This window comes from Glaciecola sp. G7-5 (assembly GCF_055808975.1).
Window position 1 is genome coordinate 2,652,889 of record NZ_CM147892.1, and the last position, 115,343, is coordinate 2,768,231.

General features: G+C 42.4%; 100 protein-coding genes, 2 tRNA genes, 3 rRNA genes and 3 pseudogenes (1 of these 108 running past the window's edge). 46 read left to right on the top strand and 62 right to left on the bottom strand.

Features of this window, described 5'->3' with window-relative positions; all coding sequences use genetic code 11:
• Window positions 1-61: 61 nt before the first annotated feature.
• The 4 genes from phaR (at window position 62) to AC0L6H_RS11705 (ending at window position 3,082) form a co-directional block, all read left to right on the top strand.
• A complete protein-coding gene (gene phaR, locus AC0L6H_RS11690; protein WP_473389137.1) occupies window positions 62-487 on the top strand; it encodes a polyhydroxyalkanoate synthesis repressor PhaR in 426 nt (141 codons plus the stop codon).
• A gap of 177 nt (window positions 488-664) precedes the next feature.
• Complete coding sequence (locus tag AC0L6H_RS11695) at window positions 665-1,342, top strand: phasin family protein (protein WP_473389138.1); 678 nt, start codon at window positions 665-667, stop codon at window positions 1,340-1,342.
• Window positions 1,343-1,398: 56 nt separating this feature from the next.
• On the top strand, window positions 1,399-1,749 hold the full coding sequence (locus tag AC0L6H_RS11700) for a phasin family protein (RefSeq protein WP_473389139.1): 351 nt from the start codon (window positions 1,399-1,401) through the stop codon (window positions 1,747-1,749).
• Window positions 1,750-1,861: 112 nt separating this feature from the next.
• Entirely contained in the window at window positions 1,862-3,082 is a 1,221-nt protein-coding gene (locus AC0L6H_RS11705; protein ID WP_473389140.1) for a polyhydroxyalkanoate depolymerase, read from the top strand.
• Between the two features lie 94 nt (window positions 3,083-3,176).
• Here AC0L6H_RS11705 and phbB read toward each other — a convergent pair whose 3' ends face one another.
• The 5 genes from phbB to AC0L6H_RS11730 form a co-directional block, all read right to left on the bottom strand.
• Window positions 3,177-3,899 (bottom strand): acetoacetyl-CoA reductase, encoded by a 723-nt coding sequence (phbB, locus tag AC0L6H_RS11710; protein ID WP_473389142.1) that lies wholly within the window; start codon window positions 3,897-3,899, stop codon window positions 3,177-3,179.
• Window positions 3,900-4,182: 283 nt separating this feature from the next.
• Complete coding sequence (locus tag AC0L6H_RS11715) at window positions 4,183-4,962, bottom strand: 3-hydroxybutyrate dehydrogenase (RefSeq protein ID WP_473389144.1); 780 nt, start codon at window positions 4,960-4,962, stop codon at window positions 4,183-4,185.
• Window positions 4,963-4,995: 33 nt separating this feature from the next.
• A complete protein-coding gene (locus AC0L6H_RS11720) occupies window positions 4,996-6,051 on the bottom strand; it encodes an extracellular catalytic domain type 2 short-chain-length polyhydroxyalkanoate depolymerase (RefSeq protein WP_473389145.1) in 1,056 nt (351 codons plus the stop codon).
• Window positions 6,052-6,054: 3 nt separating this feature from the next.
• Window positions 6,055-7,254 (bottom strand): E22 family MetX-like putative esterase, encoded by a 1,200-nt coding sequence (locus AC0L6H_RS11725; RefSeq protein WP_473394522.1) that lies wholly within the window; start codon window positions 7,252-7,254, stop codon window positions 6,055-6,057.
• A 109-nt stretch (window positions 7,255-7,363) separates the two neighbouring features.
• The gene (locus AC0L6H_RS11730) at window positions 7,364-8,659 is read right to left on the bottom strand and encodes a GntP family permease (RefSeq protein ID WP_473389147.1); all 1,296 of its coding nucleotides are present in this window, start codon (window positions 8,657-8,659) and stop codon (window positions 7,364-7,366) included.
• 299 nt (window positions 8,660-8,958) lie between these two features.
• Between AC0L6H_RS11730 and AC0L6H_RS11735 the strand changes: the two genes are divergently transcribed.
• Both AC0L6H_RS11735 and AC0L6H_RS11740 read left to right on the top strand, forming a co-directional pair.
• Complete coding sequence (locus AC0L6H_RS11735; RefSeq protein WP_473394523.1) at window positions 8,959-11,232, top strand: TonB-dependent receptor; 2,274 nt, start codon at window positions 8,959-8,961, stop codon at window positions 11,230-11,232.
• A gap of 176 nt (window positions 11,233-11,408) precedes the next feature.
• Window positions 11,409-12,041: a response regulator gene (locus AC0L6H_RS11740; protein ID WP_473389148.1), complete on the top strand. Its 633-nt coding sequence runs from the start codon at window positions 11,409-11,411 to the stop codon at window positions 12,039-12,041.
• A gap of 70 nt (window positions 12,042-12,111) precedes the next feature.
• Here AC0L6H_RS11740 and AC0L6H_RS11745 read toward each other — a convergent pair whose 3' ends face one another.
• Window positions 12,112-15,609 carry a PAS domain-containing hybrid sensor histidine kinase/response regulator gene (locus AC0L6H_RS11745; RefSeq protein ID WP_473389149.1) on the bottom strand — a complete coding sequence of 1,166 codons (3,498 nt, stop codon included), beginning with the start codon at window positions 15,607-15,609 and terminating at the stop codon, window positions 12,112-12,114.
• 41 nt (window positions 15,610-15,650) lie between these two features.
• Window positions 15,651-17,315, bottom strand: a complete 1,665-nt coding sequence (ettA, locus tag AC0L6H_RS11750; protein ID WP_473389150.1) for an energy-dependent translational throttle protein EttA — start codon at window positions 17,313-17,315, stop codon at window positions 15,651-15,653.
• Between the two features lie 179 nt (window positions 17,316-17,494).
• Between ettA and lpxD the strand changes: the two genes are divergently transcribed.
• The 10 genes from lpxD (at window position 17,495) to AC0L6H_RS11800 (ending at window position 26,026) form a co-directional block, all read left to right on the top strand.
• Window positions 17,495-18,520, top strand: coding sequence for a UDP-3-O-(3-hydroxymyristoyl)glucosamine N-acyltransferase (gene lpxD, locus AC0L6H_RS11755; RefSeq protein ID WP_473389151.1), 1,026 nt, complete (start codon window positions 17,495-17,497; stop codon window positions 18,518-18,520).
• A gap of 168 nt (window positions 18,521-18,688) precedes the next feature.
• Window positions 18,689-19,945: a serine hydroxymethyltransferase gene (gene glyA / locus AC0L6H_RS11760; protein WP_473389153.1), complete on the top strand. Its 1,257-nt coding sequence runs from the start codon at window positions 18,689-18,691 to the stop codon at window positions 19,943-19,945.
• A 123-nt stretch (window positions 19,946-20,068) separates the two neighbouring features.
• Window positions 20,069-20,521 carry a transcriptional regulator NrdR gene (nrdR, locus tag AC0L6H_RS11765; RefSeq protein ID WP_473389154.1) on the top strand — a complete coding sequence of 151 codons (453 nt, stop codon included), beginning with the start codon at window positions 20,069-20,071 and terminating at the stop codon, window positions 20,519-20,521.
• A 35-nt stretch (window positions 20,522-20,556) separates the two neighbouring features.
• On the top strand, window positions 20,557-21,720 hold the full coding sequence (gene ribD, locus AC0L6H_RS11770) for a bifunctional diaminohydroxyphosphoribosylaminopyrimidine deaminase/5-amino-6-(5-phosphoribosylamino)uracil reductase RibD (protein WP_473389155.1): 1,164 nt from the start codon (window positions 20,557-20,559) through the stop codon (window positions 21,718-21,720).
• A 17-nt stretch (window positions 21,721-21,737) separates the two neighbouring features.
• The gene (locus AC0L6H_RS11775) at window positions 21,738-22,400 is read left to right on the top strand and encodes a riboflavin synthase (RefSeq protein WP_473389157.1); all 663 of its coding nucleotides are present in this window, start codon (window positions 21,738-21,740) and stop codon (window positions 22,398-22,400) included.
• Window positions 22,401-22,452: 52 nt separating this feature from the next.
• Entirely contained in the window at window positions 22,453-23,553 is a 1,101-nt protein-coding gene (gene ribBA / locus AC0L6H_RS11780; RefSeq protein WP_473389158.1) for a bifunctional 3,4-dihydroxy-2-butanone-4-phosphate synthase/GTP cyclohydrolase II, read from the top strand.
• Window positions 23,554-23,641: 88 nt separating this feature from the next.
• On the top strand, window positions 23,642-24,118 hold the full coding sequence (ribH, locus tag AC0L6H_RS11785) for a 6,7-dimethyl-8-ribityllumazine synthase (protein WP_473389159.1): 477 nt from the start codon (window positions 23,642-23,644) through the stop codon (window positions 24,116-24,118).
• Window positions 24,118-24,540 (top strand): transcription antitermination factor NusB, encoded by a 423-nt coding sequence (nusB, locus tag AC0L6H_RS11790; RefSeq protein ID WP_473389161.1) that lies wholly within the window; start codon window positions 24,118-24,120, stop codon window positions 24,538-24,540. Before ribH ends, nusB begins: the two co-directional genes overlap by 1 nt.
• 3 nt (window positions 24,541-24,543) lie before the next feature.
• Window positions 24,544-25,518 (top strand): thiamine-phosphate kinase, encoded by a 975-nt coding sequence (gene thiL, locus AC0L6H_RS11795; RefSeq protein ID WP_473389162.1) that lies wholly within the window; start codon window positions 24,544-24,546, stop codon window positions 25,516-25,518.
• A gap of 7 nt (window positions 25,519-25,525) precedes the next feature.
• Window positions 25,526-26,026, top strand: a complete 501-nt coding sequence (locus tag AC0L6H_RS11800) for a phosphatidylglycerophosphatase A family protein (RefSeq protein ID WP_473389163.1) — start codon at window positions 25,526-25,528, stop codon at window positions 26,024-26,026.
• Window positions 26,027-26,071: 45 nt separating this feature from the next.
• Here AC0L6H_RS11800 and dxs read toward each other — a convergent pair whose 3' ends face one another.
• The 3 genes from dxs to AC0L6H_RS11815 form a co-directional block, all read right to left on the bottom strand.
• Window positions 26,072-27,958 carry a 1-deoxy-D-xylulose-5-phosphate synthase gene (gene dxs / locus AC0L6H_RS11805; RefSeq protein ID WP_473389164.1) on the bottom strand — a complete coding sequence of 629 codons (1,887 nt, stop codon included), beginning with the start codon at window positions 27,956-27,958 and terminating at the stop codon, window positions 26,072-26,074.
• 41 nt (window positions 27,959-27,999) lie between these two features.
• The gene (locus AC0L6H_RS11810) at window positions 28,000-28,851 is read right to left on the bottom strand and encodes a polyprenyl synthetase family protein (protein WP_473389166.1); all 852 of its coding nucleotides are present in this window, start codon (window positions 28,849-28,851) and stop codon (window positions 28,000-28,002) included.
• A 69-nt stretch (window positions 28,852-28,920) separates the two neighbouring features.
• Window positions 28,921-29,145, bottom strand: coding sequence for an exodeoxyribonuclease VII small subunit (locus AC0L6H_RS11815; protein ID WP_473389167.1), 225 nt, complete (start codon window positions 29,143-29,145; stop codon window positions 28,921-28,923).
• A gap of 229 nt (window positions 29,146-29,374) precedes the next feature.
• On the opposite strand from AC0L6H_RS11815, the gene pomA reads away from it, so the two are divergent.
• Together pomA and AC0L6H_RS11825 are read left to right on the top strand one after the other, a co-directional pair.
• Entirely contained in the window at window positions 29,375-30,142 is a 768-nt protein-coding gene (gene pomA / locus AC0L6H_RS11820; RefSeq protein WP_473389168.1) for a flagellar motor protein PomA, read from the top strand.
• Entirely contained in the window at window positions 30,142-31,068 is a 927-nt protein-coding gene (locus AC0L6H_RS11825) for a flagellar motor protein MotB (RefSeq protein ID WP_473389170.1), read from the top strand. The genes pomA and AC0L6H_RS11825 overlap by 1 nt, the downstream gene beginning before the upstream one ends.
• A 35-nt stretch (window positions 31,069-31,103) precedes the next feature.
• Here the strand turns inward: AC0L6H_RS11825 and AC0L6H_RS11830 are convergent, their stop codons facing one another.
• From AC0L6H_RS11830 to AC0L6H_RS11850, 5 genes and pseudogenes are all read right to left on the bottom strand, one after another.
• Window positions 31,104-32,360, bottom strand: coding sequence for a class I SAM-dependent methyltransferase (locus tag AC0L6H_RS11830; protein ID WP_473389171.1), 1,257 nt, complete (start codon window positions 32,358-32,360; stop codon window positions 31,104-31,106).
• 17 nt (window positions 32,361-32,377) lie between these two features.
• Window positions 32,378-33,133: a DUF1365 domain-containing protein gene (locus AC0L6H_RS11835; protein WP_473389172.1), complete on the bottom strand. Its 756-nt coding sequence runs from the start codon at window positions 33,131-33,133 to the stop codon at window positions 32,378-32,380.
• Window positions 33,130-34,423: pseudogene (locus tag AC0L6H_RS11840) on the bottom strand (NAD(P)/FAD-dependent oxidoreductase). Before AC0L6H_RS11840 ends, AC0L6H_RS11835 begins: the two are co-directional and overlap by 4 nt.
• Window positions 34,424-34,431: 8 nt before the next feature.
• Window positions 34,432-35,187, bottom strand: coding sequence for an SDR family NAD(P)-dependent oxidoreductase (locus AC0L6H_RS11845; RefSeq protein WP_473389174.1), 756 nt, complete (start codon window positions 35,185-35,187; stop codon window positions 34,432-34,434).
• Complete coding sequence (locus tag AC0L6H_RS11850) at window positions 35,187-35,609, bottom strand: nuclear transport factor 2 family protein (RefSeq protein WP_473389175.1); 423 nt, start codon at window positions 35,607-35,609, stop codon at window positions 35,187-35,189. The genes AC0L6H_RS11845 and AC0L6H_RS11850 overlap by 1 nt, the downstream gene beginning before the upstream one ends.
• Window positions 35,610-35,818: 209 nt before the next feature.
• On the opposite strand from AC0L6H_RS11850, the gene AC0L6H_RS11855 reads away from it, so the two are divergent.
• The 3 genes from AC0L6H_RS11855 (at window position 35,819) to AC0L6H_RS11865 (ending at window position 37,827) form a co-directional block, all read left to right on the top strand.
• Window positions 35,819-36,385: an LON peptidase substrate-binding domain-containing protein gene (locus AC0L6H_RS11855; protein WP_473389176.1), complete on the top strand. Its 567-nt coding sequence runs from the start codon at window positions 35,819-35,821 to the stop codon at window positions 36,383-36,385.
• Window positions 36,386-36,533: 148 nt separating this feature from the next.
• Window positions 36,534-37,148 carry a sigma-70 family RNA polymerase sigma factor gene (locus AC0L6H_RS11860; protein ID WP_473389177.1) on the top strand — a complete coding sequence of 205 codons (615 nt, stop codon included), beginning with the start codon at window positions 36,534-36,536 and terminating at the stop codon, window positions 37,146-37,148.
• The gene (locus AC0L6H_RS11865) at window positions 37,141-37,827 is read left to right on the top strand and encodes a ChrR family anti-sigma-E factor (protein WP_473389179.1); all 687 of its coding nucleotides are present in this window, start codon (window positions 37,141-37,143) and stop codon (window positions 37,825-37,827) included. Before AC0L6H_RS11860 ends, AC0L6H_RS11865 begins: the two co-directional genes overlap by 8 nt.
• Window positions 37,828-37,890: 63 nt before the next feature.
• Here the strand turns inward: AC0L6H_RS11865 and AC0L6H_RS11870 are convergent, their stop codons facing one another.
• A complete protein-coding gene (locus AC0L6H_RS11870) occupies window positions 37,891-38,661 on the bottom strand; it encodes an outer membrane protein assembly factor BamD (RefSeq protein ID WP_473389180.1) in 771 nt (256 codons plus the stop codon).
• A gap of 146 nt (window positions 38,662-38,807) precedes the next feature.
• On the opposite strand from AC0L6H_RS11870, the gene rluD reads away from it, so the two are divergent.
• From rluD to clpB, 3 genes are all read left to right on the top strand, one after another.
• On the top strand, window positions 38,808-39,794 hold the full coding sequence (rluD, locus tag AC0L6H_RS11875) for a 23S rRNA pseudouridine(1911/1915/1917) synthase RluD (protein WP_473389182.1): 987 nt from the start codon (window positions 38,808-38,810) through the stop codon (window positions 39,792-39,794).
• Window positions 39,795-39,806: 12 nt separating this feature from the next.
• Complete coding sequence (locus AC0L6H_RS11880; RefSeq protein ID WP_473389183.1) at window positions 39,807-40,643, top strand: purine nucleoside phosphorylase YfiH/LACC1 family protein; 837 nt, start codon at window positions 39,807-39,809, stop codon at window positions 40,641-40,643.
• A 123-nt stretch (window positions 40,644-40,766) separates the two neighbouring features.
• The gene (gene clpB, locus AC0L6H_RS11885) at window positions 40,767-43,340 is read left to right on the top strand and encodes an ATP-dependent chaperone ClpB (RefSeq protein ID WP_473389184.1); all 2,574 of its coding nucleotides are present in this window, start codon (window positions 40,767-40,769) and stop codon (window positions 43,338-43,340) included.
• Between the two features lie 64 nt (window positions 43,341-43,404).
• Here the strand turns inward: clpB and AC0L6H_RS11890 are convergent, their stop codons facing one another.
• Window positions 43,405-46,200: a tetratricopeptide repeat protein gene (locus AC0L6H_RS11890; protein WP_473389186.1), complete on the bottom strand. Its 2,796-nt coding sequence runs from the start codon at window positions 46,198-46,200 to the stop codon at window positions 43,405-43,407.
• 77 nt (window positions 46,201-46,277) lie between these two features.
• A complete protein-coding gene (gene xdp1, locus AC0L6H_RS11895) occupies window positions 46,278-47,090 on the bottom strand; it encodes an exosortase-dependent surface protein XDP1 (RefSeq protein ID WP_473389187.1) in 813 nt (270 codons plus the stop codon).
• A 331-nt stretch (window positions 47,091-47,421) separates the two neighbouring features.
• Between xdp1 and pssA the strand changes: the two genes are divergently transcribed.
• The 6 genes from pssA to rrf all read left to right on the top strand — a co-directional run bounded on the left by pssA (window position 47,422) and on the right by rrf (window position 54,577).
• Window positions 47,422-48,255 (top strand): CDP-diacylglycerol--serine O-phosphatidyltransferase, encoded by an 834-nt coding sequence (gene pssA, locus AC0L6H_RS11900; protein WP_473389188.1) that lies wholly within the window; start codon window positions 47,422-47,424, stop codon window positions 48,253-48,255.
• 390 nt (window positions 48,256-48,645) lie between these two features.
• Window positions 48,646-50,177 (top strand): 16S ribosomal RNA (locus AC0L6H_RS11905).
• A 112-nt stretch (window positions 50,178-50,289) separates the two neighbouring features.
• Window positions 50,290-50,365 (top strand) — tRNA-Ala (locus AC0L6H_RS11910).
• Window positions 50,366-50,384: 19 nt separating this feature from the next.
• A tRNA-Ile gene (locus tag AC0L6H_RS11915) sits at window positions 50,385-50,461 on the top strand.
• A 666-nt stretch (window positions 50,462-51,127) separates the two neighbouring features.
• Window positions 51,128-54,015, top strand: a 23S ribosomal RNA gene (locus AC0L6H_RS11920).
• A 446-nt stretch (window positions 54,016-54,461) separates the two neighbouring features.
• Window positions 54,462-54,577 (top strand): 5S ribosomal RNA (rrf, locus tag AC0L6H_RS11925).
• The 16S, 23S and 5S rRNA genes sit together here with 2 tRNA genes alongside, the layout of an rRNA operon.
• Window positions 54,578-54,794: 217 nt before the next feature.
• On the opposite strand, the gene tnpC is transcribed toward rrf, so the two are convergent.
• The 3 genes from tnpC to tnpA all read right to left on the bottom strand — a co-directional run bounded on the left by tnpC (window position 54,795) and on the right by tnpA (window position 57,088).
• Entirely contained in the window at window positions 54,795-56,339 is a 1,545-nt protein-coding gene (tnpC, locus tag AC0L6H_RS11930) for an IS66 family transposase (RefSeq protein ID WP_473389190.1), read from the bottom strand.
• 87 nt (window positions 56,340-56,426) lie between these two features.
• Window positions 56,427-56,777 carry an IS66 family insertion sequence element accessory protein TnpB gene (tnpB, locus tag AC0L6H_RS11935; protein WP_473389191.1) on the bottom strand — a complete coding sequence of 117 codons (351 nt, stop codon included), beginning with the start codon at window positions 56,775-56,777 and terminating at the stop codon, window positions 56,427-56,429.
• The gene (gene tnpA, locus AC0L6H_RS11940; protein ID WP_473389192.1) at window positions 56,774-57,088 is read right to left on the bottom strand and encodes an IS66 family insertion sequence element accessory protein TnpA; all 315 of its coding nucleotides are present in this window, start codon (window positions 57,086-57,088) and stop codon (window positions 56,774-56,776) included. Before tnpA ends, tnpB begins: the two co-directional genes overlap by 4 nt.
• A 420-nt stretch (window positions 57,089-57,508) precedes the next feature.
• Here tnpA and AC0L6H_RS11945 point away from each other — a divergent pair, with 420 nt between their 5' ends.
• Window positions 57,509-58,099: a DTW domain-containing protein gene (locus AC0L6H_RS11945; RefSeq protein WP_473389194.1), complete on the top strand. Its 591-nt coding sequence runs from the start codon at window positions 57,509-57,511 to the stop codon at window positions 58,097-58,099.
• Here AC0L6H_RS11945 and AC0L6H_RS11950 read toward each other — a convergent pair whose 3' ends face one another.
• From AC0L6H_RS11950 to AC0L6H_RS11975, 6 genes are all read right to left on the bottom strand, one after another.
• Window positions 58,100-58,309, bottom strand: a complete 210-nt coding sequence (locus AC0L6H_RS11950) for a penicillin-binding protein (RefSeq protein WP_473389195.1) — start codon at window positions 58,307-58,309, stop codon at window positions 58,100-58,102.
• A gap of 122 nt (window positions 58,310-58,431) precedes the next feature.
• A complete protein-coding gene (locus AC0L6H_RS11955) occupies window positions 58,432-59,256 on the bottom strand; it encodes a spondin domain-containing protein (protein ID WP_473389196.1) in 825 nt (274 codons plus the stop codon).
• A gap of 227 nt (window positions 59,257-59,483) precedes the next feature.
• Window positions 59,484-59,954, bottom strand: coding sequence for a hypothetical protein (locus AC0L6H_RS11960; protein WP_473389198.1), 471 nt, complete (start codon window positions 59,952-59,954; stop codon window positions 59,484-59,486).
• A gap of 14 nt (window positions 59,955-59,968) precedes the next feature.
• The gene (locus tag AC0L6H_RS11965) at window positions 59,969-61,210 is read right to left on the bottom strand and encodes a hypothetical protein (protein ID WP_473389199.1); all 1,242 of its coding nucleotides are present in this window, start codon (window positions 61,208-61,210) and stop codon (window positions 59,969-59,971) included.
• 90 nt (window positions 61,211-61,300) lie between these two features.
• A complete protein-coding gene (locus tag AC0L6H_RS11970) occupies window positions 61,301-63,775 on the bottom strand; it encodes a glycoside hydrolase family 2 protein (protein WP_473389201.1) in 2,475 nt (824 codons plus the stop codon).
• A gap of 63 nt (window positions 63,776-63,838) precedes the next feature.
• A complete protein-coding gene (locus AC0L6H_RS11975) occupies window positions 63,839-64,612 on the bottom strand; it encodes a glucose 1-dehydrogenase (protein ID WP_473389202.1) in 774 nt (257 codons plus the stop codon).
• Between the two features lie 413 nt (window positions 64,613-65,025).
• Here AC0L6H_RS11975 and kduI point away from each other — a divergent pair, with 413 nt between their 5' ends.
• The 4 genes and pseudogenes from kduI to AC0L6H_RS11995 all read left to right on the top strand — a co-directional run bounded on the left by kduI (window position 65,026) and on the right by AC0L6H_RS11995 (window position 68,882).
• Window positions 65,026-65,856 (top strand): 5-dehydro-4-deoxy-D-glucuronate isomerase, encoded by an 831-nt coding sequence (gene kduI, locus AC0L6H_RS11980; protein ID WP_473389203.1) that lies wholly within the window; start codon window positions 65,026-65,028, stop codon window positions 65,854-65,856.
• Between the two features lie 180 nt (window positions 65,857-66,036).
• Window positions 66,037-67,056, top strand: coding sequence for a TRAP transporter substrate-binding protein (locus tag AC0L6H_RS11985; RefSeq protein ID WP_473389205.1), 1,020 nt, complete (start codon window positions 66,037-66,039; stop codon window positions 67,054-67,056).
• A 62-nt stretch (window positions 67,057-67,118) separates the two neighbouring features.
• Window positions 67,119-67,505: pseudogene (locus tag AC0L6H_RS11990) on the top strand (TRAP transporter small permease); the annotation flags it as partial.
• 75 nt (window positions 67,506-67,580) lie between these two features.
• Window positions 67,581-68,882: a TRAP transporter large permease gene (locus AC0L6H_RS11995; protein ID WP_473394525.1), complete on the top strand. Its 1,302-nt coding sequence runs from the start codon at window positions 67,581-67,583 to the stop codon at window positions 68,880-68,882.
• A gap of 85 nt (window positions 68,883-68,967) precedes the next feature.
• Here the strand turns inward: AC0L6H_RS11995 and AC0L6H_RS12000 are convergent, their stop codons facing one another.
• The gene (locus tag AC0L6H_RS12000) at window positions 68,968-70,821 is read right to left on the bottom strand and encodes a cation:proton antiporter (protein ID WP_473389206.1); all 1,854 of its coding nucleotides are present in this window, start codon (window positions 70,819-70,821) and stop codon (window positions 68,968-68,970) included.
• A 422-nt stretch (window positions 70,822-71,243) separates the two neighbouring features.
• Between AC0L6H_RS12000 and apt the strand changes: the two genes are divergently transcribed.
• The 3 genes from apt to AC0L6H_RS12015 are packed head-to-tail and all read left to right on the top strand — an operon-like array spanning window position 71,244 to window position 74,471.
• Window positions 71,244-71,780: an adenine phosphoribosyltransferase gene (apt, locus tag AC0L6H_RS12005; protein ID WP_473389207.1), complete on the top strand. Its 537-nt coding sequence runs from the start codon at window positions 71,244-71,246 to the stop codon at window positions 71,778-71,780.
• A 7-nt stretch (window positions 71,781-71,787) separates the two neighbouring features.
• Entirely contained in the window at window positions 71,788-74,091 is a 2,304-nt protein-coding gene (gene dnaX / locus AC0L6H_RS12010; protein ID WP_473389209.1) for a DNA polymerase III subunit gamma/tau, read from the top strand.
• 53 nt (window positions 74,092-74,144) lie between these two features.
• Window positions 74,145-74,471: a YbaB/EbfC family nucleoid-associated protein gene (locus AC0L6H_RS12015; RefSeq protein WP_473389210.1), complete on the top strand. Its 327-nt coding sequence runs from the start codon at window positions 74,145-74,147 to the stop codon at window positions 74,469-74,471.
• A 79-nt stretch (window positions 74,472-74,550) separates the two neighbouring features.
• Here the strand turns inward: AC0L6H_RS12015 and AC0L6H_RS12020 are convergent, their stop codons facing one another.
• From AC0L6H_RS12020 to AC0L6H_RS12030, 3 genes are read right to left on the bottom strand one after another with little or no spacing between them, the layout of a single operon-like run.
• On the bottom strand, window positions 74,551-77,772 hold the full coding sequence (locus AC0L6H_RS12020) for a response regulator (protein ID WP_473389211.1): 3,222 nt from the start codon (window positions 77,770-77,772) through the stop codon (window positions 74,551-74,553).
• An 11-nt stretch (window positions 77,773-77,783) separates the two neighbouring features.
• Window positions 77,784-77,996, bottom strand: a complete 213-nt coding sequence (locus AC0L6H_RS12025) for a hypothetical protein (RefSeq protein ID WP_473389213.1) — start codon at window positions 77,994-77,996, stop codon at window positions 77,784-77,786.
• Entirely contained in the window at window positions 77,993-78,853 is an 861-nt protein-coding gene (locus tag AC0L6H_RS12030; RefSeq protein WP_473389214.1) for an SAM-dependent methyltransferase, read from the bottom strand. The genes AC0L6H_RS12025 and AC0L6H_RS12030 overlap by 4 nt, the downstream gene beginning before the upstream one ends.
• 251 nt (window positions 78,854-79,104) lie before the next feature.
• Between AC0L6H_RS12030 and AC0L6H_RS12035 the strand changes: the two genes are divergently transcribed.
• Together AC0L6H_RS12035 and AC0L6H_RS12040 are read left to right on the top strand one after the other, a co-directional pair.
• A complete protein-coding gene (locus AC0L6H_RS12035; RefSeq protein WP_473389215.1) occupies window positions 79,105-79,293 on the top strand; it encodes a hypothetical protein in 189 nt (62 codons plus the stop codon).
• A gap of 10 nt (window positions 79,294-79,303) precedes the next feature.
• Window positions 79,304-79,810: a hypothetical protein gene (locus AC0L6H_RS12040; RefSeq protein ID WP_473389217.1), complete on the top strand. Its 507-nt coding sequence runs from the start codon at window positions 79,304-79,306 to the stop codon at window positions 79,808-79,810.
• Window positions 79,811-79,993: 183 nt separating this feature from the next.
• Here the strand turns inward: AC0L6H_RS12040 and AC0L6H_RS12045 are convergent, their stop codons facing one another.
• Together AC0L6H_RS12045 and AC0L6H_RS12050 are read right to left on the bottom strand one after the other, a co-directional pair.
• Window positions 79,994-80,509: a CBS domain-containing protein gene (locus tag AC0L6H_RS12045; RefSeq protein ID WP_473389218.1), complete on the bottom strand. Its 516-nt coding sequence runs from the start codon at window positions 80,507-80,509 to the stop codon at window positions 79,994-79,996.
• A gap of 194 nt (window positions 80,510-80,703) precedes the next feature.
• On the bottom strand, window positions 80,704-81,312 hold the full coding sequence (locus AC0L6H_RS12050; protein ID WP_473389219.1) for a hypothetical protein: 609 nt from the start codon (window positions 81,310-81,312) through the stop codon (window positions 80,704-80,706).
• A 213-nt stretch (window positions 81,313-81,525) separates the two neighbouring features.
• On the opposite strand from AC0L6H_RS12050, the gene recR reads away from it, so the two are divergent.
• The 3 genes from recR (at window position 81,526) to adk (ending at window position 85,035) form a co-directional block, all read left to right on the top strand.
• Window positions 81,526-82,125, top strand: coding sequence for a recombination mediator RecR (gene recR / locus AC0L6H_RS12055; protein WP_473389221.1), 600 nt, complete (start codon window positions 81,526-81,528; stop codon window positions 82,123-82,125).
• A gap of 108 nt (window positions 82,126-82,233) precedes the next feature.
• Window positions 82,234-84,156: a molecular chaperone HtpG gene (gene htpG / locus AC0L6H_RS12060; protein ID WP_473389223.1), complete on the top strand. Its 1,923-nt coding sequence runs from the start codon at window positions 82,234-82,236 to the stop codon at window positions 84,154-84,156.
• 234 nt (window positions 84,157-84,390) lie between these two features.
• Window positions 84,391-85,035 carry an adenylate kinase gene (gene adk, locus AC0L6H_RS12065; RefSeq protein ID WP_473389225.1) on the top strand — a complete coding sequence of 215 codons (645 nt, stop codon included), beginning with the start codon at window positions 84,391-84,393 and terminating at the stop codon, window positions 85,033-85,035.
• A 107-nt stretch (window positions 85,036-85,142) separates the two neighbouring features.
• Here the strand turns inward: adk and AC0L6H_RS12070 are convergent, their stop codons facing one another.
• Both AC0L6H_RS12070 and AC0L6H_RS12075 read right to left on the bottom strand, forming a co-directional pair.
• A complete protein-coding gene (locus tag AC0L6H_RS12070) occupies window positions 85,143-85,394 on the bottom strand; it encodes a DUF6482 family protein (RefSeq protein WP_473389227.1) in 252 nt (83 codons plus the stop codon).
• Window positions 85,395-85,450: 56 nt separating this feature from the next.
• Complete coding sequence (locus tag AC0L6H_RS12075; protein WP_473389229.1) at window positions 85,451-85,948, bottom strand: DUF2244 domain-containing protein; 498 nt, start codon at window positions 85,946-85,948, stop codon at window positions 85,451-85,453.
• Between the two features lie 179 nt (window positions 85,949-86,127).
• On the opposite strand from AC0L6H_RS12075, the gene AC0L6H_RS12080 reads away from it, so the two are divergent.
• Complete coding sequence (locus AC0L6H_RS12080) at window positions 86,128-86,991, top strand: sulfite exporter TauE/SafE family protein (protein ID WP_473389231.1); 864 nt, start codon at window positions 86,128-86,130, stop codon at window positions 86,989-86,991.
• 47 nt (window positions 86,992-87,038) lie between these two features.
• On the opposite strand, the gene AC0L6H_RS12085 is transcribed toward AC0L6H_RS12080, so the two are convergent.
• The 20 genes and pseudogenes from AC0L6H_RS12085 to AC0L6H_RS12180 form a co-directional block, all read right to left on the bottom strand.
• Window positions 87,039-88,715 (bottom strand): Na(+)/H(+) antiporter subunit D, encoded by a 1,677-nt coding sequence (locus tag AC0L6H_RS12085; RefSeq protein WP_473389233.1) that lies wholly within the window; start codon window positions 88,713-88,715, stop codon window positions 87,039-87,041.
• Window positions 88,712-89,101 carry a hypothetical protein gene (locus AC0L6H_RS12090; RefSeq protein ID WP_473389235.1) on the bottom strand — a complete coding sequence of 130 codons (390 nt, stop codon included), beginning with the start codon at window positions 89,099-89,101 and terminating at the stop codon, window positions 88,712-88,714. The genes AC0L6H_RS12085 and AC0L6H_RS12090 overlap by 4 nt, the downstream gene beginning before the upstream one ends.
• Window positions 89,102-89,114: 13 nt before the next feature.
• Window positions 89,115-90,584, bottom strand: coding sequence for a proton-conducting transporter transmembrane domain-containing protein (locus AC0L6H_RS12095; RefSeq protein ID WP_473389236.1), 1,470 nt, complete (start codon window positions 90,582-90,584; stop codon window positions 89,115-89,117).
• Between the two features lie 6 nt (window positions 90,585-90,590).
• Window positions 90,591-92,099 carry a monovalent cation/H+ antiporter subunit D family protein gene (locus tag AC0L6H_RS12100; RefSeq protein ID WP_473389238.1) on the bottom strand — a complete coding sequence of 503 codons (1,509 nt, stop codon included), beginning with the start codon at window positions 92,097-92,099 and terminating at the stop codon, window positions 90,591-90,593.
• Window positions 92,096-92,455 carry a cation:proton antiporter subunit C gene (locus AC0L6H_RS12105; RefSeq protein ID WP_473389239.1) on the bottom strand — a complete coding sequence of 120 codons (360 nt, stop codon included), beginning with the start codon at window positions 92,453-92,455 and terminating at the stop codon, window positions 92,096-92,098. The genes AC0L6H_RS12100 and AC0L6H_RS12105 overlap by 4 nt, the downstream gene beginning before the upstream one ends.
• Window positions 92,452-92,874: a Na(+)/H(+) antiporter subunit B gene (locus AC0L6H_RS12110; RefSeq protein WP_473389240.1), complete on the bottom strand. Its 423-nt coding sequence runs from the start codon at window positions 92,872-92,874 to the stop codon at window positions 92,452-92,454. The genes AC0L6H_RS12105 and AC0L6H_RS12110 overlap by 4 nt, the downstream gene beginning before the upstream one ends.
• Window positions 92,864-93,433, bottom strand: coding sequence for a DUF4040 domain-containing protein (locus AC0L6H_RS12115; protein ID WP_473389242.1), 570 nt, complete (start codon window positions 93,431-93,433; stop codon window positions 92,864-92,866). Before AC0L6H_RS12115 ends, AC0L6H_RS12110 begins: the two co-directional genes overlap by 11 nt.
• The gene (mnhG, locus tag AC0L6H_RS12120) at window positions 93,430-93,765 is read right to left on the bottom strand and encodes a monovalent cation/H(+) antiporter subunit G (protein ID WP_473389243.1); all 336 of its coding nucleotides are present in this window, start codon (window positions 93,763-93,765) and stop codon (window positions 93,430-93,432) included. The genes AC0L6H_RS12115 and mnhG overlap by 4 nt, the downstream gene beginning before the upstream one ends.
• Window positions 93,765-94,067: an MrpF/PhaF family protein gene (locus AC0L6H_RS12125; protein WP_473389245.1), complete on the bottom strand. Its 303-nt coding sequence runs from the start codon at window positions 94,065-94,067 to the stop codon at window positions 93,765-93,767. Before AC0L6H_RS12125 ends, mnhG begins: the two co-directional genes overlap by 1 nt.
• Window positions 94,064-94,558 carry a Na+/H+ antiporter subunit E gene (locus tag AC0L6H_RS12130; protein ID WP_473389246.1) on the bottom strand — a complete coding sequence of 165 codons (495 nt, stop codon included), beginning with the start codon at window positions 94,556-94,558 and terminating at the stop codon, window positions 94,064-94,066. The genes AC0L6H_RS12125 and AC0L6H_RS12130 overlap by 4 nt, the downstream gene beginning before the upstream one ends.
• 309 nt (window positions 94,559-94,867) lie before the next feature.
• Complete coding sequence (locus AC0L6H_RS12135) at window positions 94,868-95,347, bottom strand: Hsp20 family protein (protein WP_473389247.1); 480 nt, start codon at window positions 95,345-95,347, stop codon at window positions 94,868-94,870.
• 208 nt (window positions 95,348-95,555) lie between these two features.
• A complete protein-coding gene (gene hisIE / locus AC0L6H_RS12140) occupies window positions 95,556-96,176 on the bottom strand; it encodes a bifunctional phosphoribosyl-AMP cyclohydrolase/phosphoribosyl-ATP diphosphatase HisIE (protein WP_473389249.1) in 621 nt (206 codons plus the stop codon).
• Window positions 96,177-96,214: 38 nt separating this feature from the next.
• Entirely contained in the window at window positions 96,215-96,988 is a 774-nt protein-coding gene (gene hisF / locus AC0L6H_RS12145) for an imidazole glycerol phosphate synthase subunit HisF (RefSeq protein WP_473389250.1), read from the bottom strand.
• A complete protein-coding gene (gene hisA / locus AC0L6H_RS12150) occupies window positions 96,970-97,707 on the bottom strand; it encodes a 1-(5-phosphoribosyl)-5-[(5-phosphoribosylamino)methylideneamino]imidazole-4-carboxamide isomerase (protein WP_473389251.1) in 738 nt (245 codons plus the stop codon). The genes hisF and hisA overlap by 19 nt, the downstream gene beginning before the upstream one ends.
• Before the next feature lie 5 nt (window positions 97,708-97,712).
• Window positions 97,713-98,312 carry an imidazole glycerol phosphate synthase subunit HisH gene (gene hisH, locus AC0L6H_RS12155; RefSeq protein ID WP_473389253.1) on the bottom strand — a complete coding sequence of 200 codons (600 nt, stop codon included), beginning with the start codon at window positions 98,310-98,312 and terminating at the stop codon, window positions 97,713-97,715.
• Window positions 98,313-98,326: 14 nt separating this feature from the next.
• Complete coding sequence (hisB, locus tag AC0L6H_RS12160; RefSeq protein ID WP_473389254.1) at window positions 98,327-99,397, bottom strand: bifunctional histidinol-phosphatase/imidazoleglycerol-phosphate dehydratase HisB; 1,071 nt, start codon at window positions 99,395-99,397, stop codon at window positions 98,327-98,329.
• The gene (gene hisC, locus AC0L6H_RS12165) at window positions 99,348-100,514 is read right to left on the bottom strand and encodes a histidinol-phosphate transaminase (RefSeq protein WP_473389255.1); all 1,167 of its coding nucleotides are present in this window, start codon (window positions 100,512-100,514) and stop codon (window positions 99,348-99,350) included. The genes hisB and hisC overlap by 50 nt, the downstream gene beginning before the upstream one ends.
• A pseudogene (gene hisD, locus AC0L6H_RS12170) lies at window positions 100,507-101,834 on the bottom strand (histidinol dehydrogenase). The gene hisC and the pseudogene hisD overlap by 8 nt, the downstream one beginning before the upstream one ends.
• A gap of 4 nt (window positions 101,835-101,838) precedes the next feature.
• A complete protein-coding gene (hisG, locus tag AC0L6H_RS12175) occupies window positions 101,839-102,738 on the bottom strand; it encodes an ATP phosphoribosyltransferase (protein ID WP_473389257.1) in 900 nt (299 codons plus the stop codon).
• 425 nt (window positions 102,739-103,163) lie between these two features.
• Window positions 103,164-105,377, bottom strand: coding sequence for a penicillin acylase family protein (locus tag AC0L6H_RS12180; protein ID WP_473394526.1), 2,214 nt, complete (start codon window positions 105,375-105,377; stop codon window positions 103,164-103,166).
• A gap of 224 nt (window positions 105,378-105,601) precedes the next feature.
• On the opposite strand from AC0L6H_RS12180, the gene AC0L6H_RS12185 reads away from it, so the two are divergent.
• Window positions 105,602-107,140, top strand: a complete 1,539-nt coding sequence (locus tag AC0L6H_RS12185) for a hypothetical protein (protein WP_473389258.1) — start codon at window positions 105,602-105,604, stop codon at window positions 107,138-107,140.
• 10 nt (window positions 107,141-107,150) lie between these two features.
• The gene (locus AC0L6H_RS12190) at window positions 107,151-107,843 is read left to right on the top strand and encodes a response regulator transcription factor (RefSeq protein WP_473389259.1); all 693 of its coding nucleotides are present in this window, start codon (window positions 107,151-107,153) and stop codon (window positions 107,841-107,843) included.
• 37 nt (window positions 107,844-107,880) lie between these two features.
• Here the strand turns inward: AC0L6H_RS12190 and AC0L6H_RS12195 are convergent, their stop codons facing one another.
• From AC0L6H_RS12195 to AC0L6H_RS12225, 7 genes are all read right to left on the bottom strand, one after another.
• Window positions 107,881-108,816, bottom strand: a complete 936-nt coding sequence (locus AC0L6H_RS12195; protein ID WP_473389261.1) for a glutaminase — start codon at window positions 108,814-108,816, stop codon at window positions 107,881-107,883.
• Window positions 108,817-108,918: 102 nt separating this feature from the next.
• Window positions 108,919-110,643, bottom strand: a complete 1,725-nt coding sequence (locus tag AC0L6H_RS12200; RefSeq protein WP_473389262.1) for an SLC13 family permease — start codon at window positions 110,641-110,643, stop codon at window positions 108,919-108,921.
• Window positions 110,644-110,798: 155 nt separating this feature from the next.
• Window positions 110,799-112,205 (bottom strand): sulfate adenylyltransferase subunit CysN, encoded by a 1,407-nt coding sequence (gene cysN / locus AC0L6H_RS12205; RefSeq protein ID WP_473389263.1) that lies wholly within the window; start codon window positions 112,203-112,205, stop codon window positions 110,799-110,801.
• A gap of 1 nt (window position 112,206) precedes the next feature.
• Window positions 112,207-113,004, bottom strand: coding sequence for a 3'(2'),5'-bisphosphate nucleotidase CysQ (cysQ, locus tag AC0L6H_RS12210; RefSeq protein WP_473389264.1), 798 nt, complete (start codon window positions 113,002-113,004; stop codon window positions 112,207-112,209).
• The gene (cysC, locus tag AC0L6H_RS12215) at window positions 113,001-113,597 is read right to left on the bottom strand and encodes an adenylyl-sulfate kinase (protein ID WP_473389266.1); all 597 of its coding nucleotides are present in this window, start codon (window positions 113,595-113,597) and stop codon (window positions 113,001-113,003) included. The genes cysQ and cysC overlap by 4 nt, the downstream gene beginning before the upstream one ends.
• The gene (gene cysD / locus AC0L6H_RS12220) at window positions 113,597-114,511 is read right to left on the bottom strand and encodes a sulfate adenylyltransferase subunit CysD (RefSeq protein WP_473389268.1); all 915 of its coding nucleotides are present in this window, start codon (window positions 114,509-114,511) and stop codon (window positions 113,597-113,599) included. The genes cysC and cysD overlap by 1 nt, the downstream gene beginning before the upstream one ends.
• A 346-nt stretch (window positions 114,512-114,857) precedes the next feature.
• On the bottom strand, window positions 114,858-115,343 hold the 3' portion of the coding sequence (locus AC0L6H_RS12225) for an EAL and HDOD domain-containing protein (protein ID WP_473389269.1). 735 nt of this gene lie beyond the right edge of the window; the window shows 486 of its 1,221 coding nt (coding positions 736-1,221); the start codon falls outside the window, past its right edge; its stop codon occupies window positions 114,858-114,860.

Below are 115,343 nucleotides of genomic sequence, written 5' to 3' on the forward strand. Positions count from 1 at the left end.
ACCTTAGGTGCTGTAGCGACAGCACCTTTTTTTATGCTAATTTTAGTAGATTGAGGTTCATGTGAGAGTTATTAAGAAGTACCCAAATCGTCGTATGTACGATACTTCCCAGAGTAAATACGTAAATTTAGATTTTATTAAGACCTTAATAAACGACCGCCTTGATTTTACTATTATCGATTCTAAGACCGAAGCAGACATCACAAAATCTGTATTGCTACAAATTATCAGCGAATCAGAAGCGACAGGTGAGCAGTCTCTGTTAACCGATGTGCTCTTAAAACAGTTGATTCGTTTCTATGACAGCGACATGGAAGTTTTTGTTCGCCAATACCTTGAGCAGAGCATCGTGCAGTTTATTGAACAGCAAGATAAAGTCCAAGGAATGATGAAAAATATGGTAGACAACAGTCCAATTGGCCTATTTTCGCAAATGATGGAAAAAAATATGGCGGCTTGGAATGTCAATAAAAACTATAAAAAATAAAGCGAATTCAATGGCTTAGGGGTTTTCTTATGCATATTTCTTGTTCATTTTCAAAATAAATGTTGCAGTGCAACAAAAAAACACTTGATCTTCTGATTCAGTCAGCTATTATTCAGTTATACAAAATGTTGCACTGCAACAATACGCAGTAAAATGTTAACTGACTAGGAGCAAAAAATGTTGAATCAACTTTCTGAGCAAGTAAAAAAATCTGCACAACCGGCGAGTGACTTATTCGCAGCTAATGTAAAAGCTTTGCAGGAAGTAGCACAGCAATCAACTTCATTATTATCGGGTATGCTGTCTGACAGTATCAAACTAATAGAGTCAGTAGGTCAGCAAACCGAAATCAACGGTGTGGTTGCAGCGCAAAGCGTTTATGCAGAATCACTACGTGAGAGATTAAGCTCTACATCAAAAACGGCTTTATCAACCTTTGCACACGCAAGACAAGAGCTATCTGATGTGATGAAGAGCTCTCTCGAAACGTCTGAGACAAGTGCAACACCTGCAAAGAAAGCGGCACCTGCGAAAAAAGCACCTGTGAAAAAAGCACCTGTGAAAAAGACGGCTCCTAAAAAAGCAGCGCGTAAGAAAGCAGCGCCTAAGAAAGCGGAAACTGAAGTAAAAACCGCAGCAACAAACGCACCTGCGCCAAAAGCGAGTGAAGTTAAAGTAGACGAGACTAAAGCCGTTGAAAAAAAGGTGAGTAAGCCAGCTACTAAAACGACACGAGCAAAAACAGCAAGTGCAAAAAAAGCGTCAAAGCCAGTACCTACTTTAAGTGCTGACAACGTAAGAGCTACGCCTAAAGAAGAGGCAGCTAAAACAACTATTGATACACCTAATGCTTAAACCTTGAGTTAAGCCTTAGTTAACTATTTACTTTTAAATTAAACCGGAGATACATCATGTTAGATAAAATGAATGAGCAACTTAAAGAAACTATGAAGCCAGTAACTGAATTAGCTACTTTGAACATGGCAACTTTACAAGAACTAGCTGAAAAGCAAAATGCATTGTTTAGTACTTTGTTAAGCAGCGGCGTAGCGTTTGCAGAAACTGCTAGCCAGCAAAAAGACATCACTAGTCTTGCTGAAGCACAAAAAGCTTATTTAGAAACTTTGCAAGAAACTGTTAGTCAGGCCGCTAAAGATACTTATACTCTAGTATCTAGCACGCAAACTAAAGCGGGCGAAATGATGAAAGGTATTAGCGAAGAAATGGCTGCTAAAATGACAGCGGCTGCTACTGCTAAGTAATTTCTTTTGCAGTAAAATGCAATAAGCAATGAAACCATGACAAGCTTCAATCAAATGCGATAAGATTTTGTTTTTTGATTGAAGCTTTTTTGTATTAGATTATTTTGGAGTGATGATGAATTACCAAGCATACGATTATTTAGCAAGAAGCGGTCAGTTAATGAGCGAAGGATTTCGTCTTGTAAATGATGTGATATCACACCCCACAAATCCTTTTTCTTATACTTGGTCAGGCCGTATCGCAAGCGCCTCTCTACAATCTGCAATGCGTATTACACGGCGCTATGACAAGCTAGGTTTTGAAATAGACACTGTAGAGATTGATGGAAAGTCAGTTCCTGTCACCGAAGAAACGGTATTGGATAAACCTTTTTGTAAATTAATCCATTTCAATCGCAACGGCTTAATAGCAAAAGATAAAGTGTTGTTGGTCGCGCCCTTGTCGGGTCATCATGCAACCTTGCTAAAAGGCACCGTTGAAGCGCTGTTACCTGATCATGAAGTGTATATTACCGATTGGGCAGATGCTCGCGAAGTGCCCTTAGAAGCTGGGCCATTTTCATTCGATTGCTATGTTGGCTATTTGATTGATTTTCTTAATCATTTAGGTGACAACTCGCATATGATTGCGATCTGTCAACCCACAGTACAAGCATTAATTGCAACCGCAGTTATGGCTGAACAAAAGAACCCAAATATTCCAAAATCATTGACCCTTATGGCAGGGCCTTTAGATACGAGTAAAAATCCAACAAGGGTTAACGAATTTTCACGCGAACATCCCATGAGTTGGTTTAAAAATGTTGCGATTATGAAAGTGCCTATTGGCTATCCAGGCGAGGGCAGAGAAGTCTATCCAGGATTTATGCAACTTGGTGGCTTTATTTCTATGAACAAGCAAGCACATTTGAAAAAGCACCAAAAATATTTCCAAAACTTATTGTTCGGTGAAATTGAAGACGCTGATAGATTCCGCGCTTTTTATGACGAATATATGGCGGTGCTTGACATGCCAGCAGAATTTTATTTAGAAACGATTGAACGTGTGTTCAAAAACAATGAAATTGCTAATGGCACGATAGAGTATCAAGGCAAGCCAGTGAATTTTAGTGCGATCACCAATACGGCCCTGTTAACAGTAGAAGGTGCTGATGACGATATTTGTGGTATTGGACAAACGCAAGCAGCCCAAGATATTTGTAAGAACATCCCTAAAAATATGCGCAAACACCATGTGCAAACAGGGGCTGGTCATTACGGAATTTTCAGTGGCTCAATGTATCGTAAGAATATTCGCCCCATAGTGACCGCTTTCATAGACGATTACTCATAATCGTATCGGCATCCAAAAATGCAAAAAAGGGCTTACTATAAGCCCTTTTTTTGTATCTATCTGCGCATTAAATTTAATGCCATAGAATATCTTATTAATACATGTGTTGGCCGCCATTGATAGACAATGTAGACCCTGTAATAAAGCCTGAATCATCGTCAACCAAAAATGCGACACTGTTTGCGATATCTTCAGGCTTACCTAAACGCCCAACAGGAATCGTTTTAATAATTTTGACAAGAACCTCTTCTGGGACAGCGCGCACCATATCGGTGTCAACATAGCCTGGTGCAATTGCGTTCACTGTAATTCCTTTACCAGCACCTTCTAGTGCGAGTGCTTTGGTAAAGCCATGAATACCCGACTTAGCAGCAGCATAATTTACTTGGCCATATTGACCGGCTTGCCCATTTACAGAGCCAACATTAATTATACGACCAAATTGACGGCTACGCATGCCTTCGATTACGGCGCGGCAGGTATTAAAGCATGATGCCAAGTTCGTTTGGATTACCGCATCCCATTGCGCAAAGTCCATTCTATGCATGGTGCCATCGCGCGTGATGCCAGCGTTATTAACTAGTACATCAACCGGGCCATATTCTGATTCGATGTCGGCTATTGCTTTTGCGGTAGCGTCAAAATCTGAAACATCAAATTTAATCGCAGGTATGCCAGTACGCTCGGTAAACTCTTTAGCTTTTTGATCATTCCCGCCATAGTTGGCGATAACTTTATAGCCTTTATCGTGCAACTTCTTACAAATTGCTTCACCTATACCCCTTGTGCCACCTGTCACTAACGCTACTCTTTGCATTGTAATATCCTTTCTATTTTATTGTAGATTAATTAGATTTATCTATTGTGAATTTTATCGAAAAATGATGAATCCATCGTTAACATTATTAATACCTGCTAACCTTTTTATTGATAACACGTTTAACATTTAATTTATAGTACATTTAGTGGGCAATAATAATAATGATACTTTGGTCTGTTTCAAAACTCGATGAAATGCAACAACTTAAAAAGGGGAATAGCTGCGGTAGGTGGCCTTAGCGCAAAATGCGCTAAGGCCATAAGGGAAAGTCCTATAAAGTTTATCTAGCGGTCCATCCACCATCTAATATTATGTTTTGTCCGGTGATGTTTTTTGCGCCATCGGCAAGTAAGAAACTAGCCGTACTGGCAAGTTCTTCTATCTCGATAAACGCTTTTTTAGGCATGGGTGCTAGCATTATATTTTCTACGACTTCTGCCTCTGTCATTTTATTTTCTTTGGCCTGGTCTGCAATTTGCGCTTCAACTAAGGGGGTTTTGACATAAGCAGGACATAAATTATTAATAGTTATGTTTGCGTCTCCGGTTTCAAGTGCGACGGTTTTAGCAAAACCGACAAGCCCGTGCTTCGCTGCTACATAGGCTGACTTGAACGGCGATGCAACAACTGAATGAATGGAGCCTACATTGATTATTCTTCCATAATTCTGCGCGCGCATTTGGGGGAGTAGAGCTTGTGTAAGCATTGCCGGGCCAACGAGCATCACATTTATCAGAAGTTGCCATTTTTCAGGTGGGAAATCCTCAAGTTTGCTAACGTGTTGAATCCCTGCATTATTTATTAATACATCTATTTTCGTCCCTGCGAGAGTGTCGCTTAACTTGCTAATGGCGTTTATATCGGTCACGTTCAACTCTATTGCTTGTGCGGGCGCGCCAAGTCTTGAGATAAGTTCGCTCGCTTTTTGTGCAGCTTGCAAGTTTAGATCAGCAACGATGATGCGATGACCCTGCTTAGCTAAGTATTCACCGATACCTAAGCCGATACCGCTGGCACCGCCAGTAATCATGATGGTTTTTGAAGGGGTGTTAGCGTCCATTTTTTTCCTTTTATCTTGCTTTAAACGTAAATTTTATTGATTTAAATAATCTTGCAGGCTGAACACCATTTGGTGGACGGCACTTATCTGTTTACCTTGCTTGTTAAGGTAGTTTTCATCGGTATAACCCCACCAGTCCCAGCAAGCTTGGGGATTCATTGGCATTAAACTAGATTTTGCAGTTTGCGGATAAAGCACAAGCAGATTATTGCTTGCGGCCCATTCATTTAAACCGACATTTGTTGCATACTCTTGTCCAATATTATCGATTGACTGGTTGCATCCATGAAAACTGATGTGTACTTTGCATGTTTCACCTTTGGCGCACGCATTTGGTACATAAACAAAACCTTCTTCGTTCATGCCCGTGTTGTTTAATTCAGCCAGTGCTGATTGCTTGAACGTAATCAGTTTACCTTGTTGCTTGCTCTCCTCTTTACTGACCGCTGGCCTTAATGTCTCATCTTGACTCGTTGTTGCTATAAAAGAAAGCATCTCACCTGCCGCATCAAATCCGCATTTACCAATAAACGGCGAGCTCGCTTCATCACATGCGACGCCGGCATTGGTGGTAGGGAACAAATGTGCAAATGGCTTATCATTGATATAGCGTAGATTTTGCGTTTGTATCAGTTGTTGGTATTGAGCGTGTAGAGCGTCAGATACTTGGGCAATGATTTTCGTATCTAAAGTGCCATGAAGTATCCACACCTTATCGTTGATGAGCTGATTAATATTGTCACTCATCTTGCTTTTAATGTCGGTAATCGTTTCAGGGTATTGAGTAGGTGCTTTATTTACACATTCGCCAAGGGCTGTCATGATGGAGTTTCTAGCACAACCATATGGGCCCCCTGCAATAAGCCCAACACCAGAAACCAAATCAGGGTGTGATAAGTGAAATTGCGTTGCCATGTAAGCGCCAGATGACAAACCAGAAAGAGTAACTGTAGAAGTGTCTAGAGTAACTTTGTTGCCCTTTGTTTCAGTATCTACAGCGCAAGCGAGTGTTGCACTTAGAAGAAAACCGAACAGCGCGACGATGCTAAGGCTTGATTGTGCTTGTTTTGCGGTTTGCCTAAATTTCATCTTTTACTGTTCCTTTTTCGCTATCGGTTTGTCGTTTATAGGCAGTATCGTTGAATCTGCTAAAAATGCTTTGATGGTGCTGGCGTGTTTGACTATCCCTGCAACACCTTCTAAATGACCTAAATCGCCGGTTAAATACTCAAGCTGGGATTGTTGACCATTTTCCGCTAAGGTTTTATGAATTTTTTCTGCGTGATAAGGCATTAGCAATAAATCGGTTGTAGCTGGCAGCAATAAAACCTTTGCTTTTATCCGTTTTAAGCCATCTTCTAAAGTGCCTTGCATACCCGTCATGAAAAGTTGATTGGCGCGGACTAAGTATAAGAGATGGTTAGCATCCATCATCGCTGCGCGCTCGCCCGCTCGCCCTAACAGCCAATTCACTATGCTGGGTTTTGCGGTGATACTTTCTAATATATCACTTTGCATAGGGGAAAACTCAAGTTGTTCACCAACTTGATTAAAGAAGTTAGGGTGCAGTGCTGACTGCGTAATCATCGCTAGTGCGTGAGTTAAGCCCTTTATTGGCCATTGCGTTTTTGGTTTTGAATAGTAATCACCTTGGTGATAGTTTGGGTCTAGGGTAATGGGTACAGTCCATTGCTCTAAAAACGCACTTGTCCAAGCATCCGCGCTACCAGCGCCAATGACTGAAATAAGACGTTCGACCCAATCAGGGTAAGCGCTAGCCCACTCTATTGCTTGCATAGACCCCATTGAAGGACCTGCAACCGCATAAAGTTTGCTAATACCAAGGCTTTCAAGTACCGATTTCTGCACATTGACAAAATCGCGCATTGTGACCACGGGGAAACGTAAACCATAGGGTTTATTGGTATCTGGGTCGATACTCGCAGGTCCGGTGGTAATTACGTTTTCATCAAAGGCACTAATATTGACTAACGAATCGACACTAATCACAAAATACTTGTTGGTATCGATTGCTTTGTCAGGGCCTATGATCGCATCCCAATACCCGGGTTCTGCATCGTCAATGTGATATTTCCCGGCTGCATGGGAATTACCGGTAAAATAGTGGGTAATCAAAATCACATTAGACTTATCTCTATTTAGCTCCCCGTAACTTTCCCAGCCAACGCGCACATTCTTTATGGTTTTACCGCCAAAGGTCGTAAACTTATCTATGCGATGTGTTTGTTTTTCTACCATCATAAAACGATCATTTTCCTTTGCTAGCAGCATAGTACTTGAAAGTACAAACACCACCAATATTAGTAGTGCTATGCGCACAGACTTTAATGAATAAGAAGATTTACCATATATAGTAGCAAACATTTTTGTACTCTTTAGATTAAAACAGGATGAAAAGCGCAATGGCTAAGCTTAAGCCTATTAACGGTACGACAACCGTTAATGCAGCCATAGGACCATAAGCCGCTTGATGAGTTTCATTACATATGGCGCGAATTGTGGTCACTACGTAGCCATTGTGTGGCAATGAATCTAGCGCACCAGAGGAAATTGATACAATACGATGTAACTCATTAGGATCAACACCTTGCTCTAAGTAATAGGGGCCCACCTCGGGTAAGGCTATCGCTTGTCCGCCAGAAGCGCTGCCGGTTAAGCCCGCGATTACACTAACCGCTATTGCCGCGCCAACCAGTTCGTTTCCAGGAATTTGCGTCATCAATTCTACCGTTTCTTGAAAGGCTGTGGTAGTTTTTGCCACAGCTCCAAAGCCAACAACAGCCGCGGTGTTCCCAATTGCGACTAAGGCGCCGGTGGTGCCGAGGTTGATTGCTTCGCCAATATTTTGAAAATACTTATAATTGACGATCATTAAGGCAATAACTCCGCCTCCTAAAGCGGCAATAAGCGCATATTGAGCGTAGGCTTCGTGCAGAAAGAACGATATCAGCAACACTACTAGCAAAGGAACAAAGCCTGTTGCAGGGTGAGGTAGAGCGCGTTCTTTCACATCTGGGTCTTGGGCTTTACTTAAAAAGGTTTCACCGTTACTAACCGCTTTGTTAACCATTTTCTTTAACCACCAATAGCCAAATATAGCCATAAATATCGCGACGAACAAGCTCACTTCCCACGCCGCAAAAGGGGACGTGCCTAAAAATTTTATAGGGATCCAATTTTGAATTTCAGGTGAACCTGCAGACGTCATGGTAAAGGTAACTGAACCAAAGGCCATCGTCGCAGGAATGAAGCGTCGGGGTAAATTGGCGTCTTTAAACAAGCTCAATGCCATGGGATAGACAGAGAAAGCAACGACAAAAACCGAGACACCGCCATATGTTAATATTGCACAGGCAGCAACGACTGCAACAATCGCGTGTTTGTAGCCTAATTTAGCAATGATGGCCCGCGCGAGTGCATCAGCTGCGCCGGTGTCTTCCATAAATTTGCCAAAAATAGCACCTAGCAAAAACATAAAAAACCAAGAGGCTACAAAACCAGAAAAGCCGTTCATGTAGGTAACGACAAAGTTTGCCTCGCCAGTGAATACCAACATTTGGTTGCTTAATGCAACAATGAGGGCGCAAAGTGGGGCCGCGATAAACAAGTTAACGCCCCGTATGGTCAGGAATATTAGCAAGCCTAAGCCACCAACTAATCCAATTAAACTCAGCATAAATTCTATCCTAAACATTGATACGCACGACATTGTGCGAAACGTAATCTGTGACCGCAGACCGCCAGGATGGGACTAGTGTGAGCTAGTTAGCAACAAATTCCCATAGTACGATGGTACTAGTTATTTTACCTTGGGTTTACATTATATTTACATCCGACCGCACAGCCAGTTATTTAATGATTACTGTATTCACAATAGGAAATAACATGACAACTTACACACATTCAACAGCAAGCAGCCGTAAGGGCCAAACATCTTGCACGGTAGTGAAAAACTCAGGTTTTAAGTCTGGATTAATGAAAAGCATTCTAGCAAGCGCTGTGGCGCTAGCCTGCGGTGCAGGTACTTTACCTGCCTTCGCACAAGATGATAGCGATAATGAGAAAAAGGCGGGCTCTTTGGAAGTTATTAATGTTACCGCACGGCGTACTGTTGAGTCTTTACAAACAGTGCCCGTAGCACTTACCTCTATTGGCGAAGATGAATTACTTAGCAATGGTATTTCTGTGCTTACAGAATTACAGCAGTTTTCACCCAATACGACTCTACAAACAAGTAGAGGAACGAACAATACCTTAACCGCATTTATTCGAGGTATTGGTCAACAAGATCCATTATGGGGTTATGAGCCGGGTGTCGGTATCTATATTGATGATGTTTACATCGCTCGTCCTCAGGGCGCGGTATTAGATATCTTAGATGTAGAGAGAGTCGAGGTTTTACGTGGTCCACAAGGGACTTTGTATGGCAAAAACACAATTGGTGGCGCAGTAAAATACGTAACTAAAGAAATGTCAGGCGATACCACCTTCACTGCTAATGCGACCGTAGGTAGCTACGCGCAAAAAGACGTAAAAGTGACCGGGCAAATGCCGATCATTGAAGATAAATTATATGTGGGTGTGGGCTTTGCTAACTTAACCCGTGATGGTTTTGGTACTTATCTGCAATCTGCTATCCCTAATCAAGATTTAGAGAACTACAACAAAGACTTATGGTCTGCACGCATTAACCTTGAATACAGACCAAGTGAAGACTTGTTCATCAAGTTAGGTTGGGATAAAACCCAAGATGACTCTAACGCTAAAGGCGGTTATAGACTTCTACCTTCTTTACTGACCAATGCGCCAGTACCAGCTAATCGTTATGATTCTTATACTAGTCTTCCTACTACTAATGAAGTGCAGCTAGAAGGCTATAACTTAACGGTCCGCTATAATGTGTCTGAGGACCTTGAACTTAAATATGTAGCCTCTGATAGAGAAAGCTATTCTCCAACCAATATTGATTTTGACAATACTGCGCTCGATATCTTTGACGTACCTGCTGAATATCGCGATGAAAACCAAACTCATGAGATACAAGCGACTTATATTCAAGACAGCTATTCTGTCGTGGGTGGATTATATTATTATGACGGCGAGTCTTGCGGTAATTTCAACGCTATTTTAGGTGTGCTAGGTAGAGTCCTAGGAGCGAGTGGGTTAACGCGTGAAGTGGCTGGTTGCAACAACTCTAAGAGTTACGCTTTATACACACAAGGGTCTGTTGATTTAAGCGATAAGCTCTCTTTAACTTTGGGCGCACGCTATACTAATGAAGAAAAAACAGCGATTGTAAACAATGGTTTGATATTCGCAAATATCTATCCTAGTACTGGTTGGGTGCCAGGATTTACTCGACCAGAAGGTCAATTAGTACCTACCGTCCTTGGCACAGATAGTAATGGCGATGCGGTATTAGATGCACCTAAGTCTCAAAGCTGGAACCGTTTTACTCCTAGAGTAGGTATTGAGTATCAAATGGACACAGACACAATGTTTTATGCGTCTTACGGACAAGGCTTTAAGTCAGGTACATTTAACCCTCGTGCAGAAGGTAACGAAGCGGGTGTTGATCCAGAAGTGGTTGATTCGTTTGAAGTGGGCATGAAAAAAGATTGGTCAGAACAGCTTAGAACTAACGTGACTTACTTTACTTATGATCACAAAGATCGCCAATATATAGCAGTGGGTGATGCTGGTGATGGCACAACACTTAATCAAACGCTTCAAAATGCAGCAGAAACCGCGGGTGATGGTATAGAAGCAGAAATCACTTACGTAGCCAGTGACAATCTTACTTTCAATGTGGCCTTAGGGTACTTAGACTTTGAAATTAAGCGAAATGACAGTGTTCCGCCTCTGATTGGTTTGTCTAATACGCCAGAGTATACGGCGAACTTTGCGGCTAACTACTTTATGGAAACCGATTTTGGTAACTTCATATTTAATGCAAACTACTACTATCGTGATGACTACCTTTTGTTTGAAACATCTGAGCTATTGGCCCAAGATGGCTACGGCATGGTCAATTTAAGCGTAATGTGGGAAAGCTTAGATGGTGATTGGTATGCTAGCTTAAACGGTAAGAACTTAACTGACGAAGAGTATCTTGTAGGTGGCTATAACTTTGTTGGAGCACCAGATGACAACGGCGATTTAACGGCCGGTCTAGGTGGCGACACAACCTTAATTGGCTACTATGGCGATCCTAGAACGGTTCATCTAACTGTTGGTTATAGGTTCTAAACAAGACCTAAGTCAGTCTACTTGCACATGTGTTGTGTTACAGTAGAAATGATATACTACAGTGTTAAAGGTAAAACGCTAGTTAGCTTAGGTTAGCTAGCGTTTGTTTTTAATTAAGCCCGCAATGGATTTTAAATAAGCCGCTGTTTTTCATGCACGTCTTGTAAGGTATAAAAATGTACAAAGCACTTATTGCCGATGATCACCCCTTGTTTAGAAATGCCTTAAAGCAAGTATTGATTGCCCAGCCCATTCCTATGCAAGTGCAAGAATCACAAGATTTTCAAACGACTATTACCACCTTAAGTGATGATATAGACATAGATTTGCTCTTTTTAGATTTAAACATGCCTGGCAATCAAGGATTAGCCGGCATATCGACAATTAGATCGCAGTTTCCCAATACCCTAATTATCGTCGTATCTGCCGATGAGCAAGAACATACGATCACAAAGTGCGTGAAACTAGGCGCCAGTGCTTATATTCCAAAATCGGTTGATATGTCTGAAATTTCTGAAGCGGTGACCAAGGTACTTGAAGGGGAGCAGTGGCTTCCTAGTGGCTATCAATTAGCCCAACAAGCCCCTGCAGAAAAAGCCTTTTTTCAACAAGTGGAACAGCTTACTCCTCATCAACTCAAAGTCTTAGGATTAATTGCCGATGGCTTGCTCAACAAACAAATTGCCTACGAATTAAATATCTCTGAATCGACCGTAAAACAACATGCCTCTGCGGTATTGAAAAAGCTAGGTGTATACAATCGTACCCAAGCCGGGGTGATGTTTAATCAGAATATGCGTATTGATTAAAGTCACGGGCAACATATAAACATCTACAGCTTTACGCAACAGACTCTCAGTCAATTTTTTATAAGCAAGCCTAAATTAACGTCTTCAAGCGTTTTTGCAATAATCGTTTCAGTGGTGCTTGTTTGATGGGTTTAGGTAAATATTGCATATTGTGTTCATATGCGAGGGCCTGCAGGCTTTCGCCTCTATCGGCACTGCTCAGCACCGTATCAATTTTCTGGCCTAAATGTTGTTGAATGCTAAGGGCTGCGTCAATGCCGTTGTCGCCATCATCTAGGTGGTAATCAGCGATGATTAGATGCGGTGTGAAGTGACTATGTTGAACTAAATCTAGTGCGCTACTTTCATTAGTCGCAATTTCTACATTGGCTCCCCAGGTTTTTAGCAATGTGTGGAGTGCTGACGCAACTGAGCTATCGTTTTCTAATACAAGAATATTAACATTGGCCAAAAATAGCATTGCTTCTTCAGGCTTATCTTCTGGTTTTTTAATGACATTATTGACTGGTTTTTCTACGCTGGGTAATAGAATGGTGAAACGCGAGCCTTTTTTGGGAACTGACGCTAAGCTAACTTGGTAACCTAGTAATTGACTTATTTTCTCTACAATCGTTAGCCCTAAACCTAGACCCGTTTGGGTATTACCGGTGTCTACACGCTGAAATTCAGTAAACACATGCTGCTGGTATTCTTGAGCGATACCACTGCCTGTATCGACGACGTTTATTTCACAGAAATTGTCTTTTCTTCTTCTCACGCCAAGTAGTACTTTTCCGTTTGCCGTATATTTTATCGCGTTTGACAATAGGTTTTGAATGACTCGTGACAATAGGCGCCGGTCTGTTTTCACCCATAAGCTGGTTTTAACATAGTGCAATGAGAGGCCTTTATGCTCAGCTAGCAACGTAAAATCAGCAAGCAATGATGAGAAAAATTCATCAAGAGATAGGCTTTGCAGGTTTGGCTTAATCAGGTTGTTTTCAAGCTTGGTGATATCCACTAGCATGGCTAGCAAAGATTCCGCGTTGTCGAGACTATTGACGAGGTTATCTGCTAACTCCGCTTCGTTGCTAAGCACCCATCCTTCTTTTCTGTTTGGGTTGAATTTATCTTTTAGCATTGATGCAAACAAGCTAGCAGCATTCAGCGGTTGCATTAAGTCATGACTTGTCGCAGCCAAAAATTTCGTTTTACCAATATTTGCTTGTTCAGCATCGTTTTTTGCAAGTTGTAATTCGCGTGTGCGTTTTTCGACTCTGTTTTCTAGATGTGCCTTGGCGGCTTCTAACTGGTTTTGAATATGAATATATTCGGTAATATCGCTATAGCAAGTAATATATCCGCCGCCGGGCAGGGCATTGCCGGTAATTTCTGTGACTTTGTTGTGTAGTTGCGGACGCACTGTTTTATATGTTTTTCCTACCAACATGCTTTGCATGCGCTTGTTTATTTCAAGCTGAATATGTTGTTTGTCTTTATTATTGCCAAGCAAACCGCGACTAGCGTTAAATTGCAATACATCGAGTATTGGCTTACCGACTTGCAAATAGGCTTTGGGATAATCAAAGAGTGATTCGTAAATACTATTCCAAGCCACTAATTTCAAATTTGCATCAACCACACTTACGCCCAGGGGCAAATGCGTGATTGATGCTTGTAGAACTTCATAGTTGAATTGAAAATTTTTGCCGGCTTCTTGCACCAGTTCGCTTAATTGTTGTTTTGAGACGGACTCAGAATCTGCAATTGTACTGAGCAAAATACGTGTTGATGCGCTTCCCATGTGTGATGCTAGTAAACTTTCCGCTTTTGCCAAAACATTATAAGGCGCAACGTCGCTGGGATTAATGCCAACAAAAACTACCTGCTGTCGAAAGTCGCGGGCAATCTCGCTGGGCAAAATTTGATCGGTAAGCTTAAGTAACTCACCAAATAAAATCGTGTTTTGAAGTGAGCTTAGTGCCGTTGTTGCATAAGGGTTTTTGACTTTGTCGCCGGTAATCAGCGATACAATGCTTAGGATTAATGTGTTGATTGCAAAGGATATAAACAAAACAAACGCAATTGTTTGGCTGTCAATATCCACTAGTTTTTCTGAAAATGATATTTGTGTTTGCGACGAGATAGCGGGCAGTAACATGCCCACCACTATGGTGACAACACCCGCCATTATGCCAGCAAGTGCACCAAATTTATTCGCTCGGCGCCAATAAATGCCCAACAAAATGGCCGGGAAGGTTTGTGAAAGTAAAGATAGTGCGATAACGCCTGTTTGCACTAATGGCGTTTTTTGACTCACATGAAGATGATAGCCGTAAGCGATGCAAAGCATAATGAGAATGGTAAATTGACGAATTCTTAAGACCTGCTTACTTGACAGCTTTAATTGATTGTTTCGACCCTTGCCCTCCGATTTTTGAGCAAAAGCTCGCTTTAAATTACGCGTATTTACGCTAAGCAATAAAGGGGTGATTAAGCTATTTGCCACCATGTTTCCGAGTGCAAGTGTCGCTACAATGACCATACTACTGGCTGCTGCCAGCCCTCCAATAAAGGCGATTAAGGTGACAGGAATATTTTGTGCAGCAATTGGCATTGCTAGTACATAGCTGTCTGTAGTGACAACAGCATCAACCGTTTGGACTCCTTCAAGCGCGAATTGAGGGCTTTGAGCATCACCAAAAAAGACCATTGAACCAAGTGCAATGGGTAAGATAAAGAGCGACATACCCACTAGGTATAAAGGAAATAACCACCTTGCTTGATGAATTTCATCTTCGTGGCGGTTTTCTACAAAATTAACATGAAATTGTCTAGGTAAACAAAACATTGAGCACACGCCAAGTAATACATGGCTAACATAAACCCACACGGCAAAGGGCTTATTTATAATAGTGAGCGTTGGTTCGTAGGCTAAACTTTTTTGTGCTAAATCCACAAAGCCGTCAAAGACTCCATATACAACAAAGGCTCCAACAGTGAACAAACAAATGAGCTTAACCAAAGACTGTGCGGCAATCGTTAACATTAAACCTGCGTTTCGTTCAGTTAAGCTCATATTCCTGGCGCCAAACCAAATGGCAAATATGGCCATGCCAATAGTCACATATAGACTTATTGAGCTTGAACCATTATCAATACCACTAATCAGGAGGTTTAGCGCTGCGGTAATTGCGTCGAGTTGCAAAGCAATATAAGGAATAACACCAATAAAACATATGCAGGTTACGAGCACGGCAATGCTGTTTGAATGACTATATCGAATACTGATAAATTCAGCGATTGACGAAATATTATATTGCTTACAAATGGTGTTAACTCTAAGCAGAAGTTTATAGCCAAATAACATGACTAAAATAACCCCAAGGTAGGTTGGAATTAAAGGCCAACCAAACTGCACAGCTTGGGTTGTGGTGCCAAAAAATGCCCACGACGTGCAGTGAATACCAAGGGCGAGGGAATACACCGATTTAGGCAGCTTTTTTGCTCTGTTGCCAATGGTTGCAATAGCAAAAAGAAAGAGCATATATGCAATAGCAACACTAACTAATGTCCAGATTGAAAACATAATTGTGGACTCTGCCTATGAAATGTTTTGCTCCGAGGTGTTTAGCCTATTTTTTTGTATTTTAAGCGATGAGGTTCAACCACGTCTTGACCATAGGTTTCTTTTAACCATGCTTCATAGTCGTTGTAATTACCTTCATAGAAGTTAACTTTGCCTTCGTCACGATAATCGAGAATATGCGTTGCAACTCGGTCTAAAAACCAGCGGTCATGCGAAATAACCATAATACAACCTGGGAATTCAAGTATCGCGTTTTCTAGGGCGCGCAAGGTTTCAACATCAAGGTCGTTGGTTGGTTCATCGAGTAGCAGGGTATTGCCGCCCGCTTTTAGCAATTTAGCTAAATGCACACGATTGCGTTCACCACCCGATAAATCCTTAATGAATTTAGATTGATCAGTGCCTTTGAAGTTAAAGCGACTACAGTATGCACGGCTATTTATTTCAAAACGGCCTATACGGATAATATCTTGTCCGTCAGATATCTCCTGATAGACGGTTTTAGATTCGTCCATATGGTCTCTAAACTGATCAACACTGGCAATCTCAACAGTTTCACCTATATCAATGACACCTGAGTCTGGTTCTTCCATTTTGGTGATCATACGAAATAGCGTAGATTTACCCGCGCCATTAGGGCCGATAATGCCAACAATCGCTCCTTTAGGGACGGTAAAAGACATGTCATCGATTAATTGGCGATCGCCATATGCTTTGCTAAGGCCTTTGATTTCAATGACTTTGTCACCTAGTCGCTCGCCTGGTGGAATAAACAGCTCATTGGTTTCGTTGCGTTTTTGATAATCGCCGGTGCTGAGTTCTTCAAACCGAGCCATACGCGCTTTGCTTTTTGCATGGCGCCCTTTTGGATTAGTGCGTACCCATTCCAATTCTTGTTTGATGGACTTTTGGCGTGCATTTTCTGTACGATCTTCTTGTGCTAAGCGTGCTTCTTTTTGTTCTAACCAAGAAGAGTAGTTACCCTCCCATGGAATACCTTCACCACGGTCGAGCTCCAAAATCCATCCCGCCACGTTATCGAGGAAGTATCTATCATGGGTTATTGCAACCACAGTACCTTCGTAGTCGTGTAAGAAGCGCTCTAACCAAGCGACAGATTCTGCATCTAAGTGGTTGGTAGGCTCATCGAGTAGCAACATCTCAGGCTTTTCTAAGAGTAATTTGCACAAGGCTACGCGGCGCTGCTCTCCACCTGAAAGTGTTTTAACATCAGCATCCCATGGCGGCAATCGAAGGGCATTTGCTGCGCGTTCAAGGGCATTTTCGATGTTGTGACCATCTTTTGCTTGAATAATGGCTTCTAATTCACCTTGCTCTTTAGCAAGCGCGTCAAAGTCGGCGTCGGGTTCGGCATAAGCAGCATAGACTTGATCTATTCTCGCTAAGGCGTCCATCACATCGGCTACGGCAAGCTCGATGTTTCCGCGTACGTCTTTTGTTTCATCAAGCTTGGGTTCTTGGGGTAAGTAACCTATTTTTAAACCCGCTTGTGGCCTTGCCTCACCTTCAATATCGGTGTCGACACCAGCCATAATTTTGAGCAATGTTGATTTACCTGCGCCATTTAAGCCTAAAACGCCAATTTTTGCGCCATGGAAAAAGCTTAAGCTGATATTCTTGAGGATATGTCGATTCGGTGGGACGATCTTGCCCACTCTGTGCATACTGTAAACGTATTGAGCCATGTGTATTCGCTTCTCAGATAAATAAAAATAAACGCCAATAGTGTAATCTAGAATGCGTGCTTAAGTAAGGGAAAAAATCTTAAAAACTGTGCTACCCTAATTTTAAAACAACGAACTTTTCTTCGTTACATTCATCAACACTATAATCAGATAAAAATAAAAGATAAGGATACTTAGATATGCCAAGCATGACCCTCTCTCAAATCGCCAGCGCAATTGGTGGCGAAGTTAAAGGCGATGGCGATACCCTTATAACGCAAATGGGCAACCTTACTCACGCGCAAGCGCATCAACTGTCGTTTTTGTCGAACGCCAAGTTTGCTAAAGATCTCGCAAACACAAAGGCCGGTGGCGTTATATTGCGTGCCCAAGACGCAGAAAACTATAACAATAACGCGATTATCATGAACGACCCCTATGTTGGTTTTGCGAAAGCGGCACAATTACTCGACAGCACACCAGTTCAAGATAAAGGTATTGCCCAAAGCGCCGTTGTTCATGCAACAGCGCGCCTTGGCGAAAATGTCAGTATTGGTGAAGGGGCGGTTATTTCAGCCAATGCAATTATTAGTGACAACGCCATTGTCGGCCCAAATTGTTTTGTAGGTGAGCAAGCCGTGCTTGGTGCGGGTGTGAATTTACGCGCGAATGTGACGATTTATCACCGCGTAGAGTTGGCCGAAGATGTCTCTGTGCACAGTGGTACCGTAATTGGTTGCGATGGTTTTGGCTATGCTAATGAAAGAGGGAACTGGGTCAAAATCCCACAAACCGGTACTGTTCTTGTTGGTCAAGGCACAGAAATTGGCGCAAATTGTGCCATCGACCGAGGCGCAATTGGAGATACCAAAATTGGTATTAACTGCATAATAGACAATTTAGTTCATATCGCGCACAACGTTGAGATTGGTGATCATTCTTGTATCTGTGGTGCAACTGGCATCGCCGGAAGTGCAATCTTAGGTAAGTACGTTGTTGTTGCTGGGCAATGTGCAATCAATGGACACCTTACTATCGCCGATAAGGTACAAATAACTGGGCAAAGCATGGTCACAAAGAGTATTCGCGAGGCGGGTGTGTATTCATCGGGCATGCCGGCGGCGCCAAATAAAGACTGGCAACGTAATACAGTACAATTGCGTCAAATAGGGAAGTTGGTTGAACGCGTGAAAGCGCTCGAACAAGCCGCAAAAAATGCAAAGTAGGGGGCTCGCGCCAGGTGCGCCCTATAGACTTTACAAACAAGGTATTAGATATTCGTTTTATACTCTATACAAACGTGCCAAAAACGCTACAATACTTGCGTTTTTTAAAAGCACTTTTTTCCAATCTATATAGACTTTATGCGCCTAAGGGCGAACACAGGAGCCGCTATGCTATCACGCAGTATGAATATCGCCGATTTTGACCCAGAACTTTCAGTCGCAATGGAAGCTGAAAAGCGCCGTCAAGAACATCATATTGAGTTGATTGCTTCTGAAAACTATTGCAGTCCTCGTGTACTCGAAGCACAGGGTTCGCAACTAACCAATAAATACGCAGAAGGCTATCCAGGCAAGCGTTATTATGGTGGTTGTGAATACGTAGACGTTGCCGAGCAGTTAGCAATCGACCGTGCTAAAGAATTATTTGGCGCTGACTATGCAAACGTTCAGCCTCATTCTGGTTCACAGGCGAACACAGCAGTATTTATGGCACTGATTGAGGCAAACGATACCGTACTAGGCATGAGTTTGGCTGATGGTGGGCATTTGACACACGGTTCTCATGTGAATTTTTCGGGTAAAACGTATAACGCGGTTCAATACGGTTTGCACCCTGATACTGGTATAATTGATTACGATAAAGTTGAAGAACTTGCGCTTGAGCATAAGCCTAAGTTAATTATTGGTGGTTTTTCTGCGTACTCTGGTATTGTTGATTGGGCAAGGTTCAGAGAAATTGCTGACAAAGTAGGTGCTTACCTTTTAGTCGATATGGCTCACGTTGCAGGCTTAGTGGCTGCCGGTATTTACCCAAGTCCGATTCCTCACGCACATGTCGTTACTACTACTACGCATAAAACCTTAGCCGGTCCTCGTGGTGGTTTGATTTTATCAGCTTGCGGCGACGAAACGATTTATAAGAAACTAAACAGTTCAGTTTTTCCTGGCAACCAAGGTGGGCCTTTGTGTCACGTTATTGCAGCCAAAGCCGTTGCTTTTAAAGAAGCCCTTGAACCAGAATTTAAAAGCTATCAGCAGCAAGTCCTGAAAAATGCGAAAGCCATGTGTGCTGTTCTGCAGTCACGAGGCTATAAAGTGGTTTCAAATGGTACCGAAAACCACTTGTTCTTGCTTGACCTAATTGATAAAGACATTACTGGTAAAGATGCTGATGCAGCACTTGGCAGCGCCAACATTACCGTAAATAAAAACTCAGTGCCTAACGATCCGCGCTCACCTTTTGTTACCAGTGGTTTACGTATTGGTACGCCAGCTATAACTCGCCGTGGTTTCCAAGAAGCTGAAGCTGAGCAAGTAGCTAATTGGATATGCGACGTACTTGATAATATAGACGATAAAACAGTGATTGACAGAGTGCGCAGCCAAGTTGTCGCACTATGCGAACGTTTTCCAGTTTACGGTTAACAATGCGTTAAGCCTCATGCCACAAACTGTTGTGGCATGATGAATATGTTGTCTTAATTGAGTGAGCTGGAATATTCCGGCTCGTTTCATTTATTAAGGCATCATTTGAAAGGAGTGGAGTATATGTTTTGCCCGTTTTGTGCAGCCCAAGAAACCAAGGTCATTGACTCTCGCCTAGTCTCTGGTGGAGAACAAATTAGACGTCGCCGCCAGTGCATCGAATGCGCCGAACGCTTTACTACCTTTGAGTTCGCCGAGTTGGTGATGCCAAAAGTGATAAAACGTGACAACACTCGCGAACCTTTCAACGAAGATAAATTATCTGCTGGCCTCACTCGTGCCTTAGAAAAGCGTCCTGTGAGTACAGAGGCTATTGAGCAAACCATGAATAAAATTAAATCTGAACTTCGGGCAACAGGTGAGCGCGAAGTGAAAAGTGAATTTATTGGTGAACTCATCATGAAGGCGCTACGTAAACTTGATAAAGTCGCCTATGTTAGATTTGCGTCGGTTTATCGCTCCTTTGAAGATGTCAAAGAGTTTGGTGAAGAAATCGCCCGATTATCAGATGAATAAGGTGTAGTAAACCCTCGTTTTAACAAAGAGTCATTATGCCAAATTTAGCTGTTGAAAATCTGTTTAGCGATCTTGATAAGAAGATGATGTCGCGCGCTTTAGATTTGGCACAAAAAGGTATGTATTCTACGACGCCTAATCCTCGCGTTGGCTGCGTTATTATCAATCCCGCAGGCACTATTGTTGGTGAGGGCTTTCACCAAAAAGCAGGCGAGGCGCACGCTGAAGTTGCTGCCCTTAAACAAGCTCGCGAGAAAGCACAAGGGGCTTGTGTTTATGTAACACTCGAGCCATGCGCCCACTATGGTCGTACGCCGCCCTGCGCTCAAGCACTCATCGATGCAAAGGTGAAAAAGGTGATTGTTGCCTGCACCGATCCTAATCCACAAGTCAGCGCTAAAGGTATAGAAATGCTACGAACCGCTGGTATCGAAGTACTTGTAGGCTTGCTTGAAAAACAGGCGTTGGCATTAAACAAAGCCTTTATGTTTCGCATGCAGTACAAGCGTCCTTTTATTAGCGTTAAACTAGCCGCCAGTCTTGATGGTAAAACTGCCTTGAGTAATGGTGAAAGTAAGTGGATTACCAGTGCCCCAGCGCGCGGTGATGTTCAGTACCACCGCGCAAGTGCATGCGCAATCTTAAGCGGCGCAGACACCGTTATTGCAGACAATCCTCAATTGAACGTACGCGCAAACGAACTAAGTGATGAGGTAGCTGCGCAATTTGCATGGCGAGATAAACAACCTTTGCGAGTGCTTATTGACTCAAAAAATCGCTTGCAGGCCAATAAGTATCAACTTTTTCAAGATGGACAAGCGACCCTAGTCTATAATACTTCCTTTAATGATGCGCTGTCTTGTGACCACGATTGCGTTTCACAGCAACAAGTTTCTAGTAAGCAAATGGGAACAGATTTATTCGTGGATTTACACTGTTTGTTTGCGGATTTGGCAAAACGAGAAATAAATCACGTTTGGGTCGAAGCTGGCGCAAGCTTAAGCGGCGCGCTATTTGAAATGGGTCTAGTTGATGAGCTTATTTTATATCAAGCACCTAAAATACTTGGCAGTTCAGCAAGAGGCTTAACGAATATTCGGTCTAAAGATGTATTAAAAGATGCGATTCAAGGGAAAGTGCTCTCAGTCAAAACTGTTGGCCTAGATACCAAAACGATTATTGAATTTTCAGACAATTAACACAGGTATTTGCAACTATGTTTACTGGAATTATAGAAGCAGTAGGGACAATCTCAACCTTAAGAGATTTGGGCGACAATTATCGTTTAGTCGTTAAGACCGGTAAAATGGACATGAGTGATGTGCATTTAGGTGACAGTATTGCAACCAGCGGCGTTTGCTTAACTGTCGTTGATAAAGGTAGTGACTTTTACGCGGCTGATGTGTCGGCAGAAACGATTAAACTTACCGGCTTCGCCAACTATGGTGTAGGGCAAAAGGTCAACCTTGAGAAGGCTATGCGCACAGACAGCCGCTTTGGCGGTCATATCGTAAGTGGCCACGTTGATGGCGTGGGCAAAGTCGAGCGCATACTTGAACACAGTAATTACGTTGAAGTATGGGTAAAAGCTCCCGATGAATTAGCGAAATACATTGCACACAAAGGCTCGATTACGGTTGATGGGGTTAGTTTAACGGTGAATGAAGTCAATGGTGCTTCTTTTATGCTCTGGCTGATTCCTCATACCCTACAAGAAACAGTCATCGGCCATTACAAAACTGGGACACAGGTTAATTTAGAAGTAGATGTAATTGCCCGTTATTTAGAGCGCCTTTTGCTTGGTGATGAGGCTGCAAAAAAAGATAATCATCAAGACATTAGTATGTCCTTGCTAGCAGAACATGGTTATTTGAAGTAAGTTTGAATAGCACTTTAGACATTAATAAACACGCACACAAAAAGAGATTTTCATGGGATTACACACCACTGCAGAAATTATAGAAGATATTAAACAAGGGAAAATGGTCATATTGATGGACGACGAAGACCGTGAAAATGAAGGTGACCTTATTATGGCAGCCGAACATGTCACGCCTGAAGCCATTAATTTTATGGTGACCCATGCGCGCGGCCTGGTTTGTTTGCCGATGACACAAGAGCGTTGTAAACGCTTGAAATTGCCATTAATGGTCGACAATAACAGCGCTCAGTTTTCGACTAATTTTACGGTATCGATAGAAGCCGCTAAAGGCGTTACTACCGGTATTTCAGCGTCAGACCGCGCCAAAACGATACTTGCCGCCGTCAACCCAAATGCAAATAGTGAAGATATTGTACAACCGGGTCATATCTTTCCGCTTATTGCAAAAGAGGGCGGGGTGTTAAATAGAGCAGGGCATACTGAAGCAGGTGTTGACCTAGCGCGCTTAGCAGCTTGTGAACCAGCAGCAGTCATTGTTGAAATTTTAAACCCTGATGGCTCTATGGCAAGGCGTCCTGAGCTTGAAGTATTTGCAAAAGAGCATGATTTAAAAATTGGCACAATTGCCGATTTAATCGAGTACAGAAATTTAAATGAAACCACGATTGAAAAAGTGGCGACCTGTAAATTACCCACAGTACACGGAGAGTTCGATTTAATCACCTACAAAGACGTTATTGACGAGCAAATCCATTTTGTATTGCAAAAAGGACCGATAACAGAAAATAAACCTACTCTGGTAAGGGTGCATTTGCAAAACGTATTGAGCGATTTGCTCGATTCAACTCGAGCAATTAACCGCTCGATGCCACTGTCTGCAGCAATGGAGCGGATACAAGCCGAAGGTGGTGTGATTGTAGTTTTAGGTAAGCAAGAAGATCTTATTTCTCAAGTAAAACAATTTGAGGCCGAGGACAATGAACAGGTCGCAAAGGGTAAAACATGGGTAGGCTCTTCGCGAACAGTCGGTGTTGGTAGTCAAATTTTGGCAAGCTTAGGCATAAAGCAAATGCGTTTGTTAAGTAAACCCATTAAATATTCTGCATTGTCTGGCTATGGCCTAGAAGTAGTTGAATATATCCACGATTAAAGCCAAACAAACAGGCGATTAAAAAAAGGTTTTTTACTGCGGGTTTGTGCTACAATTCGCGCCGATTTTTACACAGGAGCAGATACAAATGAAAGTAATTGAAGGTAATGTTCGCGCAACAGGCAAGAAATTTGCCGTGTTAGTTTCTCGTTTCAATAGTTTTGTTGTTGAGAGTCTGCTTGATGGCGCGCTAGATACGCTTGAGCGTCATGGCGAAGTCAATCCTGATGACATCACGGTTATCCGCGTGCCAGGTGCTTATGAGTTGCCGATTGTAGCAAAAAAAGCAGCGGTTTCTGGCAAGTTTGATGGCATTATTGCCCTTGGTGCTGTTATCCGCGGCGGTACACCGCATTTTGATTTCGTCGCTGGAGAATGTAATAAAGGTTTAGCGCAAGTCTCTTTAGACGCTACCATCCCCTTAGCCTTTGGCGTACTTACCGTAGACACAATTGAGCAAGCGATTGAACGCTCTGGTACAAAAGCTGGCAATAAAGGTTCTGAAGCAGCACTTAGTGCACTTGAAATGGTCAACGTTTTAGCGGCTATTGACGAGGCGCTATAGTGAAACCAGCCCACAGGAAGCAAGCTCGAATACTCGCTCTTCAGGCACTTTATGCTTGGTTAATGAGTGGCAATGATATTAAGCAAATAGAGCTGAGTATCGCTACAACCAACGATATGAAGAAAGTTGATCTTGAATATATGCAAGCAATACTCAGCGGCGTTACTAAAGATGTTGAATCATTAGACAAGCTTTATAAGCCGTATCTTGGTCGTTTGCCTGAAGAGTTAGATCCGATTGAAAAATCGATAATGCGTTTAGCGACAATAGAGCTTACCGATAGACTCGATACCCCTTATAAAGTGGTTATCAATGAAGCCATAGAGCTGGCTAAACTATTTGGCGCCGAAGAAAGTCACAAATTCATAAATGGCGCCTTAGATAAAGCTGTTAAAACGCTTAGAAAAGAAGAAAGAAGTTAAGATTTGAATGAATTTAAACTGATTGATAAGTACTTTGCTAGGGATAGCTTTGTACGTAAAGACGTTACTGTAGGTATTGGCGACGATGCAGCCATCACACAGGTTCCCCCTAATCAAAGTCTTGCAACGACCACCGACACGCTTGTACAAGGCGTTCACTTTTTGCCCGATACCGCACCTGAGCATATTGCTCACAAGGCAGTTGCCTCTAACTTAAGTGATTTAGCCGCGATGGGTGCAGAACCTAGTTGGCTAAGCTTATCTCTAACCTTGCCTAGCTTAGACGAGGTTTGGCTGAGTCAATTTAGTCAAAAGATAAAAGAACTTTGTGCATATTTTTCAGTGCAATTGATTGGCGGCGATACGGTCAAAGGACCCTTGTCGGTATCGATAACAGCGCAAGGCTTTGTACCCCCTGAGAGTGTCTTAACGCGCAGCGGTGCCCAAAGTGGGGACTGGATTTTTGTTACTGGCACCCTAGGTGATGCGGGCGCTGGACTTGATATTTTATTAGATAAATTAAAATGCGAAGACCAAGAAGCCCGCGACTATTTAGTTTCGAGACATTTTTGTCCAACACCGCGAGTGTTAGCGGGCACTATTCTCAGAAGGTTAGCAAGCTCTTGTATTGATGTTTCCGACGGTTTATTACAAGATTTGATGCATGTTGCTAATGCATCGGGAACAGGCGTCATCGTCCATTTAGACAAGCTGCCTATTTCAGAGGAATTAGGCCGTAATGTGGGTGATTTGTACCAAGCTCTACATTATGCAAGTTCAGCCGGAGACGATTACGAACTGCTGTTTACCGTAAGCGAAGAACAAAGAAATAGTGTGCAAACTGCATTGGACAGTTATTCAATTCAGCATACCTGTATTGGTCAAATGACCGGTGCCACAGGAAAGTTAGATTTGAAGTTAAACGATGAACCCTTTGATTTTGGCTCTGCTGAATCACTTGGCTACTGTCACTTCTGACATACTTATGGAAAAATCTCTCAGAGCAAAAGTAAAGTTATACCATCCGATGCATTTTTTGGGTTTCGGTTTTGGCACTGGTTTGTCTCCCATCATGCCTGGTACGATGGGCTCGCTAGCGGCAATCCCACTACTGATCTTAATGAGCCCTTTAAGCATAATACCCTACTTGTTTATCACCTTTTTGGCAGCGCTTGTTGGGATTTCTATTTGCCAAAAGGTAAGCGACGACTTAGGCGTTCACGATCACGGTGCGATAGTGTGGGACGAAATTGCAGGCATGATGGTGGTATTTATAGCTATCCCTATTAGCTGGCATAGTCTATTGATTGGCTTTGTTCTGTTTAGGATATTTGATATCGCAAAACCATGGCCGATAAGTTTCTTAGATAAAAATGTTCATGGTGGCTGGGGTATTATGGTCGACGACTTAGTCGCAGGCGTAATGGCGCTGGTCTGTTTGCACGGCGTATATGCATTATTTACCTTGCTTGAAATAGTGATATAAAAATAAGACAGAAACGAAGGGAGAAGAATATCTCCCTTATTCGTTTTAGTTGATAAATTCGTTTACCGACGCGACAATACCATTGCCGTCAATCCCTAGCTCAGCATACATCTCTTCTTGCGTACCTTGCATAATAAATTCGTCGGGCAGACCGAGCGTTAAGACTTGCACCAATACTTTACTCGCTTGTAATGATTCCATTACTGCAGTGCCGGCACCGCCCATAATAGCACCATCTTCTATAGTCACAATTAGATCATGTTCTTTGCCGGCAAGGGCAACTGCGTCAGTATCGAGTGGTTTTACGAAGCGCATGTCGATAACCTTGGCATTCAAAATATTGGCTGCGGCCAGAGCATGAGGCAATAAGGTACCAAAGTTTAGAATCGCAATTTTGGGTTTGTCATCTGAACTTGGCTCATTTATATCGCGCATTACGCGACTTTTGCCAAGCTCAACTAGTGTCATCAATGATTCAGGCTCAAGTCCCATTCCTGCGCCTCTTGGATAACGCACCGATGCAGGTTGCTTTGCCATATGTCCGGTATAAAGCATGTTCCTGCACTCAACTTCGTCACTTGGTGTCATCACAATCATATTGGGAATACACCTTAAGAAACTGATATCAAAAGCACCTTGATGCGTAGGGCCATCAGCTCCAACTAGACCTGCACGGTCTACAGCGAACAACACGGGTAGATTTTGCAAAGCGACGTCATGAATTAGCTGGTCATAAGCTCGCTGCAAAAACGTAGAATAAATCGCGACAACCGCATTTTTGTTTTCTTTTGCCAGCCCCGCGGCTAGTGTCACACTGTGTTGCTCTGCGATGGCAACATCGATATATTGCTCAGGATAAAGTTGCGAAAACTTGACCATGCCTGAGCCTTCTCGCATGGCCGGCGTAATGGCGACTAACTCTGGGTCTACCTTGGCCATATCGCATAGCCAATTACCAAAAATAGCTGAAAAACTTGGCTTACTCGGTTTGGTGGCCGGAAACTTTTCAGTGGTATGGTCAAACTTTGGCACTGCATGCCATTTGATTGGGTCTTGCTCTGCTTGTTCGTAGCCTTTGCCTTTTTTCGTGACGATATGCAAAATTTTGGGACCTTTCATATTTCGCATATTAGATAAAGTGTCAACTAAGGCATCAACGTCATGTCCATCAATAGGTCCAAAGTAATTAAACCCGAGTTCTTCAAAAATAGTACCCGGTGCCACCATACCTTTTAAATGTTCTTCAGCCTTACTTGCTAACTCTTTAATCGGCGGGACGTTAGATAATATCTTTTTCCCGCTGTCTCTGATTGAGTTGAAAAAGTTACCAGTGAGCAAGCGCGCAAGGTGGCTATTTAAAGCCCCCACGTTTTCCGAGATCGACATTTCGTTGTCATTCAACACAATCGTAAGGTCTTTATTGATATCGCCACCGTGGTTTAAGGCTTCAAAGGCCATCCCCGCAGTAAGTGCGCCGTCACCAATGACAGCAACGACTTTACGTCCTTTATTTTCTTTTTCAGCCGCGATAGCCATGCCTAAGGCCGCACTTATTGAGGTTGAAGAATGACCAACAGCGAATGTGTCGTATTCACTTTCAGGTGGCCAAGGGAAGGGATGTAATCCGCCTTTTTGCCTAATGGTGGTCATACGATCACGTCTTCCGGTGAGAATTTTATGAGGATAGGCTTGATGACCTACATCCCAAATTAAGCGGTCAAAGGGGGTATTATAAACGTAATGCAATGCAACCGTCAGCTCGACAGTGCCTAAGCCTGATGCGAAATGTCCGCTACTTTGGCTTACGCTATTTAGTAAAAATCTGCGCAGCTCATTGGCGGTGGCACGAAGTGTCGATTTGGCTTGCTGCCTCAATTCGCTGGGAATATTTACTTTAGCTAAGTGAGGGTAATGATTAAGATCAAGGCTCATGTCGTTTAATTTCTTCTACTGTAATTGTATATAACCTGACCCTAAAAAGTTCGGGTAACCATAAAATCGGTAAAGGTTTCTAATTTATCGGTATTATAGGGCAAAGCGCGTAAGGCGTGTATTGCCAAATCGTGTTCTTTGTCTAATGCTTGTTTTGCGTTCTCTAACCCAAGCAAAGAAACAAAGGTTGACTTATTTGCGCCAGCATCTGAGCCTTGGGGCTTTCCTAAGGTTTGGGTATCAGCGGTTACATCTAAAATGTCATCTTGAATTTGAAAGGCAAGGCCAATATGCTCAGCAAAACTTAATAAGAGACTTTCATCTTGCGCTGTAATATCACAACTAAGTATACACGGTAGTGCGACACATACTTTTAAAAGTGCACCGGTTTTTAATACGTGGAGTTGCGTCAATTCGGTCAACGTTACGCTTTTGTCTGTTGAGGCCAAATCAATACTTTGTCCACCTACCATGCCCGCTGGGCCTGCAGCCTTACTTAGTGCGAGTATTAATTTGTGCTGTTTCGCGCTAACTTGCGCGTTAAAACTAGCACCAGCAAGTATTTGAAACGCCATGCTTTGCAACGCGTCACCAGCAAGAATGGCGGTTGCTTCGCCAAATTTTATATGACAAGTGGGATTGCCGCGGCGAAGGTCGTCATCGTCCATGGCTGGAAGATCATCATGTACTAGTGAATAGGCATGAATACATTCAACCGCAAGGGCTACCGGAATGAGGTCTTGTTTGTCGATACCCAATACTTCACCAACTAAACTGACCAACAACGGACGCATGCGCTTACCGCCATTTAAAAGTGCATACTCAATAGCGTCGCGCAATGAGGCCTCCACTATGTTTTGGTCTTTTACGAAGCTCGTAAAATACTCGGTCATGTGGCTCGAGGTATACTGGAGGTTACTCTCTAAGGAAGTTGGTATAGGCATAGGTACGGATACAGAAGCTTATTCGCTAAATTCAGTTAGGGTGTCTTGGTTATTTGTAGTGGTTAAGACTTTTACTTTTTGCTCAGCATCTTGGAGCAATTTTTGGGTATGTCTTGCCAACGTTACGCCGCGTTCAAACTGCTTTAAAGAGGCATCTAAGGGGATTTCGCCACGTTCCATTTCAAGCACAATCGCGTCTAGTTCTGCCATTGCCTGTTCAAACGATAATTCTTCTACTTTCATTTAGCTCTACTCCCAGATTCAAAGCTGTGAACCTTAACCGACAGGGCATGCAAATTCAATTGTTAGGTGAATAAAACCCGCAATTTTGCATAAAGATTGTAAATAAATTGCCGTTAACAAACACACAGAGAAAAAAGTAAGTTTGCAGTCGAGCCTGTTTATCGCAGTAGGCTATAACTTAAGGTCTTATCAAGTTTAGTATTATGACGCATTGTAGCGGGAGTGAATTGTGGATTTAGCAACTATTATTGGGTTTATTGGCGCAGTTGGTTTTGTCGTCATGGCGATGATATTAGGTGGTGACTTGGGTATGTTCTTCAACGTACCTTCCGTACTAATTGTATTTGGTGGATCTATTTTTGTTGTCCTCATGCAGTATCCCCTTTCCCAGTTTTTAGGTGCTGGTAAAGTAGCAGGCAAAGCATTTACCTTTAAGATTCAATCGCCTGAAGAATTGATAGAAAAAGTCGTTGAAATGGCTGATGCTGCTCGCAAAGGCGGATTTTTGGCCCTTGAAGAAGCGGAAATAGACAATTCCTTTATGCAAAAAGGTGTCGACATGCTAGTTGATGGCCACGATGTAGATGTTGTCCGTGAGACCATGGGTAAAGATATACGAAATACCACTGAACGCCACGATGCTGGATCTGTTATTTTTAAGTCTTTAGGTGATGTAGCACCTGCGATGGGAATGATAGGAACACTTGTTGGTTTGGTGGCAATGCTTTCAAACATGGATGATCCTAAGGCAATTGGCCCGGCTATGGCGGTTGCTTTGTTAACTACGCTTTATGGGGCGATGTTGGCGAACTTATTTTGTTTGCCAGTAGCGTTTAAATTGCAAGTTCGCTGTGTAGAAGAAAAGCTAAATCAGAGCTTAATTCTTGATGGTATTTTAGGTATTGCTGATGGCCAGAACCCGCGCGTAATTGAAGGTGTGTTGAAAGGATACATTGCTGAAGGCAAACGAGGTGGTGAAAAAGAGGAAGCGGCCTAATGGATGACGAATGCCCAAAATGTCCCCCCGAGGGACTGCCTGCGTGGATGGGAACCTTCGCTGATTTAATGTCCTTGCTCATGTGCTTTTTCGTATTGTTACTCTCATTTTCCGAGATGGATGTTAAAAAGTTTAAGCAAATAGCAGGTTCGATGAAGTTCGCCTTTGGCGTTCAAAATAAAATTGAGTTAAAAGATATTCCCAAAGGCACCAGTATTGTTGCACTTGAATTTAGACCGGGTAAACCAGATCCAACCCCGATTGAGACAGTACAACAGGTCACGCAAGATATCACCAAGCCTATGCTAAATTTCCAAGAAGGAGAGGAAGATTCCGCTGGCGGCAAACAGAAACAACAAGGCACTTTCAGAGGTGGTCAATCTCCCCAAACTGCTGATCAAATGGCGACAGCTGCGGCAGCGGCAGGTAAAAAAGAAGAAATTGAAGACAACAAGAAAAAAGTTGAAGAATTACTACAAAAAGAAATAAAAGATGGTGCGGTAGACGTTGAGAACTTGGGCCAGCAAATTGTTATTAGAATTAGAGAAAGCGGATCGTTTTCCGCAGGTTCAGCCTTTTTACAACCGCAATTTGTCCCTGTTATTCGCAAACTAGGCGAGCTGTTAAATGACATGCCAGGTAAAGTCGAAATTACCGGACACAGCGACAACGTCCAAATTACTAATGAACTATATCGTTCAAATTGGGACTTATCTGCACAGCGCGCAGTTGCAGTAGCTGAGGAATTAAGACGAGCTCGAGGTTTTGACGAAACGCGTATGAGAGTGATTGGCCGGGCTGCAACACAACCTATAAGTGAGGCCGATACCGACCGCGCGAGAGCACAAAACCGGCGGGTTGAAATTGCTGTACTTCAAGGCGAACCTAAATTTACAGACCCCGTTTCGGTATTAGAGCCTGATTAACAACAGGCTCTTCGATTTATACCGACAATTACAATTTAGTTTCTAGCTAGCGCACTGCGGTGCTCAGGCTTTCGCATCACAAGTTGTAAAGTACTAATCGCTCGCTCTAAAAAACCACCTTCACAATAGTTTAAATAATATTGCCACATTCTCATGAAGCGGTCATCGTAGCCATCTTCAGCAAGCGCTTGTTTTTGCGTCATAAACGCAACAAACCAATCGTTTAACGTCTGTGCGTAGTCCAAGCCAATATCTTGAGTATCGGCGATTGATAAGTCGGTGTCTTTTTTTAAGTGCTGATTAATAATCAACTGAGACGGCAAATATCCGCCTGGGAAAATATATTTTTGGATGAAGTCAACACTCTTTGAGTAGCTTTCATGTCTTCTGTCATCTATCGTAATTGACTGCAGTAGCATTAGGCCGTCAGGCTTTAAAAGTGACGAGCATTTATTGAAAAAGGTAGTCAAATAGCGCTTGCCGACAGCTTCAATCATTTCAATTGATACTAACTTGTCATATTGCCCCTCGAGCAAACGATAGTCCTTTTTGAGTAAGGTGATTTTGTCGCTCAATCCTTCATTATTTATCCACTGCTGAGCATAGGCATGTTGCTCTTCAGAAATGGTAGTGGTAGTTACTTTGCACCCATAATGTTTGGCTGCATGAATAGCCAAGCCGCCCCAGCCGGTCCCAATTTCTATTAAATGATCGCTGGGCTTAAGTTGCAGTTTTTCACAGATAGTGTGAAGCTTATGTTGTTGGGCCTGAGCCAAACTTGCATTTGAATCCGGATAAATCGCGGCAGAATACATCATAGAGCGGTCAAGAAACTTAGTATAAAGTTTATTACCTAAATCGTAGTGAGCTGAGATGTTTCGCTTCGCTTGTTCTGCAGAATTACGATTGGCAAAGTGACTGAGTTTCAAAGCGGGCATGCTAATCCACTTAAATCTTCTTTCCCATTCATCTAACATCGGTAAATTACGAGCAAAAATACGAATTACGTTTGTCAGGTTTGGGGTATCCCAAAGATTGTCCGAGAAGGTTTCGCCAGATGCAATACTGCCACCAAACAACAGTTTAGGATAGGCACTGGCGTCTAGGATATTGATATGCGCATGTAAATCATGCTCCTTGTTACCAAATTGACCTATTATCTGGCCGTTTTCGCTAAAGGTCATATAGCCCTGAGGCAGATGTTTTAATACACCTAAAAAGATCGAGCGACAGGCCTTTTCCCACATACTTGGTGTGATGGTGCTTTGCATTGTTTGATCAACTTGTGGCATTTATTTATTCCTTTACTTTAGGGGTGCGTATAAATGGGTACGCGCTTGAAAAATAATTTAAGAGCCTGCCAGTAAATTCCAACTACTGTTTTAATCGTCATACTAGGTATAGATAAGATCGAATTACGCAGTGTTTTTGAAGTCAAAGGCTGTTTTTGCATGTTGATTGCGGCTTCAAAATGCTTGGTTTCTTGGTAGCAACTCAAATGGAGTTTGAGGGTCTCGCTAGGTTGTTTGATGTCCCATTTGTATTGCATATCAATTGGATTGAAAGGAGAAACATGAAATTCCTTTGCGCAATCTTGTTGTTCTTCTAAATCTACTAAATAGCAATGACGTTTATTCCATGGTGTATTGCTGACCTCTGCCAGCAGATGTGTATATCGTTTGTCACTATTTCTTAGATAGTAAAAATTGACAGGACTAAAATACAAACCGAATGTTCTGACTTGTCCTAGCATATACACATCACCACTGAGAGCTACGTCACTTAAGCTGTTCATTTTTTCTAATACAGCAGTTTCAAGATCGCTGCTAGCGTCACCTAGGTAGTCACTCCTGGTGAAGTTAACTATCGAAAAGCCAGATTTATTTTTTGAAAAGCCAGAAACGCTAGTGGCAAGGGAGTCTAGTTCTTTTAATTTTATCCAAAACAGGTATATCTGATAATCGAAGATGTGTACTTTAGGCACAGAGCGCTTGTGGAATACTTTTCCCTTGTAAATGCCACTTTCTGCTATGTCGCCGGCGGTGCTTTTTATATAATTGCTCATAAACTAGCACCAAATCTATTCGCGACATCAAGCGCACTTCGTACGCCATCTTCGTGAAATCCGTTGTACCAATAAGCACCGCAAAAATGTAGCCCATTTTGACCGCAAATCTCCTCTCTTCGCTCTTGGGCAGCGACCATAGCGGGGCTAAATTGAGGATGTGCATAGTTGTATCTGCCGAGTATTTTACTAGGATCTCATCTCTTGGGTGTTGTTAAGCGTTACGCAAAAAGTCGTATCGCTTTGGATACGTTGCAATATGTTCATATTATAGGTGACACTCGCCGGCGCATTTGCCTCATTCTCGCTACCTCTAATAAGATAGTTCCAACTTGCCCAAGCGAGCTTTCTGTCAGGCAGAACCGAGGTGTCGGTGTGCAGAACTACATCGTTATCTGAATAAGGAATGGCGCCAAGTATATCGCTCAATTGCTTGGCATAGTCTTGACTAAAGCTCGCTAAATCAAGCATCTTAATGGCTTGGTCACTATGACAAGCAAATATAACTTCATCGAATTGATAGTTCTTGCCGTTGCTAATAAGCGTATAACCATCGCTTGTTTTGCTTACCTTTTGCACCGGGCTATTCAATAAAATTTTGTCTTTATAGCTTTGGGTCAATGGTGCTACGTAAGAATTTGAACCGTTGATTAGAGTGTGCCATTGTGGACGGTTAGTAATGTTCAGCAAACCATGATTATTAAAGAATTTAAGAAAAAATGCTAACGGAAAGTTAGCTGATGCCTCTAAGCTTGTCGACCATATGGCTGCGCACATAGGCAAAATATAGTTTTCAGTAAAGGCTTTGCTTAGCTTATGTTTTTCAATAAATGCGATTAAGCTTATGTTGTCAGTACTTTTTTTAGCTTCGATGTGAGCTTTACAGAGTTTGTTAAACTTAACGATATCAAGTGCCAGGCGATAAAATCGTGGCGACACAATATTTCGACGTTGGGCAAACAAGCTATTAATCGTGTTGCCATTATACTCCAAACCTGTTTTTTTATTTTTTACGCTAAAGCTCATTTCAGTCGCCTGTGTTGCGACTTCGAGTGTTTGCATTAGCTTGATAAAATTAGGGTAGGTCCAGTCGTTGTATACAATAAATCCAGTGTCAATGTTATAACTTCTTCCGTCTACATTGACTTCTTTTGTGGCCGTATGCCCGCCTATATAATCGTTGGCCTCAAAGACGCTGATATCCGCTTTTTTATTCACCAAGTATGCGCTGGTCATGCCTGCAATGCCGGTGCCAATAATCGCTACTTTCTTTGCTACTGCCTGTGTCATGAATTGGCCTATTTGCTGTCGTTATCTGAGGAAGACGCGTCGTTTTTGGCTGAATCGCGCATACTTAGGCACAGCTTACGTTGAAGTGCTTCGGGTAATAAATTGAGAAAACGAATGATGGCGCCAAATCTGCGAGGAAAATATACGCTCGATTTATTACTTAGAATGCCCTTAAGCATGTACTTCCCAGCTTCTTGTGCAGTAATCGCCATTGGCATAGGAAAATCATTTTTATCAGTTAGCGGCGTTTTCACAAACCCTGGCGATAAACTTTGTACTGAAATACCGCGACTCTTAAGGTCAACCTCAAAGCTTTTGCACGCATAATGAATGGCGGCTTTGCTGGCACCGTATGCTTGGCTACGCGTAAAGGGAAGCAACCTTGCCATGCTGTCGACAAACACCACTTTATTGCCTGCTTCTAAATTAGGTAACAGAGCGCTAATCACGTTAATTGACCCAAACACATTAATGTCAAACACGCGTCTGAACATATCTGGCTCTACATTATTAATATCCACGTATTCACATGTTCCTGCGTTGATAACAGCGATATCACACTTAACTTGTGCTAGGGCCTGTTTCGTGGCGTTTTGGTCTGTCGCATCAAACTGTAGCGTCGAGATATTACTCTTCTTTGCCAACGCTTCTAGTTTTTCATCATTCCTGCCGCAGGCAATAACTTGGTGGCCGTTTGTTGCTGCCTCGTTGGCTAACGCTTCGCCTAAACCAGAGGTGGCACCGGTAATAAGTATCGTCGCCATTATGATAAGCTCCTTTTAATTCTTTTTATGATTCGTCCAAGTAGTGGCACGTTTTCGTAAATCATTTGGCCTAAATCGAAGTAGTCTCTGTGGAAACTTATTTTGTCATTACGTATTTCCAGCAGGGTTATACCTTCTACCTTGATAATATTACCCTTATTCATCCTTGGAGTTTTGTATTCCATCGTCCATACAACGACGTATTCACCTGACTTCGTCGTCATTTTTGATTGAATGGTAAATTGGCAATGTTTCGCATTTTCTAGCAATTTAGAAAAATAAGCTTCAACTGCTGCTATGCCTTGATGTTTTCCTATTGGGTCAACAAATGACACGTCTTGGCTGTAGATGCTCGCAAGGTCCTCTGTGCGCATACTCGCTAAATCGGTATAAAAAGAAGTAAATTTATTTAAAATGTCCATGTATGTGAGTGCGCAAGTAGTTTTCTGAAGTTACTTAAATTTACGCTTAGACCTGTCTTCAGATCAGTAAATTAACTTTTTTTAATAGTGTGATACTGGTCGCAGTAAATTCTATCTATCTTTAATCTTTTTACCTAGAGAAGGAGTAACAACCTTACATAGACACAGTTTGTTGCTTTACTTGAATACTCTAGGCTAAGACACTATAAATGAAAACTCCACTTTTTCCCTTATCTTCACACATCTTACCGGGCGGTAGAATGGCGCTGCGTATTTTTGAGCCGCGCTACGTTCGCATGATTAAACAATCTTGTGCTAACCAATCACCTTTCGTTATTTGCATGGTAAACAGTGCGGGTAACAAAGCACTTAATACGCATATATTTGCGCTTGGAACGCGCTGCAGAGTAATCGATTTTGACATTCTTGAAGATGGGCTTTTAGGGGTCACCGTTGAGGGCCTCGATTTCGTAAATATAAGCGATATTGAAACTGAACATGATGAACTTCTTGTTGCTACTTGTTCGCCAAGCCCTAGCTGGCAATGCGAGCTTAAGCCAAGTGAATTAGACCCGATTGATAAGCGACTGCAAGAAATATTTGAAAGGTACCCCGACGTCAGTTCATTATATACAAATATGCCGTTTGATGACCCAATGTGGGTCATACATCGCTGGATAGAATTAATACCCGTTGGGGCAGAACAGAAGCAACATTTTTTATCTCAAAGAGATTGTAAGAAGGTTTTAAATTATTTGTCGCAATTGATTGACTAGCGCATCCCTGTACATAGAGGTAGATGAGCTTATTTCCCACGACTTAGGATGAACATTACATAACATTAACTTTATTTAACTATGTAATCATCAATCTTTGTCTATACTGGCAACATAATAACTAAAGCTTAAGACAAGGTAGATTGAAATGCTAATAGGAATTCCCGTAGATCAGCAACGAAATGAAACTCGCCAACCGAAAGATTGTGCAGCAGAGATGTCACGCTATCTGGATACCGTCGCAAAACAACGATGCAAAGCGTCATTCTCTAAAGTTTTTAGTTACTTTGCACCGCGTCTGCGCTCGTATGCTTTAAAGCAAATGGGTAACGAAGCTATTGCAATGGAGCTTGTACAAGACACAATGTCAAATGTATGGCAAAAAGCTCATTTATTTAATGCTGAAAAAGGCTCTCCATCAACATGGATATTCACAATCGCGCGGAATATTCGCTTTGACATGTTGCGTAAATTGCAAAATAGAAAAGAAGATGTGTGCTCAGACGACTTATGGCCAGTGTTATGTGAACAAACCGCTGACACAAAAGTTGCCCCATTAGATGAGCAAATAACGCTTGAGCAAGTCGGACACTATTTTAATGATTTACCCAAAAAACAGCAGCGCGTAATCGAGGCTATCTACATTGAAGGTAAATCACAACAAGAAGTTGCTGACGAGCTAGAAATACCGCTAGGGACCGTGAAGTCAAGAACGCGCCTTGCATTACAACGTTTAAAGGACATGTTAAAGGAACATGATTAAGTTTCATCCAAGTGACACTACATTAGTAAACTTCGCTGAAGGCGTTCTGCCTTCAGATAGTTCGTTGTTGGTGTCTGCACATTGTGATATGTGTCCATCTTGCCTCAACAAAACGCGGTCCTTTACCGATACGCTGGCTTCGCAGGTATTTTCAGACGATGATACGCATAGGACAATTTCTCGCGACTACGTGAGTATGTTCGAGTCTATTACACGCGACGACACGCTGGTCGACACTACTCTTACGCCCAATGATGTCTCTAAACTAGATCTTGAGGGGCGAAAATTTTTGCTTCCAGCGACACTCGCAAGATTCGCAAACCGCGTCGGTGAGTGGTCTCATTTAGTTGGTAAAATATGGCAGGCACCAGTTGAAATAGGGGGCGGTTCATTAGCGCAGTTAATATACATGGAAAAGGGCGGTAGTGTTCCCGAGCACACACACAAGGGAAACGAGCTAACCTTGGTGATAAACGGAGAGTTCAGTGACGGTGAGAGACGCTTTGCAAGCGGTGACTTTATAATTCTTAACCAGTCGCATACGCACACGCCGGTATCTGACGCTGATGAGGGTTGTTTGGTGTTTACGATTCTAGACAAGCCATTGCATTTTACTTCAGGCTGGGCCAAGTTAATTAATCCCTTGAGCCAGTTGTATTTTAAAGTAAACGTCAAATAGTAAGTAGCCATATTTCAATCAAAAAAAAGACGCATATAGCGTCTTTTTTTTAGCATTATCAGACTATTGAATAAACTCACTTTCTGGGTAATTCAAGCGCAATGTTTTGATGGCGTTATTCTTTAACTCGTCAAGTCCAAGTTCATTATAACTCGATACCATAATCTCTAACGCAGGCTGCACTTGTTCGGTATCAGGGAAGTATTCTAAGACGTATCTTCCTCTGTTCGCTGCTGCTACCCATGCCTCTCGGCGCATATAAAATCTTGCAACTTCAATTTCATATTTTGCTAGCCTGTTTTTTATATGCAACATACGCTGCTTTGCGTCAGCTGCATATTTAGAATCTGGATGCTTTTCGATGAGTCTGCGGAAATCTTCGAATGCTTCTTTCGATTTAGAGGGGTCTCTGTCAGAGCGGTCTACGCCCAAGATCTCTTGAAACAGATTACTATCTTGTTCCATATTTGTAACGCCGCGCATGTAAATTGCGTATTCAACGTCCGCATGGTTAGGATTTAATCGAATAAAACGGTCAATTGTCGCTAGGGTTTGTTCGACGTTTCCTGATTTATAGTAGGCATAAATCAAATCAAGCTGCACTTGATGTGACAAAGGGCCAAAGGGAAATTTTGAATCTATACTGCTCAAAAGTTCTGCGGCGGCAGAAAAATTGCCTACTTCCATACTTTGTTTAGCTTGCTTATACAAGGCGATTTCGCCTTGATTTTGAATCATTTTACGCTGATCTTCTTCTACGCTTGAACAGGCGCCGAGAGAAAGGGCAATCACTAGCGAGATTGCTGCCGTGAACGTATTTTTGCGCTTTATCATGTTTTTGAATTACTCATTTAAAGTGGTTTATTTGTATTAAATGACAGGATTATCATACTCTGTTCGCTGTCTTTTCTGTTATAGGTTAAGCAATTGTGCCAAAGGCTTGGTATACTTCGCTCCAATTTCTACTAATGATCCTGTTTATGAGTCAACAAGTCAATTTAATATCGCTATCTGCAACAGTTCCTGATGATCACTATGATACCAGACTAGACCAATCTATTGCGCGTTTGTTCCCAGAATATTCACGTTCAAAGTTAAAAGAGTGGATTTTAGCTGAATGTGTCAGCATTGATGGTGACATTGTGGTTACCCCACGTATAAAACTAAAAGGTGGAGAAGTCATTACGATCTCGGCCGAACAAGAGGTGCAGGTATTTAATGAAGCCCAAGCGATTGCCTTGGATATCGTTTATGAAGACGACGACATCCTCGTTATTAATAAGCCAGCAAACTTAGTTGTGCATCCTGGTGCCGGCAATCCATCAGGGACGATATTGAATGCATTGTTGAGCCACTATCCTGCCATTGAAAAAATTCCAAGGGCAGGCATTGTGCATCGTCTTGACAAAGATACAACGGGCTTAATGGTCGTTGCTAAAACCTTAAGCGCCCAAACGAGTTTAGTAAACCAACTACAAGCACGGGAAATGGGTCGTGAATACGAAGCCGTTGTACTTGGAAATATGATTGCTGGTGGCACGGTTGATGCGAACATTGGTCGCCATCAAACTAAACGTACACTAATGGGAGTGCGAGAAACAGGAAAACCAGCGGTCACGCATTATCGCGTAAAGCAAAAGTTTCGAGCGCACACGCATTTACGCTTAAAACTCGAAACCGGTCGTACTCATCAAATCAGAGTGCACATGACCCATATCAAGCATCCTATCGTCGGTGATATTCAATATGGTGGTAGGCCTAGATTACCTAAGCATGCCAGTGAAGCCTTTGTGACCATGTTGCGTGGCTTTAAGCGCCAAGCCTTGCATGCCATACAATTAAGTTTAACTCATCCGACTACGGGCGAAAGTATGACGTGGCATGCTCCATTGCCAGATGACTTTATTGCTTTGTTAGCGGCCATGAAAGCTGATTTAGCGCTTCATGATATGCCTGAACAATGGTAGTGGCGTAAATTGTTGTTCTTACCGCATGCCCCATTAGCGAACAATGTCTTTTGTTTTTGTACAAGCGTGCATGGTGGGGTAAGTGAAGGACCTTATAAATCCTTTAATTTAGGCATGCACGTTGGCGATAATAGTCATCGCGTTGCGACTAATCGAGCTTTATTAAAGTCGATAATTACGCAGCAAGTCAGCAATCGTCTCGATGATGACAAAACAGATATCGAGATTTCACTTGCACCTATCAAATGGCTACAGCAAACCCACTCGTCAATTTTGGCTAACTATGCAGACTTGCCTGATGTCACCGGCACGATAGATGCAAAAGACCCCGAAAATATCCCAAACACAAGTGTCGAATTGACAAGTGCACTAGCTTGTGACGGAGTATTTACAACAGATACCAATACACCGCTAGCGGTAATGACAGCTGATTGTTTACCGCTCGTTTTTGCCTGTACAAAGTCAGGAAAAATTGCTGCTGTACATGCTGGTTGGCGAGGACTTTTGAATGGCATCATAAGCAACACACTGCAGGAGTTTAGTCATAAATCAAGCCTTAGCGTGTGGATAGGACCTAGTATTTCCCAGGCAAATTTTGAAGTATCACAAGACCTTATCGAAAACTTTGGTAAATATAAAAATCAAATAAAACCAACTGGGCAAGTAGATAAATTCTTAGTCGATTTAGCCGCTATTGCGATTCAACAATTAAATGCACAGGGTGTTGTCAATATAGAGAAATCACCCGTGTGTAGCTACGCCAGTAATGACTGTTTTTCTCATCGAGCTGCTAATCACCAAGGTTCAATAAATACAGGACGGATGGCAACAGTTGTTGTTCGTATTTAACGCCCGCCACCCATCACCAAGTTTCTTAATTTCTTAACAATTACGCTTATAATTTCTTTAGTCACTTGAATTGCCAAGTCTTTATACCCACATATAAAGTAAGGAAATATAGGAGAGACCCTTATGCGTTTAGATAAATTTACCAGTAAATTCCAAATTGCGATTTCAGATGCGCAATCACTTGCGCTTGGTCGCGATAATCAGTATATCGAACCCATTCACTTGATGTCAGCGCTGCTGAACCAAGAGGGTACGAGCATTAGAGCATTGCTTGAGCATACCGGCATAAACCTAAATAGTTTACGCTCCTCTTTAAATGAAAGCGTAGATAAGCTACCAAAAATTCAAGGCCCTGATGCTGAAGTGCAACTCGGTCGTGATTCTATTCGCTTGTTGAATATGTGTGACAAAATAGCACAGCAGCGAAAAGACGATTATATTACGTCTGAAATTTTTGTTTTGGCGGCAATTGATGATACCGGCACGCTTGGCAAAATGCTGACGAAATTAGGCTTAAATAAAAAGAAAATTGAAGCGGCCATAGACCACGTGCGCAACGGACAAAAAGTCACAGACCAAAATGCTGAAGACGTTCGACAAGCGCTAGAAAAATATACCAGCGATCTAACTGAAAGGGCAGAACAAGGTAAGCTAGACCCTGTCATTGGCAGAGACGATGAAATTCGACGAACAATTCAAGTACTTCAGCGCAGAACGAAAAATAATCCCGTACTCATTGGGGAACCAGGGGTAGGTAAAACCGCTATTGCAGAGGGTTTAGCGCAGCGTATTATCAATGGTGAGGTACCTGAAGGACTGAAAGACAAACGCGTCTTATCGCTAGATATGGGGTCTTTGCTAGCAGGAGCAAAATACCGAGGAGAGTTTGAAGAACGGCTAAAATCAGTCTTAAATGAGCTTGCAAAAGAAGAGGGCCGCGTGATCCTTTTCATTGATGAATTGCACACCATGGTTGGCGCAGGAAAAGGTGAGGGAGCAATGGACGCAGGTAATATGTTAAAACCTGCGTTGGCAAGAGGTGAACTTCACTGTGTAGGCGCAACGACTCTTGATGAGTATCGCCAGTATATTGAGAAAGATGCCGCATTAGAGCGACGTTTTCAGAAAGTCTTAGTAGAACAACCTTCAGTTGAAGACACGATCGCTATTTTACGAGGTTTAAAAGAACGCTACGAGCTTCATCATGCTGTAGACATAACAGATCCGGCTATCGTTGCGGCGGCGAGTTTATCTAATCGTTATATTAGCGACCGCCAGCTCCCTGACAAAGCAATAGATTTAATAGATGAAGCCGCGTCTAGCATTCGTCTACAAATCGATTCTAAACCAGAAGAAATGGACAAGCTTGAACGTCGTATTATTCAGCTAAAACTTGAAGAGCAGGCTTTAGCCAAAGAAACTGATACTGCTAGCCACAAGCGCTTGGAAATTATTGAACTTGAGCGCGAGCAGGCAGAAATTAAATATGCTGAGCTTGAATTGGTCTGGAATAAAGAAAAAGATGCAATGCAGGGCACCCAGGGTATTAAAGCAGATTTAGAGCAAGCGAAACTCGATTTAGAAATTGCCCGACGGGCATCAGATTTGAGCCGAATGTCAGAGTTACAGTATGGAAAAATTCCAGCTCTTGAACAAAGGCTTGAACAAGCGGCAGAAAACGATATCGCTGAACATACCTTGTTAAAAAATAAAGTGACTGAAATTGAAATAGCTGACGTTCTCTCGCGCTGGACAGGCATACCGGTAAGCAAAATGTTAGACGGTGAAAAAAATAAGCTAGTTAACATGGAAGCGGCGATAGGAACGCGCGTTATTGGGCAGCAAGAGGCCGTTAGGGCTGTTTCTGATGCTATTAGACGCTCTCGTGCGGGTCTTGCAGATCCAGACAAGCCTATGGGGTCATTTTTATTCTTAGGCCCAACGGGCGTCGGGAAAACTGAGTTGTGTAAAGCATTAGCAAACTTCATGTTTGATACTGAAGAAGCGATGGTCAGAATAGATATGTCCGAGTTTATGGAGAAACATTCTGTTTCTAGACTGGTTGGTGCACCGCCGGGCTATGTTGGCTATGAGGAAGGTGGTTATTTAACCGAGGCTGTGCGACGCAAGCCTTACTCGGTGATATTGTTAGACGAAGTAGAAAAAGCGCATCCTGATGTGTTTAATATATTGTTGCAAGTATTAGATGATGGACGCTTAACTGACGGCCAAGGTCGTACGGTTAACTTCAAAAATACGGTTATCATCATGACCTCTAATTTAGGTTCAGACATTATTCAAGCGCAAAGCGGAGAAGAAAACTACCTACAGATGAAAAACAGTGTCATGGAAGTTGTAGGTAGTCATTTTAGGCCTGAATTTATTAACAGGGTTGATGACATCGTGGTCTTCCATCCATTGGGTAAAGAAGAAATTAAATCAATTGCAAAAATACAGCTGGCATCTTTACGTCAGCGCTTGCATGACATGGGTTACAAGTTAGAGGTCTCTGGTGCTGCACTTGATAATCTAGCGTTAGCAGGATTTGACCCAATCTATGGTGCGCGGCCGCTGAAAAGAGCAATACAAATGAAAATAGAGAATCCTTTGGCTCACGCGCTATTAGACGATAGTTTGTCAAGTAGTGACACGGTGACCATTGACTGCAATGAGCAAGGAGATTTTGTTATTAAATAGGTGGTCGTAAAAGTAGCTTAAATTCGTTTAAGCTACTTTTCTACTTTACCACAGTGTTTGCCGGCTACGATGCCGAAACAGCCTGTTCTAAGGTCCTATTCAGCTCCAAGGCTTCAGGCCGCTTTTTAAAGTCAGGAAAATCACTCAATAGCAATTTAAGTTCACGTCGGCTTTCTGAGTCTCTACCGAGCTTGTGCAGCGCGAATGCGACTCGATAACGCAAATCTGGGTCTTGCGCATTCATCGAAAAAGACTGCCTAAGCAGGCTTAATCCTTGTGTATATTCTCCGCGAAGTACCGTAATCCAACCTAGTGTGTCTAGTATGAATGGGTTATTTTGGACCATTTCATAGGCTTGTTGCGCAAAGTTGTAGGCGGCATCTATCTTCTCTTCAGTAACATATATGTTAGCTAAGTTATTTAGCACCATCGGTAAAGGGGTGTATTCTACTTGCCCAGAAATACTTACATAAGCATTTTTGGCTTTCACATATCTGTCTCTTGCAAAATAAAAATCGGCGAGTAGATGAATGGCAAAGGTATTTTTATCAGGGTCTCTGCCAAGGAAGTCAAATGTTTCTAGGAATTTCTCTTGTTTAAATCCTCGATTCGCAAGTTGATACGCTGCTATCAGTGCAGGAGCAAGCGTATTATTAACCCTTATAGCATTTAAATAGTGCCCAGCGGCCTCTTCATCTGCGCCTTGCGCCATCGCTAGGTCACCCTGCAATAATAATACATCAGGGTTATTTGGCGCTACAGTCCTCAACCAAGCTATTTTAGTTTCAGCCATGGCCATATCTTTTTTAACTAAGGCGAGTTTGGCTAAATTGCGGTTAATAAATAGATTTTCAGGGTTTATAGCATCAGCGCGCTGCAAGGTTTCTATTGCGCCATCGAGATCTGCATATTGTCCTTGGATGTCAGACAACGCAAACAGTGATTGCGAGTCATCTGTTAATAATCCGTACAACATACGAAGTTCTTTATGGGCTTCATCTTCTCTACCTAATTCAAATAATAAGCCGGCGCGTTGACGAATTAACTCGATGTTTGTTTTATCATCCTTGAGTAATTTTGTAACTCTTATAAGCGCATTGTCCAATTCGTTGGTGGCAATATAGAGTTTCACGAAAGCTTGGTCTATTTTAACATTGTAGCGGGTTAAGCTTTCAGCTTTACTTATGGCATCGAAAGCCCCTTCGTACTCTTTTAGGGACGTTAACACATTCGCGTAAAGCAAGAGTAAATCTACGTCATTTTCACGCTTTCCCATTAAAGCTAGGGTTGTTGTCTTAGCTAAATTAAGGCGATTAGTCAGGTAATAGATATGGCTCAAGTTAAAACTCGCGGCAAAATGTGTCGCTTCTTTTGCTAATATTTTTTCATATATTTCTTCGGCTTCTCTAAACTTGTTCTGTTTTTTAAGAATTGAAGCCTCTAGATTCAAAAAATCACTATTATCAGGATGTACGTCAAGTAAGCGTGTAACAATTCGCGTAGCTGCATCCAAGCGGTCGCTCTGAATAGCCAATACTGCTTGTTGCGCCATAACTGATAGTTGACTTGAGTTCAGGTTGTTTAAGTTTTCAAGGGCAAGATTTATTTTACCTCTAGAGGCCAGTAAATTTGATTCTGCTTGGACAAATATGACTGAATCTCCATGAGCCTCTCGGTTTCTTAAAATAAGTGAACTACACTTGTGATTAAGTTTTGTTTTGACATACGTCCCGCATAATCTGGCCACTAAATTAACATCACTGTCTATTTGCTTAGGAAATCGTTCAAGCGTGTTTGCGGCAGCTACAAACGCGCGTTCACGCTCGTATATGTCGGCAAGTAGTTTTGCTGCTTCAAAGTTAGTGGGATTTCTATTTACATATTGTTCTAGCTGTCCGCGTGCAATCTCAAGGTTATTGGCAGCATAATTTGCCATTGCACTTACAAAAAGAGTGTAATCTTGTTTTGCTAAATCTGAGGTGTCGATTAAGCTCAATTGGTTTACTAAGTCGTTCAATACCTCTTTTGACAAAGCTGCTTCACCAAGTTCACCCGCAATCCAACTGAGTAACAAGTTTGCCATTGGATCGTTGGGCGTTGTCTCTAGTGTTGTCATTAACATTGTTTTAGCCAGCTGATAGTCGCCTCGTTCAGCATAAGCACCAACCAATTCTCTTAAAATAACGGGGTGAGATTGAGCGATTTCTTGGCCTTTTTCTAACGCGTCTATTTTCTCATCTTGCATACCTAACTGTCCGTAATATAAGCCAAGCAATTCGTAGGTATTTGAATTTGCATTATCGATTGCCATAGATTCATCTAGCCTTCTTTTGGCTAAATCGTAGTTTTTGGTGGCAATGTAATAACGGCTGGCACTGTTTAGGACGTTGACGCTGGTAGGCGCTACATCATATGCAAGTTGGAAGTATTCTTCCGCTTTTAAGTATTCTTCTCGTTGTGCGTAAGTTCCTGCTTTTGCACTTCTTAAGAAGCCCTTTTTATTTGGCGATAACTGATTGTCGGGTATATCTAATATGCGACCAGTATCACCTAGTACCATTAATACTCGGATATATGATTCGAGAACCAAGTTTAGATCAGCACCTAAGGCTAAAGACTCTTCAAATTCAGATAATGAATCCAGGTAATAGCCAGATAAAGCCAAGGCTTCGGCCATTAACATTTTCGAGGGTAGGTGGTCTTCGTCCTTTTGTAAACTGCGTTTTAAATACAGGTAACTTTCATCAATATTTCCACTTTCATACGCAGTATAAGCTTTTTCGTAATCTGCATTTTCTTGCGCAATGGCGCAACTTGAGAGCAGTACAAACAATACGAGGGCAACACCTTTTAAACTCATAACACTTATCTCTTTGTATTAATTGTGGACAAAAAAAGCTGATTATATCAGCTCTTTTCTTTTTTTCGAAATAGCGCTTAGCTTTTTCTTCGATAAGCCATAAATGCTAGCATGGTCAACAACATACCTGCCGACGCTGGTGCACTTACTGGATTGGTATCAGGATCTTTTGGCTTAACAACCACGTTTAAACCACTAAGTTTGAAGGCATCGTTATCATCAGTCCAATTTGTTGTTGGGCTAAACGCTTTGCTAAACGCACCAACTAGCCAATGTTTTGAATAAACATCTGCATCGTGTACCGAAAAGTCTCTAGGAGATGATGACCCAACACCATATTGGTCAACTAAGTCCCAACCTTGGTGGAGTATATCACTCCAGTTACTATCGCTAGCAAAGCCAGTAAATTGAGTTGTGTCTGTATAGGCAAGAACTGATGAATCGAAATCATCCCAAACCCAGCCAACACCAAAGCCTGTAATTTTCACGGCATGATCGAAAGTAAGAAGCACCATATCGTTATCAATATCATGGTTCCTGCTGTTGTTATCATTTGTGTTATCAATAGCATGGTTAGGTTCATTATTTGTATGGTCCTCGTCTCGATTCGAAACGCCCAAGCCTGATGACCAGCTTTTTAGTTTCGCAGATTCGATGCAAGAATCGACATCATCGTTGTTTTTTCCGTAAACGGTACCGCAACCATCACCGGTAGAAGACCAAGCGCTAATTTGCACATTAATACCATTACTGTTTGTGACAGTTTGTACATGCCCAAAGTTGGTATTATTGATGCCCATTGAGCCAGAAAAATCCCATACTTGCCCACCAGCGAATGACGACATTGATGCTGCAGCTATCATTGACGCGAAAATTAACTTCTTGATCATAATTCGTAATACCCGAAATTTTATTTGTTAAGCATTTAGCGCATAATAATTTTGATTGTTAACGCCAAATGTACGATCTATTGATGGCAACGCTGCAAAATTTAAGCCACTTGTCCTAAGCTGCTGATATAGCGCTAGAAATAAACTTATTCCTTTTCAATAAAACGCCTTGGTGTAAAAGAAGCTGACACAAAGCTGAATAAATACTGAACACGACAACATATATTCGATTTTACTGTGAGCCAATTTTCTGAAAAGTATACAAAGTAAAAGGTATGTATAAGTATGTAACAAATTTGATATACTACGATCAACTATTTATGGAGTCATTATGAGCGAAACAAAATCTAAACCTCGTGGTATTTACTTATTACCTAATCTGTTAACCACGGCGGGACTTTTCTCTGGGTTTTACGCGGTTGTTATGTCAATGAATGGCCAGTTTGAAAACGCAGCGATAGCGATCTTCATTGCCATGATATTTGATGGCTTAGACGGGCGAGTCGCCAGAATTACAAATACTCAGTCTGACTTTGGTGCCGAATATGACTCAATGGCCGATATGCTGTCCTTTGGTGTCGCACCAGCATTAGTGGCATATAATTTTGGTTTGAGTGAATTAGGGAAGTTTGGATGGCTTGCTGCATTTATATATGTAGCGTGTGCTGCGCTGCGCTTGGCAAGGTTCAATACACAGGTGGGCACCGCTGATAAAAGCTATTTTCAAGGCTTAGCAAGCCCAGCAGCGGCTGCAGTGGTTTCAGGCATGGTTTGGGTGAGTATGGATTATGACATTAGCGGTCATGATTATGGGATCATAGTAGCAATTGTAACGGGATTGTCTGGCTTATTAATGGTAAGTAATTTTAAATATAATTCGTTTAAAGAGTTAAATTGGCATGGAAAAGTACCATTCGTAGCTTTATTACTAATAATGCTTATCTTCATTATTGTCGCGACAGCTCCTTCATTAGTATTATTTATTGTGTTTATCCTCTATTCTATTGCTGGGCCAATAAATACTTTTAGAACAGTTGATAAGGTAACCTTAGAAGATGTGGTTGGTGAGGCCGAAGAAGACGCTGATTTCTTAAAGACGAATGACGAAGAAAGTAAAAAACAAAGCGATATGAGTGACGAAAACGACGCTCAGGCTAAAAAATAAGCGTTAAACCTAAATAAATGCAATTTTTAGCAATTTTTGGTTGACCCCCTGATTTTATTATGTAGAATGCGCGCTCGCTTCAAGGACACATCGTTAGGCTTTGATTACAAAGGCTAACAAACGTATTTGAAGTGTCAATATTTATGCGTCATTGCGATGACGTTTTCGTAAAATGACTTGCAAAATTATTTGCAAAAAAGTTTACAAAAAGTGTTGACAAAATTTGCGAGTGACGTAGTATTCGCATCCCGCTTGAGGAGAGGCATAGTCCACCTCACAGCGAGTTAGCCGTCAGGCTAACAATGTTCTTTAACAATTAGTAGCAAGACAATCTGTGTAGGCACTCGTCAAGAGTGTCTGCGACAAAAATTTATTTGTAATTTCAGTATTTAATTGAAGAGTTTGATCATGGCTCAGATTGAACGCTGGCGGCAGGCCTAACACATGCAAGTCGAACGGTAACATTTCTAGCTTGCTAGAAGATGACGAGTGGCGGACGGGTGAGTAATACTTAGGGATCTGCCCTTTGGAGGGGGATAACCATTGGAAACGATGGCTAATACCGCATATTACCTACGGGTAAAAGGGGGCTTCGGCTCCCGCCAAAGGAGGAACCTAAGCGAGATTAGCTAGTTGGTGAGGTAAAGGCTCACCAAGGCGACGATCTCTAGCTGTTCTGAGAGGAAGATCAGCCACACTGGGACTGAGACACGGCCCAGACTCCTACGGGAGGCAGCAGTGGGGAATATTGCACAATGGGGAAACCCTGATGCAGCCATGCCGCGTGTGTGAAGAAGGCCTTCGGGTTGTAAAGCACTTTCAGTTGTGAGGAAAGGTGTGTGGTTAATACCCATATACTGTGACGTTAACAACAGAAGAAGCACCGGCTAACTCCGTGCCAGCAGCCGCGGTAATACGGAGGGTGCAAGCGTTAATCGGAATTACTGGGCGTAAAGCGCACGCAGGTGGTCATTTAAGCCAGAAGTGAAAGCCCCGCGCTCAACGTGGGAAGGCCTTTTGGAACTGAATGACTAGAGTCTTGGAGAGGGGAGTGGAATTCCAGGTGTAGCGGTGAAATGCGTAGATATCTGGAGGAACATCAGTGGCGAAGGCGACTCTCTGGCCAAAGACTGACACTCATGTGCGAAAGTGTGGGTAGCGAACAGGATTAGATACCCTGGTAGTCCACACCGTAAACGCTGTCTATTAGCTGTTTGTGGATTTAATCCGTGAGTAGCGAAGCTAACGCGATAAATAGACCGCCTGGGGAGTACGGCCGCAAGGTTAAAACTCAAATGAATTGACGGGGGCCCGCACAAGCGGTGGAGCATGTGGTTTAATTCGATGCAACGCGAAGAACCTTACCTACTCTTGACATACAGTGAACTTTCCAGAGATGGATTGGTGCCTTCGGGAACACTGATACAGGTGCTGCATGGCTGTCGTCAGCTCGTGTCGTGAGATGTTGGGTTAAGTCCCGCAACGAGCGCAACCCTTGTCCTTAGTTGCCAGCATTCAGTTGGGCACTTTAAGGAGACTGCCGGTGACAAACCGGAGGAAGGTGGGGACGACGTCAAGTCATCATGGCCCTTACGAGTAGGGCTACACACGTGCTACAATGGCGAGTACAAAGGGAAGCGAACCTGCGAGGGTAAGCGGACCCCTTAAAGCTCGTCGTAGTCCGGATTGGAGTCTGCAACTCGACTCCATGAAGTCGGAATCGCTAGTAATCGTAGGTCAGCATACTACGGTGAATACGTTCCCGGGCCTTGTACACACCGCCCGTCACACCATGGGAGTGGGTTGCAAAAGAAGTAGCTAGTCTAACCTTCGGGAGGACGGTTACCACTTTGTGATTCATGACTGGGGTGAAGTCGTAACAAGGTAACCCTAGGGGAACCTGGGGTTGGATCACCTCCTTACCAAAAGTCAACGATGTTTTTGACTGAGTGCTTACACAGATTATTTTGCTACTAAGAAAAGAAGAGAAACCATACCTTACCGGTTTGTTATCGAGTAATTGATAGACAAGACGGGGCTATAGCTCAGCTGGGAGAGCGCCTGCCTTGCACGCAGGAGGTCAGCAGTTCGATCCTGCTTAGCTCCACCATCTACTACAGACGAACAGCAGGCTTGTAGCTCAGCTGGTTAGAGCGCACCCCTGATAAGGGTGAGGTCGGCAGTTCAAGTCTGCCCAAGCCTACCAGTTTGGTAGCGTATATTTGGTATGGTAAGTAAACCTTAATGAATAAGGTCATGTTTGTAAAAACGAGAGATTATTCATTAGGGTTTTTTAAACTCTCAAAAGCAAAAAAGGGGTCAGTGTTACTTATTGACGTCGATTTTGTGAATAGAATGGCGAAGTGTAATTAACACTGACCCCATTTTAGCTCTTTAACAATTTGGAAAAGCTGATAAAAAAAGTAATCTATATTTAAAAGTAAGAGAAGTGATGAAAATTGCTTGTATGTACATGAAAGTGTGACATACGAAACGATTTTCTCAAGAGCTACTCTATCTGACAAAATGTAAATTCGTGCAAGTGCAAAGAAGACATAGAATGCTCACAGAGTATTGTATGCCCTCATTGCGCAAGATTTCCATTCACACAAGCGGTGAATGAAAATTTGCACGAACGATTAGCAAAACTTGTCACCATACGATTTAACGCGCTTTGAATTACAAAAGCGAAGCGTTAAATAAACACGATTTCCATGATACGGCGAGCTTAATAAAGAAGATAATGTGAACGCATTCTCCACTTTAGCGAGCGAATAACTGTTCAGCAGGGTTCCCCTGCGGTTAAGACAGTTATGGCGCCCACTTGCGTAAGCAAGTGCTTGTGGTAAAAAGCGCTTTATAAGGGTTGTATGATTAAGTGACTAAGCGTATACGGTGGATGCCTAGGCAGTTAGAGGCGATGAAGGACGTGTAAGTCTGCGATAAGCGTTGGGAAGCTGACAAAACGCGTTATACCCAACGATTTCCGAATGGGAAAACCCAGGTCTTAGGACCTATCGTTAAGTGAATTCATAGCTTAACGAAGCAAACGAGGGGAACTGAAACATCTAAGTACCCTTAGGAAGAGAAATCAAACGAGATTCCCCTAGTAGCGGCGAGCGAACGGGGAGCAGCCGAATCAGTATGATGTAGCAGAATGTGTTGGGAAGCACAACGATACAGGGTGATAGTCCCGTATGTGAAGCATCATATTGGTCATATTAAGTAGGTCGGGACACGTGTTATCCTGATTGAAGATGGGGGGACCATCCTCCAAGGCTAAATACTCCTAACTGACCGATAGTGAACCAGTACCGTGAGGGAAAGGCGAAAAGAACCCCTGTGAGGGGAGTGAAATAGAACCTGAAACCGTATACGTACAAGCAGTGGGAGCACCTTCGTGGTGTGACTGCGTACCTTTTGTATAATGGGTCAGCGACTTATATTTAGTAGCAAGATTAACCGTATAGGGGAGTCGTAGCGAAAGCGAGTGTTAACTGCGCGTTTAGTTGCTAGGTATAGACCCGAAACCCGGTGATCTAGCCATGGGCAGGTTGAAGGTTGAGTAACATCAACTGGAGGACCGAACTCACTGATGTTGAAAAATCAGGAGATGACTTGTGGCTGGGGGTGAAAGGCCAATCAAACCGGGAGATAGCTGGTTCTCCCCGAAATCTATTTAGGTAGAGCCTCGGACGAACACCATTGGGGGTAGAGCACTGTTAAGGCTAGGGGGTCATCCCGACTTACCAACCCTTTGCAAACTCCGAATACCGATGAGTGCTATCCGGGAGACACACGGCGGGTGCTAACGTCCGTCGTGAAGAGGGAAACAACCCAGACCGCCAGCTAAGGTCCCAAAATATTGCTAAGTGGGAAACGATGTGGGAAGGCTAAGACAGCTAGGAGGTTGGCTTAGAAGCAGCCACCCTTTAAAGAAAGCGTAATAGCTCACTAGTCGAGTCGGCCTGCGCGGAAGATGTAACGGGGCTAAGCAATATACCGAAGCTGCGGATTTGTCTTAGGACAAGTGGTAGGGGAGCGTTGTGTAAGTGGATGAAGGTGAGCTGTAAGGCTTGCTGGACATATCACAAGTGCGAATGCTGACATGAGTAACGATAATGGGGGTGAAAAACCCCCACGCCGGAAGACCAAGGTTTCCTGTCCCATGCTAATCAGGGCAGGGTAAGTCGGCCCCTAAGGCGAGGCAGAAATGCGTAGTCGATGGGAAACAGATTAATATTTCTGTACTTATATAGTGAGTGAAGGAGAGACGGAGAAGGCTAGGCAAGCATGGCGTTGGTTGTCCATGTGAAAGTGCGTAGGGCGTTTGATTAGGCAAATCCGGTCAAACATTAAACCTGAGACACGAGACGAGTGACTACGGTCGCGAAGTTGTTGATGCCCTGCTTCCAGGAAAATCTTCTAAGCGTATTGCTATATGAACCGTACCCCAAACCGACACAGGTGGTCAGGTAGAGAATACTAAGGCGCTTGAGAGAACTCGGGTGAAGGAACTCGGCAAAATAGTACCGTAACTTCGGGAGAAGGTACGCCCCTGTTTGTGATGAGCTTTACGCTCTAAGCGAATGGGGGCCGCAGTGACCAGGAGGCTGGGACTGTTTATTAAAAACACAGCACTGTGCTAAATCGAAAGATGACGTATACGGTGTGACACCTGCCCGGTGCCGGAAGGTTAATTGATGGGGTTAGATAGCACTTGTGTTGTCGAAGCTCTTGATCGAAGCCCCGGTAAACGGCGGCCGTAACTATAACGGTCCTAAGGTAGCGAAATTCCTTGTCGGGTAAGTTCCGACCTGCACGAATGGTGTAACCATGGCCTCGCTGTCTCCACCCGAGACTCAGTGAAATTGAAATTGCAGTGAAGATGCTGTGTACCCGCACCTAGACGGAAAGACCCCGTGAACCTTTACTACAGCTTGGCACTGAACATTGACCCTACATGTGTAGGATAGGTGGGAGACTATGAAACGTTGTCGCTAGATGACGTGGAGTCAACCTTGAAATACCACCCTTGTACGTTTGATGTTCTAACACGGGTCCCTTATCGGGATTGTGGACAGTGTCTGGTGGGTAGTTTGACTGGGGCGGTCTCCTCCCAAAGTGTAACGGAGGAGCACGAAGGTTGGCTAATCCTGGTCGGACATCAGGAGGTTAGTGCAATGGCATAAGCCAGCTTAACTGCGAGACAGACACGTCGAGCAGGTACGAAAGTAGGTCATAGTGATCCGGTGGTTCTGTATGGAAGGGCCATCGCTCAACGGATAAAAGGTACTCCGGGGATAACAGGCTGATACCGCCCAAGAGTTCATATCGACGGCGGTGTTTGGCACCTCGATGTCGGCTCATCACATCCTGGGGCTGAAGTCGGTCCCAAGGGTATGGCTGTTCGCCATTTAAAGTGGTACGCGAGCTGGGTTTAGAACGTCGTGAGACAGTTCGGTCCCTATCTGGTGTGGGCGTTGGATGATTGATGGGAGCTGCTCCTAGTACGAGAGGACCGGAGTGGACGAACCGCTGGTGTTCGGGTTGTGATGCCAATTGCATTGCCCGGTAGCTACGTTCGGAATCGATAACCGCTGAAAGCATCTAAGCGGGAAGCGAGCCCAAAGATGAGTCATCCCTAGCGATTTAATCGCTTTGAAGGGTTGTTGTAGACTACAACGTTGATAGGCAGGGTGTGGAAGCGTAGTAATGCGTTAAGCTAACCTGTACTAATTGCCCGTAAGGCTTAATCATACAACACCTTATCAAGTGCAAATATTTATTCACTGCTTTTGTGAATCAATATCTTGCGCAACCGATGTGTGCATGTTCCATGGGAACGGTAGGACATCATCGGTAGCTAATGTGTTGTTGTGACAAGTGACTAATCAAGATGTGAAATAGAGTAGCGTCTCTTACTTACTAAAATAGTAGATGTTAAGCACATGGTGACGATAACAAGTCGTCATTCCTGCGCAGGCAGGAACCTCCTTGGGCAACCGCGGAGTGTCAAACATCTATCCCATTACTTTTTTATATTCCTCACTGTTGAGGAGGTTCCCGCCTTCGCGGGAACGACGGTACTTCGTCGTAAATATGAAGTGTCGTAACAGCTTTTTCAAATGAAAGCGCGTTGTTTTGATAACGGCGTGCTAAGTCGGAGCCCCTCAATCAAGTTGAGGGCGCTTCGCGCTTTTTTGTCTGGCGACAATAGCGATACGGTACCACCTGATCCCATCTCGAACTCAGAAGTGAAACGTATTAGCGGCGATGGTAGTGTGGGGTTTCCCCATGTGAGAGTAGCACATCGCCAGACTCCCAATTAGAAAAACCCGCATAGCAAACGCTAGCGGGTTTTTTTACGCCTGCAGTTTGTGCAAAACCTCATTTTCAACGCAAATACCCTCGTATTCAACACAAAACCCCGCACATTCAACGAAGAAACGTCATTCCTGCGCAGGCAGGAACCCCCAACATTACACGGCAAAAGCCAAACATCTATGGGGTTTGCTAGGCTGTTGGGTAACCGTCGCCTAAAGACCGTCACCTAACTTAACATTCCAAGGCAGTAATTGCTCGATGTCAGGCTCAGGACATGTAAAGGCTTCGAGTAAATGGGTGATGTAATCGTAAGGCACAAGCCCATTGGCTTTGGCGCTCTCTACGATGGAATAGAGTATAGCGCTCGCTTTTGCACCGTTTGCAGTTTGTGAGAACAGCCAAGCTTTTCTGCCATTCACGAAGGGTTTTATTGAGCGCTCGGCGCGATTATTGTCGATGCTGAGGCGTCCATCAAGCGTATAGCGCTCAAGCTTTTCCCATTGATTTAAACAATATTGAATGGCGTCGCTTAAATCCGTTTGCCCTAACACTTGGCTTTTAGATTGAATGAGCCATGCTTTAAACTCATCAAGCAATGGCAGGCTTTGCTCTTGGCGAATGTGATAGCGCTCATCGATGGTTTTATCTTTGATGAGCGTCTCCACGCGGTATAGCTTTTTAATGTGGTTAATCGCCCAATTGATTTTGCCACTTTTGTTTTTGCCCATTGCTTTTTGCGCGTCAGTGAACTTGCGTCTAGCATGTGCCCAGCAGCCGATAATGGTCGCTTGTGTTTTATGATAACCAGGGTAGCCGTCAGCATGCATGTAGCCATTGTAACCGTCTAAGTAGTCCACTATTACTTGGCCGCCTCGACCACTGTTGTAATCAAACAGCACAATATTGGGAATATCGCTATCCACTATTTTACCGGCAGGCGAGTCCGCCCCGCAGCCATATAGCCACATGTAAGATTTTGCCTTATTATCGCCCACGACTTTGACAGTGGTGTCATCACTAAAGATAACCGGTTGCTCCAATAATATTCGCCGCATCATGTCGTATAAGATTTCGAAGATATTGCCACTTTTTATCATCCACTTTGACATGGTTTGCCGGCACAGCTCAATGCCATATTGGGCAAACATACTTTCTAACCGATAAAGCGGTAAGCCATATTGATATTTACTGGTAATGATTTGCGATATTAAGCTGGGTGTGGCATAGCCTTTAGGAATAATACTTGGCGGTACAGGGGCTTGTTTAATGCGATTGTGAGTGCCTTGTTGCTCGCACGCTTTACAAGCGTATTTCGGTCTTACATTCACAATCACTTTGATTTGGGCAGGGATAAACTCGATTTTTTCATTGGTGTCTTCACCAATTTGATGCAGCGGATGCTCACAGCAGTCGCAGAACTTATCTTCATCAGCGATATCATGAATAACGCGCTCACGAGGGATGTCATCGGCTATCTTCTCAGCTCGTTTTTTACGGCGAGTATAGGTGATTGTTTCGCTGTTATCGGCCCCAGCTTCGTCCGCTTGCTCAACAATCTCTTCTGCTTCGTTAAATAGCTCACCTTGCCCAGGGAAAGTATCACTGCTTTTGCCAAAGCGTTTTTGCTGCGCTAAGCGAAACATCTCAGTTAAACGCTGGTTCTTCGCATTTAATGCTTGGTTTTGCTCACGCAACTTAAGTACCATCTCTTGCAAGGCAGCGACGTCAGTAGGCAGTGTGTTCGGGGCTTTTTTCATGCCCTATATTTTACCTCAATGCTCTCCTAAATAACGGATTTTATGTAGATTAAATCGTGATCAATAAATTGTTTTTATGATCCTAAGTTATAAGCCCATGGATGTGTAATGAAGCGTGCTGTGCCCAATTACATCATAGCCTCCTAGCAGCCAAGTGAGCTGTTGTTCGCTTAACCTGAGGTGACTCATGTCGTTTAATTTAGGCCACTTAAACCGATTTTTTTGCAGCACTTTGTACCACATGGCAAAGCCCGTTTTATCCCAATAGACGATTTTGAGTTTGTCTTGTTTTTTATTGCAAAAGATAAACATCGCATCATCAAATGGTGACAACTCAAGCTCACATTCGATGATCACTAATAGGCCATTGATGCTTTTGCGGAAATCCACGAAGCCGGTGTGCAAATAAATATCGTTAGGCTCGACAAACATCTTCATGAAGCGAGGCCTTTAACGACTTCTGTTAACCAACTTGGCTCCGGTGAATGCAGCACGTTAATCACGACGCCTTGATATTGTAACGTGAGTTGAGGCGATGTCGCTGTCGACAGCGACTTATCTTTGGTCACTTTTACCCATGCCTTAGGATTGGGTTTGGACGACGGTTTTAGAATATCGCTTTTTCTGGCGTAAAACGTTTGCAGGTGGATCTTATGCTTGGCGCAATATTCGGGTGCTGTTAAGCCACTGGCTTTTTGGGCTTCTAACGTGGCTTTCCATTCTTTTTTGGTTTGGCGTTTTCTTCGCATGGTGTCCTCTATGAATTATCAAAGAGAACATTATGCGATGCTAAATCACTTGGCAGTAGACGGGGTTTGGGCTACGGTTACGCTGTTGGGGAGATCTTCGCCTGCGCGAAGATGACGGGAGTGGAGGCGGAGATGACGGGAGTGGAGGCGGAGATGACGGGAGTGAGGGCGGAGATGACGGGAGTGGAGGCGGAGATGACGGGAGTGGGGGCGGAGATGACGGGAGTGGGGGCGGAGATGACGGGAGTGGGGGCGGAGATGACGGGAGTGGGGGCGGTGATGACGGTGTCGTATGCGATGACGACGCTGGTGGGGGGCTGCAATGACGCGAGTAAGAATGGGATTAATGTAGGGTGCTTCTCGACGATGACGCTAAGGTTGCGTAAAATAAACGAAATCACTAAAGGGTGTTGAGGACTTATGGCTAAGCGAAAATATTGTAACAATTGTCATTATCCAACTAGCACTTGTGTTTGTGATGCAATCGAGAATATAGACCTACCTATTGAAATACTTGTGATTCAGCATAAGAATGAAGCTAAACACGCTAAAAGCACAATCAAGCTAGCTGTGTTGGTTACGCCTTCTATCGAAGTTATAAGCACTTCGAATGAAGAATACTTAATAAAGCGGATAAATCAATTAGATCCAGCAACAACGGTAGTACTTTATCCTACGCAAACTAGCCACGCCTTGGAAACGATAAACACTAAGCTAAATAAAATCTCAACGATGATCTTATTAGATGGTACTTGGAAGCAAGTTTACGGAATGTGGCGAAAATACCAAGTACTGAAGCAATTTAATTGTGTCCATTTTGATAATCCGCCAAAGCAACAATATGATATTAGAAGCTCAAACAAGAGTTACCAACTATCTAGCATTGAAGCATTGGCTCATGCCGTTAAACTTACTTGCGGCGTTAATCCTAGCTCCTATTACAAAGCACTTGAAAGACTCAAAGATAATTGGCTAAGCCATACTAACGGCGAACCTTCAAATAAGCGCTAGTTAATAATATGAGTTAGGGGTTGATGATGGATTAATCTCACCTGCCACCTCATCGGGGTCTACATCGTGTTCAATTAAGGTTTCACGCACATAGTTTATATGGTCCAACACGTCTTGATAATTATCTCCATACTCATATTTATTGACTTCTATAGCTTTAGGCATATATGTAAATGCAATTTTTAATGCGTGCAGTGATTCAGGTGTCATAAGTTGCTCATAGTTAATGTTATATAAATATAATACTCATAAACTAAGATAAACAGATCGCAAGTGTTAGGCTTATTTGACAAAAGCGAGCATAAGCTCGCTTTTGTCGCAGTGAAAATTAGCTAAGCTAATTTTCTTCTCAATAGAATAAAACCACCAATAAAAGTCGCAAAAATGCCAAATGTGGGAGCAGATACTTCCGTTATACGAATTCGCGCGACATTAAATCCACTAGCAGTGAAATCCGCTGCCAAGGCGTCTATAGTGGTTCCTGCAGGAGTTTGGCCACCAACTATACTCAAACCGCCTGCCAGCACCTGAAGTCCTTGATGAACACTAATAACGCTATTTTCAGCTTGACGACCTTGTGCACCCGCACCAATCAAAAACGGAGAGTCGTAGCCGATGTTTGCTTCTGTTCCTGCATCCCAAACCTGTGAACCCAATACCAGAATATCTAAACCAACAAAGTTACCCATCATATCAAAAAGAGAGTATTGGTCGGGCATCGCATTGCCAATAAAGGCATCGTTTGTAGGGATTAACATTGATAAAAAACTAAAATAGCCACTATCTACGTTGTTTATATTAAAAAATGCAGATGTTACTTCTCCAGGTTCAATAACCGGTGCACCTGCAAAACCTGCTGGTCCAAAAACAGCGCCATCCACGCCAGTAGACTCCATTGCGAATTGGGCTCTTATACCCGACATATCACCGCCTTCAGCCAAAGCCTGCACTGCACTTGAAGCCGTAGCACCAAGGTCAAAAGTATTGAATGTGCCATCATGGAAGCCGGTCCATACAGGAGTAAGGCTCAAGCCTCCTTCAGCAAACAAGTTACTCACTTCAATTTCAATTTCAGTTGCTTGTACGTTTTGTGCCATTGAAAAAAGCGCGATAGACGCGATAGCTAAGTTTTTATAACTACGTTTTATTAGTTTCACAGTATTTATCCCTACAATTTTAGTATTAGAATTTTGGTTACTATCGCGAAAATCGTTACAAGGTAACGGTTTACCGATGGCTTAATAATAAAAAAGAGTTATAACGAAATTATCACGCTCATGTGAAGAATGTGTACCGATTGTGCAAAAGCTTATTTTAATGATGCAAAAATGAGATCTAGCAAGAGCAAGGAAATCCTACTTGCTCATGCGCTAAGTTGAGACAGTCACTCGGGTGAGAGATTGTTTAAACGCTTTTCAAGTTGATAATAGTAAAGTGAGGGTATATTTCTGTAATAAATATTTTCACCTTCTATATAAGGATCTGGGCCATATTCTATTTTTATCGGTAGGTTTGCACTAACACCGATTATTCTGGCTAAAGGTCCATCTTTCATTCCGTTTAAAATGACTGGCTCATTACTATCATGGCCATTCTGAAAATATATTTGCATGTTCCAAATACTATTAAATGCAGCGTGAGATGGCTTCCAATAGCGTGCACCACCTCCCGCAAAAAGAGCATAAGTACGATCGCTGTTTAACGTAACATTCACTTTAATGGCATCGAAAAGATTTTGCTGATTAGCACCGCTATGTTGGTCGAGGACCGAGTGTTGGTCGACAATAGCATTTACATAAACACTTTTAGTCGCAAAAGTATTAAAAGATAAGGGATGTACAACATGGTTCTTCACATGGAGGTTTTCACTTAACACGTTGTGAACACCCCCATTTGCACAGAATAGTGGGCAAGTTTGTCACCGTCTGTGGTCACATTCTTAATGCTAAGGTTTGCCGCTTCTTCTAATAGTATGCCACTGTCAGCGTTAGTGACTCTTACATCGTCAACCCATCCATTATACAGGCGAGTTAAATAAATCCCGTTGAAGCCCTGTTCTAAATGATGTGCTATTCGCTTAGCAAAGGCAAAATTCATGCTGAAATGTTCAAATCCAATCTCACTTAAATGCTCCCAAGATGCTAAGTTTACTTTATGATCTTTTGTGATGTCATGCAGAAGTGGCGATCGTAACGTAACATTTTTACCATTAATTTTTACTATTTCAGTCTGTTGTCGAGCGATCGCAAGGTTTGTATTCTTCCAGTGGTGAGAACCAATGTTAGTCACTTTTTGAGCGTAAAGATCTTTTAAAATTTGGTCATTGATATCACCGGTGCCATTATACCATTGCAGTTCTATAATATCGCCAATGTTAAGTTTGCTAGAATCATTTACTACCAAAGACTTTTGCCCTTGTGTGCCTTTTAACGGTTTTGCAAGGGAAGCTATAGGTGTATCGTACCTATCAAGGTATTTTTTCACACGTACACCTTCAATTCTCGTCCAAAAGAAGCCCCCTGACCATGACCATTCAGTATAAGGAATATAAATATTATTCTTTTTCTCCTTTTGAATTTTATTGAGTTCAACTAAATATTCATTTAGTTCGTTCAACTCAGGTGCTTTTTCGTACATCAAAGGACGTGGAAAATAAAATTCAGTACCCGTTTTGCCGCTGCCAGCGCCCCGAATGATCAGGTTATTGCGATCAAAATATATAATTGAACTGATAATGTATCGACCTTCGTTAAATTGCAGAACAACAGGTGTAGTATCATCACGAAGCTCATCGAGTAACTTGATTAGTGCTTGACTGTCGTCTAAGCCGTCGTTTGCAATGATGCCATACTTGCTAACATCAATAAGCTTATGTCCTATACTGCTAGGTTGCTTTTCTCCATGATGATAGCCAGCATAAGAATAGTCAGGTAGGTAGGTTGTTTTTTGTAGCGCTTTGTCGCTAAGTATATTCGGTGTTTCAAATGTTTGTGAGTGTGCCGTTATTGTCAATAAACTAAGAACACTAGCACATAAAACGGATGACAAAGCGAACAAAATACGTGTCGATTTGAGACTCGCAACTGATTTTTTACTAGATGAAATAGGCATGCTTGCATCCTGTTTTATTAAAAACTTGTTTTGGGTTTAGCATAGTTACAGAACAGCTGACATGTTTCCATTGCCAACTGTGATTTAGGGTTAAGGGTTGATTTGAACGTAAACTCCTTTGATATTTTGCGTTCTAAATTCTATCGTGCTTGGTTTACCGTTCGACTCATACTCTATTTCGGCGTAGCCACTCCCCATTTCTATAATGCTACTTTTACTTGGTGTACCGTAGTTTTCAAGTAAGCGACCTTCGTCACCAATATTAAAAAAGTGCGCTCGTTCTTGATAGTCCAACACTCTGTTGCCATTTTTATCGAGGGCTTCTGCCTTTATTAACCAGCGATTACCTTCAATATGCTCTGCCGTTAGTCCAATACGGTCATACTTGCCGTGCTTACCAATCAAATAAGTGACCGTATGTTCGTCTTCGGCCACTCGATCTTCGTCATTAAAACCAATGACTTTTAAATCGTTTTCGCCATTATTGAAGGCGACTTTCCAAACCAAGCCACCAGCAGGCACTACACCTTTTTGTTTGTCTTTTTTACCTAAAGACTCGCCATTATGGAAAAGTTCGGCACTTTGGGTGTTGCAGTAAACCGTTACATCACGACCTTCTTTAGGGCCATTTCGATGTGTCCAAGTTTCAGACTCTATCTTACAAAAAGGGTCTTTTTTCCAATAGCTAGCAAATACCCAATACGCATCCTTAAAATTACCAGCTCTATCAACCAAGCCTTTTTGGTTCATATAGGGCAGTGGATTTGAGGGACGCAAGGGCGTGCCAAAGTCCTTAAATGCCCACTGTGCATTGCCAGCAAATCCGGCAAGGTTTTCAGAAACGTTTAAGTGCCAATCGAACAAATCAACAATGTAATTTTCATTCCAGTCGGTATCTTTAGCGACACTTTTTACAATCGCTTGGTTGACAGCTTCTTCAACTGATACTTGGGCGTCTACTAAGCCTTGCGCAGTGATAGGCGTTTCGGTATGACGCCCGACGTGGCTTGAACCACCATATTCCATATGCAAAAAGGCAGGGTATTTTTGCATGGCTTTTGTCAGAGCTTCTTCGTACTGATTATAAGACCCACCATACCAGCCGGCCCAAATAGAGGGAGAGAATGAATCTACAATATCAGCACCTGGATAATACTTACGAATACTGGTAAGGCGATATGGGTCCATCTCTTTTGTCATATCTTGAAGCTTTTGTAAGTAGGGATTGATGAGTGCAGTCTCGCCACCACCAGGAAAATCTTCCTCCCAATATATTTCATTACCCAATGACCAAAATATAATGCTTGGATGATTATAGTTTTGTTTTACCATCGCACTTAGTTGGTGCTCAGTGTTACGTTCCCATTCTTCACCGCCTTTACCACCTCTGCACCAAGGTAGTTCGTCCCATATTAGTAGTCCAAGTTCATTAGCGGCCTTATAGACTTCTGGATCTTGTGGGTAGTGTCCTAGGCGTACAAAGTTTGCACCCATGTCTTTTATCATCTGCATATCTTTGCGGTGTTGCTCGTTTGATAATGCCGCTCCTACACCAGCATGTTCTTCGTGGCGATGGGTGCCGCGGATTAAGAATGGTTTCCCGTTAAGAAAGAATCCTTGGTGAGGTTTCATTTCAAACCATCTATAGCCAATATTTTCAGTTTGCGTATGCACTAACCTGTCGTCTTGCAACATATCTACGCGCACTTTGTATAAATTGGGTGTGTCTGTTGACCACAACATTGGTGAATCAAGCTCAGGCAAATCTAATTCAACAGTATTACTCCCTGAACGCAAAGAAAGCGTTTTTTTACTCTGGTGTATTTTTTCATCACTAGGCGAAATAAGTGAGGCAACAATTGTATATTCGGTGCCACTATGTTCACTAATAATATCAGCTTTGATACTAGTTAAAGCGCTAGTTTCACTAACTTTAGGTGTGCTAACGGCAACGTAAGAAATATGATCTTTGGGTAAATGTTTTATCCATACGTCGCGAGTGATACCACCATAAAGAAAGAAATCAGATTTTTGAGACGGGATAAGGTTAGGGTTAAAGCGATTAGATACTCTGACCAAGATTTCATTGTCACCCTTATTTTTCATGTATTTTGAAATATCAAATTCAAAACCTATATAGCCACCTATGTGTTCACCGACCATATTGCCGTTGACATATACTTCGGTCTCGTAATTCGCGCCTTCGAAGTATATTTTTGTTGTCATGTTGTCTATGTTTTTCGGTGACGCCAGAGGTTTTTTATACCAACTGGCACTTCGTCGATAACCTGGTGCTGAGTCTACGGTATCGGTGGCGTTCCAAGTGTGGGGAATATGAATGCCTACCCACGCATCACTCTTTAGTGCGTCACTTGCTTTTGCATGATTTTCTTGCAGATATTGCCAGTCTTGGTTAAAAGGTAAGGTAATTGCGCTTGTATGTGGTGTAGACGCAGAGGCAAGGGTAAAACAACTTAACTGGATGCAAAATACGGCGAAGGCTGCGCCAATCCATTTTTGGGGCGTAAAAAAAGCATGTAATGCGATATTAGGTAATACTTTCATAAAGTTAATCCTAACAGCCAATAAACACTGGGGAGAAGAAAATTACAATAATGCCTAAAAGCATTACCGTGCCATCCAACCACCGTCGACCAACAATATATGTCCGTTAACATAATCTGAGGCTTTGCTAGATAAAAATATCGCAGCACCAACTAAATCATCAGGTTGTCCCCATTTCCCCGCAGGAATTCGCGCGGTGATACTCGCGTTTCGCTCTGGATCGTCTTGTAATTGCTGGGTATTGTCGGTCGCAAAGTAACCAGGAGCGATAGCATTAACCTGTATGTTGCTTGCGGCCCACTCATTTGCCAGTGCTTTAGTTAATTGGCCAACAGCACCTTTGCTAGCGGCATAGGCTGGGACGGTGATACCGCCAGAAAAAGTAAGCAATGAGGCAATATTAATGATTTTGCCGCTACCTTGCTCAAGCATCATCGTGCCCGCCGCACGGCAAAACTGGAAAACACCATTTAGATTAGTGTCAACAACCGCATTCCAGTCTTCATCGGTGGTTAAATGCGCAGGTGCTCTGCGGATAGTTCCTGCATTATTCACCAAGATATCGATACGGCCATACTTTTCTTTTACTTCTGAAAAGACGCGTTCAATGTTTTTACCATCACTCTGATCGCAAGCTAATGCAAGTGCTTGCCCGCCTATTTCTTCGATTAATTTAACTGTTTTAGCTAAATTTTGTTGCGATGTTGCTGTTAATACAACTGTTGCGCCAGCTTTAGCGAGTGAAACTGCAATAGCTTGGCCTAGTCCTCTACTTGCACCGGTTACTAAAGCAATTTGTCCGTTAAGGGTAAACATGTCTTGAATAAAATTGTTCATTCTAACGCTCTCTTTATTTATTAATCATTATGTTTAAATCGCTAGCGATTTGCGCGTTCGGTTATCTCTAAATTGTTTGGTGGTCTTTATTAATGTCTAAAACCATATGTTTGCTCAAACATATCAAAATAGAAGATTCTACAAGTCCAATGTTTGGTAATGTGGCATTACCAATTTTATTATAGTAACTATCCCATCATCACTTGTCTATGACAAATTTATAACAAAGCCATAACATGCATCTTGCCTTTACTTTTTTTAATTAAAAATTTGCATGATGAGGCATTCTATCATAACTTATATGTTGTCATACAAGTTAGCTTTCTTAATTGCGCTAATTTGCTTGTGATTATTAATTTAGAAAGCCAATGAAATCTTGACGGCGCAACTTATATTACTAGGAATCATAATTTATGAAGTTTTTATTAACACCCGACAAAAATAGCTATAAACGAATGACCAACGCTGAATTAGAAGAAGGCTTTGTGATCCCCAAGCTCTTTGTTGAAAACGAGATTACATTAACCTACACCGATGTTGACCGCGCTATTGTAGGTGGTGTTATGCCAACGGGTCCTAGTATTGATTTACCTACTCACAAAGAACTCGCAGCCGCTTATTTTTGTGAGCGTCGCGAAGTGGGGGTCATAAATATCGGCGCTGAAGGAGTGGTTAAGGTTGACGACGAAAGCTTTGAAATGGCAAATAAAGACAGCCTTTACATTGCGAAAGGGGCCAAAGAGGTAAGCTTTGCAAGCCTTGACGGTGCTAATCCGGCAAAGTTTTATTTTGTGAGTTACCCTGCACATACTTCATATACGACTAAGCTTGTTAAACAACAAGATGCCAATATTCTCTCCCTTGGGGAGCAAACTCAATCTAACAAACGTAAAATCTATCAATCATTATGTCCTTTAACCCTTAGCTCTTGTCAATTGGTTATGGGAATAACCGAAATTGATGCGGGCAATGTGTGGAATACGAAACCTCCCCATACTCATGCTCGGCGTACCGAAGTGTATATGTATTTTGACATGCCACAACAAGAACGCGTTTTTCATTTTATGGGCGAACCAAGTAATGTCCGAGCAGTTGTGATGCCTCCTGAAACTGCAATTGCATCGCCAAGCTGGTCAATTCACAGTGGTGTAGGCTCTAGCAATTATACCTTCATTTGGGCTATGGGCGGCGAGAACCAAGAGTTTGACGACATGGACCATTTAACCTTGGAAGATATCAAGTAGCGTATTGAGATCCTCCCAACATGGGTTTTAACTAACGACGATATTATTGATTAGTTTGTTAACATACTGTAAATTTTGAAGGTTGGCCTTACCAAAGTATGAAGCAGTAATAAGGTACGGTGCAGTAGATGTTTTTACCAGTAACAAGCCCTTTCATGCTATCGCTTCAAAGAGTGCATTATGACAAAAAATAATAATTTCAAACCTTGCCTACGCAATTTTCTAGTGTTTTTTATGACACTGGTATTGTTTGCATGCGCAAAGCAAGGTGACGACACAAAAGTACTACGTATCGCGCATGCACTAGACATTAATCATCCGGTACATATCGCAATGGAGTATATGCAAGAGCGCTTGGAGTTTCATTCTGGTGGTAAAATGTCTTTGCTCATTTATGCATCCGGCCAGCTTGGTTCTGAGCGTGAAACACTTGAACTACTGCAGATTGGAAGCTTACCAATGACCAAAGTTTCGGCAAGCTCGCTCGAGGCTTTTGTGCCTGAAATGAAAGTATTTAGTGTCCCTTATTTATTTTCGTCGTCAGATCATTTGTGGGATGTGCTACTTGGTGATATCGGCAAAGAGCTCTTAGAAGCTGGCGTGCCGTATTATTTCAGAGGGCTTGGTTATTATGATGCTGGCAGTCGTAGTTTTTACACCACCGACAAAGCCGTTACCAGCCCTGACGATTTATCCGGCATGAAAATCAGAGTGATGAACAGTCAATCTGCGGTCAATATGGTTAACACTATGGGCGGTTCTGCAACACCGGTGTCTTGGGGTGAATTATATACCGCTTTGCAACAGGGGGTAGTTGACGGCGCCGAGAATAACCCTCCAAGCTTCTTTTTATCAAAACATTACGAAGTCGCGCGCTATTACTTGTTAGATGAGCATACATCGATTCCTGATGTTCTGGTATTTAGTACACGTGTTTGGGATCAACTTTCTCAGCAAGAACAGGCTTGGTTGAGTATGGCCGCAGCTGACTCTGTAACTAAACAAAGACAACTATGGGAAGAAGCAACGCAACTTGCACTAGCAGAAGTGAAAAAAGCGGGTGTGAAAGTCATGCAAGCAGATAAGTCGAGCTTTGTAGAAAAGACACAATCACTGCGTTCGCAATACGAAGGCAGCGATATCGGTAAGTTGATTGAGCGTATTAACAGTGCCGATAATTCAGCGCAGGAGAATAACTAGTGGCTTACAACAAAATGGTATCTGTACTTGACAATATATTGCATAAAACACTCATTGTGCTTATGGCCTTGCTCTTAATTGATGTCTCATGGCAAGTAATGACACGTTTTTTACTCGCTAACCCAAGCTCTTTTACTGAAGAGTTAGCTAGGTTTTTACTTATATGGATAGGGCTGTTAGGCAGTGCACATGCCTATCGGCATAAAATGCATTTGGGGGTGGATATTGTTGTTAAATCATTAGCGCCTGCAATTGCTTCAATACTTGCAAAAATAGTTCAGCTAATAACGATTGCGTTTGCCGCATCAGTATTGGTCTATGGTGGCAGTAAATTGGCTTTGTTAGCGGTTCACCTAAATCAGAATTCACCTTCAATGCAAGTCAATATGGGCATAGTTTACATAGCATTGCCATTGAGCGGTGTGCTCCTGATTCTTTTTGCTATAGAGCACATGATAAATGATAAAGCGCTAGGGCAGGAAATAAATAACGAAGTAGTCAATATTGAACAGGAGAGAACTGTGATGGATTTAACCATTTGGATATTGCTCATTAGTTTCGTTGTGTTACTTGTCATTAATACACCAATCGCGATTGCGATTGCAATTTCAACTATATTAACCATGCTCTTTACCATGGATTCGGTTTCTGCCGTCACAACAGTTGCTCAGCGGATAGCCACTGGACTAGATAGTTTTGCCTTACTCGCCATTCCCTTCTTTATTTTATCGGGGTATTTGATGGGCCAAGGCGGAATTGCAAGGCGCTTGATTAACTTTGCCATGGTATTAGTAGGGCGCTTTTCTGGTGGCTTGGCCTTTGTAAATGTTATTGCTTGTGCCTTGTTTGGTTCTATATCTGGCAGTGCGGTTGCAGCTACATCAGCAATTGGTGGCTTTATGATCCCCGCTATGAACAAAGAAGGTTATGACAAAAGCTTCAATACTGCCGTCACCGTGACCGCTTCAACAACCGGCATGCTTATCCCTCCTAGTAATATATTAATTATCTTTTCACTGGCGAGTGGCGGAGTGTCGATAGCAGCATTATTTATGGCAGGTTATTTACCTGGCATTTTAGTCGCTTGTGGGCTAATGGTCATGTGTGCTTATTATGCGAAACGTAATAATTTGCCGAAAGGATTAAAGTATAGCTTTGCAGAGGGTGTACATCATTTGCTTGCAGCCATTCCTAGTTTGTTCTTAATTGTGGTGGTGATTGGCGGTATCATTGGGGGTTATTTCACACCTACTGAAGCGGGCGCCATTGCGGTTTTATATGCTTTATTACTTTCGGTAGGTGTCTACAAAGAAATTGCCTTTGCCGATTTACCCACCATATTTTTAAAGTCAGTCCAAACCACAGCGATTGTTATGTTGCTGATTGGCGCAAGTGCAGCGATGTCATGGATGTTGTCGTATGAGTTTATACCCCAACAGTTTACCCAATTTATTCTAACTTTATCTGAAAACCCGCTGATTATACTGCTGCTTATTAACATTATGCTGCTTGTTGTGGGCACGTTTATGGATATGACACCCGCGGTGCTTATTTTCACGCCAATCTTAATGCCGGTCATGCTTGAAATGGGCGTATCGCCCTTACATTTCGGTATTATGATGATATTAAACTTGTCAATTGGGTTGTGCACTCCGCCTGTGGGGAGCGTGTTATTTGTGGGTTGTAGCATTGGCAAAACGAGTATTGGTGAAGTAACTAAACCGTTGTTGCCTTTATACGCCGCTATGTTTGTCTGTTTGCTACTGGTAACCTTTATTCCTGCTATAAGTGAATGGTTGCCTAGATTGGTTGGTTTAATAGAGTAAGGCAAACTGCAAACGACGTATAGGTATATTGCATTAATGATACTCGGTGAACGTTGTTATGACGTCACCGAGTATATTTTTAGCCTTACGCTTTACCTTCTTTTGCCTCAGGTGCTGTACTATCAGTTTTAGGGGCGGTTTTTGAAACCGTTTTTGAATCGGCCTTGATTAAGCTCACTATCTTCCATTCTGGCTTGGGTTTTAGCTTCGTTAGGGTGTTAAATATCTCTACGTTTCCATCAGGTAAAATGGCGCAAAGTGGAATCAGTCGTTTGTCATATTCAGCCTGATAATCTGCGTAACTAAAGTTGTCTGAAAGCTTTGTGGTTTTTACTACAGCGCCTTTATTGACATAGTTAATCAGTCGACGATAAGTTGCGTCTTCATTAAATAATGTCAATTTTTTACTGTAGTCTTCAGAGACTTGGTGGCTTGGTCGTGCGGCTTGTTCATTATTGCTTAAGGCCAATACACTTCCTTTCCCTAAAGCATGCTCAAAATGAAAAGTGACCAAAGGATTGATTTGTTTATAAGGAGACATCACCAGCACTCTGCCAAATAACGACGTATCTAAATGTCGTGAAGCATGCTCTGATATGGGGTTGCCAAAATAGCTAGGAATGCCATCCATACGCGCTTGGCTAATGGTTTCCCAGTTCGTATCTGCCAAACAAACCGGAATTTTTTGATTTTGCAGTTCTTTTGCAAGCTCACGGCTAAATTGTCCGCCACCAAAAATTAATAAGCCGTTGGGTTCAGGAGACCTGATTTTGAGCCACTCGGCGACCTTTGCAGAGCTCAAGCTTTGAAATACCACGGTAACAATTATAACCAAAAATACCATGGGTACTAAAATTTCAACTTGCGCGTAATTTAATGCTTCTAGCTTTAACGAGAAGAGGGCTGATACTGCGGCCGCTACGATCCCCCTTGGTGCAATCCAGCTCAGTAAAGACAGTTCTTGCCAGCTTAACTTACTCCCTACAGAAGAAATCAGCACAGATACGGGCCTTGCCACAAACATTATGACGATCAATAAAATTGCCGCTTGCCAACCTAATTGCGATAACGAACTCACGTCGATACGTGAGGCAAGTAAAATAAATAGGCCAGAAATTAATAAAACACTTAAGGTTTCTTTAAATTCGAGTACATCATCAACATCAACGTCTTTCATGTTGGCTAGCCACATGCCCATAATGGTGACCGTAATTAAGCCTGATTCGTGGGCGAGCATATTTGATGCTGCAAATACGCCAAGCATAATAGTCAGTACTGCCGTGTTTAATAGGTAATGTGGAATAAGTTTGTGGCGCATAGCAAGCCCAAGCAGATATCCGCTGGCAGCACCAATAAGTGCACCAACGCCTACGGTTGTAATAAAAGCGAGCAGTGAGTGTTCTAATGCATTTTGAGAAGAAACGATATATTCAAATACGATGACAGCGAGTAAGGCACCAATTGGGTCAATTATAATCCCTTCCCAGCGCAGAATATTCGAAATCTTAGCACTTGGTCGCACAGTGCGCAGCATCGGAACAATCACTGTAGGGCCAGTTACCGTGATAAGTGCCGCAAAAAGAAAGGCAAGTTCCCACGATATTCCAATAGTATAATGTGTAATAGGGGCAACAATGGCAATGGTCACAATCGGCCCAATCGTGCATAAATTTCTCACCATCGACCCATGCCCACTTAACTCTTTAAAGCGCAGGGTTAATGCACCTTCAAATAAAATGATGGCGACGCACAAAGAAACCACGGGGAAAAGCAAGTCGCCAAAAAGCGTATCGGCATTTATTAAACCCGTTACAGGGCCTGCAATAATACCAACCATCAACAGTGGCAATATGGCCGGGACTTTTATTTTAAACGCGAACAGCTGGCACGCTATTGAAAAAAGTCCAACCAAGACAAGTGGAAGTGTTAGATCGCTCACGAATAGTCCTTTTCTTATTTGAATACAGGATACGAGTTGAAGTGGAATCGTAGTTTAGGTGTATTTGCGCCGCTATACAAACCATACGCTAACAAAATAGCATTTAGATGAATGTACTAAAGTCTTACTAGAATGTTTTTGTTACATGTCAGCACTATCTTTCATAGTAAATTCCTAATACAAGCCTATTTTTTTTGATCTCGATCAAGTAGTATTCACCCTCCAAAAATTTTAGTACATTAAGGTTTATTTTATGGGTGATAATGCCGAGTTTAAAGAAGTGTTTAACTGGTGGTATTTTTTAGGTATCGTCGGAGCGTTAGTGGCATTCCCTTTGCTGCACATAATAGCAGGATGGTACGTTTTCTTTTTCAGTAATTAAGTATCAAAGCCATAATAAGAAACACATAAAAGGATAAAGTGTGTCACAAGAACTAATCAAAAATGCGGTAACCACCATAGCTGATTACCCTAAGCCGGGCATCTTATTTCGTGATGTTACTAGCGTATTGCAAAATCATGAGGCTTTTCAAGCTTGTATTAATTTGCTGAAAGCCCAATACGGACATCTTAAATTTGATAAGGTCGTTGGCACAGAAGCCCGCGGTTTTTTATTTGGGGCGCCCTTAGCTCTAGAACTCGGTGTTGGCTTTGTGCCTGTACGTAAACCTAAAAAGTTGCCGCGTGAAGTTATCTCTGAGTCATATGAACTAGAGTATGGCACAGACGAACTAGAAATTCATAAAGACGCGATAAGCCCAGGTGATCGTGTTTTAATGATTGATGATTTACTCGCGACCGGCGGTACTATGGTAGCCACTGCAACCTTAATTCGGCGTTTAGGTGGTATTGTTGAGCATGCTGGATTTATTATTTCTTTACCGGACATTGGCGGCGAAGCAAAATTAAAAGCTGCTAATATTACGCCTTATTGTGTTTGCGAATTCGACGGAGACTAATTAGCCGATGAGCTATCAAGTTCTGGCAAGAAAATGGCGTCCACAGACGTTTTCTGAACTAGTGGGGCAACAACATGTTGTTGATGCCATAAGTAATGCTTTAGAAAACGATAAGCTACATCACGCTTACTTGTTTACAGGTACACGAGGTGTGGGTAAAACGACCATTGCGCGCATCTTTTCAAAAAGTCTTAACTGCGAAAAAGGCCAAAGTGCCAATCCTTGCGGCGTATGTAATACTTGCGTTGATATTAGCGATGGCAGGTACGTAGATTTGCTCGAAATTGATGCTGCGTCACGGACGAAAGTAGAAGATACCCGTGAACTTCTCGACAACGTGCAATACAGGCCAACCCGCGGTAAATACAAAGTGTACTTGATAGATGAAGTACATATGCTCTCTAAGCATAGCTTTAATGCTCTTTTGAAAACCCTCGAAGAACCGCCCGAACATGTAAAATTCTTGCTGGCGACGACCGATCCGCAAAAACTGCCAGTTACAGTGCTATCACGCTGCCTACAGTTTAGTTTAAAAGCCTTAACTACCGACCAAATTCAAGGCCATCTAGCCTATATTTTAGGGCAGGAACAAATTCAATATGAGAAAACAGCACTGGCCCAATTGGCACGTGCTGCTCAGGGCAGTATTCGTGATTCTTTAAGCCTTACCGACCAAGCTATTGCACAAGGTAATAACCAAGTCAGCTTAGCGGTTGTGTCCAATATGCTTGGACTACTTAACAAAAACCAAATTGTAAAACTGCTTAAGCACATTTGCGAACGAGACAGTAAAAACGCACTTGTGCAACTTGATGATATTTGCTCAAGTTCTCCTGACTATTTTCAGGTTTTATCACAGTTACTTGGGCTATTGCATCAAATTGCATTGACGCAAGTTGTGCCTGAAGTATGTAAACTAGACAGCGATTCTGCCAAAGGCATTTATACCTTAGCCAAAAGTATCTCTAAAGAGCATATTCAAATTCTTTACCAAATTGGCGTGAACGGAAAACGTGATTTACCACACGCACCTGATGCCCGTACTGGCTTACAAATGACCATATTGCGCATGTTGGCTTTTTCACCTGCGCAAACGATTGACTTAGATCTTGATAGCTTGGTAACCACGAATAACGATTTGCCTGCTTTTGAAACCTTGCCAGAACCTGCCTCAGAGCCGGTTGTTAAACCAAGTACCGAGAAAGTCGAATTAACTGCACCGCAAGAGATACCAGCAACAATACCTGCGCAAGAGCCTCCTGAACCAGCGATGGTTGAACTTGAGCCACAAAGTCCTGCAACTTCGCCAGCGCCAACAAGCCTAACAGACGAAGCTGAAGCACCGGTAGAGGCTGAAGCACCGGTAGAATCAGAAGCGCCTGCAGAATCAGAAGCTGAGCACATTACGCAGCAATCGATAACAACTGAAGATAAACCCCCAGAGCCGGTTGCACAAAGTGAGCCAATTGCCCCTCAAGCTGATGTGCCCAGCACGCAAGATACTGATTTAGTCCAAGACGAATCTTTTGCTCCCCCACAGTTTGATGACGAACAACCGCCGTTGCCGGACGAAGAACCGCCAATGTTTACCGATATGTTTGGTGATGAATTTGCAAACGAAGCGATGTATCAGCCTCAAGATGATGTTGTTCATCCCAGTAAAGCTGAAGAGCAAAAGCCAGCGCCTAGCGCGCAGCAATCGTCTGATCCACAGCAGGCTAGCAAAAGTACCTTCGAGCTATTAAAGGTTAGTCAGCAACTTAAAGAATATACCAAAGACAAAGAGGGAGATTCAGGCCCAAAAAAGTCTGAAGCTGACACCCAAGCCGCTCCAGCGGTTTCCCAATCGTTCACCTATAAATTGGGGCATCATTTTGCTCCATTTAACGGGCAGTTGGCGGCATTTTTGCCCAGTGGTGAAAAAGTAACACTTGCGCGTCAGGTCGATCAATGGAGCGAATTTGTTGACGCTACTGATATTCAGGCGCTTACGCGACAGTTGCTAATAAACGCTCGCTGCGAAACCTTGAGCAACCCTTTGGTTCTAACCTTAGCGAAAGAAAACCATCATATTAATGAAGAGCCTATTGTCGATAAAATAAAGACCACACTGTCTGAATTATTAGACGAAGAAATTGAAGTAGAAATCGCGTTTGATGATGTAGAAAATACACCTTTTCAGATCCAAAACAGTATAAACGATATGCGCATGCGACACGCACTGCACATGATAAGCGCAACGGATTCGATTCAAGAATTGATTAAAGCCTTTGATGCCAAAGTTGTTGAAGGCAGCGTTGAAGCAAGGTAATTAACCTTGTACAGTAATGAATATTCAAGCTTATAAAATAAAGAGAGGACATTATGTTTAAAGGCGGCATGGGTAATATGATGAAACAAGCCCAACAAATGCAAGCAAAAATGCAAAAGGCGCAAGAAGAACTCGCCACGCTAGAGGTCGTGGGTGAAGCCGGAGCGGGCATGGTAAAAGTCACCATGACTTGTAACCATAACGTACGCCGCGTTGATGTAGATGACGCGCTAGTAGGTGACGACAAAGAAATGCTAGAAGACTTGGTCGCCGCTGCCATCAATGATGCAGTACGCCGCGTACAAGAAACGACTCAAGAAAAAATGGGTGGCGTAACTGGCGGTATGGGTTTGCCAGCTGGCTTTAAGATGCCGTTTTAGTTTTAAGTTTAAATAAGAATGTTTTATTCTGAAACGCGTTCTTATAATGTGACGTAACAGTCTCTAAACACGCTGGCAGCTATGATGTAACTTTTGCAGCTAAATCCTTCAGTGCTCGTCTTAATTCAGCTAATTTTTCATTGAGTTTAGTGTTGAGCGGGACGTCAGTTAGCTTCAATTCATTTTCTAGTTCAATGGCGTATCTAGCCATATTGAATGCGCCAATATAGCTAAGTGCTGGACTAAGTGCATGTATAGCCGTCTTAACCGTGTCGAGTTCTGTTAAAGAGTTTATGCTTGTTTTTATTGGAGTGTTTTCATACATTTTAATGAACTCTTGTACTAACTCGTCATAGGCATCTTGATTATTCAGCAGCACATGTATGGCTCTTTCTTTATTTAATTCGAGCAATGAACGATTTAATTGGCCCTGCTCAGTGATTGATGTTTTTGCCTTAATGTCACTCAATGTAGCTTGTGCCGCGTGGTTTGGATTATGGCAAGTATCGACCAGCGTTTGATACAGAATTTGAGGGTTAATCGGTTTTCCCACGTGCGCATTCATGCCTGCGTCTAAACACTTTTTTACTTCCTCAAACAATACATGCGCTGTCATCGCCACGATAGGTGTGTCAATATTTAGGTCATTTCGTATTTTAATAGTCGCGGATATGCCGTCCAATACTGGCATTTGGATATCCATCAATACTATATCGATATCAGGCTGTTCACTTAGTATATTGATCGCATCTTGGCCGTTTTCAGCGATACTGACTTTTGCTTGAGTAACAGCTAAATAAGCGCTGGCGACCTTTCTGTTTATGCTTTTGTCGTCTACCAATAGTACGTGTAGATGGCGTAAATCAGGAGCCTGACTAGAAGTTAAATCTAGTTGCCTTGCATCGCTATGTGGTATCTTCTCATGCACAGTTTTAATGAGCTCTTCGGTATCTATAGGCTTTTCGAGAAACGCATCAATCCTGTAGGGCTGCGCCAAGCTTTGTAAACGGGGCAAGTCAAAATTTGACAGCATAATAATGCTGGGAGATAAAACCGCATTCTCTTTGTTTACGCTATCTTGACGTACACTCTCTTTACGTACCAGAGAGGCCACCTCTAGACCGTCCATGTCAGGCATTTGCCAATCTATTATGACTAAATCAAAAGGCCTTCCTTGCTGCAGAGCGTCTGAGAATATATCAATTCCTTCTTGTCCGTTTTGTGCCTCTACACTAATTACACTTAAGCGATTAAGCGATTTTTTAATGTACTCTCTATAAAACGCTGAATCGTCTATTACCAAGACTTTTAAAGTATTTTCCTCTGCCATTACGTCTTTAGAGACCAGCGCTTTAGTTTGTTCTGTAATATAGGTCGTAAAATAAAATGAAGTGCCCTTGTTGAGCTCACTTTCCACCCATATTTCACCGCCCATTAATTCAACGAGTTGTTTAGAAATAGCCAAACCCAGCCCGGTTCCACCGTATTTTCGCGTAATCGATTCATCTGCTTGCGAAAATGAATCGAATAAATCGACACCGCTACTCAAATCAATTCCCATGCCCGTATCTTTGACTTCAAAGGTCAATATGTCATGATTATTCTCGTTCTTGTGTGCGGCATATATGGTAATGCCGCCTGTTTGAGTAAATTTAACGGCATTACTCAATAAGTTAGATAGCACCTGCTCTAGGCGTAGCGGATCACCTATTACTTTCTTGGGTGTGCTGGGCGCAATAGCGTGGTTTAAAGATAAATTCTTTTCTTGTGCTTGCAGGCTAATAAGTCGCAGTGCCCTTGTAATTATTTCTTCGATATCAAACGGCCGGTTCGATATACTAAACTCCCCAGCTTCAATTTTAGAGTAGTCTAATACATCGTTTACCACACTAAGCAGGGTTTGAGAAGACTCGCTTATTTGCTCGAAATTAACTTTTTGATCCGCATCACGGCATGTTTTTAAAGCAAGATGGGTCAATCCCATTATCGCATTAATGGGTGTACGAATTTCATGGCTCATTCTAGCCAAAAACTGTGATTTTGCGTTTGCGGCTTTTTCTAAATCTTGCAGCGTTGAGGCAAGCTTTCGTTTTTGATAAAAGGTAACAAAAGCAAATATCGTGATCACAATAACGGCGCCAAATGAAATAGCCATAATCAGCATTTGATTTCGCTGTTGTTGCTCAATTAGTTGCTTTTCTAGGGTTAACGATTGAATGGTATTGTCTTTATTGGACACATCCAGTTTAACCTGATTGATTGCTAACAATTGCTGTTCATTGTTTTGTATTGATGCCAATAACATTTCATTGTATTGATTGCTGTAACTTAATGCTTGCTCCAATTCTCCGCTGGTCGCATAAATAATTGATAGTCTCTTTGTCGCTTTTAATTTCGTTGATATTGCACTTGTGTTGTCAATTTCATTAATTAACTGTTGATAATTGTCGATGCCATCATCGTATCGACCCAAGGCATACAGTATTTCTGCTTCCTCAAATATAATAGAGGGAATAACTACATTCACCGTTGAAAGGATAGCTGTTTGTTTAGCAAGTCGAATTGTTTCAAGAGCATCGAGGAGTTTGCCTTCTGCTCTTAAAACCTTTGATTGCATAAGAAGCACAAAGGACCTTAATGATGAATTATTAGGTTTGTCGGATTGTATTAAACCCGCCAAATAATATCTTGCTTGCTTCAGATTACCCTTCCAAATATATCCGTTTACGAGCTGAATTTGTGCGTGGGATATATCTTCATCTAAACCATGTTTGCTTGAAAAATCTAATAGTTGATGCCCATACTTCAATGTCTCTGTCACTTGTTCTCGCGCAACATACACATTTAGTATTGACCCCAGAACTTTGGCTTTTTGTTTCACATTTGCACTTGAATACAAAGACATTGCTTCATAGAGTATACCGAGAGCGTCTGTGTACTGATGAAGCATCATGAGCAATACACCTTCACGCCGCAAGGCCTCAGCATGTTGCAAGCGATTGCCAGAGGCAATGGCCAATTTCTTTGCTTTAGCTAAATTGACAGCAGCGGTGGGTCTATCACCTCGCACCAATTCATTGAAAGCGATTAAATTATATAAGTGACTTTGAAGGCTTGGCGACCCTAAAATAATTGAGTTATTTCTGGCTTGTTTGAATAAATTATCGGATTGATCAGGACTATTTATGATCAAGACTTCAATCTTATCTAACAATTCTTGCGCTTGAACTTGTGATGTCTCATCTGCAAATGCTTGCTCAATTGATAAGCATGCTAACAAACAGAAATAAAGTATGCGCAAACGAGCCATCCTTATTTGGATTTACTGATAACGTTGACCGCTTTCATTTGAGACATGTCTAATCTTTTCTTTAATGCTAACATATCACCGCCTAGAATTAATTCAATATCGGCTGGCTCAACGCCAAAGTCTTCTAAGGTTTGTCGAGGATTATCAATATACTTTTTAAGTAATGCGGGGTCTTGGTCTAGTGCGTTTGTTAATTCAACGAGTTTATCGCTCATTGTACTTCCTTTTTGTATAAGTTTAATCCATCGCTATTATCGGAGTCTTTAGCCAATTGTGCCAGTACTTTTTGATCCTGTTTTGGTAAACCAATACTGGGGATCACCAATGTCGACAAAGCCGTTAATTCTGCGTTGGCTAGCTCATGCAAGGCACAATATTCTATACGCGTGGCAAATAAGGCTGAGGTTTTTGCCTCATAAATAATCACTTGATGCTCTGGCGAGTAATCATGCTGTAGTTTATTCACCAGTAACTGCAGCGCATGCCTACAATCAAATTCTATTTTAGCCGTAACGTCGCCTACACAACCTATTTGCCAAATAATTTGAGTCATGTGTGGGTCAATTCGATAATGCCTTAGCAAGAATTGCGTAGCTTCGTAACTTTGGCAACCCCATGCCGCCGGGTCAATACCCAAATCGGCTACTAAACAATCTTCAGCTGAAATACCCGGTTCCATTTTTACCGAGTAACCTTTGTTTTTTAAATGCTCAATCGCTTGGTGAGATGGATCGACAAATACGCCCGGGTGCCCGTAAAAAGCGGCGCATACATTAAAGCCATCCACTACCTTTTTGACAACACGCTGCATCATTTCTTGATAGGTTATAGCACGGTCTTTTCCTTCCTCGTATAGGTCGGTCAGTTCTTCTGTATTCGGGTTTAAACTTTTAATAAAGTCTATACCAGGCTTGTTTGGAATCACCACATAGACAATATCTGCTTGTTTAATATGATTGCGCGTCACCAGGGTCATTTGACCTGAAACACTTATTCCGGTGCCCACAACAACAAGTGAACCCTTCTTCTTATCCATCATGTGTTGTTTATCATCTATAACATCGTGATTCATTAATTGAGTCTACTTGCTTTTTTGTATGTGTGTATAGAATTTAATTTAATTTGGTTTAGTTTGATTTGGGAGTGTAGGATAAACTAACACAATAGGCTAACCTTGATGCCAGCGGTATTTGCGAAGACCCATGGGTGTAATGAAAAGCCTGAGTTATTGGCTAACTGCTCACATGGAGAGTTCGAGCGTCGGCACTGCCGGGCAGCTATTTTGTTGTTACTGGGCTTGCGCACCTGTCCATGAACAGCGGAATGATATTTAAACTACACAGAGATGAAAACGGGCAATGGATAAGTATCCCATGGATAAATCTGCCTGGAGCACCAAAAACCTCATGGTATGTTGAGACTGGTGAGTTACTAATAAATACATATGGTGGAGGGAGTCTCCTTCTTTCTGTCGATGGTTCATTCAGAATGGCTGAATGCAGTAATGGTTGAGTAAGCGTTAATGACTAAGTTTACATATTATAGCTATTTGTCATTGTCTGTTGTGTCAATGTTTTTTGCTTTTGGAATCGGGTATGTTTACTTAACGCAGGAAAATAGTGGGTATCCTCTGAGAGACGCTTTAGTTGAGACGCAAGGATACGTAAGTTGGGTTGAAAAATACAAGTACGGTATCCGCTTTGGTTTGACTACCGCTGAGCATAAATTTGTTTACCCCTCTAAAGCGAATGGTCAAGGCGTTGTTTTAGACGCGCTGTTAAACTCTAAAGGAAAGCAGCTTCGATTTTCATATCTAGCCAGTGAACCTAAAGGCCCGTTATATAACGATGTGAAGTATTATTCTGTGTTCGAGTTGTTTGTGGACAATATTCCAATCAGAACGTACGAGCAAACAGAAAACGCTTGGAAAGGCGACAACAAGTTAATGCCGTTCATATTTGTTTTGTTTTTTGGTGGCAGCATCTACATTTACAGGAAGACTAAACGAGAATTCAAACCTTACTACTAAGATGAATTCGTGCGATTACTAATATCTATTGCAACATAGAACCAGAAAAACTAGCGACATTACCAAGGGCAATAGCCTGTTTAGTTCTTAAGCAACGGAAAATACGCTGAAGTTTGACCAAAACTTACCCGCACAACCAAACTTCGCATTACCTAAAATCTTATCGAAATAGAAATTAGCGGCCTATATGACGATTTTTTTCAATATGTCTGTTGCTGATACTACACCAACTAACAAGCCTTTTTGAGTCACGAATAAGCGATGTATACCTTCATTAATGATAATGTCAGATGCTTTTATCAGTGAGGCGTCAATATCAATTGATCTGACTGTCGGCGTCATAATTGAATTAACAGTACAATAATCGTTTGCTCTATCTTGAATGCGTTTAATTTCAGCAGGATCGATATCGCCTCCAAACGGGCCACAAAACTGACTAATCAGCTTTTTAACTTCAGCTTCAGACGGTTCATTACTTTCAAATCGAATTATGTCTGTTTGCGTAACCACACCAACCAATTCGTCGTCGGCAGCAATAACAGGGGCCCCTGACAGTTGGTGTTTAAGGAAAAATTGTGACAATCGACGAACAGACCAGCCCTCATAAACCGTTAGCACATCCTTGGTCATAACGTCTGACAACGACACTTGATTTAGGAACTCTTTAATTTCATGTTTAGCGTTGCTTTGTGCTTGCATGTATTTCTCCAATCTTGTTTTATGCGGTATCAAAGATAGTATTTAGAGTAAACCGCACGGGCATTTTAACTATTATCGTTCATGCCCCATAAATCAAGTAAAAAGAGCGAAAGTACCCATTAATAGTTACAAAAAAATAAATTTTCTTAGACAGAGTTTAGGCAAGTAAAAGGGCGATGAGATGAGCCAACACCCTATGTTCTAAATCTTCCTATCAAACCAGCTAAAGCTAAAATCACGAGTAAAAAGCTTCCTTGAAACGGTACTGCATTCGCAGAAAATTCAAATTCGCTATGCATAAATCCTGTGAAATTTGCTTGGGCTAACATTTCAGTAATAGTGCCTGCACTAGGAGTCGAAAATAAATCGAGAGTAACCGACACCGGCCCAATAATATCAAACACGTTCATCGTGTCGCTGCTTAAGCCGCTAACTGAAAAATTGATGGTAGGGTTGCCCATGTTAAAAGGCGATACAAATGTATAGGCACCGCCAGCGATATTGCCAGACAAATAGTTAGTACTCCCAGAGGTCATTGAAAATAACCCTCCAGTCACTGTTCCTAATGTGTCAGATATTATTTGTAAACTTATTGAGGCCCCGGTAGGGTTGAACAGTAATCCAGAATAACTATCTACTGTTCCATTGCTGACAGCATCTATTTGCGAGCCAGTTTGAGTGACATTTGTTGTCACGTTGTTTGAGTCGATACTTGCAATAATGATTGCAGCATTCGCTTTAGGTGAGATTAATAGCATAGTGCTTAAAACAAAAAATATGGCAGTAAAATTTCGTGATGTCATGACAGCCTCTAGTTCGTTAACGCATCGTAAATTTAAAGTAACACATTAAAGTTTGTAGTGGAAAGGGTAAACCTGTCTTTATAACCTGAGATATTCCCGCAATAAAATTGTTGGTTCCTGTTTCTATTATTAATCGTGTTTTATTGCAATTGTTTAGTGCATGCGCCAGTATAGCGATTTTCAACTTAAGCCAGTTTTGGATATAAATACGACATGTCATTCAGTCCTTTAATCGACGAGCTAATCACCGCGTTTAAATGCCTACCAGGCGTTGGCGCTAAAAGCGCCCAGCGCATGACCTTTACCTTACTAGAACGTAATAGAGGCGGTGCATTAAAGCTTAGTGAGGCATTGCACAATGCGATGGAACATATCAACAACTGTGAGCAGTGCAGAACCTTCACTGAAGCCCAGTTGTGTAATATCTGCAACAACCCAAGTAGAGCCGAATCCCAGCAAGTATGCATTGTTGAATCTCCACAAGATGTATTAGCTATTGAACAAACAGGGCAGTTTAAAGGTACTTATTTTGTGCTAATGGGGCATTTATCTCCCATAGACGGCATTGGCCCCAATGAAATTGGCCTTGATATTTTGCAGCAACATCTCAGCCAAGATAAAATAGAAGAAGTAATTTTAGCGACCAATCCTACGGTTGAAGGCGAAGCTACCGCCCATTACATTTCACAAATGTGCAAGAAGCACTCAATCCGCACAACTCGAATTGCGCATGGTGTGCCTGTCGGCGGTGAATTAGAATATATCGACGGCAATACCTTAACCCATGCTTTCAGTGGACGCCGAGAGTTTTAACCTTTCTTGAAAATTTATTCGTTTTCACTGTTGAATTTACACAAATAGCCCTCAAATCTACTCCACAACAAACTCACTCAATTTTAGATTTTAAGGAGTCCCTTGGTTATGGCTGAGACAGTCCAACACGAAACACATGGTTTTCAAACAGAAGTAAAGCAATTACTTCATTTGATGATCCACTCTTTGTACTCAAACAAAGAAATATTTTTGCGTGAACTTGTATCAAACGCTGCCGATGCGGCAGACAAGTTACGCTTTAAAGCATTATCAAACGCTGAATTGTTTGAAGGCGATGGGGACCTTCATGTCAAATTGAGTGTTGATGCTGATGCCGGTACCTTGACCGTATCAGACAACGGTATTGGTATGAGCAAAGAAGATGTGATCAAAAACCTAGGTACTATTGCCAAATCAGGTACCGCTGATTTCTTCGGAAAACTTTCAGGTGATGAAGCTAAAGACTCGCAGTTAATTGGTCAATTTGGTGTTGGTTTTTATTCTGCATTCATCGTTGCCGATAAAGTTACTGTAAATACCCGTGCCGCTGGTGCAAATAAAAATGAAGGTGTTCAGTGGGTTTCAGAAGGTGAAGGTGAGTTCGCCGTAGCTGATATTGAAAAAGAAGGTCGCGGTACTGAAATTATTCTTCATATTAAAGAAGAAGAAAAAGAGTTTTTAGATGACTGGCGTTTACGTTCAATCATTAAAAAATATTCAGACCATATAAGTATCCCAGTTGAGCTTTACAAAGAAGAAGTACCTGAAAGTGAAGGCCCTGATGGTGAAAAAATCCCAGCGCAACCAGGCAAATGGGAAGCTGTCAACAAAGCAACAGCTCTATGGACCCGCGAAAAGTCTGATGTTTCAGACGAAGAATATAATGAATTCTACAAGCATGTCTCAAATGACTATGCAGATCCATTAACGTGGTCGCACAACAAAGTAGAAGGTAAAACTGAATACACCAGCTTGCTATATATTCCGTCAAAAGCACCTTTTGATTTATGGAATCGTGAGCAAACTAATGGACTTAAATTGTACGTTCAACGCGTCTTTATTATGGACGATGCAGAACAATTCTTGCCAACGTATTTGCGCTTTGTAAAGGGCTTGCTTGATTCAAACGATCTACCGCTAAACGTGTCGCGTGAAATACTGCAAGACAACAAAATTACCCAAGCAATTCGCCAAGGTTGTACTAAGCGTATCTTAAGTATGCTTGAAAAAATGGCGAAAAATGACGCTGAGAAATATCAAGCATTTTACAATGAGTTTGGTAACGTGCTCAAAGAAGGCCCCGCAGAAGATTTTGCAAACAAAGAAAAAATCGCGGGTCTACTGCGTTTTGCTTCAACCCACAATGATGGTAACGAACAGACTGTATCGCTTGCGCAATACATTGAGCGTATGCAAGAAGGACAAGAAACTATTTACTACGTTACGGCCGATTCTTACGCAGCAGCACGCACTAGTCCTCATCTAGAAGTGTTCCGTAAAAAAGGTGTAGAAGTGCTATTGCTTGGTGAACGTATTGACGAATGGCTAATGTCACACCTCAATGAATTTGATGGTAAGACCCTTAAATCAGCAGCAAGCTCAAGCACCGATTTAAGCGACTTAGATGATGATGAAACTAAGAAGGCGAAAGAAGAAGCAGAGAAGGCGGTTGAAGGTGTTTTAAGCCGAATGAAAACAGCCTTAGGTGACAAAGTCGAAGATGTGAAATTCACTCATAGATTGACTGACTCACCGGCTTGTATCGTTGCCACCGATGACGGCATGACGACGCAAATGGCGAAGCTTATGCAAGCGGCCGGTCAGCCGGTGCCAGAGCCAAAATATAGCTTTGAACTTAACCCAGAACATCATCTAATTAAGATGGTCTCGGATGTACAAGACGAAGAGCAATTTGCGCAATGGACACAAGTGTTGTTTGACCAAGCGGCATTATCAGAGCAGGGTAGCTTGAAAGAGCCAGCTAGCTTTGTTAAAAATCTCAATGCGTTGCTGTCTAGTCTAGTGAAATAACTAGCCGCATAAAATGAAATTAAGCCAATGCAAGTTGATACTTTCATTGGCTTTTTTTATGCAGTTAGTTAATTAGTAGTAGGTGTTACAGAATAAATAGATACTTGCGGCTAAAGTCTGACCAATTTTGGTGAATAGCGCTTGTCTATGTAACGGCATACATGTAGAGTTTCGCACTGTAAAAATTTATTCTAAATCACTTATACGAATCACCCAAAAAGGTGGAGGAAAGTAATGCGCATAATTCTTCTTGGTGCCCCTGGTGCCGGCAAAGGAACGCAAGCTCAGTTTTTAATGAACAAGTTTGGGATCCCACAAATCTCTACAGGCGATATGCTTCGCAGTGCAATAAAAGCGGGGACTGATATGGGTCTTGCCGCTAAAAAAGTTATGGATGCAGGGCAGTTAGTTTCTGACGACATTATTATAGGTTTAGTAAAAGAGCGTATTGCGCAAGCTGATTGTGAAAACGGTTTTTTACTAGATGGTTTCCCGCGGACTATACCGCAGGCTGACGCTATGAAAGAAGCACAAGTAAAGATTGATAGCGTAATTGAATTTGATGTTCCTGACGACGTTATTGTAGAGCGTATGGGCGGAAGACGTGTACATCCCGCTTCGGGACGTGTATATCATGTTACTTACAACCCACCTAAAGTTGAAGGTAAAGACAACGAAACCGGTGATGATCTTGTTATTCGTGAAGACGACAAAGAAGCAACGGTAAGAGACCGCTTGGGTGTTTACCATCAGCAGACTAAACCCTTGGTCGAATATTATTCTAAAGCCGCAAGTGAAGGCTTGTGTGAATACTACAAATTAGATGGTACGCAATCTGTTGAAGCGGTAAGTGCGCAGTTATCGAGCTTGCTGAAGTAAGGCCATAACTTACAAAAAAGCCCCTGATGATTTGATATTATCAGGGGCTTTCTATTAAGGCATATCAGCTAAGGTGTATCAGCGTCAATCTTGCGCTGAGGTTAATCTTATCTTTCCCAGTCAAGCTCAAGCAACAGCTTTTCTTCGCCTTCGGGGCTGCCGCACATTTCGTCATAGGGTGTGTTTTGTTTTAGCCACACCTTCTCAAATTCTTGCCCTGCAACTTGCTCTTTTATATCGCGTATTGATTGAAAGTTTGCGCTATTGCGATAGTCATCTCGTAGTGGAGTGTCTATTGCTTTGTCACCAGTACCGGCTAGAAAAGTACCACCTTCAATAGATTCAATAAATAAATTCATAGGATGCCTCGGTATTGTTAATCCTATTATTTAAACTGTATTGCAGGATGCAAAGATCAAGATTGCCACCATTTATTTCTACAAACCATAAAGCCGGCATTTTCAAATACCTCTTTTAAGCGCTTTCTATCTTCTAAATTCAAAAAGTTACCTATCTCATATCGTTGACCGTTAGCACAAAGTGAAAAGCGTGGCAGCTCCCAATTGTTTTCTGATTCACTGTAAAATATATCAAGTTGAGAACGTTGTATTAACGCTAAGGTTTGTTTTTTACGATAACCTTGCTCTATATTCACAAGCTTAGCGTCAATACTGATAACTTGCTGTGTATGGGTATAAAGTGAAACTCTGTACATAAGGTAGGCAAAAAGACCCACTTCTAAACCTGCAAACGGAAGTACAAACCATGCGCCAATAAAAGTCCAACTTATTGCAATTATCATCACCACCAACACCATGATGACAATGACCCACTTGGTTTGTTTCCAGGTAGCAGAGCAGTTGGGTGAAAGCGTTATAATTGTATGCCCGTTATTTTCAGACGTTACTACCATATTTAGATACCTTGGGTATAATCTTCGCGTTGGTACAGAGCAATTAATCTTTTTACGCATATCGTTAGTAAACAGACCATGGTTTATGCGTCCCGTGGATCTAATTTAAAAGAGCAGCTGATACATTGTTAACGAAAACACAAAATTTATTCAAGCTATATCCATTTAAAAGTGGCGTCTTGGCGATATGGTTAGCTCTACTTCTTATCACCCAAAGTTATCTATTGATTAATGAGTATGGCGCTTTTTTATTGTTAGGCGTTATTGGGGCAATTTTTGCGAATGCCACAGGTGCGGGCGGTGGCGTAGTCTTTGTTCCTTTTTTCAATCAACTGTCGTTGTCTAGCGAAACCATTGTTGCGACGAGTTTTGCCATCCAATGCTTTGGAATGACAGCGGGCGCTGTTACATGGTTTAACCACTACAAAGGTTTGCAGTTACCTAACAATAAAGATCATCAGCAACAAGCCCAATGGCAAATGATGGGCAGGGGTCTTGGTATCTGCGTGCCTTTTTCAATTGCGGGTATCTGCTTAGCTCAGTACGTATTGGCGCAATACACCGCACAAGTGCAATCAGGACTGCACTTTTACTTTGGTTTGTTTTCTATTGTTTTAGCTTTGGCTATTTATGCGTCGATACCGTTTATGATTAATCAGCGAAATCGAAGAGTGTTCAGCTTTGTTGATGCACTGATGCTTATCGTAATCGCGTTTTTTGGTGGCATAATCACCGCTTGGTTGTCGGTTGGGGTTGGAGAGCTTGTAGCGGTTTACTTGATATTACGGGGCTTTAACATTAGCTTTGCAATTGCACTGGCGGTCATCCTATCAGCGTTTAGTGTTCAGGCCGCTATTGTTTATCATCTAAGTATCTCGCAGGCAATATATTGGCAAATTGTCATATTCGCTGGTGCTGGTGCCATTTTGGGAGGCATCATTGCTAAGCACGTAGTGTTATATTTTTCCGCGGTAAAACTCAAATTGTTCTTTGGTACTTGGGTGTTGATTATGGGGCTTGCCGGCTTGCCTATTTGGACTTAAAAAAGGCAAGTGCATAATGTCATCCGTAGTCCTTGCGAAGGCAAGGACTACATTAACTCTGTAATAAGTGCTATTAGTGCTAGTAGCACAAAGCCAATCACCATTCTTAATGTTAACGTTGCTGCACTTGCATCATTGTTTCTTTTCATAATTGGTAACATCGCTAAGGCAGACGCACCAGTTCTCTTCATTGTACTTGCCGCTAAACTCAAGCTTGAAAATACGCTTTGGCCTGCTGCTGGCATTACTTTTCGATATAAAAATTCAACATCTAGGTTGACTGATTTAAGCTCGGGCGGATAAAGGCCTTGCTTATTTAGCCACACAAAGGCAAGAGCAGAAAAGGCTAAGAGTTGTAGTTGCGTTAAAGTATGCGTGATGTCGTAAGGCTTATAGTCATTTTCCCACGGCAATAACTGGTAAAGGAATTCAGGATAGCTGCCTATTACGATACACAAGCTCGCTGCTATACCCATTGCAATTAGCATATTGGTAGGGGCTTCTTTAGGTCGTAATTTTGAGTCGTGGGCAAAAAAGGCGAAAAACGGGATTTTAATGCCCGCGTGGTGGAATACCCCAGCCGATGCGAATAACAGCATTAGCCATAAGTATTCATGACCCGCTTCAATCATTGCAGCCATTACCATACTTTTGCTCACAAAGCCGCTGAATAAGGGAAAGGCTGAAATAGACGCTGCGCCAACGATACAAAAAAGCGTGGTTTTAGGCATGGTTTTATGCAAACCGCCTAAGTTCGAACCGTTTACGTGACCCACGCGCGTGAGTACAGCACCCATGGTCATAAACAGCAATCCTTTAAAAATAACGTCATTAAAGGCATGAGCAACCGCACCATTCATCGCCAGTGCAGTACCAATGCCAATGCCACAAACCATAAACCCAAGTTGGTTGATGAGGCTATAGGCAAGGACTTTTCGAAGATCATTTTCAATTACTGCGTAGAAAATAGGGAAGCAGGTCATCGCAGCCCCTATATAAACGAGCAAAGCCTCGCCTTGAAAGGTCCGCGCTAGCATGTAAATAGCGACCTTTGTGGTAAAGGCTGACAAAAACACGGTGCCCACGGGGGTGGCCTCAGGATACGCATCTGTCAGCCAAGTATGTAAGAATGGAAAGGCTGCTTTTACGCCAAAAGCGAATAAGAACAAGTAAGAAGTGTAATCACTCAAGCCAATTTGGGTAATGCTAATACTCCCCGTTGCTTGATAATGCATGATCGCGGCGATTAATAGCGCAACTCCAGACAGTATTTGTATCATCAAATAGCGTATACCGGCCTGTGTAGCAGAGTTAGTGCGCCGAGCGAATATTAAGAATGCAGATGTTAAGGCTAAAAGTTCCCAAAAGACAAATACAGTCAAAAAATCACCCGCAAAAATAGCGCCTACCGCGCTACCGGCATAGGCTAAACCGGCCACAAATTGAACGCGGTCTTTCAAATGCATAGCATAAATTAGACAAATAAAGCAGGCTAAATGAAACAAGTAGGCAAACAATAGCGACAGCTCGTCTACTTTGACGATTTCTAGCGTAAACACATGCAACTGCATCGTAATTGGACTGGGATCAAGGCTAGTATATAAATAAAGTCCATTAATCAAGGGCACTAAAATTAAAGCGTAACGCCACTTCATTGGAATGACTAAGGCAACAGCAGCCGCTATAAAGAAAGGTAAGAAGGCAGGGATAGCATAACTCATCATTGCTTATCTCCAGTATCTTGTGAGCGGGTGACATCTGCTTCACCCACGGTTTTTTCATCTTCTCTTTTGTCATAATAATATTCATCACGCATCACAACATGGCGCATTAATTTAGCTATGACCACAAGCACAACGCAGGCGATAAAACCATATATGGCATAAAAGGCAGGAATTTCTTCGAATGACAAATAAATATGTCGGTGCACCACAAAATCAAGTGCGACCAAAACGGCGCACAGCACATAGAAAGAATAGATAATAATCTTAATGTTACGAGGTTTATCAAAAAAGGAGGCGTCGTTATTAGCATCATCAGCAGTAACGAGCGAATTGTCATTTGTCGCATCGCTAGATTGATTCAATGGTGTTGACTCATTTGTTTGCACTTATTGGCCTCCGTTATTCAGTTAATGTGAGTGAAAGTTGATAAAATACAGAGGGGTCAAAAAATAAATATAAGGTCATTGCTGTTGGAATTGCCATGCCTATTAAACACGCTTTAGGGGCTTCCTGAATTTGTTGATATGCTTTGTTTTGCAAAAAGAATGCACGCATTGGAATGCTCAGTAAATAATAGATGTTTAGAAGGGAGCTTAGCGCAAGCGCCGCTAATACCGACCAATAGATAAAGATGTTTTGTTCAAAGCCAAGCGTGCCTGACAATAAGTACCATTTGCTCCACATCCCACCAAAGAAAGGAATACCCAAAATACTCAAGGTGCCAATTGTAAATACGGCAAAGGTAAACGGCATTGCGCGGCCCATGCCATTCAAATCACTGACTGCTTTTTTGTGCATTGTCACCAATATTGCACCGGCTGCAAAAAAGAGCGCGATTTTTCCAAAGGCATGCATGGCAATGTGCATACTTGCACCTGTTACTGCATCTTTAGTCGCTAGCATGACACCTAGCACAATATAACTTAATTGGCTGACCGTTGAGTACGCAAGCCGTTCTTTTAAATTATCTTTTGTTAGGGCGATTAATGAGGCTGCAACAATGGTAATAATTGGAAACCAAATAAGAACTTGATTAGCGCCAGATTGCGTAATGAAATCAGTACCAAAGATAAACACAATGACTTTGACTATCGTAAATACGCCGGCTTTTACCACTGCAACTGCGTGCAATAGGGCACTTACTGGGGTTGGTGCAACCATCGCCGAAGGTAACCATTTATGCAAAGGCATTACACCCGCTTTACTGATACCCAATATAAACATCAGCAATAAAGGTAGCACCCATACTGGATCCAAACTTCCTTCTAAAATCCCACCTTGCACAAACTCTAAACTTCCGGCGATAAAATAAACACTGGTCATTGCGGGTAAGAAAAACAGGATTGACGACCCCATTAGAATAAGTATGTACTTACGGCCACCACGTTTGGCATCAGCTGTACCTGAATGAGTGACTAAAGGATAAGTAGAGAGCGTTAAAAATTCATAAAAGATAAAAAGAGTGAATAAGTTTTCAGCATAAGCAACCGCCATCACGCCCGTTATCGCAACAGCAAAAAGTGTAAAGAAGCGCGTTTGATGGCTCTCCTTGTGAGCTCGCATATAGCCGATTGCGTAAATAGACGTAGCAATCCATAAGCCACTCGCAATGAGCGCAAACATAATACCAAAGCTGTTTACTGCAAATGAGATAGACAAGCCTTCAATAGGCTCGGCAAGAATAAAGCCGGCTTGGCCAGCATCGTCTAAGTGAAGGTATAAGTATACATTAATAGCAAACAGCAAAGCGGCTGTCAGTAAGGTAGTGGCTTCGCGCGCATCGGGTACCTTATCTAGCTTTGAAATGACAACAGCACCAACAATGGGTACTAGCAAACTAGCGATCAGCCAATAGCTTAACTCAATCATAAATTCTTACATCCCTGCACTGGTTGAGGTTAATAGTGCTTTTGCGACAGCTTGCGCAGCTTCAAAAGGCAGGTCGGTATATAAGCCAAAATAAATGCAGGCGCCAGCGCCAATCCATAAGGCAATCGCCATGCTCACTGGAGCGCTGGCAACGCGAATATCGCCGCTCACAACGCTACGAATCACTACTTTGCGTTTGGAGTTAAAATACATGGCCTCTACAATTTTCCAAACATAAGCAACAGCCAATACCGAGCCAATCACAATCGCCGCTACGACAATGTATTTACCTTCCGAAATCGCCGCGGTAAGAAGATACCACTTGGTAACAAACCCTACTGTACCCGGCACACCAATTAAACTCAGCCCCGCTAAAACTATCGCCCCAAATGTCCAAGGCATACTGCCACCAAAACCACGTAATTCAGACAACGTTGTCGTATTAGCGCGATATAGCACCATACCCGCTCCCATAAATAAGGTTGACTTGATGATCGCATGATTGAATAAATGCATTACTGATGCAGTAAGGCCTGTTTCATTTAAGAGTGAAATACCAATCAATATATAGCCAATTTGTGCCACGCTCGAAAAGGCTAATAAACGTTTAAGTTCAATTTGTTGCCAAGCACGGTAAGAGCCATATATAACCCCAACACAGCCCAATACCAACATTATTTGCGGTAGCAATAATGCTTGCCAATATGCGATTGGATAAAGTTCAAACAATACGCGCAAAAGTGCGTATATACTTACTTTTGTTGCAGTTGCCGACAAGAAAATACTGACCACCGAGGGGGCGTAGCTGTATGCATTGGGTAACCAACTGTGCAGCGGGAATATGGCCGCTTTTAGGCCCAAACCTAGAACGATAAATATAAAGCCAGTCATGACTAATTGCATATCGCCAAAGGTATCAAAGCGCAGCGCTATATCGGTAATATTCAAACTTCCCGATGCCGCAAATAAAAAGCCAACGCCTATTAAAAAGAAGGTCGCGCCAATTGTGCCCAATACCAAATAAGAAAATGCCGCGGTTAGCGCTTTACGTGATTTACCCATGCTAATAAGTGCATAGCTTGAAAGCGAACTAATTTCTAAAAATACGAATAAATTGAAAATATCGCCGGTCAGTGCGATACCAAGTAAACCAAGTAAACAAAGTTGAAAGGCTGCGTAAAACAAGCCATAACTCTGTTTGTCAATTTCTTTGGGGACACTTTGATAAGCATACAAACTTGTAACTGTTGCCACGGCACTTACAATTAAGGCGATAAATGCATTAAGTGAATCGATTTTATATTCAATTCCCCACGGCGGTCGCCAACCTCCGAGTTCGTAAATGACGTGTTTGCCATCAATAACATCGAATAGAATAATCAATGACAACGCTAAGCAGGTCGCTGAAACGAGAAAAGTGATTAACCAGCTAAGCCGATGATTTTTAAAAAGAGCGGTAATGGGTGCGAATATGAGTGGAACAACCACTAAGAGAATTGTTAACTGCTCAGTCATTCTTGATTATCCATTTCGTTTATTTCATCTTCTTCAACACTGTTATAGGCTTCTTTTATACGAATAACCAATGCAAAACCTAGTGCTGTTGTGGCTACGCCAACGACAATGGCAGTTAGCATTAACACCTGTGGTAAAGGATTTGAATAGACTGTGTAATTGCTATCAACAATAGGTACTGTGCCGCCTGTCACTTTGCCTAAACTTACGTAAAACAAAATAACAGCGGTTTGAAACATAGCAAGGCCCGCAAGTTTTTTAATTAAATTAGAACGACTAATTAGGGTGTAGAGGCCCACCATCATCACGGCAATAATTAACCAATAATTTATATGACCAATCGCGTAATCTATCATTCGGGTGCTACTCGTCTAGAAAACGTGAAAAACAGCAAAATCATTACCGACGCAACTGTAATACCAACACCAAGCTCAATCACGATTATGCCAATATGTTGGCCTGTAAGAGGGTTGTCTGCTAGCACGCTGTAATTAAGGAAGTTACCGCCAAGAAACATCGACACGATACCAACACCGGCGTATAGCAAAACGCCAAAGCTTGCGCATATCTTTAGGGCTGTTTCGGGTATCACTTTTAGGGCTGCATCTAGACCATAGGTTAATGCATATAACAAAATAGATGTTGAAAAAATAACGCCAGCTTGAAATCCCCCTCCAGGACTATAGTCACCATGAAATTGCACATATAATGCGAACAATATGATCGTTGGCGATAGCCATTTTGTGACAACACGTAAAATCAGATCATTGATCATTCTGGTTCCCTCCGCGAGATTTGACATACAATTTGCGTCTATTGCCAAGCAGCATCAACACCCCAATTCCGGCGGTCAATACGACTGTGACTTCTCCTAGAGTGTCGAATCCTCTATAGCTTGCCAAAACAGCGGTGACTAAGTTTGGTACCCCGGTTTCAGCTTGGCCTTGCTCAATATAGCGAAGAGCTACTTGTTGGTTTGGCGCACTAGCGACATCGCCCAATTGTGCAATGTCATGGGTGCCGAAAATCAATAATCCGCCCATAACAACACAAATGATCAATGGACCCAAACGCTTCTTACCCGTACTTACTGCTTCATGACCATCTTTTATTGAAGCAAGAGTAACCAACATCAATACGGTTGAAATACCCGTGCCGACAGCAGCTTCAGTAAATGCCACATCGGGAGCATCGAGCACAACGAAAAGCCCCGCGACTAATAAACTGTACAAACTGAACATCATGGCCATGGCAAACAAGTGCTTGGTTTTTAATACAGCGAGGGCCATAACCAATAAAAACACTAATAAAACGAGATTGATTGTAAGACTCATTCTTTCTCCCTCTCTACGGCATTCACATGAACCTTCTGTTGATGGCGCAAGCCCCAGCGCCATGCATTATTTGCCAGTGCATAAGATGATGCTGGACTGGTAAAGGCTAGAAACAAAAATATCAGTGCGAGTTTCGCAATCGCGACATAGTCTGTTGATTGCAAACATAAACCCAACAAAATCAGAAAGGTGCAAAGGGTATCAGTGACACCCACGGCATGTAATCGCGCGTAAGTATCAGGTAGCTTAAGAATACCTATGCCGCCGATTAAGCCTAACAAGCACCCAAGACCAATTAGTGTAAAACTGCCAATGTCCAACAGCATATCCATTACTCTTTTTCCTCAAATTTTAATATGCCTTTGTTGTTCGCGAAGAATTTGCCGCGTTCAACTAAACGAAGCGCCGCTATAACACCTACGAAATTGAGTAATGAATATAAGAGAGAAATGTCGAGGAGGTCGTGTCGGCCACTATAAAATGCGTATAAAGCGACCAATAGAACTGCTTTGGTACCAAACATATTTACCGCGAGGATGCGGTCGAATATGCTAGGACCGAGCAGGGCGCGACAAACTGCTAGCGCCATTGTGATCATGATTGCTAGTCCGCACGCTAAAAAGTACATATTCATTTTATTTTTGCTTCCACTTGGGTGATTGAATAGCGTTTTGGCATAATATCGTACATATCGTTATTGGCTAAATCTTCCGCATTTTTTGCACTAATGGTATGTACCAAAAGGGTGTCGTCAGACAACGCTATACTAGAAGAACCCGGCGTTAGCGTAATAGCGTTTGCATATAAAACCTTGGCAACATCGTCTTTATACGGCATTGGGATGGTGACAAATGTCGACTCTACCGGGCGAAACCCAAGAATACGTAAGCTAACATCTATATTCGATTGTACGACTTTAATGAATAGTTTGAAGAGAAAGGAGATGAAGGACAGAGTAACAAAAAAGGTATAGCGTTCTTGGTCGATTTTGTGCATTCGCCCCGTAATCCACATCGTGAATACAACCGAAAATACACCAAACGCAAGCATAAGTGGCGCAAACATGCCAGATAAGAGTAGCCAAGTAAGCACTAAAGTAATAGCGAGTCGGACCTGATGATTCACCTAAAGCTCCTTTTTATTGTTTTTGTTATGGTGTAAGTATTATTAGTCGCACTATTAAATATTGGAAAAGAACAATCCTCAATATGTATTTAATCTAGCAACTTGTAAACATATTTACAATCAAACTCCTTTTTAAATCGTTAACAGGTAATCGCTAAACGCATTGACGCCCTTTAGTTGATGCAGGTTTTAAAGCGTCCTTTAACAATCAATGTTTGTCTGATTGTTGCGCCAATAGGCATAAAAAAAGGCGCAAATTCAATTTGCGCCTTTTCGTGTTTAGGGAAACACATTCATAGTTTGATTGACTTATTTATTCTCAATCAATTTGCCACCAATGTCGATTCTGCGGGGCTTTTGCGCCTCAGGTACAACACGCTCTAGGTCGATGTGCAACAAGCCATGATGCATATCAGCAGCAAGTACCTTCACGTTCTCGCCTAGTTGGAATTTGCGCTCGAAATTGCGTTCTGAAATCCCCTTATGGAGGTACTTTCTGCCATTTTCTTTGTCCGCATCTTCGTTGTCGTTGCTGTTACCTTGTTCAGCCTCTTTCGTGCCAGTTACCTTTAAGGTGTTTTCTTGCACTTCAATAACCACGTCTTCTTGAGAAAACCCAGCAATGGCCATAGTAATTCGGTATTTGTCTTCACCTAACAATTCAATATTGTATGGTGGGTAACTTTGTTGTTTTTCTTGGCCTTGTCTGTTTGCAGCATCAAGCATAGATGCTAAGTGATCAGAGCCAATAAATGAACGGTAAAGTGGTGATAAATCGATGGTTCTCATAGTCATATCCTTCCTATTAAGCAATATGTAAATTTGTTAAAACTCATCCCGACTATTCGGCGATGAGCGTTTGATAAACATGGCGTGTATTTGCTTTGTTTATCAGTGGCCCCTTTCGGCTGCCACAATACATATATAGGATTGACCAAATATTTTTCAATACATTTTTCAAAATTATTTTTAAAAAATTTATAAGTTTTTGAAAATACTATTTATTATGTCTTGATTTTAAAACAGCAATTGCATCTGACAAGGATAAATCGCTTGCTTGTAATAATACAATTAAATGGTAGAGCAAGTCAGCAGACTCGTTTTTAAGCTCCTCTAAATCTTGTACCGTCGCCGCCAGTGCGGTTTCTACGCCTTCTTCACCAACTTTTTGCGCAATGCGCTTTATACCACTAGCATATAAAGAAGCGGTATAACTTGATTCAGCGGGTGCATTTTTGCGAGAGGCAATTACCCCTTCCAACTCAGACAGAAAACAACTATCGGGCGTTGCAGCGTCATCCCAACAAGAGGTTGTCCCTTTGTGACACGTAGGTCCATTGGCATTTGCCAACACTAATAAACTATCTTTATCGCAGTCCGCGCTTATATCTACAAGGGAAAGCGTATTGTTTGAAGTTTCGCCCTTTGTCCATAAGCGTTGTTTACTGCGGCTAAAAAACGTGACCAAGCCTTTCTCAAAGCTCGTATTTACGGCGTCTTGATTCATATAGCCTAGCATAAGCACTTGGCCACTGCTGGCATCTTGTATTACGCACGGCAGCAAGCCATCCATTTTATCCCATGCGAGGTCTTGTAAATTAGTTGCTGTGACTTTCATGTACTGTCCTGTATTTTTTAAGCAGATTTAATGGATGACTACTGTCGTATTTCAATATCTTGACTCGCCAGATAAGCTTTAAGCTCGTCCATCGCAATGATATTTTTATGGAACACCGATGCAGCGAGTGCGCCGTCAACATTAGCTTGTTTAAACACATCTGCAAAATGCGCCATTGTGCCAGCGCCGCCCGATGCAATTAGCGGTACTTTGCATTTCTCGCGAACCTTAGCGAGTTGCTCGATATCGTATCCATTGCGCACGCCATCTTGGTTCATGCAGTTAAGTACAATTTCACCGGCACCGCGGCTTTGCACTTCCTCAATCCAATCGAGGGTTTGCCACTTCGTTTTTTGCGTACGGGTCTCATCACCAGTAAATTGATACACCTCGTAGGCTTTACTTTGTTCATTGTAGAAACTATCAATACCCACCACAACGCATTGTTGTCCGTAGGTATTGTATAAAGCAGTAATCAACTCAGGATGAGCCAGAGCAGGGCTGTTTACCGATATTTTATCAGCGCCCATGGCCAAAATACGCCCGGCGTCTTCAACCGTTTTAATGCCACCTGCGACGCAAAAAGGAATGTCTATTACTTGGGCGATTTTACTTACCCAGCTTTTATCAACAACCCGCTGGTCGCTCGAGGCGGTAATATCATAAAAGACGAGTTCATCAGCGCCAATTTCAGCATAGCGCTGGGCAAGGGGAACAATGTCACCTATGATTTCATGATTACGAAATTTTACCCCTTTGACCACCACACCGTCACGTACGTCTAAACAAGGAATTATGCGTCTTGCCAGCATGCGATTGCCTCCTTCAAACTAAACTTACCTTCTAGCAAGGAGCGCCCCAAAATCACGCCTTGAACGCGGGTTGGTTTTAGCGCGTTTATGTCGTCTAAACTGCCAATACCGCCAGATGCTTGCCATTGGATAGTTGGAAAGTCAGCAACTACTTCTTGATACAAGGCATTGTTAGCACCGCTTAAGGTACCATCTTTACTTATATCCGTGCACAAAACATGTTTTAAACCAACTTTTGCATAATGGGCAATCAAGGTTTCTATGCTCACGCCTGAATCTTTTTGCCAACCGTGTGTGGCAACAAACTTATTGCCGTTTTCATCAATATTGATATCTAAGGCTAGGACTATTTTTTCAGGACCAAACTCTTCAAACCATGAGGCAACAAGTGCTTGTTCGCTCACCGCCAGAGAGCCTATTACAACGCGATCAACGCCTGCATCAAGCAAGTCCACTACGTCTTGTTTAGTGCGCACACCGCCGCCTGCTTGAAAAGACATAAGGCCGGTTGCGACCATTGACTTAATTAATGGAATTTGACGTTTAGCAGGGTCTTTGGCACCGGTAAGGTCAACAATATGCAGTATTTTTGCGCCTTGCTCAGCGTAATTTTTTACGACCTCAACTGGGTCTAGTTCGTATTGCGTTTTTTTTGCGTAATCACCTTGGTACAAGCGAACGACTTTACCTTCAATCAAATCAATGGCGGGTATTAGCATGGGGCTTAAATCCTTGAAAAATTCTTTAATAATTGTGCGCCAGCATCTGATGAACGCTCTGGATGAAACTGTACACCAAAGAAATTATCTTTGTTGATAGCAGCTGAAAAGTCATCATGGTAATGACAAGTTGCTAGCGTATGTTCGTATTTTGCAACGGCGTAGCCATGTACGAAGTAAAAATGTGCGCCATCGTCTATGCCTGAAAATAGCGGGTTAGCTTTTACGCTATAAACTCTATTCCATCCCATGTGAGGCAAAGTCAATTGACCCACTTGCATTTTCGCCACACGACCCGGGATGAGCCCTAAACAAGGCGTGTCTTGCGCATTGCCTAAGTGATTTTCTTGGGAAGACGCGACCATCAATTGCATTCCTAAGCAAACGCCTAGTACCGGTTGCTCAAGGGATTGAATGCAGTTTTCGAGCTGTTTTCGTTTAATACTAGCCATTGCAGCAGGCGCACTGCCCACGCCGGGAAGTATCACGCGCTGCGCTCGACTAATTTCTTTCACGTCATCAGACACAATTGCTTCAATGCCTAAGCGCTGAACCGCAAACTTAACTGAGGAAATATTGGCACACCCGGTATCAATAATCACCAAAGAGGGGCTGACATTTACAGTGCTCCTTTAGAACTTGGCAATACGTCACCTTCTTTGTTAACTGCTTGGCGCAGCGCTCTACCAAACACTTTAAACAAGCTTTCTACTTGATGATGTGCGTTGCCTTCGGTGGTCGATAAGTGCAGCGACAGACCCATAGATTGTGCAATGGAGTAAAAGAAATGCGGAACCATTTCAGTTGCCATTTCACCTACCATTTCTCGGCTAAATTCTGCGTCAAACTTAAGGTGAGGACGGTTTGAAATATCAATTAAACACTCAGCTCGGCATTCATCCATGGGCAATGCAAAGCCAAAGCGGGCGATGCCACGTTTATTACCCAGCGCGGTCTTTAAGGCTTCGCCTAAGGCCAGTGCCGTATCTTCTACGCTATGATGATCGTCAATGTGTAAGTCACCAATCACTTTAACATTCAAGTAGATGCCAGCATGCGTCGCTATTTGATCCAGCATATGGTCAAAAAAGCCCATGCCCGTTGCGATATCTGATTTCTCTTGGCTATCTAAGTTAACGGCTACCTTAATTTTAGTTTCGGAGGTATTGCGCTCAACCTCAGCGGTACGAGCCTTCACCGTGAGCGCTTTTACAATGCTATTCCAGTTATTCGTTTTAGGGTGATATTTTATCCCTCGAATACCCATATTGTTGGCTAATTCAATATCGGTAAAGCGATCGCCAATAACATAGGAGGAGGTAAAATCAACTTTGCCCTGTTGCAAATAGTCTTTTACCAAACCCAGTCTTGGTTTGCGGCAACTGCAATTGTCATTATCAAAATGTGGGCAAATGAGGACGTCCTCAAATTCAATACCTTGGCTAGCAAACACCTGCATCATGGCATTGTGTGGTGCGTCAAAGCTATCTTGCGGGAAACTGTCGGTACCTAAACCATCTTGATTCGACACCATCACTAATTTAAAGCCTACTTTTTGAAGGGCAATTAGGCTAGGAATGACATTTGCTTCAAAGACGAGCTTTTCCAAGCTATCTAGCTGTTTGTCAACCGGTGGTTCTTCAACTAACGTTCCGTCTCGGTCTATGAATAATATGGCCTGTCGACTCATGATACTGCCTCTTAATTAGTGATGTTGCTGTCTTTGTATTGCTTAAAAAAGTTTCGATTAATGCTATTAACTGGGCGTTTTGCGCTGGCGTGCCTACGCTAATGCGCAAACAGTCATTTAGCATTACTTGCTTAGATTGATCGCGAATAAGTACATTGTGCTCAACTAAGTATTGCATTAGGGCTTTATTGTAACTGCTTTTGAATAAAACAAAATTACCACATTGGCTACCCACTAGGCTTATTTCTTCAATTTTGTTTAGTCTTTCACTTAATTGGCTTAACTGGCTACTCAAGCTTTCGACATTCGCCCGCATGCGTTCAATACCACTGTCGCTTAATGCTTGTGTTGCTATTTGCGCAACAGGATCTGGCACAGGATAGGGGGCGATGACTTTTAACAATATTTCTTTAACTTGTGGCGAACTCAGTACAAAACCACAGCGAATGCCGGCAAGCGCGAAGCCTTTAGACAAGGTACGCAAAATGACTAAATGTGGATATTTTGCTAACAAAGCGCTTTGGGTTTTAGCCGCACTAAATTCTATATAGGCTTCATCTAGCACCACAATTGCTTTATTTGCGTAGTTATCTAGTATGCTCAACAAATCTTCCTGAGCAATAGTGGTGCCGGTAGGATTGTTAGGAGAACACAAGAAGACCAATTTTACTTTACCCACAAAGCTATTAATTTTGTCTACATTGAGGCTAAAATCTTCATTCAGTAAAACTCTCTCTACGCCAACATTAAAGGTGTTTGCGCTTATTGCGTACATTCCGTAGGTAGGCGGGCAAATAAGCACACTTTCTTTTGCGCTCTGGCAAAACGCACGGATTAATAATTCAATGCCTTCGTCAGCGCCGCGCGTCACAACGATTTGATTGGGCGTCAAGCCAGCATAACGGGCGTAGCCTTCTAAAACGGACTGTGGTTGGCAATCTGGGTAGCGATTAAGTAATTCGCTATTGATATCATACTTCCCAGCTTCGGGTGATTCGTTAGCGTTAAGCCATACCCGTGTTTGTCCTTCACTGGCGGCGAATAAACGTCGCGCAGATTCATAAGGCGTAAGTTCTCGCACGTGCTCGGTGGTTAAGTCATCTAGCCAATCAGCCATTGTTGCTTTCCTTTCCAAGGGCCATGTTTAAGCGCAGTGCTACAGCGTTTGCGTGCGCATCGAGTCCTTCTGCATTGGCTAAATCAATAATCGCTTTACCGATAGAAGACAGCCCGTTTTGGGTTAATGTTTGCACGGTGTACCTGCGCATAAAATCAAGTAGCCCCAATGAGGAGTAGTTTCGGGCATAACCGTAAGTAGGTAAAACGTGATTAGTACCGCTGGCATAATCACCTGCAGACTCAGGTGAGAATTCACCCACAAAAATTGACCCAGCGTGTTTGACTTTGCTGGCCACATCACTCGCATTTTGGGTTTGAATAATCAAATGCTCAGCAGCGTAGCGATTGGCTACTTCAATCGACTGCGCTAATGAATTACTCACAATAAAGCGACTATTGGCAATTGATTTTTCAGCAATGCTGGCGCGGCTAAGCTTTGGCAATTGCATCAGCACTTGCTGCTGCACTTGTTTAATAAAATCGGCATCATCACAAATCACAAAGGCTTGAGAATCTGGGCCGTGTTCAGCTTGTGACAACAAGTCTGAGGCAACAAAGGCTGGGTTTGCGTGTTTGTCGGCAATAACCAATACTTCCGATGGACCCGCTGGCATATCAATGGCTGCTCCTGCAACATCTTGGCTAACCTGCTGCTTAGCTTCGGTAACAAAGCTGTTGCCCGGGCCAAATATCTTATCAGCTTTTGGAATAGATTTTGTCCCATAGGCCATTGCGCCTATCGCTTGAGCACCACCGCATAAATAAATATGTTCAATCCCGCATTTGTGCGCTGCATATAAAATCTCTGGTGCAACTTTCCCTTGGGGAGAGGGCGGCGTACATAAAATAGGAAGCTCACAACCTGCAACTTGTGCGCTCACCCCTAGCATTAACACAGTAGACGGTAGCGGCGCGCTTCCCCCAGGAATGTAGAGTCCTACAACCTCAAGAGCTACGTGCTTTTGCTCACATAAAACACCCGGTGATGTTTCTATTTGTATGTCTTTTGGCCGCTGCGCTTCATGAAATGCCTTTATATTTGAATAGGCCAAATCTATAGCGTCTATCACATCGCTACTTAAGTTTTGTTTGGCCTCTTCTATCAGCTCAGGGGTAAACGCAAAGCGCTTAACTCAGCTCGATCAAATTCTTTTGTATAATCGAGTACCGCTTGGTCACCATCAGTTTGGACACGCAATAATATTTTACTTACCGTGTCTTTTAGCAAAGCTGAATCGGCCAATGCGGGGCGCGCCAGCACGCCCGTTTGCATCGTCTCGCTTAATTCATTCCAAGTAATTGCTTGTGGTATGGTCATCGCATTAACCCATCATTTTCTCTATTGGCAATACCAAGATGGAACTACAGCCTAGGGCCTTTAGTTTTTCCATCGTTTCCCAAAATAAGGTTTCAGAACTCACTACATGAATGGCGACTCGCTCGTCTAAACCTGCAAGCGGCAATACCGTTGGATTTTCTGCTCCTGGAAGTAGTGACTTTACTTGCTCTAAATAATTTTTAGGGGCATGTAACATAATGTACTTACTTTCTTTGGCTTGCATCACACCATCAATACGAGGCAACAAACGTGTAATCAGCGCTTGTTTCGATGGGCTTAGCGCTTCAGACTTTTGGATTAATACCGCTTTTGAAACAAAAACTTCGTCTTCTTCGCGCAAACCGTTTGCTTCAAGCGTAGCGCCTGTAGAAACTAAATCGCAAATGGCATCAGCCACGCCAGCCCGCGGAGCTACTTCAACAGAACCGGTTAACATGACGGCTTTAGCACTTATGTTCTTTTCAGCAAAAAAGCGCTCTAACAAATAGGGGTAGGTAGTTGCTACTTTCTTACCGTTTAAGGAATCTACTGATTCATACACAAATTCGTTTGGCACCGCAATTGATAATCTGCATCCACCATAGTCTAAACGTCTAAGGGTTTTAAATTCATGGGCTTTATTAGAGGCTTTGCGTTCAAGCATTTTTTCTTCTAGCTCGTTTTCGCCAATAAAACCTAAATCAACAACGCCATCCATCACTAGGCCTGGAATATCGTCGTCACGCACGCGTAGCAAATCAATAGGCTGATTAGTACTGTGGGCAATAAGCAATCTATCTCGAATCTGTAGTTTAATTCCAATCGCTTTTAAAAGCGCAATGCTATCGTCACTTAAACGTCCCGATTTTTGGACCGCTATACGTAGTCTAGTGCTTTCGCTCATGTTGTTTCCTTTTCCTGTTAAGTTCGATGGTTGTTGCTGTAGTCAAAAATACGGTGAATCTCAAATTAGGCACAAATAACAAGCATATTAAAATGAAAAACCCCCGGAAGTTTCCTTCCGAGGGCTGCAAATAGTGTTTATCGCCGGTGGAAGGAAAACCATAACCTTCCACGCACATGCCTGAAAGCTTAGGTGCGTAAGTGGTGGTGATGCGATAAATTGGGTAAACGTTTCATGCTTTTCTCGTGTGGTTTTCAAAATTTTTAAAGGCTGTAGTTTTTGCAACGCTTTTGTGGGGCAAGATGTTATCCAAACATTCACCGTTAATCAATAGCAAAAGCGTAAAAAAAACCGCTAGGTGGCAATAATCTAGGTATTCTTTGCATATTCACGCTAACCCCAGTTAATAGTGCGCGATAGCGAAGTCAAAGCTTGATTTTTTCAACAGGTCTATATCGTTTACTGACCTTGGTTTGTAGCTTGTCTTTTGTAAAAAGTACAGGGCGCTCTTGATGTGCTACAAACATCTCCATTTGGTCGTTATAATGGGGAGATTCTTTGTCTTTTGTTGCTGAACCGTATTGATGAATTGCTTGTGAATTTACAAGCCCGTTTTTATCCCAACTCACCAGCATCATAAAGCCATCACCTGCGATATTTTTGATTTGGCCATTGTCATCCATTTCTTGACCATATACAGCGCGCAAAATATCAGGGCCTCCACTTATCGGTAAGTTCTTTTCGCCGTGAATAAGCCTAAATACATCACCCGCAGCAACCTTTGTATCGCCATAGTGTTGTTGTAATTTCGCAACGGCTTTGACAAAGGCTTGGCTAATCAAGGCGGGCTCTACTGGTTTACCTCTAGCTTTTTGCACAGGAGCCAAAGTCATTATGGCCAAAGCCGCTGTAGTATTGTCTTTGTGTGTTGATAAATCCCACTGCGTTAATTGCGCCAATGCCCTTTGTTCAAGAACAGTGTAATTTTGCTCATCTTGTCGTTTAATCCATGTATTCAGCGCCATTATTTGATACGAATCGGGGTGATAACTCAGGTTGTATTTAGTGGCTTTTAGTATTTTTTTCGAAATTTTTTCGTGGGGGCTTAACAGCGCTTCAATTTGCAGGGCGCGATTGGTCATTACGGTTTCGATTCCCATAGAGGCAGGAAATTGCGTTAAGCGAGGAGCATCAGGGCCATCAGTGGAATGCCACGGTGGGTTATTGGCATTATAAACCATGCCACTGCTTGGATTGAGGGTTTTAGGCATTGCTTTAAAGTTACGGTAATTCTGCCAAATGAGTTCAGAGCGATCCCCCGGTAGTATTTTGTCCCATTCCCAGCCTTCGATTCTGTCAGGAAACTTGGCGTTATAGTAGTGTGCTATGTTGCCGTCTTTATCGGCGTAGACAAAATTAATACTTGGCAGTGCGTTCATACGCAAAGCGTTTTCAAACTCGCTTTGCTTGCTAGCTTTGTTTAAGGCAAACATGGCTTCAAGGTTTCGAATTTCGCGCATTCCAGCCCAGCGCAGAGCAAACATACCGCGCTCGGTTTCCAAAACGGGTCCATGTTTTGAAACTTTTATTTCCTTTTCAAAGGTCCATCTAATTGGGCCGAAAAGCTTGACCAATATCTTAGCTGTTCTTTTCTCGAATGCCAGCCATTGCCCATCCAATAAGTATTCGTCTTCGTTTTGTGGGTTAATCACAAGATGATAGATATCCACAAGGTCTGGTTTGTTAACCGTATTAGCCCAACCTAGATGATTGTTGTGTCCATGAATAATGAGCGGGGCGCCAGGGAAGGTTGAGCCCACCATGTTCCAGCCTTCTTCGCTATGCAAACGCGCTTCATACCATGCTACCGGTCCGCTTAAAGGTTGATGACTATTTATTAATAAGTGACTTAAACCGTCTGCAGAACGCGTGGGTGATATTGCAATACCTTGGCTACCAATAGGCAAGTCTGGAAATAATGGCGAAGCAAGCGGCACTTGCTTAGGACTAAGCGCAGTTATGTTCGCGGATGTTGTGTTATGCGTTATTTTAGTATCAGCAAATTCGAGGGCTATTTCGGGATTGAGTAACTCACCTAACACTTTATCAAAGCCATAAAACATGGGGGATTTAAACGTAAAGCCAGCAACAACATCTTTATCGGTAACGGGGAGTAAATAAGGGCTGACTTTGTTTGGATGCTGGGCAGCAAAGGTATTTACTCCATCGGCATAAGCTTGGGCGATGCGTTTGATTTTTTCTGGCACTTGCGCTTGGTATGCGCTATCAACGGTTTCCCATACTCCCATAAATTGCACTAAAAAATCACTTTGTGACGCTTTTGGACCGACTTTGGCAGCTAGGCTACCGCGAGTAGCCAAAACGACCGATTGCAGAGTTTCAAAATCATCTTCACTTTGCACGTAGCCTAAGCCAAAAGCGGTGTCGACATCCTTTTTTCCGTAGACATGAGGAATACCCAAAGTATCACGCAGTATTTCTAGGTCATATTGCTGTGCTTTTGCCAGTAGCGGTTTTAAATCACCTACTTGGGGCATGCTTAGGTAGGCGACTACAAACGTAACAGTAGCTAACAAAGCCACAGTAGACAACGACCACACCAGTATTTTTCTTATCATTTTCAAGCCATTCACCATTAAAGATTTTTAAAGATAACACATATTTTAAAGCGGCTATACGACGCTAATAACCTTATACGCGATTTTTGTTCGACTTTAATTAACAAGTGTAAAGAAGTGTAAAGCTGAGTAAAGATTGCGAACTAAGCGCGTTTTATCGTCCCTTACCCTACATCAGTAAATAGCCGAATTCTCGGTTGTAAAAATGGAAATGGAATAGAAAAATGAGTGTAGTTCGTAAAGATGTGTGGGTTTATGCAAAGCTTGCGTTATTGTTCGCTGGAATATTAACGCTTAGTGCATGCGGTTCTGATGGAAGTGATGAAGACGCAGTGAGTTACGTCAGATTTTATAATGCCTCTTATGATGCGCCCAATATATTTTTAACCATAGATGAAGACATAGACTTAGATGACGACGATGAGTTTGAACGCACATTCACATCGGTTGCTTATCGTAGTATTGGTTCTAACATAAGCTTAGAGCCGCAAGATTATTTTTTTGAGCTTGCGTGGCAAGATGAAGAAAGTAGTTTACGGACTGATTTAAACATTCTTTTTGAAGATCAAATAAGCGCGCAGCAAGACGTAACGCAGTTTATTGTGATTAGTGAATCCATTCAAAACCCGCTTGTGAATGTTTATAGCATTCCGCTAATTGACGATGACCAATCAGAGCAAGACCAAGAAGATGATGTATTTAACCTTCGTGTACTTAACTTGCACACTGACATCACAAATATTGATGTGTATCTGTCAAATAGCGACGAAACCTTCAATGAAGCGGTGCTATTAGACAGCTTAGTGAGTAACGTCCTTTCTGATAATTTCAGGCTTGACGAAGACCAGTACAAGGTATATATCACCGAAGCGGGCAGCACTGACGTTCTGTTTACTTCTGATGAAATCAATTACGCCATTGGCGGGCAGTATTTAATCACGGTGCGAGAAAACTACAGTAATTTAGGCTCTCCTTTTGTGATTGACAATATCTCGAGCACCCGCGTAACACAATATAGCGCCCTTGAATCTAATGCTCGAATTTCATTTTATAACGGCCTTGATGAAAATGAACTTTTGCCAGACTACCAAGGCGAAGTAAACGCCCAAATCAGTGGCGTGACGAGTATTCCAGACGTTTCGGCATTGGCCTATGGTGAATTTAGTGAGGCCTATGATGTTGAAAGCGGTGATTACAGATTTACGCTTTTTAATTCAGCTAACAACACCGCACTTTTACAAAACAGAGTGTTAAGTCTGCCGCAAAATGCAAATCGTAGTATGTTTCTTTATTGGTCAGAAGAGGCGGTTGACGATGATGGTGACGGTGACATCGATGAAAATGGAGATGGGATAGTTGATGAGTTCCGTGCCGTGGTGTCAACCATACTGGTCGATAATAGTGAACGCGCGCGACTTTATGACAAAGAATTGGTGATGCTCAACCTAGCCTCATCTGACGAATTCTCGCTAGTCCGTTTCTACTTTGTTAAGTCAGATGAAATTATTGATACTGCAAGCAATACGCGCACCGTTGTTAACGGTCTAAGTAACAGCGTCATACTGCTTAACAATACCTATCAGGTGTTTGCCATCGCCACGATTGATAATAACGATATTATTTTGGACGAATTAAGCTTAACTCTGTCTGAAGATAGTGATGATTTGTTTGTGATTTTAGAACCATCCATAGTTAACAGCAGTGGCTATGCCTTGCGCACTGTGAGTCAAAGTGACCGCGAATCAATAAGCCTTATTGAGTAGAGATAAAATAATGCTCAATACACCGTGTAAACTCTTACTAATTGACGATGACAATACGCTTGCTTATGCATTGCAAAAGTACATCGCAACAGAGGCTTTCGAATTGTCATGGGTTCGCGGTGCTACTGATGGCTTGCAACTAGCTAGAGAGAGTTGCTTTGACTTGATTTTACTAAATGTAAGATTGCCTAAACTTGATGGCTTTGAGCTATTGCGAAAAATTCGCTTTAGCCATCTAACCCCTGTGTTATTGCTTAGTGAGCAAGAGGATGAATTTGAACGCGCCTATGGCAAGCAGTTAGGCGCTAACGATTATTTAGTTAAACCCTTTGCGTTACGAGAATTGATGTTACGTGTGCGCTTAGAAGTGAAAGCGAATAAGACTAAGCGAGGTAATTATCTTCGCTCCACGCTTAACTTAGGTCCTCTTGCCCTTGATACCGGCAACAAATCTGCTTCATTTGAACACTTAGTATTAGCACTGACGGATACTGAGTTCAAAATATTGGAGCAGCTAGTTATCCACCATGACCACATTGTTTCTAAACAAGACATCAGTCATGCGGTGTTTCAGCGGCCACTGCGTAAACATGATAGAAATATAGATATGCACATGAGTAATTTGCGCAAAAAGCTCGATATGCATGAGGCTGGCAAGGTGCTAAAAACCTTAAGAGGGAACGGTTACAAAATTGTGTGTTGACACAATTAGGGCTTTGTCTCTAGGTGCGTAAAACCGCCTAGCGACAAATATCATTTGGCGCAAATACAGACCACCCCGTTTTTTCGGCAAAAAGTTCAAGTGCTTGGGTTCCAAGCTTGCTATTACCAATAACATCTAAGCCGGGAGACCATACAGCGATGGAGGCCTTGCCAGGTGCGATGGCTAAAATACCGCCGCCAACGCCACTTTTCCCTGGTAAACCGACTCTAAACGCAAATTCCCCCGAGCCATCATAATGCCCGCACATCATCATGAGTGAGTTTATACGTTTTGCGCGATCGGCTGATACAACCGCAAGTCCCGTACTTGGGTTTACTCCACCGTTAGCTAAAAACAGGCCGGCACGCGCTAATTGCTGTGTCGACATTGCTATCGAACAATGATGAAAATATGTGCCTAATACCTCGTTAACAGGATGTATAAAGTGACCAAAAGACGACATGAAATAGGCTAGTGAAGCGTTCCTTGCGCCAGTATTGAGTTCTGATCTAGCTACTTTCTCATCAATTGCAATGCTTTGGTCGTCGGCGACAAAACGAATAAACTGTAATATTTCCGCAAGTGTTTCTTTTGGTTTATGACCTTGCATAACGAGATCAGCAATCGCGATTGCACCGGCATTGATAAACGGATTTCGCGGGCGACCATGTTCATGCTCAAGTTGCACAATCGAATTAAACGGATCACCTGAAGGTTCGCGACCTACACGCGTCCATACATTTTCCCCTAGCTTGCCAAGGGCTAAGGTAAGGGTGAATACTTTTGAAATACTTTGAATCGAAAACAAAGTCTGTGCACAACCCGCGTTATATACTTCACCGCTAGGCGTTACCACACTCATTGCGAATTGATTAGGGTCGACACACGCAAGTTGTGGGATGTATGCCGCGACTTCACCTTTGTCGGACCTCGCGAGCATTTGTGATGCGATGTCATCAATAATATCTTGCAAGCTTGACTCCTTTTGTAAGGTGAATAATAAAGATACATCTGCACATAGTGATTCGCTTTGTTTTAGCGCAACCAGTCAGTATTGCGAATAGGCAATGCTAACTTACAAGTACATCCAATTTAGCAAAGACAATACAATCACCCCAAAGGTAATTGATATGGGCGTTCCAATTTTTGCAAAGTCTGAAAATTTATAGTCGGATGCGCCAAAGACAATCAAATTTGTTTGATAACCATAAGGCGATATAAAGCTAGCGCTTGCCGCAAAGGCCACCGCTAGGGCAAATGGCATTATGGGGAGCTGCATCGCGGTAACGATACCATAAGCAAATGGAAACATCAGCGCTGCGGCCGCATTGTTAGTTACAAATTCAGTTAACAATACGGTCATCAGGTATACAACGATTAGTGCATATACAGGGTTCATGTCACCAATTATAGGGCTTAAGTAGCCTGTCGCTAAACTAATAACGCCTGAGTTTTCGAGCGCCGTGGCTAAGCTAAGCGCACCGACTATTACCAAAATCAGATTGATAGGTAGATTTCGTTTATACTCTTGAATCGCAGAAATGTTGGTAAGCACCAAGCTCGCGGCATAAAACAATAAGCCGGTGGCAAGAGGTACAATAGAAGATGCTGCCAATATGATAACCCCAAGAAATCCAAACAAAGTGAAGTTTTCTTGCCACGCTTTTAATTTGCGCGTTATTTTTTGTTCAGACACTATGAAAAAGTTTTTTGAGATATTGTCGCGGCGCTGAAAATCATTGCCGGTTGCTAGTAATAAAAAGTCACCCGCTTGTATCTTTAAATCGCCTAATTTGCCTGAAATTGCGGCTCCATCACGACGAATCGCTACGACTCCGGCGTCAAAAAGTGCCCTAAAGCCGACTTCTTTGAGTGTTTTATTACGAATGGTACTGCGGTTTGAAACGACAACTTCGGTCAGTTGCTCATCAAGTAAACCGTTGGCTTCCGCAAACATAGTAAGGCCTTTAATATGCCCAATACTATCAATTTTATTAACGTTGCCAGTAAAAATAAGCTTATCGTTTTCTTCAATTCTCATATCGGGTGTAACGGGCGTTATTACTTGCTTACGTCTAATTATTTCAATCAAAAATAGCTCGGGCAAGTTTCTCAGCTGGTTTTCTTCAATACTTTTCCCTACAAGTTCTGAGCCTGGTTCAACATCGGCCTCTAGTAAGTAGCTTTGGTATTGGGTTTTGTTTGCTTCAAACGTAGGCAGTAATCCTGATAGAAGAAATAATAACAGGCCACAGCCGAGTCCTGCGGTAATGCCGAATAAGGTAAAATCAAAAAAAGCAAAACCAGGGTGCCCGTGTTCAATCAAAAAACTGTCGACGATTAAATTTGTTGATGTGCCGATTAACGTAACCGTGCCGCCTAGAATCGCTGCATAACTCAAGGGTATTAAAAGCTTAGACGGTGGATGTACGCTATTGTGTTTAACCGGGCCAATTAGGCTAGCAACCACGGCTGTGTTGTTTAAAAGTGCTGATGACGTAAAGGTGAGGGCGAACATACGCCAAAAGCTTTTTGCATAGCTGCCGCTGGTGATTTGTCTGCCTAAGCGCACCACTAGCGTGGTTTTATCAATAGATTGGCTAACCAACAATAGTAAGACCAAGGTCACCAAACCCATATTGGTCGCATTTTCTAAAATATGAGATAGGTCTAATTGTTGCAGTAAGACCAATGCTAAGGTGCACGCAGCAAAAATACTAGAGGGTTTTTTGTTGCTAAATATCAGTGCCACTATGGTCGTTAAAAATACCAGCAATACTAGAATTTGGTCGAGGGTCATAGTTTCACTATTGTTGCATTAGGCTGAGAAAAATAAAAAAGAAGCTAAAAAGGAAATATTTTTAGCTTCTTGATTACACGTTAGTTAGTACGTTAGCAAAAAGTCATGGCTAATGCTAAGTAATTGCACTGCAATCACTTAGCACATCCTTAATTCTAGCTATTGCTAATATCAGTAACACCCCAATGCGGGAAGTGTTTTCTAACTAGCGCATTCATTTCAATTTCAAACTCAGAGTATTGTGTTGAGCCTGCTTTATCTTTATTCGCGCTTATGATCATGCCCGCACCCACAGTGCCATTAGTCATGCGATCGATAACAATAAATGCACCGGTTGCACGATTTTTGGTGTAAGGGTCACACGCAATATTTTGCGTAAGGCGAATATTACACACACCAATTTCATTTAAGTTTAAATGCAAAGCTTCGCTTTCTTTTAAGGTATTTACATCTATTTTATGATGTAGTTCTGATACCGTTCCACTTACCGTTTTGGTGGCAAACTTAAAGCTATATTGCTTGTTAGGTATAAGGGCTTCTTCTGCCATCCACACCATATGCGTACTAAAGCTACTCGCATTCAACGGCAGGTTATCATCTTTTACAATCATATCCCCGCGTGAAATATCGATTTCATCTTCAAGGGTTAAGGTAACCGCTTGTTGTGCAGTAGCACGCTCAATGTCACCATCAAAGGTGTAAATAGATTTAACCTTGGAGTTTTTACCTGATGGCAATACCGTGATGCTGTCACCCGGGGCAATGGTACCCGACACTATGGTGCCTGCAAAACCTCTAAAGTTTAGGTGAGGACGGCTTACATATTGTACCGGAAACCTAAAATCATCGTTGCGTTGATCAGATATTTCTATCGTTTCCAAGGTTTCCATTAGGGTAGGGCCAGTATACCAAGGCGTATGTTCACTCCGGTTTACTACGTTGTCACCTTCAAGGGCCGACATGGGTACAAAACGGATATCTGGAATATTAAGCTGCTTAGAAAACGCCAAGAAATCTTGCTTTATTTCTTGAAAAACGGTTTCACTAAATTCCATTAGGTCCATTTTATTGACCGCAACGATTGCATGCTTAATGCCTAATAAAGAGGCTAAGAATGAATGGCGTTTAGTTTGTGTTTTAATTCCCGCGCGCGCATCAACCATCAATATCGCGAGGTCACAGGTAGATGCACCGGTTACCATGTTGCGCGTATATTGCTCGTGTCCCGGTGTGTCAGCAATAATGAATTTGCGTTTGTCGGTACTAAAGTAGCGATAAGCAACATCGATTGTAATGCCTTGCTCACGTTCAGATTGCAAACCATCTACTAGTAAGGCGAGGTCAACTTTCTCGCCGGTCGTGCCGACTTTTTTACTGTCTTTTGTAATGGCGGCTAATTGATCTTCATAGATCATTTTCGAATCGTGTAATAGACGTCCAATAAGGGTACTTTTACCGTCATCAACGCTACCACAGGTTAAAAAGCGCATTAAATCTTTGCGTTCGTGGGCAGCTAAATATTCGTGTATGTCGGAGCGTAATAATTCGTTTTCGTTAAACATATTAACAACTTACCATGAAAAAAGGGTTCAAAATAGATTCTTTCTGATTGTAGCGAAGCGGGTTCGCGTCAGCATCAAAGGGCTTATCTGGGTCAAGCACGGTTACTTTTGCACCTGCAGCTAGCGCGACTGCGTGCGCTGCACCCGTATCCCACTCGCTGGTTGGCCCAACACGAGGATATAGATGAGCTTCACCTGTTGCTACCAAACAAAGTTTCAAAGAACTTCCCATCGCGACAAGATCTTTTTCACCATCAAGGGCGTCCATTATTTTGTTAATTTCAGGGCTTTGATGTGAACGGCTTCCCACCACTTTCCAAGTTTCACCGTGTTGATGCGCGGCGGCTTTTATGGGGCTTTTCTGGCCGTTGTCGATAACATAGGCGCCTTTGTTTTTAACGCCAACGTATGTCTTATTTAACACCGGCGCATGCACAACACCAAAGGTCGGTACGCCGTATTCAATAAGCGCAATATTGACCGTGAATTCGCCGTTTTTCTTGATAAATTCTTTGGTGCCATCAAGAGGGTCAACCAACCAGTAGCGCGTCCATGTTTTGCGCTCCTGCCAAGTGATGTCACTCGATTCTTCAGACAATATCGGTAAATCAGTTAGTGCAGTTAAGGCATCTACAATGTGATGATGCGCGGCTAAATCCGCTTCAGTCAGCGGGCTTGAGTCTGATTTATCATAGATGGTGAAGTCTTGGGCATAAATCTCAAGAATTTTTTCACCAGCGTCGACGGCGATTTTAGTTAGCGCATCAACACTTTGTTCGTTTAATTCAAAAGTACTCACTTCACATATCCTTTTGCTTTAAGGGCGTCATATAAACGCTCTACGGTTGCTTCGGCACTTTCGTCTTTGTAGGTCAAATGAATTTCGGGCGCTTCAGGAGCTTCATAAGCTGAATCTATGCCGGTAAAGTGTTTAATGTCGCCACTGCGAGCCTTTTGATATAAGCCTTTCGGGTCGCGCTTTTCGCATACTTCAATGGGGGTGTCGACAAACACTTCGATAAATTCACCTTCAGCTAAAAGAGAACGGCAGTAATTTCTGTCGGCTTTAAACGGTGAGATAAATGCGGTTAATACAATCATTCCAGCATCAACAAAAAGTTTACTGACTTCACTGATGCGGCGAATGTTTTCAACGCGCGCTTTGTCGTCAAAGCCCAAGTCGCCACATAAGCCATGGCGAACATTATCGCCGTCAAGCAAATAGGTTGAGTGGTCTGCTTCGTATAAGCGTTTTTCTAATAAATTGGCAATGGTTGATTTGCCAGAACCCGACAAACCAGTAAACCATATTACGCTTGGACGTTGTTCAAGTCTTGTTGAACGGTCTTCTTTACTAACGGTGCTTTTGTGCCATACGATATTGCTTGTCATTAGAAGTAACCCTCCATTTTTTTCTTCTCCATAGAGCCAGACGAATCATGGTCTATAACTCGCCCTTGACGCTCAGACGTTTTAGTCAGCAGCATTTCTTGAATGACTTCAGGCAGGGTGTCGGCTTCAGATTCAACAGCACCTGTTAAGGGGTAGCAACCTAAGGTTCTAAATCGTACAGATTTCATCATTGGTACTTCACCTTCTTCTAAAGGCATGCGCTCATCGTCAACCATAATGAGTGTACCGTCGCGGTCTACCACTGGACGTTTTTTTGCAAGATACAAAGACGGGATGTCGATGTTTTCAAGGTAAATATATTGCCAAATATCCAGCTCAGTCCAATTCGACATCGGGAATACGCGGATACTTTCGCCTTTATTAATTTGTGAATTATAAATATTCCACAGTTCAGGACGTTGATTTTTTGGATCCCAGCGATGGTTTTCATCTCTGAACGAATAAACTCGCTCTTTAGCGCGAGATTTTTCTTCGTCACGTCTAGCGCCACCGAAGGCAGCATCAAATTTATAGTGATCAAGCGCCTGTTTAAGGGCTGCGGTTTTCATAATGTCAGTATGTTTAGCGCTGCCTACTGAGAAAGGGCCTACGCCTTGATCAATACCTTCTTGATTGGTGTGTACTAGCAGGTTTAAGTTGTGCTTTTTGGCGACTTCATCTCTAAATGAAATCATTTCTTTAAACTTCCATGTGGTATCTACATGCAAAAGTGGAAATGGGATAGTGCCAGGTGCAAAGGCTTTACGGGCAAGATGCAATAGCACCGATGAATCTTTACCAACAGAATACAGCATGACTGGGTTGTCAAACTCAGCTGCAACTTCTCTGAAGATATGTATGCTCTCAGCCTCAAGTTGTTTGAGGTGGGTCATGGAGGGCAATTTTGCAGTCATATTTTACGCTACCTATAAGTTTGTTCAGGTTAGTTGAAATTGAAAAATAGAACGAGTACTAGGCACTATTTGCATCAACAGATTGTGCACAATCACTGTTGTATATTCTAATAACGAATAAGATTAGGAGAATAGCATAAGGAAACTTAGTTGATTATGACAAATAAGCATCTTTAATTACTATTTTATAACTAAATAGATGGTTTTGTTATAAGCCTGTTAATGCACAAGTAAACTATCTAGATAAAAGAAATGGTATACCTTGCTAAGGTGCATACTGATATACGCATTGATAAGTGGGTATGGCTATGTATTCGAAATACCGATGTTATTTGAACGCGAGAAACTAAATCAGCAGTGCCAGTCGCTCTTCTGCCCATACTCCGGCTTCGTCGTACGCACTCACGAGGTCGTCATACTCAACCTTCAAGATAGTGCAGGCTTTGTCTAGCTTAGTCCAATTACCATGCTCCATAATTTCGCATACTAAAATGACATTCGCTAACCAGCCTTTGTGCACTAACAAGGCTTCTTTTATGGTTTCTGATAAAGGCATGTTGCCAATGAGCTCTTCAATATTGGCGTCGAGCATCGCATCTATTAAAGACAGCATACCAACTAAAAAGGCAGAAGATTCTTTATCCTTTTTGTTTGATAACACCGCCAACTTTTCACTAAATTTAGCACGGTGCATCGACAATTTAATTAGCTCACTAGGTTTATCTTGGCCTAAAGAAGCTGCAAACAAGAGCATAACAAAGCGTTCTAACTCAACTTTGCCAAGCATAACGACAGCTTGGCGAATACTTTCGATCTTTTTACTGCGCTGAAA

Coding starts and splice junctions, on each gene's coding strand:
- AC0L6H_RS11695 (WP_473389138.1), top strand. CDS start 665: ATGTTGAATCAACTTTCTGAGCAAGTAAAAAAATCTGCACAACCGGCG.
- AC0L6H_RS11700 (WP_473389139.1), top strand. CDS start 1,399: ATGTTAGATAAAATGAATGAGCAACTTAAAGAAACTATGAAGCCAGTA.
- AC0L6H_RS11705 (WP_473389140.1), top strand. CDS start 1,862: ATGATGAATTACCAAGCATACGATTATTTAGCAAGAAGCGGTCAGTTA.
- phbB (WP_473389142.1), bottom strand. CDS start 3,899: ATGCAAAGAGTAGCGTTAGTGACAGGTGGCACAAGGGGTATAGGTGAA.
- AC0L6H_RS11715 (WP_473389144.1), bottom strand. CDS start 4,962: ATGGACGCTAACACCCCTTCAAAAACCATCATGATTACTGGCGGTGCC.
- AC0L6H_RS11720 (WP_473389145.1), bottom strand. CDS start 6,051: ATGAAATTTAGGCAAACCGCAAAACAAGCACAATCAAGCCTTAGCATC.
- AC0L6H_RS11725 (WP_473394522.1), bottom strand. CDS start 7,254: ATGCTGCTAGCAAAGGAAAATGATCGTTTTATGATGGTAGAAAAACAA.
- AC0L6H_RS11730 (WP_473389147.1), bottom strand. CDS start 8,659: ATGCTGAGTTTAATTGGATTAGTTGGTGGCTTAGGCTTGCTAATATTC.
- AC0L6H_RS11735 (WP_473394523.1), top strand. CDS start 8,959: ATGAAAAGCATTCTAGCAAGCGCTGTGGCGCTAGCCTGCGGTGCAGGT.
- AC0L6H_RS11740 (WP_473389148.1), top strand. CDS start 11,409: ATGTACAAAGCACTTATTGCCGATGATCACCCCTTGTTTAGAAATGCC.
- AC0L6H_RS11745 (WP_473389149.1), bottom strand. CDS start 15,609: ATGTTTTCAATCTGGACATTAGTTAGTGTTGCTATTGCATATATGCTC.
- ettA (WP_473389150.1), bottom strand. CDS start 17,315: ATGGCTCAATACGTTTACAGTATGCACAGAGTGGGCAAGATCGTCCCA.
- lpxD (WP_473389151.1), top strand. CDS start 17,495: ATGCCAAGCATGACCCTCTCTCAAATCGCCAGCGCAATTGGTGGCGAA.
- glyA (WP_473389153.1), top strand. CDS start 18,689: ATGCTATCACGCAGTATGAATATCGCCGATTTTGACCCAGAACTTTCA.
- nrdR (WP_473389154.1), top strand. CDS start 20,069: ATGTTTTGCCCGTTTTGTGCAGCCCAAGAAACCAAGGTCATTGACTCT.
- ribD (WP_473389155.1), top strand. CDS start 20,557: ATGCCAAATTTAGCTGTTGAAAATCTGTTTAGCGATCTTGATAAGAAG.
- AC0L6H_RS11775 (WP_473389157.1), top strand. CDS start 21,738: ATGTTTACTGGAATTATAGAAGCAGTAGGGACAATCTCAACCTTAAGA.
- ribBA (WP_473389158.1), top strand. CDS start 22,453: ATGGGATTACACACCACTGCAGAAATTATAGAAGATATTAAACAAGGG.
- ribH (WP_473389159.1), top strand. CDS start 23,642: ATGAAAGTAATTGAAGGTAATGTTCGCGCAACAGGCAAGAAATTTGCC.
- AC0L6H_RS11800 (WP_473389163.1), top strand. CDS start 25,526: ATGGAAAAATCTCTCAGAGCAAAAGTAAAGTTATACCATCCGATGCAT.
- dxs (WP_473389164.1), bottom strand. CDS start 27,958: ATGAGCCTTGATCTTAATCATTACCCTCACTTAGCTAAAGTAAATATT.
- AC0L6H_RS11810 (WP_473389166.1), bottom strand. CDS start 28,851: ATGACCGAGTATTTTACGAGCTTCGTAAAAGACCAAAACATAGTGGAG.
- AC0L6H_RS11815 (WP_473389167.1), bottom strand. CDS start 29,145: ATGAAAGTAGAAGAATTATCGTTTGAACAGGCAATGGCAGAACTAGAC.
- AC0L6H_RS11825 (WP_473389170.1), top strand. CDS start 30,142: ATGGATGACGAATGCCCAAAATGTCCCCCCGAGGGACTGCCTGCGTGG.
- AC0L6H_RS11830 (WP_473389171.1), bottom strand. CDS start 32,360: ATGCCACAAGTTGATCAAACAATGCAAAGCACCATCACACCAAGTATG.
- AC0L6H_RS11835 (WP_473389172.1), bottom strand. CDS start 33,133: ATGAGCAATTATATAAAAAGCACCGCCGGCGACATAGCAGAAAGTGGC.
- AC0L6H_RS11845 (WP_473389174.1), bottom strand. CDS start 35,187: ATGGCGACGATACTTATTACCGGTGCCACCTCTGGTTTAGGCGAAGCG.
- AC0L6H_RS11850 (WP_473389175.1), bottom strand. CDS start 35,609: ATGGACATTTTAAATAAATTTACTTCTTTTTATACCGATTTAGCGAGT.
- AC0L6H_RS11855 (WP_473389176.1), top strand. CDS start 35,819: ATGAAAACTCCACTTTTTCCCTTATCTTCACACATCTTACCGGGCGGT.
- AC0L6H_RS11860 (WP_473389177.1), top strand. CDS start 36,534: ATGCTAATAGGAATTCCCGTAGATCAGCAACGAAATGAAACTCGCCAA.
- AC0L6H_RS11865 (WP_473389179.1), top strand. CDS start 37,141: ATGATTAAGTTTCATCCAAGTGACACTACATTAGTAAACTTCGCTGAA.
- AC0L6H_RS11870 (WP_473389180.1), bottom strand. CDS start 38,661: ATGATAAAGCGCAAAAATACGTTCACGGCAGCAATCTCGCTAGTGATT.
- rluD (WP_473389182.1), top strand. CDS start 38,808: ATGAGTCAACAAGTCAATTTAATATCGCTATCTGCAACAGTTCCTGAT.
- clpB (WP_473389184.1), top strand. CDS start 40,767: ATGCGTTTAGATAAATTTACCAGTAAATTCCAAATTGCGATTTCAGAT.
- AC0L6H_RS11890 (WP_473389186.1), bottom strand. CDS start 46,200: ATGAGTTTAAAAGGTGTTGCCCTCGTATTGTTTGTACTGCTCTCAAGT.
- xdp1 (WP_473389187.1), bottom strand. CDS start 47,090: ATGATCAAGAAGTTAATTTTCGCGTCAATGATAGCTGCAGCATCAATG.
- pssA (WP_473389188.1), top strand. CDS start 47,422: ATGAGCGAAACAAAATCTAAACCTCGTGGTATTTACTTATTACCTAAT.
- tnpC (WP_473389190.1), bottom strand. CDS start 56,339: ATGAAAAAAGCCCCGAACACACTGCCTACTGACGTCGCTGCCTTGCAA.
- tnpB (WP_473389191.1), bottom strand. CDS start 56,777: ATGAAGATGTTTGTCGAGCCTAACGATATTTATTTGCACACCGGCTTC.
- tnpA (WP_473389192.1), bottom strand. CDS start 57,088: ATGCGAAGAAAACGCCAAACCAAAAAAGAATGGAAAGCCACGTTAGAA.
- AC0L6H_RS11945 (WP_473389194.1), top strand. CDS start 57,509: ATGGCTAAGCGAAAATATTGTAACAATTGTCATTATCCAACTAGCACT.
- AC0L6H_RS11950 (WP_473389195.1), bottom strand. CDS start 58,309: ATGACACCTGAATCACTGCACGCATTAAAAATTGCATTTACATATATG.
- AC0L6H_RS11965 (WP_473389199.1), bottom strand. CDS start 61,210: ATGCCTATTTCATCTAGTAAAAAATCAGTTGCGAGTCTCAAATCGACA.
- AC0L6H_RS11970 (WP_473389201.1), bottom strand. CDS start 63,775: ATGAAAGTATTACCTAATATCGCATTACATGCTTTTTTTACGCCCCAA.
- AC0L6H_RS11975 (WP_473389202.1), bottom strand. CDS start 64,612: ATGAACAATTTTATTCAAGACATGTTTACCCTTAACGGACAAATTGCT.
- kduI (WP_473389203.1), top strand. CDS start 65,026: ATGAAGTTTTTATTAACACCCGACAAAAATAGCTATAAACGAATGACC.
- AC0L6H_RS11985 (WP_473389205.1), top strand. CDS start 66,037: ATGACAAAAAATAATAATTTCAAACCTTGCCTACGCAATTTTCTAGTG.
- AC0L6H_RS11995 (WP_473394525.1), top strand. CDS start 67,581: ATGGATTTAACCATTTGGATATTGCTCATTAGTTTCGTTGTGTTACTT.
- dnaX (WP_473389209.1), top strand. CDS start 71,788: ATGAGCTATCAAGTTCTGGCAAGAAAATGGCGTCCACAGACGTTTTCT.
- AC0L6H_RS12015 (WP_473389210.1), top strand. CDS start 74,145: ATGTTTAAAGGCGGCATGGGTAATATGATGAAACAAGCCCAACAAATG.
- AC0L6H_RS12025 (WP_473389213.1), bottom strand. CDS start 77,996: ATGAGCGATAAACTCGTTGAATTAACAAACGCACTAGACCAAGACCCC.
- AC0L6H_RS12030 (WP_473389214.1), bottom strand. CDS start 78,853: ATGAATCACGATGTTATAGATGATAAACAACACATGATGGATAAGAAG.
- AC0L6H_RS12035 (WP_473389215.1), top strand. CDS start 79,105: ATGATATTTAAACTACACAGAGATGAAAACGGGCAATGGATAAGTATC.
- AC0L6H_RS12040 (WP_473389217.1), top strand. CDS start 79,304: ATGACTAAGTTTACATATTATAGCTATTTGTCATTGTCTGTTGTGTCA.
- AC0L6H_RS12045 (WP_473389218.1), bottom strand. CDS start 80,509: ATGCAAGCACAAAGCAACGCTAAACATGAAATTAAAGAGTTCCTAAAT.
- AC0L6H_RS12050 (WP_473389219.1), bottom strand. CDS start 81,312: ATGACATCACGAAATTTTACTGCCATATTTTTTGTTTTAAGCACTATG.
- recR (WP_473389221.1), top strand. CDS start 81,526: ATGTCATTCAGTCCTTTAATCGACGAGCTAATCACCGCGTTTAAATGC.
- htpG (WP_473389223.1), top strand. CDS start 82,234: ATGGCTGAGACAGTCCAACACGAAACACATGGTTTTCAAACAGAAGTA.
- adk (WP_473389225.1), top strand. CDS start 84,391: ATGCGCATAATTCTTCTTGGTGCCCCTGGTGCCGGCAAAGGAACGCAA.
- AC0L6H_RS12070 (WP_473389227.1), bottom strand. CDS start 85,394: ATGAATTTATTTATTGAATCTATTGAAGGTGGTACTTTTCTAGCCGGT.
- AC0L6H_RS12075 (WP_473389229.1), bottom strand. CDS start 85,948: ATGGTAGTAACGTCTGAAAATAACGGGCATACAATTATAACGCTTTCA.
- AC0L6H_RS12085 (WP_473389233.1), bottom strand. CDS start 88,715: ATGATGAGTTATGCTATCCCTGCCTTCTTACCTTTCTTTATAGCGGCT.
- AC0L6H_RS12095 (WP_473389236.1), bottom strand. CDS start 90,584: ATGATTGAGTTAAGCTATTGGCTGATCGCTAGTTTGCTAGTACCCATT.
- AC0L6H_RS12100 (WP_473389238.1), bottom strand. CDS start 92,099: ATGACTGAGCAGTTAACAATTCTCTTAGTGGTTGTTCCACTCATATTC.
- AC0L6H_RS12105 (WP_473389239.1), bottom strand. CDS start 92,455: ATGATAGATTACGCGATTGGTCATATAAATTATTGGTTAATTATTGCC.
- AC0L6H_RS12110 (WP_473389240.1), bottom strand. CDS start 92,874: ATGATCAATGATCTGATTTTACGTGTTGTCACAAAATGGCTATCGCCA.
- AC0L6H_RS12115 (WP_473389242.1), bottom strand. CDS start 93,433: ATGAGTCTTACAATCAATCTCGTTTTATTAGTGTTTTTATTGGTTATG.
- mnhG (WP_473389243.1), bottom strand. CDS start 93,765: ATGGATATGCTGTTGGACATTGGCAGTTTTACACTAATTGGTCTTGGG.
- AC0L6H_RS12125 (WP_473389245.1), bottom strand. CDS start 94,067: ATGAATATGTACTTTTTAGCGTGCGGACTAGCAATCATGATCACAATG.
- AC0L6H_RS12135 (WP_473389247.1), bottom strand. CDS start 95,347: ATGAGAACCATCGATTTATCACCACTTTACCGTTCATTTATTGGCTCT.
- hisIE (WP_473389249.1), bottom strand. CDS start 96,176: ATGAAAGTCACAGCAACTAATTTACAAGACCTCGCATGGGATAAAATG.
- hisF (WP_473389250.1), bottom strand. CDS start 96,988: ATGCTGGCAAGACGCATAATTCCTTGTTTAGACGTACGTGACGGTGTG.
- hisA (WP_473389251.1), bottom strand. CDS start 97,707: ATGCTAATACCCGCCATTGATTTGATTGAAGGTAAAGTCGTTCGCTTG.
- hisB (WP_473389254.1), bottom strand. CDS start 99,397: ATGAGTCGACAGGCCATATTATTCATAGACCGAGACGGAACGTTAGTT.
- hisC (WP_473389255.1), bottom strand. CDS start 100,514: ATGGCTGATTGGCTAGATGACTTAACCACCGAGCACGTGCGAGAACTT.
- hisG (WP_473389257.1), bottom strand. CDS start 102,738: ATGAGCGAAAGCACTAGACTACGTATAGCGGTCCAAAAATCGGGACGT.
- AC0L6H_RS12180 (WP_473394526.1), bottom strand. CDS start 105,377: ATGATAAGAAAAATACTGGTGTGGTCGTTGTCTACTGTGGCTTTGTTA.
- AC0L6H_RS12185 (WP_473389258.1), top strand. CDS start 105,602: ATGAGTGTAGTTCGTAAAGATGTGTGGGTTTATGCAAAGCTTGCGTTA.
- AC0L6H_RS12190 (WP_473389259.1), top strand. CDS start 107,151: ATGCTCAATACACCGTGTAAACTCTTACTAATTGACGATGACAATACG.
- AC0L6H_RS12200 (WP_473389262.1), bottom strand. CDS start 110,643: ATGACCCTCGACCAAATTCTAGTATTGCTGGTATTTTTAACGACCATA.
- cysN (WP_473389263.1), bottom strand. CDS start 112,205: ATGTTTAACGAAAACGAATTATTACGCTCCGACATACACGAATATTTA.
- cysC (WP_473389266.1), bottom strand. CDS start 113,597: ATGACAAGCAATATCGTATGGCACAAAAGCACCGTTAGTAAAGAAGAC.
- cysD (WP_473389268.1), bottom strand. CDS start 114,511: ATGACTGCAAAATTGCCCTCCATGACCCACCTCAAACAACTTGAGGCT.